Genomic DNA, 114710 nt, shown 5'->3' with positions numbered 1-114710 from the left:
TGCCAATCAAGGCTGCGGGCATGGGCCCATTCGCCGCTTTGGGCAAATTCGCAGCCCATAAACAACAGTTTCTTGCCCGGATGGCCCCACATAAAGCCGTAATAGGCGCGCAGGTTGGCGAATTGATCGTCACGCCCGCCCGGCATTTTGGCCAGCATGGAGCCTTTGCCATGCACCACCTCATCATGGCTGATTGGCAGGATGAAATTTTCCGACCACGCGTAATGCAGGCCAAAGGTCATTTGGTGATGGTGGTGTTTGCGGTAAATCGGATCGCGCTGCATGTAAGACAGCGTGTCATTCATCCAACCCATGTTCCATTTGAACCCGAACCCCAGCCCGCCATGATCGACGGGGCGCGATACGCCCGGGAAAGCGGTGCTTTCTTCGGCCACGGTCATCACGCCCGGCATTTCGGCATAGGCTGTGATGTTCATATTTTGCAGCAGGGCAATCGCCTCGTAATTTTCGCGGCCACCATCGCGGTTGGGTATCCATTGGCCTGCATCGCGGCTGTAATCGCGGTAGAGCATGGAGGCGACGGCATCGACGCGCAGCCCGTCAAGGTGGTATTCCTCTAGCCAATAGAGTGCGTTTGAAATCAGGTAATTGGCGACTTCGACGCGACCATAATTGAAAATCAGGGTGTTCCAATCTTGGTGGAACCCTTCGCGCGGGTCGGCGTGTTCGTAGAGCGGCGTTCCGTCAAACTGGCCAAGACCGTGGGCATCTGACGGAAAATGGCCCGGCACCCAATCGAGCAGCACGCCGATGCCTGCGTTATGAGCGGCGTCCATAAAGGCGCGAAATTCCGGCGGGGTGCCGTGGCGGATGGTGGGCGCGAACAGGCCCACGGGCTGATAGCCCCAAGAGCCATCGAAGGGGTATTCAGAGATCGGCATCAGCTCAATATGGGTGAAGCCCATGTCGGTGACGTAGGTGATAAGCTGGTCGGCAAGTTCGACATAGCTGAGCATGCGGTCGCCGGGGGCGCGGCGCCATGAGGCGAGATGGACCTCGTATACCGAGATCGGCGCATCGACATTTTGTGCCGTGGCCCGCGTTTTCATCCATTTCGCATCGGTCCAGTTGGGATTGCGCAGATCGCGCACCACCGAAGCGTTGGCGGGTGGATGTTCGGAGCCAAAGCCCACGGGATCGGATTTCAGCGGCATCACCGCGCCTTCTGTGCTGCGCAGTTCGTATTTGTAGGTTGTATTTTCAGTCAGGTCGGGGATGAAAATTTCCCAAACCCCTGTTGGCCCACGGCGGCGCATCGGCGCGCGGCGGCCATCCCAGACATTGAAATCACCGACAACCGACACGCGCTGCGCGTTGGGGGCCCAGACGGCGAAATGCACGCCTTTCGCACCTTCATGTGTGATCATATGCGCGCCCAGAACGTTCCACAGGCGTTTATGTGTGCCTTCGCCCAGCAGGTATTCATCCATTTCGCCCAAAACGGGGCCAAAACGGAAGGGGTCGTCGAAGGTCCATTCCGCGCCGCTGCCGGTAGCATGCAGTTTATAGGCGGTTTTTTCGGGCAGATCGGCGGTGAAAAAGCCAGGCACGCCTGCAAGCGGGGTGGCCTTGGTTTCGGTATCCGCCAGCACCGATAGGGTTTCGGCCCCCGGCACGAAGGCGCGGAGTTGCCAGCCCGTGCCGCAGGGGTGCAGCCCAAGAACAGAAAACGGATCACCATGGGTGCCTTGTGCAATGGCACGGGCGGTGTGGATGGCGAGCGGTGCGTCCTTGGGCATAAATCCCCCTATAGGGCCGGAGTGATGGACCAGATATCAGCCATATAGCCACGGATTGTTCGGTCGGACGAGAAAAATCCGGAGCGCGCGGTGTTGAGGGCGGCCATGCGGACCCAGCGGTCGCGGTTGGCATAGGCGGTATCTACCTGTGCCTGAGCCGCGAGATAGGCGTCAAAGTCTGCCGCGACGAGGAAGTAGTCGTGGTGCCAGACGCGGTGAACCAGATCATTATAGCGGTCGGTTTGATCGGGCGAAAACTGGCCTTCGGCGATGGCTTGGAGCACGGCTTGAAGGGTTGGGCTTGCCTCAATCGCCATACGGGCATGATCGGGGTTTTCGCGGCGGGTGACAACTTCGGCGGCGGTGAGGCCAAAGAGGAAGAAGTTGTCCGCGCCGACATGTTCAAGGATTTCGACATTGGCACCGTCAAGCGTGCCAATAGTGGGCGCGCCGTTCATCATGAATTTCATATTGCCAGTGCCTGAGGCCTCTTTGCCCGCCGTCGATATTTGTTCAGAGAGGTCCGACGCGGGGATCAGACGTTCGGCCATCGAGACGTTATAGTTGACGGGATAGATGACTTTGAGCAGATCACCGACCTGAGAGTCTGCATTAACAACAGACGACACATCATTGATAAGGTGGATAATTTCCTTGGCTACAAAATATCCGGGGGCCGCCTTGCCGCCAAAGATTTTAACGCGGGGCACCCAGTTGCCGTTTGGATTGGCCTTGATTGCCTGATAGCGGGCGATGGTTTCCAAGATGTTCAGAAGCTGGCGTTTATATTCGTGGATGCGTTTGATTTGTACGTCAAAGATCGCATCTGGGTTGACGGCCACGCCGCAATCGGATGCCAGCCAATCGGTCAGGGCCGCTTTGTTTTGGCGTTTGGCCGCGTCAAAATTGGCACGAAAACCGGCGTCTTCGACATGGGGTTCCAGGTCCTTGAGGCGGTCAAGGTTGTCTTCCCACCCATCCCCGATCGTGTCAGTTATCAGGCCCGCCAACGGACGGTTGGCCATGCGCAGCCAGCGGCGCGGGGTGACGCCATTGGTTTGGTTGATAATGCGCCCGGGGTGGAGTTTGTTCAACTCGGGAAACAGGTTTTGTTTGACCAGATCGGAATGGAGCGCCGAGACGCCATTGACGCGGTGGGCGGTGATAAAGGCCAGTTCACCCATCCGCACCTCGTGGTGTTTCACGATGCCCACGTAATGCGGGCGGTTCGGGTGGGCGCGGCGATGGGCAGAGTCGATTTGTTCGACGATTTGCATGTGACGTGGGAGGATCGTGCCAAAGGTAAAGGTCGCCCATTTTTCCAGCGCTTCGGGCAAAAGGGTGTGGTTGGTATAGCCAAGGCAGGCTTGGGTCGTGGTAAAGGCCTCATCAAAGTCCAGCCCGTGTTGGTCGACCAGCAGGCGGATCAGTTCGGGGCCCGCGATGGCGGGGTGTGTGTCATTCATCTGGATTGCCACGTGATTTGGCAAGGCGCGGATATCAAGGCCAGCCGCGGTGTGGCGGCGCAGGATGTCTTGCAAAGCAGCGGATGTCAGGAAAAATTCCTGTTTCAGGCGCAGTTCCTTGCCTTGGTAGGTGGTATCGTCGGGGTATAGCACGCGTGACAGGGTGCGGGCCAGCGCCTCGGGTTCGGCGGCCGCCGCATAGTCCCCACGGTTAAAGCGTTCAAGGTCAAACTGGGTGGTCGCTTTGGCGCCCCACAGGCGCAGGGTGTTGGCCCATTTGCCCTGCCAGCCAACAACCGGCATATCATAGGCCGAGGCGATAACGGTTTCACCTGGCACCCAAACATTTCCGTCCATATGGCCCTTGAAAGGGATGGTATAGGCGGCTTCGGGACGGGCAAATTCCCACGGATTGGATTGCGACAGCCAATCTTCGGGGGTTTCGACCTGAAAGCCGCCTTCAAAACGCTGGCGGAACAGCCCGTGTTCATAGCGGATGCCGTAGCCATAGGCGGGGCAGCCAATGGTTGCCATGCTTTCCATAAAGCAGGCAGCCAAACGGCCCAAGCCGCCATTGCCGAGGGCGGCGTCAGGTTCATCCTCGATCAGCGCACGGTAATCCAGGCCGAATGCCGCCATTGTACTGCGCGCCTCGTCATCCAGCCCCAAATTCATGGCAGCATCTTCCAGAATGCGGCCGATAAGGAATTCCATCGACAGGTAATAGACGCGTTTGCGCTGTTCGGCCCATGTGCGGCGGGTAGAGGCGAACCACGGGCCGACCACACGGTCACGAATGGCAAAGGACAGGGCCATGCGCCAATCATAACGGCTGGCGTGGTCTGCATCTTTGCCCAAGGTGTAGGTCAGATGACGCAGGACATCATCGGCCAAGGCCCCTTGCGGGATGGAAGGTGTGGTGGGCTGAAACGGTTTAAGGGGCGTATTCACGAAAGATGTCCTGCAGTAGGGGAGGCCCTGCCCTATGGGCCGGCGCGCTGTGAATGTCAGTTTGGCTGTGGGGCCATTGATCGGCAAGGCCGGAAAGGAATTCGGGCTTTGTAATCCGAATGTGTCGTGAATGATAGCGCTAACAAAGTCGAAAAAAACGCAGCTTTGACGCGCAGAGCCCGTTTTGCCCGCATCCATCGACTGATCCAGATCATGGATAGCGTGCAGATTTCGCCGTAGCTGGGAGAAAATGGCGTCTGTGAGGATTTACGTATGCGGCTGACAATTCGGACCAATCTTGCGATGCGGACCTTGATGTTTTGTGCAGTCAATGCCGAACGGACGGTGCGCAAAGCCGAAATTGCCGAGGCTTGCAACGCGTCTGAAAACCATTTGGCACAGGTGATCCACAAGCTGGCGTTGGCAGGCTTTATCACTACCATCAGGGGGCGTTTGGGTGGGTTAAAGCTGCGGCGCGCGCCGCGCTTGGTTGGGGTTGGCGAGGTGGTGCGCCATTTCGAAGGGGCGGTGCCGTTCTTGGACTGTATGGTGGAGGATAAAGAGCCCTGTCCGTTTGTTAGGTTCTGCGAATTAAAATGCGCCTTTGCGGATGCGCTGGATGCGTTCTATGCGTCCTTGGACCGGCTGACATTAGCCGATTTGATCGAGAACAATACGGAAATGAAGAGACTGCTGACGGTTGGTTGATCGGGGCTAAATGTTACGGTTGCAGGATGACTTGGGCCAAAATCCGCCGACACTTGTGACCTTTTATCAAGGCTTTCGACTTTCGCAATGATCGCCCCTTGTGGGTTCTGGTTTGCGCGACTAAATCGCCGCAACCGTGCCATATTGTTGCCATGTGCTGGCCGCAACTGACTCTTAAAATTTTATAGATCTGGCTGTTGCACGACAGTCTTCGCAATCGGAACAAAGCTATGGCTCAAGCGTCCCCAACCCCGCAGCAAGGCAGCACCCCTGCCCCATCCACCCAACAACAGGGCCAAACCCCTGCAGGCAGCCAACAGCAAGGCCAACCGATTTTCCGCGACTGGGCGGCGATTTAATCGGCTTTGTGTTTGCCTGTCTGTGGTGCGTGTTGCGTCATAGCTTGGTAACACGCGGATAGATTGGACCTGCGCCTTGGCGACAGACCCGCTTGCAATTTCCTCTATTCCCAATCTGGGGCCTGCCAGCGAGGCGGCCTTCGCCAAGGCAGGCATCCATTCGGCCCAAGAGCTGCGCGCGCTTGGAGCGGATGAGGCCTATTTGCGATTGTTGCAATCGGGCGCTGCCCCGCATTTCATTGGCTATTACGTGATTGTCATGGGGCTACAAGGGCGGCCTTGGAACGATTGCAAGGGGGCCGAAAAGGCCGCATTACGGGTACGGTTTGACGCGCTGAAGGCGCAAAACCAGAGCAAAGGGCGTAGCGAGCTGGATGCGGCGTTGGATTTTCTGGGCGTAATTGAACGAAAGCCGCGTTAACCGGCGACAGCCCGTAAAAGCCGTGCACGCGCGGCGGGGATAGAGGCAATCTCGACGCCGGTAAACACATGCATAGTGTGCAATTGTCGGTCAAAGACTGCGTGGTCGCTGACCCATCCCCCCATCATCAGATAGGTGCGCAACAACGGTGGCAAGGTCGCTGCGCCGCAAATATGGTCATCGTACGGGTCAAGGGAGAAACTGAAACGCTCGGGCGCTTTGGGGTGCGGGTTCCATCGTGCGGGCGCGCGGTGTTTGCGCTGCAGCAGCTGGAACGCGGCCCTGTGCAGTGTTGCATCATCGCCAAGAAATGAGCTGCAACCAAAAAGCAAACGCACGCCTGTCGCATCAACCCATTGGGTTAGTGCGCCCCAAGCCACACGCAAGATATCTGGGTCGTGGTGGTCAGGGTGAATGCAAAACCGACCGATTTCCAGCAGTGGGCCTTGGAAATGCGTCAGCGCGGTCAGGTCATAGAACTGGGCGGAATAGCTGCGCAAAATATCAGGGCCTGTGGCCAAGGGCAAAACCCGAAAGGCACAGACAACGGTGCTGGTTTGGGTGTCTTCGACCAGAATATGGGTGCAATCGGCATCAAAGCGGTCGGTATCGTTGCCATCTTTGAAGCCAAAGCATCGACTCCGCAATCCGAGTGCTGCCGCAAGATCAGCGCCACCGGACGCTGTCCGCGCAAGGTAGCGCCCTTTTTGCAGGTGCAGCACGCGATCCATTGTTGGGCCTTAGGGTCATGAAGTTAGGCGCGAATATGCGGGGCGCAATGAAATGATGCAAGGCAATCCCATATGTTGGAAAAGGCTTTGTTTGCGCAATATCGCCGAATCACCTGAATGTAGGCCGAGATGCCATGCAAAGGGCCAACAGTTTTGCTGTTGACCCTTAAGATGTAAGGTCAGGCCCTATTGGCCGACAATGTCGCCAGCGCGCAGTCGACCAAAATTGCTGAACAACTGGGTCAAGAAGCTGATGCTCTTGATATTGGTGTCCGTCACGCGGCGCGACAGTGGTACCACACGGCCTTCTGCCAGACCAAAGCGTTCTACGTTCTCGACTATGCCTGCATCGGTGAAGGAGATCGCGACCACTTGGCGGTCAATCTCTTCCGGCTTTCTGGGGCCTACCTGCTTGAATTTGCTTTGAACATAGTACCAGCCGTTGTCGTTCAACAACGCGGCGGCCGACGGGCGGCCAATAACATCTGCCACATCTTGCTGCGTTGAAACGCCGACCTGAATGACCGCCAAATCATCATCCGCAGGCACATATCCGTGATTTCGGTAAATCGCCGAACAGCCAGCCATCAAAAGGATGCATCCTGCCATAGCCATCTGCGCCATCCGCGCCCGTATGTTGCCTGCTTGCACTTGCATCGCACCCTCTTGCCTATGAGGCACAAGCCTCGTATCCCAGTCCGGTTTTCCGGCGTTCCCCTTGGCTTACAGAAGGATAAGCTTTTGTTCAAGAAAGGAACGCGATCTTGGGTAAACCTTGCGCGCGGGCGATAGGTGTCTATGTGTAGGATCCTGCACCGCGACAAACCAGAGGACAGAGAATGAGCCAGACCAGCGACCCAAGCCTTCCCGCTCTACCGTTAAGCGAGGCGTTCAAGGCGGCAAGCCTGTCAAGCCGCAAGCCTACGCGTTTTGACCTTATACCATCGGCGCAGGCGCGGGCGGCGGTCGCGGATTATCTCGGGATTCTTGCGATAAAGAAAATGCGCTTTGTCGGGGCGATCAGCCCCAAGGGGCGGCATGACTTTGCGCTGGGGGCCGTGTTGGAGGCGGTGGTGGAGCAGGCCTGTGCCATTACGCTGGAGCCTGTTGTTACCACGATCAGGGAAGATGTACTGCGGGTATATCTGGCGAAATGGGACTATCCGACCGGCGACGAGGTTGAAATTCCCGATGACGACACGACCGAAGCTTTGGGCGAAGAGGTTGATATCGGGCATGTCGCGGTCGAGGCCTTGTCGCTTGCCTTGCCCCCGTTTCCGCGTGCGCCAGGCGCGATTTTGGACGTGGCCGAGTTTTCGGCCCCCGGTACAGCGCCATTGCGGGATGCCGATTTGAAACCATTCGCAGGGTTGGCGGCCTTGAAGGCCAAGCTGGAAAACCCTGATGGCGGGGCCGAGTAAGCACCGCTGCAACAGTGTGAACGCAACGGATTAACAGCTTTGGCAGAAAGAGCTTGCGCGTGGCCAGAATCGCAGTATGTTCCGCGCTTCGTTTACAGAGTGGATCTAACGCGCCCAAACGATCGGGTTACTGCCAGATCCCCAAGGAAAATCAGGGCATTAGCCCTCAGAACACCGAGGTCGAGACATGGCTGTCCCGCAGAACAAAGTCACCAAATCCAAGCGCAACATGCGCCGTGCTCATGATGCGCTGGTCGCATCTAACCCGGCAGAATGTTCCAACTGCGGCGAGTTGAAGCGCCCGCACCACGTTTGTGGCGCATGCGGTCACTATGACGCACGCGAAGTTGTTGCTTCTACACAAGACGTCGATCTGGACGAGGACGCGGCGTAAGCCGTTTGTCATTGCCCTGACGCATGACGATGAGCGCCGCAGAAACACCTGTCACCACCGAACAGGGCCCTATCGGGCAGACTGCGGAGCGAGTTGTAATTTCGGTTGACGCCATGGGCGGAGATCGTGGGCCTGCGGCAGTTGTCGCAGGTCTTGTGCTTTCGGCTGAAAAAACGCCTGCATTGGCATTCATCCTGCATGGGGATGAGACCGTTTTGGCCCCACTGTTGGCCAAGCATCCCGTTCTTGCGGGGCGCTGTACGCTGCGCCACGCGCCGCGCGCGGTGACGATGGAAGACAAGCCGAGCCAAGTTATGCGCAATGGCGAAGGTACGTCGATGTGGTCTTGCATCGAAAGCGTCAAGGCCGGCGAGGCAACGGTGGCGGTATCTTGTGGCAACACAGGCGCGCTGATGGCGATTTCGATGATCCGCCTGCGCCGCCTGCCCGGTGTGACGCGGCCCGCGATTGCCTGTTTGTGGCCATCGCGCAACCCCGGCGGATTCAACGTGATGTTGGACGTGGGCGCAGATGTTAAGGCCGAGCCCGAAGATTTGCTGCAATTTGCCACGATGGGCGCGTCCTATGCCCGCAACGGTTTGAACCTGAAGCGGCCGCGTGTGGGGTTGCTGAATGTGGGCACCGAGGAAAACAAGGGCCGCCCAGAGTTGAAACAAGCGTTTGAGCAGATGCCTGCGGTGGCGGCGGTTGGCGATTTCGATTTTGTTGGATTTGTCGAAGGCGGCGATATTCCCAGCGACCGTGTCGATGTGATCGTCACAGACGGGTTTAACGGCAATATCGCGCTGAAAACCGGCGAAGGTACGGCCAAGCTGATTTCCGATTTCATGCGAGAGGCGTTGTCGTCCAGCCTGTTATCCAAGCTTGGTGCCCTGCTGGCGATGGGGTCGCTGCGGCGTTTGCAAAAGCGGATTGACCCGCGGCGGGTGAACGGCGGCGTGTTTTTGGGGCTGAATGGCACCGTGGTGAAATCGCATGGGTCTGCCGATGCGACAGGGGTTTCGGCGGCGATTGGTTTGGCCTTTGACCTTGCAAAATCGGGCTTTAACGAACGATTGGCCGCGCGCGTTGCATCTGCGGGCCGCGCGGGGCAAGATGCCTTGGGCGGCACTGTGGATAGTGCTGCGGCGGGGAATGGTGAGGCCAAATGACACTTCGAGCCGTTGTTAAAGGTGTTGGGCATTATTTGCCCGACCGCATCGTGCCCAATTCCGAATTTGAGGCAACGCTTGATACCACGGATGAGTGGATACGCAGCCGTTCGGGGATTGAACGGCGCCATTTTGCGGCCGAGGGGCAGACAACTTCGGATTTGGCTGTGAATGCTGCACGTGCGGCGTTGGAAAATGCGGGTCTGCAACCAGATGATATTGATGCGATTGTTGTTGCGACCTCGACCCCCGATCTGACCTTTCCGTCTGTGGGGACCATGGTGCAGGGTAAATTAGGGATGACGCGCGGGTTTGCCTTTGATGTGCAGGCCGTTTGCGCGGGATTTGTGTTTGCCCTAAGCACGGCGAATGCGATGATTCTGTCGGGGCAAGCGCGGCGGGTGCTGGTGATCGGGGCCGAAACATTCAGCCGGATTATGGATTGGACCGACCGTTCAACATGTGTGCTGTTTGGCGATGGCGCTGGTGCGCTGGTGCTTGCGGCCGAAGACGGAACGGGCGGTGTGACCGATCGTGGCGTGCTGTCTGCTGATCTGAATTCGGACGGGCGCTATAAAGAGATGCTGTATGTCGATGGCGGGGTTTCGACCAACGGCCAATCGGGCAAGCTGCGGATGCAAGGCAACCAATTGTTCCGCCAAGCCGTTGAAAAACTGGCGACAACGGCGGATACCGCGTTGGAAAAAATCGGGCTGACGGGCGCGGATGTGGATTGGATTGTGCCGCATCAGGCGAATTTGCGGATTATTGCGGCCACGGCGGCGCGCATGGATGTGCCTATTGAGCGCGTGATTTTGACGGTGCAAGACCACGGCAACACCTCGGCTGCGTCCATTCCTTTGGCGCTGTCGGTGGGTGTGGCGCGCGGCCAGATCAAGCAAGGCGACCTGCTGGTGGCCGAAGCGATTGGTGGCGGGTTGGCCTGGGGCGCAGTTGTTTTGCGCTGGTAAGTACGATTTTCAGCTAATTTCTTGCTGTAACTCCTTCTCGCAAGTCTCTGATATTGACTTGGGTTTTCAAACCGCGCATCCTTTGGAAAAACCCGGGGGGATGGAATGACTGAAAAAACCTTGACGCGGATGGACCTGAGCGAAGCTGTGTTTCGTGAAGTTGGGCTGTCGCGCAATGAATCATCGCAATTGGTTGAAAGTGTTTTGCTGCATGTGTCGGATGCCTTGGCATCGGGCGATACGGTGAAAATTTCGTCCTTTGGCACGTTTTCGATCCGTGATAAAACCGCGCGTGTGGGCCGTAACCCAAAGACGGGTGACGAAGTGCCGATCAGCCCGCGCCGCGTGTTGACCTTCCGCCCTTCGCATTTGATGAAAGATCGCGTCGCGGCTGGAGCCAAGGGCTAAGCTTGAGGATCCTTCATGGATAAGTCGCCAGACGCTTTTCGCACGATCAGCGAAGTGGCCGAATTGCTGGAAACGCCCGCGCATGTCTTGCGATTCTGGGAAAGCCGATTTCCGCAGATAAAGCCTGTGAAGCGGGCGGGTGGACGCAGGTATTACCGCCCTGCGGATATGGCCTTGCTGGTGGGTATTCGCAGGCTTTTGCATGATGAAGGATTGACCATTCGGGGTGTGCAGAAAATCTTGCGTGAGCAAGGGGTTCGGCATGTTTGCGGTATGGCAGAAGATGTTTTTGCGGACGAAGTCGATCTGGATGTTGTGGATGATGAAGTCGTGCCAACGCCCGAACGCGCGGGAACACCGATCGCTTTGTTTCCGAATGCGCGCGGGTCTGAAGTGCCAGACACTGCTGCGGCAGAAGCCCCGTTGGACAGCGCGGCTGCAACGGCAGATGACGAAGCCAAGGCGGCCCGTTTGACGCAAGTCGTGGAAGACATTTCAGCCGACGAAGGCATAGACGAAGCTGCGCTATACGCCGCACTGGAAGGCCAAATCGAGGGGGAGGCGGATTTAGCGGATGCCGAGGATGTGGCGGCAGAGCCGAGCGTTGCAGTGCTGGCCGCGCGTGATGAGGTTGTATTGAGCGAATCGCAGGGCATTGAGACAGAAGCGGAGCCAAAAGCCGACCCACAAGAGAATCTTTTCGCTGCGCCAAACGGGCAGAGTGGCACAAAGACCGAAAATGCGCCGCAGATGCCTGAAAAGAGCGTGACCGATGGCGCAGAACGTGACGTGGCCGAGGGTGTGAAAGCAGACGAACCTGTCACGACCACCGCGCCACAGCCCGCCCTGCCCGGCCCAATGCCTGCGCCCACTGAAATCTCTGGTCATTGGCTTGCTGCCGATATTCGGACCCTGCGAGCGGGAGCGTTTGGCGAAAAAAGGCCGCAAGCAGACGTGCTTTTCAAGCGGTTGGTGGCCTTGCGCAATCGGGTCGGTGATTTGGGCCGTGTACCCCGCCGATAAGCTGCCGTTAACCGCGCTAAATCCAATGGATTAGAACTTTCATGCTTGCCCCCGCCCGTAAATTCAGTATGAAAGCGCAAGTGTCGGGCTATAGCGCAGCATGGTAGCGCGTTCGTCTGGGGGACGAAAGGTCGTGAGTTCGAATCTCGCTAGCCCGACCATTATTGAGTACCGCCCGCCCTGTCTTATGCAGGCGCGGGCGGTTTCGTTTCTGCGACCAGACCCCGTACGGAGGACGTAACGATGACCGGAGTTTTGCCATCCCAAGCCTTGCGTGGTTTGATTGCTACGGGTGCAATCACGGCGATCCCTGCGGTGCGGCCTGATCAGATCCAACCTGCGAGCCTTGATTTGCGTTTAGGAACGGTGGCTTACCGTGTGCGCGCGTCGTTTTTGGCAGGGCATGGGCGCAGTGTGGCCGAGCGGATTTCCGAGTTTGAGATGCACCGTGTGGATTTGACCGATGGCGCGGTGTTGGAAAAAGGCTGCGTTTATGTGATCCCGTTGATGGAGAGTTTGGCGCTGCCTGCGGGGCTGACGGCGGTGGCCAATGCCAAGTCGTCAACGGGGCGGCTGGACTTGCTGACGCGCACTATAACCGATGGCGGGGTCGAATTTGACCGGATCGCACCGGGCTATGATGGCCCACTATACGCCGAGGTGTGCCCCCGCAGCTTTTCGGTGCTGGTCCGGCCCGGGATGCGGTTGAACCAGATCCGGTTCCGGCAGGGGCAGGCGGTTTTGGATGATGAGGCCTTGACGGCTTTGCATGCCGCCTCGCCGTTGGTTTCGGATAAGGCTGTGATTTCCGAAGGCTTGGGGTTTTCGGTTGATTTGCAGGCTGGCCGCGATGATCTGATTGGCTTTCGCGCCAAGCCGCACACGGGCGTGATTGATCTGGACAAGATCGGTCATTACCCCGCCCGCGATTTTTGGGAGGATGTGCGCAGCCGTGAGGGGCGGATCATTCTGGACCCGGGCGCGTTTTATATTCTGGTCAGCCGTGAGGCCGTGACCATCCCACCCGATTACGCCGCCGAAATGGCGCCCTATCTGGCGATGGTGGGCGAATTTAGGGTGCATTACGCGGGCTTTTTTGACCCCGGTTTTGGCTGGGCGCAGGCAGGCGGTGCCGGTTCGCGCGGTGTGCTAGAGGTGCGCTGCCACGAAGCGCCGTTTGTGCTGGAACATGGGCAGGTCGTCGGGCGCTTGGTCTATGAGAAAATGTCTGCACGACCCGAGGCGCTGTATGGCACGGGGATTGCGTCGAATTATCAAGGACAGGGGTTGAAGCTGTCCAAGCATTTCCAGATGCCGAAATAGCGTTTAACGCCCCAAACGGCGGGTCAACTTGGCCGCGTCGCGGGCGCGTTTGGCGGCATCGCGGCCAGCGGCCGATTGGTCGGGGCCGCCCGTGGCCTTGCCCTTGGAAAACTGGGCCATGCCTTTAGTGATGCCAACGTTGATCACGCGGCGGATCACCTGATTGATGATCATCGAAATGATACGGTCCATGGTCTAATCCTCAAAAAGTTCGCTTTGGCCTTCTTGGCTTTCGTCTTCGTCATCTTGCCCGATACCTGTGACAAAACTAGGGCGATTGTCCAAAAGACCAGCGGCACGCAGTTCTTTCAACCCCGGCAGATCGCGGGCGGATTCGAGGCCGAAATGGTCGAGGAAGGTTTCGGTTACCACAAAGGTCACGGGGCGACCCGGGGTCATGCGGCGGCGGCCGAAGCGGATCCATTCCAGCTCGATCAGCTGATCCACCGTGCCACGCGACACAGCCACGCCACGGATTTCCTCTATCTCGGCGCGGGTGACGGGTTGGTGATAGGCGACGATGGCAAGGGTTTCCACGGCGGCACGGGACAGTTTGCGCGCCTCGACCGATTCCTTGTGCATCAGGTGGCCAAGGTCGGGCGCGGTGCGAAAGGCATAGGCATCGCCCACCTTGACCAGATGCACGCCGCGCCCGTCATAGCGCTTGCGCAAGGTAACCAGCGCCTCGGCCGCATCACAGCCATGCGGCAGGCGGGCGGTCAGTTCGGCAAGGGTTACGGGGTCGGCGCTGGCAAACAGAACCGCCTCGATCATGCGCTCTTGTTCGGCCTGTGGCGGGGCGGCGAACAGGCTGTTGGTATCGGTTTTTGGGTCGGTCATGGACGGCCCCCTTCGCGTTTGCGGACTTGGATCGGGGCAAAGCTGTCACCTTGCCGCACCTCAAGCTGGCCCGCCTTTGCCAGCTCCAGAATGGCCGCGAAATGGGCGGCGGTGGCCGAACGGCGGCGCTGGGGGTTGGTTTCCCAACCGGCGGGCAGCCAACTCGTCAGATCGGTCCATTGGCCGGCATAGCCAAGTAGGCCGCGCAGGCGTTCCAGCGCTTCCTCCATCGTGAAGACGTTGTTGCGGTCCATCACAAAGGGGCGGAAATCATCACGGGTGCGGATGCGGGCATAGGCCTGCATCAGGTCCATCAAGGTCGCGGAATAGCTGATCTTTTTGCGGCGCGTCACGTCTTCGGGCAGGCCGCGTTTGAAAAAGTCACGCCCCATTTGGTCACGCGCCATAAGCTGCGCTGCAGCCTCACGCATCGCTTGCAGGCGTTCAAGTTGATAGGCCAGATGGGCGGCGAGGTCTTCGGCGCTGGGGCCATCCTCGGATGGATCGGGCGGAAGAAGGAGGCGCGATTTAAGATAGGCAAGCCATGCCGCCATGACCAGATAATCAGCGGCAAGTTCGATGCGCAAGGCACTGGCTTTGTTCACAAATATCAAATACTGCTCGGCCAGTTGCAGCACGGATATTTTGCGCAGATCGACCTTTTGGGTACGGCTGAGGGAGAGGAGTAAATCCAGTGGGCCTTCGAACCCGTCGACATCGACGATCAGCGCCTCGGCGGCAAGCCGGTCGGCGATGCTGTCTTTGGTCTGCCCTTCAATGAAATCGTCCGCCATCGCCCTACCCGTCCATGAGGCCCGAAAGGTCGGACCGAAGGGCTTCAATGTCAACTGTTTCTGGCTTGATGCGCAGGGCAAGGGCGGAATTGGCGCGCGCCATGCTAGCCGAAGACATATGGCCCGCGCCTGCAACAACGGGTTCCATTTCCTCAGGTTTGCCATTGCAATGCAGGGCGATATCGACCCCTGCCGCGATGGTTTTGGCTGCGCGCGATGCGTAGTCGCCGCTGAGAGCGTTCATCGACAAATCATCAGAAATGAGCAGGCCACCAAAGCCGATATCATCGCGCATGACCTGCACCATTTTGGGAGAGGTGGTTGCGGGCAGGTCAGGGTCGATTGCGGTGTAAATGATATGGGCTGTCATCGCCATTGGCAGGTCTGCCAGCGCCTTGAAGGGGGCGAAGTCATAGGCGTTTAGGTCGGCGCGGGTGGCGGTGACGGTGGGCAGGTCTTTGTGGCTGTCAGCGGTGGCGCGGCCGTGGCCGGGCATATGTTTGACCACCGTAAGCACACCCCCTGCCAGATGGCCATTGGCAGCAGCGCGCGCCAGCTGGGCGACCACATCAGGATAGTCTGAAAAGCAGCGGTTGCGCAGGAAGGGATGCGTAACATCGGACGCAACATCAAGGCAAGGTGCGCAATTGGCATCAATACCCACGCTGAGGAGCTCGGATGCGATGATGCGGTAGCGCAGCTCCATTGCGCGACAGGCTGCATCCAGCCCGTGCCCCGCTGGCGCAAGGTCCATCGCGATATTGACCATATCCAAGGGTGGTAACCATTCGGTCCAATGCGGCGCGCGCAGGCGTTGAACGCGCCCGCCTTCTTGGTCGATGAATATGGGGGCATTGCGGCCAACGGCGTCGCGCAGAGCGGCAGTCAAGCTACGCAATTGGCTGGGGTCCTGAACGTTGCGCGCGAAAAGGATAAAGCCCCAAGGGTTGGCATTGCGGAAAAACGCCGCCTCGGCTGCTGAAAGCGTGGGGCCAAGGCAGCCTAGGATTGTCGCCGAGGTGGCCCCTGCGGTCATCGCACAGCCACTGGGATGCAGGCCGCACGTTCCGCCACAAGGGCCGAGCAGAAACGGCGCGATTCGGATTCGTCAGCAAAACCCATGGCGCGCAAACGGTAAAAGGTGCGCCCGCCGCTTTGGGCGGCTTGGACAATGCGGGTTTTACCAATCAGCAAATCAGCGAATTTACCCGAAAGCCGATCCCATTCTTTGCGCGCGATGTCTTCGCTGTCAAAAGCGCCAAGCTGAACCAATCGGGTGCCCGAAGCCAAAGCGTCGCCCGTAATTTCGGGCGTGGGATCAGCCGCAGCCAGAACAGTCTGCCCGTCAAAAGCCGCAGAGGGGCGCACTTCGGACCGTGCCCGTGGGCGCGGAGATTGGATCATTGTACCCTTCGGCATAGAAACAACAGGTTCAGGGCTCGCACGAAGCGTGATGTCAAGCTCGCCTGTCAGAGGTACAGCACCTTGGCTGAGTAGATTGGCCAAGCTGGCAACGTCGGTATTTGCATCAAGACTGACGGTCAAAAGTGGGTCGAACCCGTCCTCATCCTCTTGGGGCGTGGCACCGATCACAAGGCCGGGTGTGCTGGCGGACCGCGCCGAAACCGGGGCGACCATCGCAATAGCCGTACCAGTCAAATCACCGTCGCTTAGGGTGATAGGTGCGGGGGCCAGCGTCAAACGGTCGGCGGGAGCAGATACACCACCTTCGGCCGCAATCGTGTTGACCGACAAGCCTTGGTGATCCGCGATTTGACCGCCAGGATCATCGGGAGCCGTGCGCATCGGGCCGTCAGAGGCCTGAATAACCGGAATGCCGTGCATATTGCGAACGGCCAGTTGATAGCCCCAATACCCCACGCCAAGCACCAAGGCGATGGACGTTAGCGCCCCTGCTCGTACCACAAAGCGGCTGGCGTGCCCAGTCGCGGCACCATGATGTGATGAAATGCCGCGCGCACATGCGCGGCCATCGAAACGATCGAAGTCGAAGTCTGCCATGCTCTTGCCTCACTGCATGGACGGTTGCCCGACCACGCTGTCTTGCCTGTTTAAACGCCAGTGGGGCACCTTAAGTCAGCGCATTTCCTCAACCGGCGTAACCCCTAAAATAGCGAGACCTGCAGAAATCACAACGCCCGTCGAACGTGCCAATGCGATTTTTACCTGAGTTGTTGCAGGATCGTCCTGAACAAAGCGCAAAGCGGGTTCATCCTTAGCCCTGTTCCACAATCCGTGCAGGTCAGAGGCGAGTTCATACAGATAAAATGCGACGCGGTGGGGTTCATTGCCCCGTGCCGCGATTTCCACAAGGCGTGGCCATTCTGCAATCTTTTTCGCCAAATTGATCTCGTATGGGTTGTTGAGAAACGCCAAATCTGCTGCGGCGAGACTGGCATCGTCAACGGCAACGCCCGCTGCAACCGCTTTGCGCATGACCGAATTGATCCGCGCATTGGCGTATTGGACGTAGAAAACGGGGTTGTCTTTGGATTGTTCCAGAACTTTGGCAAAGTCAAAATCCAAGGGTGCGTCGTTTTTGCGGGTCAGCATAACAAAACGGGTGACATCGGGGCCAACCTGTTCAACCACATCGCGCAGGGTGACAAAGGTCCCTGCCCGCTTGGACATTTTGAACGGCTCGCCGTTCTTCCACAGTTTGACCAGCTGTATCAGCTTGATATCCAGCGACACACGGCCACCCGAAAGGGCCGCGACTGCCGCTTTCATCCGCTTGACATAACCGCCGTGATCGGCGCCGAAAATGTCGATAAGCTGATCAAAGCCGCGCTGCACCTTGTTGTAGTGATAGGCGATATCGGGAGCGAAATAGGTCCATGACCCGTCCGATTTCATCACGGGGCGGTCCACGTCATCACCATGCGCCGTGGAACGGAACAAGGTTTGTTCGCGGGCCTCCCAATCTTCGGGCAGTTTGCCTTTGGGTGGTTCCAGCGTGCCTTCATAAATCAGGCCCATGTCGCGCAAGGTGTTGATCGCGGCCTCGATCTGGCCGGTGCCGTACAGGGCCTTTTCGGACGAGTAGACATCCATCTGCACGTTCAAAGATGCCAGATCTTGGCGGATCATTTCCATCATTTTTTCGGTGCCAAAGTTGCGCACTTCGTCAAGCCAAACCTCTTCGGGTTGGTTCAGCCAGATGTCGCCGACCTTGGCTTTCAAAGCCTCGCCCACCTCGATCAGATAGTCGCCCGGATAGCTGCCTTCGGGCCAATCGACCGTCAAATCATGCGCTTCCAAATAGCGGTTAAAGACGGAACGAGCCAGCACATCCACCTGCGCGCCGCCATCGTTGATGTAGTATTCGCGGGTCACGTCATAGCCGGCAAAGGCCAACAGACGGGCCAGCGCGTCCCCGAACACAGCGCCGCGCACGTGGCCCACATGCATGGGGCCGGTGGGGTTGGCCGAGACGAATTCGACGTTAACCTTGATGCCTGCGCCAATCGTTCCGCGGCCGCAATCGGCCCCTTCGGTCAAAGTGGATTTCAAAAGGCCTGCCCAGATGGTCGGCACCAAGGTCAGGTTCAAAAAGCCCGGGCCCGCAACCTCGACACCCGCGATGCGCGGATCATTGGTCAAACGGGCCGCCAGCATTTCGGCAATCGCGCGGGGTGGCAGGCCTGCAGGCTTTGCCAGCACCATTGCGGCATTGGTGGCCATATCGCCGTGGCTGGCATCGCGTGGAGGTTCAACGGTTACGGCCCCCAGTTCCAGGCCTGCGGGCAAATCGCCTGCCGCCATCATTGCCGTGATTTCGGCCAAAACCAGTGTGCGAATGTCTGAAAAAAGGTTCATTTGTCCCGTCCTTTGGATAGGTACGGGGATGCCAGAGCGCGGGCCTATGGTCAATGCCCCGCTGCACGGGTCGCGGGTGCGGCGGGGCATATTTGGTCAGGTTTGGTTATCGTCCCGTGCCGCGCCAATCTTGCAGCGCGGGGTTTGGTTCGGATACCGCTGTCATTGCGGCGGCATTTTCGGGCGCCGGAACGGCAACGGGCGCGGTTGGGCGGCGGTAATAATGCGCCTCGCGTGCACCAAAGTAAAAACCCACGACCGCGCCCAAAAGCCACCAGAGCGGGTCGGGCACAAGGTTCAAACCCACCATACGCTCGCCAAAGCTGACGGGTTCGACCATTGCATAGACGAACAGGCCCAAGGTGCCAAAGGCCAGCATCGGGCGCGGCAGGCGGTTTAACCCGTTCACCATTCGGTCAAACCAGCCAAGGCCGGGGTCGGCATATTCGGCCCCCAATTGGCGCAAGGCGGCCATTTGCGCCTCGGCGGACAGTTCCATCTGGCGGGTGGCGGATGGGGTGAACACCTCTGCGATGTCCTTGGCGGCGGTGCCTATTGCAGTGACGGCCTGTGCGCCGCCAAACAGGTTTGCGATTACCCCCATGCGGCCACCCGTTTGGCATGATCGGCGTTGGAAAGATGGTATTTCGGCGACATAAATTCCTCGGCGCGCAGAATCCAGCCGCCTTTGCCCCCGTTCCGGCGGCGCGCATATTTGCGGCTGGCGGGGCGGGCATCGGCGATGCGGTAGTAATAATTGCGCCGCGCAATCGCATAGGCATCGGCAAGGAATGCAGGTGCCGCCTCATATGCCCGCTGTGCGGCGGTGATGGTTTGTGGGCCGATGGCGCCATCGGGAATGCAGGGAAACCCCATATCGGTCAGCAGCCTTTGCAGCAGTTTCACCGCATTGCTGCCTGCGTTTACCATCATGTCAAAGACCGACGGTTGCAGAGCCTCGGGCAATTGGAAAATGCCGGGTCGGGTGAAATAATGCTCGACGTAGATGTCGACAGCTTGATCGCGGCTAAGTGCCGCCACATCGGACTTATCCACCAGCCCGTCGACGTTCAGATCAATGCCAAGCCGCTGCATGGTATGAATGGTGACGCCAAAATTGGTAGCACCTCCCGGATCATCGGGATCTTCGACAAAGCCGCCTTCGCGCGCAACGATTGCGCCGGCAATTTCCTGTACTGATTGCATGTCCAGCCTCCAATACCGAGGATTTGCCCCCGGCTTGGTGCCCAGACTGAGTTAATTTTGCTTAAGGTTACGCAAATCAACCGTTCGGTGCGACATACACACCTTGGTCTTTCAGCGCGTCGATGACCTCTTTGGGCATATAGCTTTCATCGTGCTTGGCAAGAATTTCACTCGCCACAAAGACGCCATCAACCAGCTTTCCAGTGCCAATCATGCCTTGGTTTTCACCAAACAGATCAGGCAAAATTCCAGTAAAAGCGACAGGCACGGTGGCCCCGCCATCGGTCACGCTGAAGGTGACGGTTTCACCCTGCCCCCGCACGATCGACCCTTCGGCCACCAGCCCGCCAAGGCGAAAGGTCTCAGTCGGTAACGGTGGGTCAGACATTACCTGCGCAGGCGCGCGGAAAAAGTTGATGCCGTCGCGCATGCCATAACCGACCAAGCCGGTAGAAATGGCCAGTGCCACAAAGGCTAAGACGATAACCTGTATCCGACGCTTTTTCTTTAGGCTTTTCATGGCAACTCCGGTCAATTCACAGTGTAGCTTATCACATCCCACCAAAAGGGGAATGGGGCGGAAGGTAGCAGGTCAGGCCGCCTCGAACGTGATCTGGCGGCGCAAAAATTGGGTGGCTTTGCTGCCAACCCGCTTGGGGTCGCCTGTGGTCATGAATTTCGATGTGGTGCCAGCGCCCTTCATTTCGGGGCGGCGCGCAAGGTAATCAGCAAGGGCGGCGGCGACCAGATTGGGCTGCGAATACACTTTGACACTCGGCCCCAATGCTTCGGCAAAGACATGTTCGACCAGCGGGTAATGAGTGCAGCCCAGCACGGCAGCCTGCGGGTTTGGCATGCGGCGCAGCAACGCCTCGACATGGCTGCGCACCAGTGCATCGGCCAGAATTTCATCGCCTTGTTCCAACGCATCGACCACGCCGCCACAAGGCTGCGCCTCAACATCCACGCCAATCGCGCGGTAAGCCAGTTCACGCTGAAAGGCCCGGCTGGCCACTGTGGCGGGGGTTGCAAACAGGGCCACGTGTTTCACATCCACCTCGCGCGGAGGCGAATTGTCGCCCCAATTGCGTTCGGTCACGGCCTCGATCATGGGCACAAATACGCCCAAGACCCGCTTGTCGACGGGCAGCCATGTTTCCTGCATCCGTTTCAGCGCGGCGGCCGATGCGGTGTTGCAAGCAAGGATCACCAAATCGCAACCTTCGGCCCACAGGCGTTCGGTGGCGGCACAGGTCAGGTTATAAATATCCTCGGCGGTGCGGGTGCCGTAGGGGGCATTCGCGTTGTCGCCCAGATAGATAAACGCTTGATCGGGCAGACGTTTCACCAACGCATCCAGCACCGTTAACCCACCAAGCCCGCTGTCAAAGACCCCTACTGCCATGTCACTGCCCCTATGGTTTTGGGGCGTTCCACCTGCCCCAAATTTATCCAGCCAGTATAGCGTGTGTCGTGTTGCGACGAAAGACCTGTGGTTGATCCTATTCCGCCGCCAAAGCCGACCCACCGCCATCGCGCCAATTTGCCATAAGTGCCATGCGTTGTGCCGCTGCTTTTTCAGCATTGGCATGTTTGACAGGGCCGAAACCGCGAATTGTGAGTGGCAGTTCGGCGATCTCTTGCGCCAAGGCTAGCTTTGCGGGGGTGTAGCTGGTGATTACTTCCATCACATCGCGTTCGTAGTCAGCAATCAACCTGCGTTCCATGCGGCGCTCATTTGTGTGGCCAAAGGGGTCGAGGGCGGTGCCGCGCAGGGGTTTCATGCGGGCAAGTAGTTTGAAAACCGGGATCACCCAAGGGCCAAAGGCGCGCTTTTTCGGGCGGCCTTGGGCGTCGCGGCCGGGAAAGAACGGCGGGGCGAGGTGGAAGGTCGGGCGTAAGGTTCCGTCAAATTCGGTTTGCGCCTTTGTCATGCTGTCCAAGTGCAGGCGGGCCACTTCGTATTCGTCCTTTATTGCCAACAACTTATGATAACCTTTTGCCACGCTGACGCGCAGCGCTTCGGGCGTCGCATCGACCAGTTTAAGAAACTTTTGCATCAGTGCGTCATTGCCGTAATCGCGCAGATGGGCCGCGCGAAAAGCTATTGGGTCGGGGGTTTCGGCGGCTTTGGGTGCCAGCACCGTTTGGACCTGTTCAGGGTGCAAAACCGCCCAACGGCCAAGGTTGAACGCGCGCAGGTTGCGCTCGGGGCCAGCGCCGTTCAGAATGATTGCCTTGGAAATGGCGTCCAATGACAAGGGGATAAGCCCTTGTTGCCAGGCCGCGCCAAACACCAGTATGTTGGAATAAATGCTGTCGCCAAGGGCCGCGCGTGACAGTTCTGTCGCGTCAAAAAAGCTGACCTTGTCTTTCAACCGCGCCTCCAAAGACAACTGTAACCTGTCGGAGGGAATACGAAATTCAGTATTGCGGGTAAAATCGCCGGTGATAATTTCATGGCTGTTCACGACAGCACCTGTACGCCCCGTGGTCATCAGGCCCAGCGTTTTGCCACCCGCCGTGACCACCAGATCGCCGCCGATAACCGCATCCGCCTCGCCCACGGCCACGCGAATGGCGGAAATATCGGCAGGGGTGTTGGCAAGGCGGCAATGGATGTGAACAGCACCACCTTTTTGCGCAAGGCCCGCCATTTCCATCATGCCCGCCCCTTTGCCGTCGATATGCGCAGCCATGGCCAGAATGGCCCCCACGGTCACGACACCCGTGCCACCCACGCCGGTAATCACCACGTTATGGGTGCCGTTGATGGCGGGCAAAACAGGTTCGGGCATGCCTGGCAGGATGATTTCGGCGGTCGCAGCCTTTTTGACCTTTGCGCCCTCAAGCGTTAGGAACGACGGGCAAAACCCTGAAACACATGAATAATCCTTGTTACAGGATGATTGGTCAATCGCGCGTTTGCGGCCCAATTCGGTTTCAACCGGCACGATGGACACGCAATTCGATTGCACACCACAATCGCCGCAGCCTTCGCAGACATCGGTATTGATGAACACCCGCTTATCCGGGTCGGGGAATTCGCCCCGCTTGCGGCGACGGCGTTTTTCGGCGGCACAGGTCTGGATATAGACGATGACCGACACGCTTTTGACTTTGCTGAACTTTTCCTGTACTGTAATGATCGCATCACGTGTGTACTTTTCGACATTGGCCGGAAAGCGTGACAGATCCACCGCCTCTTTCGGATCGTAAACCACAGCAATGTTTTGCACGCCCATCGCTTGCACTTCGGCCACGATGCGGTAGGCAGTCAAATTGCCTTCGTTATGCTGGCCGCCGGTCATGGCTACGGCGTCATTGAACAGGATCTTATAGGTGATATTGGCGTTTCCGGCCAAAGCGCCGCGAATGGCAAGGATGCCGGAATGGTTATAGGTGCCATCGCCAAGGTTTTGGAACACGTGGTCGGTCTTGGAAAACGGCGCTTCACCGATCCAGTTCATCCCTTCGCCACCCATATGGGTCAGGCCTGATGTACCGCGGTCCATCCACAGCGCCATGGTGTGACAGCCAATGCCAGCGCCCGCCCGCGCGCCCTTGGGCAGCAAGGTCGATGTGTTATGCGGGCAGCCCGAACAGAAATAGGGCAAACGCGCCGCGATATCAGTCGCGTTATCAGATTTAGTCGCTGCATCAATACGTTGCAATGCGTCTTTCAACCGATCAGACCCGCGCCCTTCGTCGATCAAAATGTCACCCAGCTTAGACGCGATCATCACAGGGTCCAGCGACATGGGCACCGGAAACAGGACCTCTGCCTCGGGCGACCCTTTGCGCCCGCCCCAGACCCGGCGCCCTCGCCGATCGTTGAAAATCGCTTCTTTGATCTGCACCTCGATCAGCTTTCGCTTTTCTTCGACGACGATGATCAGATCCAGCCCATCGGCCCAATCGTGAAAGCCGTGCATATCCAGCGGCCAGGGTTGTCCAACCTTATAGGTGGTGATCCCCAACCGTTCTGCCTCTGCCTTATCTATGCCCAACAGCGACAACGCGTGCGCCAGGTCCAGCCAGTTTTTGCCCGCAGCCACCAGCCCGATCTTGGCCCCCGCCTTGCCCCACACACGGCGGTCCATGCCATTCGAGCGCGAAAACGCCTCGGCGGCAAAGCGCTTGTGATTGACCAAGCGTTCCTCTTGCTGGACCCAGTGATCGCCCAGACGGATGTTCAAACCGCCCACAGGCATCGGGAAATCTGGGGTCACAAATGACATACGGTCCAGCCGCGCATCGACCACGCTTGTCGCCTCGACTGTGTCTTTCATCAGCTTCAGCCCCGTCCACAGGCCGGAATACCGCGATAAAGCAAAGGCATAGAGCCCGTAGTCCAGAATTTCCTGCACACCCGCAGGCGAGATGACGGGGATAGACGCATCGACCGCCGCCCATTCCGATTGGTGGCAGGTGGTCGAACTTTCGCCCGTATGATCATCGCCAAGTGCCATGATGACCCCCCCATACGGTGAAGTGCCCGCAAGATTGGCGTGGCGCATCACATCGCCGGACCGGTCCACCCCCGGGCCCTTGCCGTACCAAAGGCCGAACACACCGTCATACCGCCCCTGCCCGCGTAGCTCCGCTTGCTGGCTGCCCCAGATAGCGGTGGCGGCCAAATCCTCGTTTAAGCCCGGTTGAAAGGTGATATCGGCGGCGGACAGTTCGCGCACGGCCCGCGCCATTTGCTGGTCAACCGCCCCCAAAGGCGACCCGCGATAGCCGGTACACAGCCCCGCCGTGTGCAGCCCCGCCTGTTCGTCGCGTGCCTTTTGCATAAGCATAAGGCGCACCAATGCCTGCGTTCCGTTCAACAGCACCGGCGATTTGGTCAAATCCAACCGATCTTTTAGCGAAACCTCTTGCTTGGTCATAACGTGCCCTCCCCAGTGCTGCTACATGCCTTCAATATAGGTCAAAAATGCTGACCTACCAAGGGGAATTTTTTCGGCCTTAACCGTTTACATAGTAATGGGTGTCGATAGATAGAACTGTTCGTGGTAGCGTATGTCAAATTTGTGAGAGTATCGGGATGGACTGGGATAAACTAAGAATCTTTCATGCGGTAGCGGATGCGGGCAGTTTGACCCATGCAGGCGATACACTGCATTTGTCGCAATCTGCCGTGTCGCGGCAAATCCGGTCTCTGGAAGAGAGCCTGAGCGTGACGCTTTTTCACCGTCATGCACGGGGACTGATTCTTACCGAACAAGGCGAATTGCTGTTTGATGCGACGAAATCGATGGCAAAGCGGCTGGATGCTGCCGCCGCACGGATTCGCGACAGCGAGGATGAAGTATTTGGCGAGCTGCGTGTAACCACGACCACGGGCTTTGGCACACTTTGGCTTGCGCCGCGTCTGCCCACACTTTATGCTAAATATCCTAGCCTAAAGATTGACTTGATGCTGGAAGAGCGGGTTTTGGACCTGCCCATGCGCGAGGCTGATGTGGCCATCCGGATGAAGGAACCCAGTCAGGCCGATCTGATCCGTCGCCGTTTGATGAACATTCGCATGCGGCTTTATGCGACCAGCGAATACTTGGCCCAAGCCGGCGTTCCACAATCCATGGAAGATTTCGCCCATCATCGCCTAATCTCGCAGCACATCGGCACCGCGCAGGTGGCGGCTGGGGCGGTGTTGGTGCAGCAGCTTATGATGTATGATATCCCGTCCAGCCTGACAGTGAACAACTATTTCGGCGTGCTGCAAGGTGTTCTCAGCCATTTGGGCGTTGGCGTGTTGCCGGATTACCTGACCGAGGATTTCCCAAATCTTGTGCGGGTCCTGCCGGACGTAGAATCAGCCGAAGTGCCGGTTTTTCTCGCCTACCCCGAGGAGCTGCGTCAATCAAAACGGGTCGCAGCCTTTCGCGATTTCGTAACCGAGGAAATTTTCGCCTATCGCAAGCGTCAACGTGACAGCGCTGAAACTGTCGACTAATGCCTAAATTTTGTATCTTATCCGTAGGTTAAACCAGCCATGCGCAAACTGCATATCGGGCATTCCTAGACTGCACGGTCAAAAAACTTGCAGGATTGAAACGGGCGGCCTATCTCGACCTACGAGGGCAGCAATGAGTATCTCTTGCTACTTTCATACCTCCCTGTTGGACTCGGCCGAGCGAAAGCTCGGCCTTTTTTTTTGGCACGTGCAGGATTTGACCCGCTGAGCTGGGCATTTGCACTTTGGTTTGTCCCTTTTCCCTTCCCCTTTGCGCCGCATTGGCCTATGGACGCGGCATCAATTGACCGATGGGAAACAGCCATGACCGACCCAGTGATCACGCCCGAACTTATCGCCGTCCACGGGCTGAAGCCCGATGAATACGAGCGTTTGCTAGAGATCATTGGCCGCGAGCCGACCTATACGGAACTTGGCATCTTTTCGGCGATGTGGAACGAACATTGTTCTTACAAATCGTCGAAAAAATGGCTGCGCACCTTGCCCACGACAGGCCCGCAGGTGATTTGCGGACCGGGCGAAAACGCGGGCGTGGTCGATATCGGCGACGGTCAGGCCGTGATTTTCAAAATGGAAAGCCATAACCACCCCAGCTATATTGAACCCCACCAAGGGGCCGCCACGGGCGTTGGTGGCATTTTGCGCGATGTGTTCACCATGGGCGCGCGCCCGATTGCCGCGATGAATGCGCTGTCGTTTGGCCTGCCCTCGCACCCCAAAACCGCCCATCTGGTCAAAGGTGTAATCGAAGGCGTGGGCAGCTATGGCAACGCCTTTGGCGTGCCAACCGTCGGCGGCGAAGTTCGGTTTCACGCCTCCTATAACGGCAACTGCCTTGTAAACGCTTTTGCCGCCGGTCTGGCCGATGCGGATAAGATTTTCTATTCAGTGGCCAGCGGCGTGGGCATGCCTGTGGTCTACCTCGGCGCCAAGACGGGCCGTGACGGTGTTGGCGGTGCCACAATGGCATCTGCGGAATTTGACGACACGATTGAAGAAAAGCGCCCCACGGTGCAAGTCGGCGACCCCTTTACCGAAAAGCGGCTGCTAGAGGCGTGTTTGGAGTTGATGCAAACCGGCGCTGTGATTTCCATTCAGGACATGGGGGCCGCGGGCCTGACCTGTTCGGCCGTGGAAATGGGCGACAAGGGCAAGCTGGGCATTAAGCTGCAACTGAACGACGTGCCGCAGCGCGAGGCCAACATGACGGCCTATGAGATGATGCTGTCGGAAAGCCAAGAACGCATGCTGATGGTTCTGAACCCAGAACTTGAGGCGGTGGCCCGTGCGATTTTTGTGAAATGGGACCTGGATTTTGCCATCGTCGGCGAAACCATCCCCGAAGACCGTTTCCTGATTATGCAAGGCAATGCGGTGATGGCCGATCTGCCCTTGTCAAAACTCGCCTCTTCGGCCCCCGAATATGACCGCCCTTGGGTGGAAACATCTGCGGCTGGCCCCGTTGGCGATGTGCCTGCCATCACCCCTCTCGACGGTTTGCGCGCCCTGATCGGCAGCCCGAACTATGCCCACAAGGCCTGGGTTTATGAACAATATGACAGCATGGTCATGGCCGATACTGTGCGCAGCCCTGGTCTTGGCGCGGGCGTTGTGCGTGTACATGGCACGCCAAAGCTGCTGGCGTTTACGTCCGATGTGACGCCGCGCTATGTTAAGGCCAACCCGTTTGAAGGCGGCAAGCAAGCGGTAGCCGAAGCGTACCGCAACCTGTGCGCCGTGGGTGCGCGGCCCTTGGCCTCGACCGACAACCTGAACTTTGGCAACCCCGAAAAGCCTGAAATCATGGGGCAATTCGTTGGCGCAATCAAAGGTATCGGTGCGGCGGTTGCGGCACTGGATATGCCCATCGTGTCGGGCAACGTGTCGCTTTACAACGAAACTGACGGCACCGGCATTCTGCCCACCCCCACCATTGGCGCAGTCGGCCTCTTGGCCTCGGCGGATGAACTGATCGCAGGCGTGCCGCAAGCGGGTGACATGCTTCTGGTCATTGGCACAACGCAGGGTCATCTTGGCCAATCGGCGCTGCTGGCCGAGGCGTTTGGGATGGAAACCGGCGATGCCCCCGCAGTGGACTTAAAGGCCGAGCGCAAACACGGCGAGTTCCTGCGCAAGCACCGCAAACTGCTGCGCGCGGCCACCGATCTGGGCGATGGCGGCCTGGCCCTTGCCGCGTTCGAGATGGCCGATGCCGCACAAACCGGCGTTTGGGTCGACAGCCATTCAATCGGTCAGTTGTTTGGCGAGGATCAGGCCCGCTATCTGGTGGCCTGCGAGGTTGGCAAAGCCGCCGAATTGATCGAAGCTGGTGAGAAAGCTGGCGTCAAAGTGACACAGATGGGCCAGTTTGGTGGCACCTCCGTCGGCTTTGGCACAGACTCCGCCCCGCTTGCAGTTTTGTCAGCCCTTTATCATTCGGCTTTTGCAAAGGCCGTTGGCTGATCTTGCACGCCGTAACCGTCCGCCCTACATTGAACCCCAGATAACCCAACAGGACGCCGCAATGCCAATCACCGCGCAAGAAATAGAACTGCTGATCCGTGAAAGCTTTCCTAACGCCAAAGTGCGTGTCGAAGGCGATGATGGCGCGCATTTTTCCGCCGAGGTGATTGATGAAAGCTTTCGTGGCCAAAACCGCGTACAACAACAGCGCGCCGTAATGAAAGCACTGAAAGGCAAGATGGATGGGCCGCAAGGCGAATTGCATGCGCTTGGCCTAACCACCAAAGCACCCGACTGATACGTCCACCGGCTTGGTTTTGCCCGCGGTATTGGCGACGAAACCGACCGTCCCCCAGACAGGAAACAAGATAATGACTGACGCAAAAGCACAGATCCAGGACACCATCACAAAAAATGACGTTGTGTTGTTCATGAAAGGCACCAAAACCGCTCCACAATGTGGATTTTCCAGCCGCATCGCTGGTGTGTTGAACTTTATGGGCGTCGATTTCGCCGACGTAAACGTTCTGGAAGATGCCGATATCCGCCAAGGGATCAAGGATTTCTCGGATTGGCCAACCATCCCCCAGCTGTACATCAAAGGTGAGTTTGTCGGTGGCTGCGACATCATCACAGAAATGACGCTGAACGGAGAATTGGACCAGATGTTTGAGGCGAACGGTGTGACCTTCAACAAAGACGCCGCCGAAAAAATCCGCGAAGCCAACGCCTGAAACAACTTTCTCTTCGATTAAAATATCATCGGGGGGCAGGTATTTTGCGCCCTCGAAAAATAGCGTAAGGGGGCAGACAGCCCCCTTTTTTCATCACTATCACAATGGCTTATCGCCCAGACTTAACCTTGTCCTCAACCTTGGCCGCCAACGCCTCGGCCCGCGCGGCAATCTCGGCCAGCGTTTCGGGAATTTGCGGTGGGATCACGGCGACTTCTATCTTTACAGGTTCTGGCACGGGTTGGTTTTCCAGCTCCTCAACTCGTGCTTTCAACACACGCAGCTGATCTTCAACAGATGCTGTGCGGTCCGCAAGCATCAATCCCGCCATAAGCAGCATCCGCCCCTCAGGCAAACGCCCCATCTGTGTGACCAGCGGTTGCGCCTCGGTGTCCAGCATCGCGGCGGCGGTTTGCAGAAAATGTTCTTCGCCCTCTTGGCAGGCAACCATGAAACTGCGGCCGCCGATTGTAATTTCCAATTCAGCCATTGGCGCGGGCCTCCTCAATCAGCGGCTTTAACTCGGCCAGAATTTCATCCATTTCAGCGGTTTCCGTGTGGCGGGTCGCGCGCAGGCTTTCCAACTCCGCCAACATCGCTTTGTTAATCAGATGCGGTTCAACCATGTTATCTGCCGCCGCTTCATGCAAAACGCGCAAATGTTCGCGCAGCTGCACCGTTGATTTGCGCATGCGTTGCAGCTCTAACCCCTGCACATCCAACTGCTGCGTCATCTTTTCAACCTTGGCCTCCAACTGGCCTTGGCTTGAATGTTCGCGTTCCTTTAGCGACTTCAGGCGTTCGGCCATTTGGGCAACACTGGCTTTTTCAGTCGCCAAGGCGGCTTTCAGTTTCGCAATCTCGGCTTCAAGCTCTGAAATTTGACTGGTTTGCACTGCAGGCACCACATTGGGCGCAGGTTGGGCAATGGCCGGGGCTGTATCGGCGGCAACGGACTCGGCCTGTGTCCACTTGTCCAGCCCCGCGCCAATGCGCCCCAAGGCTGCGGTAATCCGCCGTTCAAGTTCTGCGATATTGCTGTGGTCACTCATTCAAATGCCCCCTTTGCCTCTGCCGTGCCGCCCTTTGAACAAGGTGCTGTTTCTCTTGACCTGATAGGCAAAGCCGCGTCTGCGCAGCCCCCACAAGCCTCTTATAATTCGAACCAAGCGAATCGCCTTGGTCAAGCGTTAAAGTGATCTTATCCCAAACTTCAGGGGAATTGCGCCCCCCTTTAGGATCAAGCGCTTGCCAGACGTGCTTGATCTTGCCGACAAGGCTGATATGCAGCTTTCAAGCTTTTTGGCAAAGGTGATTTCTTACCGCTGCCCCCCCACACGCTTAGGCATCCGCTTTCCGGCGCTGCTTAGGGACAACTCGAAGGATCAAAGTTTTGGATATTGCCACCCTGCGCGCCCAGCACCCTGACCATTGGAAAAAAGCCTGCGCCATTCGCACCTTGACGCTGGATGCCGTTGCCGCTGCAAATTCTGGCCATTCCGGCATGCCGATGGGGATGGCCGATGTGGCGACTGTGCTTTTTGAAAAACATCTGAAATTTGATCCATCCGCCCCGCATTGGCCGGACCGCGACCGTTTTATCCTTTCGGCAGGTCACGGGTCGATGCTGATCTATTCGCTTTTGCACCTGACGGGTTATGCCGACATGACGCTGGAGCAGATCAAAAATTTCCGTCAATGGGGGGCCATTACTGCGGGCCATCCTGAATATGGCCACGCCACAGGTGTTGAAACCACCACGGGTCCTTTGGGTCAGGGCATTGCCAACGGCGTGGGGTTCGCCATGGCCGAGGAACATCTGCGCGCCGTTTGGGGTGCCAAGCTGCAAGATCACCACACTTATGTCATCGCAGGTGATGGCTGTTTGATGGAAGGCGTCAGCCAAGAGGCGATTGCCTTGGCCGGCAAGCAGCAATTGTCGCGCCTGATCGTGATGTGGGATAACAACGGTATCACCATTGATGGCAAGGTGTCCTTGTCCGATATCACCGACCAAAAGGCGCGTTTTGCGGCCAGCGGTTGGGATGTGTTCGAATGTGATGGTCATGACCCCGTGGATATTGACCGCGCGATTACGGCGGCCAAGGCGTCTGCACGCCCTGCGATGATTGCCTGTGCGACCCACATCGCGCTGGGGTCGTCGGCGCAGGATACGTCCAAAGGGCACGGCGCACTCACTTCGCCCGATTTGATCGCAGAGACACGCAAGGTTTACGGCTGGCCCCACGGCCCGTTCGACATTCCTGCCGACATCAAAGCCGCGTGGGAAACCATCGGCGCGCGTGGTCTGGAGCCCCGAAAAGCATGGGAAGGCCGTCTGGCCGAGCTTTCGGAATCTCGCAAGGGTGAGTTCAACCGGATTTTCCGTGGCGAGGCCCCTGCCAAGCTGGCATCGGTTGTGCGGGCGCTGAAAAAGCAGGCTGTTGAGACTATGCCAAAACTGGCCACCCGATCGGCGTCAGAAAAAGCGCTGGAGGTGATTAATCCGGTGATGAAGGAAACGATGGGCGGGTCGGCCGATCTAACCGGCTCAAACAATACCAAAACCGGCGATCTTGGCATGTTTTCGGCTGAGGACCGGACTGGGCGCTATGTCTATTACGGGATCCGCGAGCATGGGATGGCCGCCGCGATGAACGGGATGGCCCTGCATGGCGGCGTGCGGCCCTATTCGGGCACATTTATGTGCTTTACCGACTATGCCCGCCCCTCGATGCGCCTGTCGGCCCTGATGGGGGTTCCCGTGGTTTATGTGATGACCCACGATTCTATCGGCCTGGGCGAGGATGGCCCGACCCACCAGCCTGTTGAACACCTCGCGATCAGCCGCGCCACGCCGAATACGCTGGTTTTGCGGCCAGCGGATCAGGTGGAAACGGCTGAAGCGTGGGAGGTTGCGTTTTCGCAGACTAAGACCCCGTCGGTGATGGCTTTGTCGCGCCAAGGGGTGCCTGCGGTTCGCAAGACCCATTCCAACCAGAATCTGGTCGCCAAGGGGGCTTATGTTTTGGCCGAGGCCGAGGCCAAGCGGCAGGTCATTTTGATCGCGACGGGGACCGAGGTGGAAATCGCCCTGAAAGCCCGAGATTTGCTGGAGGCCGAAGGGATCGGGGCGCGGGTTGTTTCGATGCCGTGTATGGAGCTGTTTGCCGAGCAAGACGATGCATATCGCCGCAAAATTCTGCCCCCCGGTCCGGTTCGGGTGGCGATTGAAGCCGGGGTTCGGACGGGCTGGGATCGCTGGCTTTTGGGCCAGGGCGGGCGCGAGCAAAAGGCGGCGTTTGTGGGGATGGAGGGCTTTGGGGCCTCGGCCCCGGCAGAGCGGCTGTATCAGGAATTTGGCATCACGGCAGAGGTTGCGGTGGCACGCGCCAAGGCCATGCTGGGGCTGTGATCTTGGGAATTTCCGCGGGCTGTTCGCGCGCGGACATTTTAGAAATCTGATAAATTACAAACTGTTATAATTTCTTGTTAACCTGAAATTAACCTGCGCGGTCCCTCTCCGCGCGGGTTTTTGCTTGCCCCCTTCCTGTGCTTTTGGCGGAGGGCTGAGTGGATATTTAAGTCAAAGAGAAAGTTGCGGCGTTTGCGCAAACTGGCTTTTTCTGGAACTGGTTTCGCGCTATGGCGTGGGGAGACTATTGTGATGTTAGGCGAGGATACCCCATGACGAGCAAGACCCGTATTGTGCTGTCGAGCGACCATGCTGCGATTGATCTGCGCCAAGCGATTGCGGCGCATATTCAGGCGCGCGGTTTTGAGGTGGTCGACATCGGACCAGTCACGACCGAGAGCACACATTATCCTATGCACGGCCGCGCGGCGGCAGAGCATGTCGCTGCGGGCAAGAGTGATTTGGGGATTATCATTTGTGGCACAGGCCAAGGCATCATGATGGCGGCCAATAAGGTGGCGGGCATTCGTTGCGGTGTGTGCTGTGACACGTTTTCGGCGCGGATGATCCGGCAGCATAATAACGCCAATATGCTGGCTCTGGGCGCGCGGGTGGTGGGCGGCGGGCTTGCCTTGGATATTGTGGACGCGTTTTTGGATGCCGCGTTTGAAGGGGGTCGCCACGCAACGCGGGTCGCGATGATTGAACCTGTGTAAGGGGCAAGGGGGCAGTTGCCCTGCCCTGCGCAGGATTGATGCGTAGGAGGGCTTGGCTGGAGCGCAGATAGGTATTTGGGCCAAGATGAAATGGTTTGGGTGCTTGCTAACGCAGGCAAGGCAAAAACCTTCAACAACGGGTCAGGTTTTGAATGGGTTTTTTGGCGGCGGGAAAAGAACAGGTTTTCTAGCGTACCAAAAAGGAGGGTTTTTGGGACGGTTTTTATCTGATCCCAAAGGTTGAAAGATCGTTGGTTATGATTTCGCGAAACAGGCGCGCCACGATATCTGGGGCACTCTCGCAGGGGGGTGCGCCTGGTATTACCACCCTGACGATTACTCGGTTGTCGACAAATGCCTCAATCCCCGTTCCATCGATCCTCTCTCGCCCGACGAACCTTTCAGTGTTTCTTCGCATATAGACATTCTTCACTTCTCCATCAGTTCCCCCCGGACTCGCCCAACGTCCACTGGTGCGCATAGCTTCTTCAATCATGACCTCCGATGCGGACAACTCTACGATAACGCGGCAGTCTTTAAGTTCGAGCGTTGCTGATGCAGAAGGGGCGGAAGTCAAGATTGATGGCATCGGCAAATCCCATGGAGTTCGTTCACTTGACGGAGCGGATTTAACAATATCCAGCGGGCTATCGGTAGGCAGTGGGATCATGCGCGCAAGATAGTGCGCCTGTATCTCAAGGCCGTCGACAAAACGTATTAACGCACTTTGTTGCTCAGCGAATGTTTCAGATCCAAAAATTTCTGCGGCGTCAAACGCAAGCATTGCTTCGCCAAACTGATCGATAGCAGAAAGCCCCATATCGATTGCGGCTTGGCTTCTATCGCCCTTCGCAACGAATGCTAAAATACCAGACGAACATCCTTGAATATCAACCCCACTGCGCATGATATGCCAGTCGCCGGCTTCAAAAAAACGAAACGCATCAGATTTTACGCGCCCGTTGGCAATACCTGATTTCTTGTTTTCAATCGCTTCACACTGAAGTCTTGCTGACGTGGGATCAAGGAAAAAGGTCACCCGCATTTCTTGTTCAACATGTTCGCATACAAGACTGAGGGTGGGAATTGCCTCGATTGCGCCGGACATTGAGGAAGGCAAAGTCATATCTGGAGTGCAGAACCACCCAGAAACTGATGGCATTTTCTGCGATAAATCCTCCTCCAGCCGCGAGGAAAGGTCCGAGGCAGTGCGCCAAGCATCAGTAACTTCAGTTCTAAGCTGATAGACCTCTGTTTTATCCTGCGCATGGGATAGCGAAGCAGAAAAAATGAGAACAATATTGTAAACCACTGTGAATATATTTCTCATGATTATTCCTATCTGAAATTTTGTAGATCTGATTGTAGTTAGTTCTTCGACATGTCGTAAAATCGTGGCAATAACGTGTCGGCTCGTCGAAACTACACAGTTCCTAAAACCACCGTTTTTGGAAGGATATGAAAAGCGGGTATTATTATAGCCGCCACAAAAGCTGGCTTTGGCCGCAGTGCGGGCATCATACACTGTTTGTGACTTGGGCGGCTGCGCCCTGCCCTAATGCGCGGCTTTTTTGCCTGTGATGGTGGCGATCAGCGGGCCGATGAGTTTGGTGACGATGGGGATCAGCAGAATGCCAAGGCCAAGGCCGACTATACCATCAAGGGCGGCGGTGGTGGCCCATTTGATAAAGCCTTGGGCGCTGGTTACGGCATTGCCGGCGGCAAGTGATGCGTGGTGGATCTGGTCATAAATCCATGGCCAGCCGAGGACTTCGAGCCCGTGGGTGATGATATTGCCGCCGACCCAGAGCATGGCGCCCGTGCCGATGACAGAAAGGGCCGCCAGCAGGTACGGCATGAAGCGGACAAGGCCGCGACCAAACGCGCGCGAGGCGGCAAGCCGCATATTGGCGGCCATGTGCAGGCCCACATCATCCATTTTCACGATCAGCGCCACAACGCCGTAAACGGCCGCAGTGATGCCCACGGCGACCACCGCAAGGGTGGCAGTTTGCATGTATATATTCGGGGCCTCGATCACCGAAAGCGAGATGGTCATGATTTCGGCCGAGAGGATGAAGTCGGTTTTGATGGCCCCTGCGACGCGGGCTTCCTCTAGATGCGCGGGATCGCGGGGGGTCAGGTCTTGCTCAATCTCATGGCTGGCATGGGGGAACAGGGCGTGGACGATTTTTTCAGCCCCTTCAAAGCAGAGATAAGCGCCACCGAACATAAGAAGCGGCGTGATGGCCCAAGGCGCGAAGTTGGAGAGCAACAAAGCGGCGGGCAGCAGGAAGATCAGTTTGTTTTTCAGCGAGCCTTTGGTAATGCGCCAGATCATCGGCAGTTCGCGCGCAGGCGCAAGGCCGGTGACATAGGTGGGCGTCACGGCGGCATCGTCGATCAGCACACCTGCGGTTTTGGAGCCGGCCTTGGCGGCGGCGGCGGCGACCTTGGCGATTGCTGCAACATCATCCAAAAGGGCGAGTAGGCCGCTCATCGTATATCCTTTTTCGTGAGGTTATGGACAGAGTACCAAAGATGGCGCGCAGGGCAAGGCGTTAGCGGAAACGGGGGATTGTGTTAGCGCCAACAGGTTAGGTTTGCGCTAACACGCTGTAATATATTCGTTTTTAGACTTTGAAATGCAACTGGCCTTGTGTATTCGGACAAAGACGCTGAGCGGATATGAGGGTTTTGCTGTGACAATCACCATCGGGATCAACGGGTTTGGACGGATCGGGCGCTGCACCTTGGCGCATATCGCGGAAAGTGCGCGCAATGATGTGCAGGTGGTGGCGATCAATGCCACGGGGCCGATTGCGACGAACGCGCATTTGCTGAAATACGATTCGGTGCATGGGCGGTTTCCGGGGATTGTGCGGGTATCGGGCGATACGCTGGACCTTGGGCGCGGGCCGATGCGGGTGATGAGCACGTATAACCCAGAAGAGCTGGACTGGGACGGCGTCGATGTGGTGCTGGAATGTTCGGGCAAGTTTAACGACCGCGATGCGGCGGCGGTACATTTGTCGCGCGGGGCCAAGCGGGTGTTGGTATCTGCGCCAGCGAAACGCGCGGACAAGACTGTTGTGTACGGGGTGAACCATCGGCAGTTAACCACGGACCATCATGTGGTGTCGAACGGGTCGTGTACGACGAATTGTCTGGCGCCATTGGCCAAGGTTTTGAACGATGCGATCGGGATCGAGTCCGGGATCATGACGACGATCCACAGCTATACCGGCGATCAACCCACATTGGACCGCCGCCATGATGATTTGTACCGCGCGCGGTCGGCGGCGATGGCGATGATCCCGACATCCACGGGCGCAGCCAAGGCGCTGGGCGAGGTGTTGCCGGAACTGGCGGGCAAGCTGGATGGCACGTCAATGCGGGTGCCGACGCCGAATGTGTCGGCGGTGGATTTGACCTTTATCGCCAACAAATCGGTGACGGTGGCCGAGGTGAATGAAATCGTGCGCGAGGCGGCTGCGGGCTATATGGGGATGGTTTTGGCCTATGACCCCGAGCCGAAGGTGTCTATTGACTTCAATCACACACCGCATTCCTCTATCTTTGCGCCGGATCAGACCAAGGTTGTGGGCAGATCGGTGCGCGTGCTGGCGTGGTACGACAATGAATGGGGCTTTTCCTGCCGGATGGCCGATGTGGCCGGCGCGATGGGGCGGCTGTTGTAAAAAACGGGCAGCATTTGCGGCCCGAGGTGTTAGGGACCGTATGACGAACAAGCTTGCTGTTTGGCTGGGGATGCTGATTTTCGTCGCGGTTTTGGGGGATATATTCCTGAACGGCGGCGCATCTTTGCTGTTCTTGATGCGCAAATTCGCGGTTTTCATAGATTTTGTGTCATTCTGGCGGTGAGTACGGCAAGCTGGGCTTGAAATTTGCGCTGATTTGGTGATGTTAGCGCTAGCAATCGGGGGCCCTTCCCCGCCAAGCATAAGGAATTTGCCATGACCGTTAAAGTTGCCATCAATGGATTTGGTCGTATTGGCCGCAACATTTTGCGCGCGATTATTGAATCGGGGCGCACGGATATTGAGGTGGTCGCCATCAATGATCTGGGACCTGTTGAGACGAATGCGCATTTGCTGCGGTTCGATTCGGTGCATGGGCGGTTTCCGGGCACTGTGATGACGACCGAGACGACGATTGACGTGGGCCGTGGGCCGATTGCGGTGACCGCCATTCGCAACCCTGCCGAATTGCCTTGGAGCCATGTTGATATCGTCATGGAATGCACCGGCATTTTCACTGACAAAGACAAGGCGCAAATCCATCTGGAAAATGGCGCAAGCCGCGTATTGGTTTCGGCCCCGTCAAAGGGCGCGGATAAAACTATCGTTTACGGGGTGAACCATCACACGCTGACGGCCGATGATGTGATCGTTTCCAACGCGTCTTGCACTACCAACTGCCTGTCGCCCGTGGCCAAGGTGTTGAACGATGCGATTGGCATCACCAAAGGCTTTATGACCACGATCCACAGCTATACCGGCGATCAGCCGACGCTGGACACGATGCACAAGGATTTGTACCGCGCACGGGCTGCGGCGCTCAGCATGATCCCGACGTCAACCGGCGCCGCCAAGGCCGTGGGGCTGGTGTTGCCGGAGCTGAACGGCAAGCTCGACGGTGTGGCCATTCGCGTGCCAACGCCGAATGTGTCAGTTGTGGACCTGACGTTCGAATCCGCGCGCCCAACGACCGTTGAGGAAGTGAATGCGGCGATTATTGCGGCGGCAAACGGGCCGTTGAAAGGCGTTTTGGGCTATACCGACCAACCAAACGTATCATCCGATTTCAACCATGATCCGCGTTCATCTATTTTCCATCTGGACCAAACCAAGGTGCTGGACGGCAACATGGTGCGGATTTTGACTTGGTATGACAATGAATGGGGCTTTTCCAACCGCATGGCCGATACGGCCGTGGCGATGGGAAAACTGCTGTAACAAAGTCAGACAGTTTCGGCAGAAAGGCGCCCGCTGTGGCGCCTTTTTAATTGGTTGTATTTGGGCTTGGCTGGATATTGGCGGGCGCACTTGTAAGCTGGGAATAAGCCCAGCGGCGGCGTTAATGGGCGGGGCACGAAAAGGCGGGGCGATGCAGATTTCAACCACACTTATTCAGGAATTTATCACGCTTTGGGTGGTGATTGACCCTATCGGAACGCTGCCGGTGTTTCTGGCGGTGACATTCGGGGCCTCTGCCGCGACATCGCGCAAGGTGGCGTTGCGCGCGGTGTTGATCGCCTTTGCCGTTTTGCTGACCTTCATCGTCTTTGGGCAGTTGGTGCTGGACGCGCTGGGGCTGGGCCTGCCCTCTTTTCAGATTGCGGGCGGGCTTGTGCTGTTTTTGTTCGCGCTGTCGATGATTTTTGGCGTGTCAAAACCAGAATCGGAAGTGGCCGAGTGGGACCATAACGCCTCGGCTGTATTTCCCTTGGCGATGCCGTCGATTGCATCCCCCGGCGCGATGTTGGCTGTGGTGATTCTGACGGACAACGACCGGTTTTCGATTGCACATCAGGCGATGACGGCAGGTCTGATGGCGCTTGTGTTGGGGATTACCTTGCTGATTTTGCTGGCGGCGGCCCCAATTCATCGGATTATCGGTGCGACGGGCGCGTCAGTTGTTAGCCGTGTTATGGGAATCATTCTGGCGGCGGTGGCAGTGGATGCAATTTTGAAGGGTTTTGTCGTTCTTGGGGTCATCGCGCCATTCTGAGCCATGCAGTTTGTGCATGGCGGCTTGACGCTGCTGCCAGTTGTTAGCGCAAGCATTTCCCCCGATATGGAGAGAATAAGAAGTTTTGGCATGGGGCCAAGCTTTGGATGGACGTGAGGACATATGAAAACGCTTATCAATAAACTGCAAACCGCGCTGAAAAATCGGGCGCGCTATATCGCAACACGCAATGAGATTGCACACCTGCCGCTGGATGTGGCATTGGATCTTGGGCTGTTTCGCGGAGATGCGGACCGCATTGCCCAAAAGGCGGTTTGGAACTAAGGCCACAGGGCCTGTCTGGGCATAGCGCCCGGAGGCTGGAGGCTGTGGAGGCCGAGTTTACTTATACCGCTCTACCAAGGCATCGCGCACCGCGGGCGGCACGAATTTGGTGATATCCCCACCCAGCCGCGCAATTTCCTTGACCAGCTTGGATGCTATGGCCTGACGCCGCGCGTCGGCCATCAGGAAGACGGTTTCAATCGACGAATCCAACGCGCGGTTCATGCCAACCATTTGAAATTCATATTCAAAATCGGCTACGGCGCGCAGGCCGCGGATGATGACGGTCGCCCCTACATCGCGGGCGCAATCAATCAGCAGGTTTTCAAACGGGTGGACAACGATTTGGCCGCCGGTTTTGGCGGTGATCGCGGCGCATTCCGCCTCGACCATGGCCACGCGTTCTTCGAGCGTGAACAAGGGGCTTTTGTCGCGGTTGATGGCGACGCCGATCACCAGCTTATCGACCAGCGCCATTGCGCGTTGGATAATATCGGTATGGCCCAAAGTGACCGGGTCAAAGGTTCCGGGGTACAGACCTATACGCATGGCAGCTTTCCTTGTACTTGCTGGGCCACGCAACATTATTGCGCGCCAGATTGCAAGCGGGTTTTAGGGGGTTAAAACCCCTTGATCATGCCTTCCAGCGCGTCTTTTTCCATCGACAGTTCCGACAGCCGTGCCTTGACCACATCCCCGATGGAAATCAGGCCGATCATGACTTCGCCGTCCATAACCGGCATGTGGCGAAAGCGGCCATCGGTCATTTTCTGCATGACGCTGTCGGCGCTGTCGGCATTGGTGCAGCCAATCAGCTTGGTGGTCATGACCTGATCCACTGTGTCGGTCATGCAGACAACACCGCGTTTGCCCAGTTCGCGCACGATATCGCGCTCGGACAGGATGCCTGCGGGGTGTTTGCCATCCTTTGACACAATGATCGCGCCGATGCGTTTGTCCGACAGCAAGGCCGCGGCCTCGCTTAGGGTGGCATGGGGGGCGAGAGTGAACACCTTGCCCGTGGGTTTCGATGACAGGATTTGTTTGACCAGCATAGCGTCCTCCTTCGTGACCGTTAGTATCAGGGTCGTCTGGCGGGGGGCTGTGTGTCAAGCGATTGATTTGGGGTGCGCTTCCAGCCGTTGCAATTCGCGGCGCAGGCCGATGGCCAGCAGGTCGGCGAATGTGTTAAGGCGCTTGATCGGCGCATCATCGGCGTGGCGCACCAGCCAGAAGCTGCGGGTCAGCGCCACAGTTTCGGGCAAGACCTGCACCAGTTCGGGGGCAAAGGGCATGGCGAAATCGTGGACCATGCCAACCCCTGCCCCTGCGCGCATCAGCTGGGTTTGCACCGAGACAGAGTTGGACGCGAGGTTGGGCGCGGATGCGAATTCGCCAAGATAATCCAGTTCTTTGTCGAAAATCATATCGGCTATGTAGCCGACGATGCGGTGGTGTTTCAGGTCTTCGCGGCAGGTGATGGCTGGGTTTTGCGCAAGGTATTGGCGTGAGGCGGCGAGGTGGAGGTGGTAATCGGTCAGTTTTTGCACGGTCAGGCGGCCGGTTTCGGGGCGCGACACGGCGATGGCCATATCGGCCTCGCGTTTGGACAGGTTGAACACGCGCGGCAAGGCGACGAGCTGGATTTCAAGGCTGGGGTGATCGGCGCTGATTTGGGCCAGGACCTGAGGCAGAAGGTAGTTCGCGCTGCCATCGGGGGCGCCAAGGCGGATTTGGCCGGAGAGGGCCTCATTGCCTGTGTGCAGGCTTTCGCTTGCCGTGGCGGCGGCTGTTTCGGTGGCCAAAGCGGGGTCCATCAGGCGTTGGCCTGCATCGGTCAGGGCATAGCCTTGTGGGGTTTTGGTGAAAAGGCGCGTGGCAAGGGTGGATTCGAGGCGGGCAATGCGGCGGCCTACTGTGGCGGGGTCGATGCGCAGGGTTTTGCCCGCGCCGGACAGGGATTCGGCCCGCGCCACAGCCAGAAATATGCGCAGATCGTCCCAGTCCATGTGGTTACCCCTGCAAATATGCAAAACGCTTTTGGAATATTGCCCCTTTATCGCGCGATTTTGCAAGGCTAGGGTGAGGGAAAGTCACATCTGGAGGATGCTATGCAAGAGTTGAGCCATTGGATTAACGGCAAACACGTTAAAGGGACATCGGGGCGGTTTGCCGATGTGTTTAACCCAGCGACGGGCGAAGTGCAGGCACGGGTGCCTTTGGCATCCAAGGCCGAGCTGGACGCAGCCGTTGCCGATGCCGCCAAGGCGCAAGTCGCTTGGGGGGCCACCAACCCGCAAAAGCGGGGCCGCGTGATGATGGCGATGGTTGGCCTGATCAACCGCGATATGGAAAAGCTGGCCGAGGCGCTATCGCGCGAGCATGGCAAGACCATTCCCGATGCCAAGGGCGATGTGCAACGCGGGCTTGAGGTGATCGAGTTTTGCATCAACGCGGCACAGATGCTGAAGGGCGATTTTACGGATAGCGCTGGCCCCGGGATTGATATGTATTCGATGCGCCAGCCCTTGGGTGTGGCGGCTGGCATTACGCCGTTCAACTTTCCGGCGATGATACCATTGTGGAAAATGGGCCCGGCGTTGGCCTGCGGGAACGCGTTTATTTTGAAACCGTCCGAGCGTGACCCGTCGGTGCCGTTGATGCTGGCCGAGCTGTTCAAGGAAGCGGGGCTGCCGGACGGCGTTTTGCAGGTGGTAAACGGTGACAAGGAATCGGTCGATGCGATTTTGGACAATGAAACTGTGCAAGCGATTGGCTTTGTCGGGTCGACCCCGATTGCGGAATATATCTATGGGCGCGGCTGTTCCAACGGCAAGCGAGTGCAGTGTTTTGGTGGTGCCAAGAACCACATGATCATTATGCCGGATGCCGATTTGGACCAGGCGGCGGATGCGCTGATTGGGGCGGGTTTTGGGGCTGCTGGCGAGCGCTGCATGGCTATTTCGGTCGCGGTGCCAGTGGGGGAGGCTACGGCAGACGCGCTGATTGCCAAGCTGATCCCGCGGATTGAGAAGCTAAAGGTTGGCCCTTACACGGCGGGCAATGATATTGATTATGGCCCTGTTGTGACGGCGGCGGCCAAGGCGAACATCCTGAAGCTGGTCGAGTCTGGTGTGGCGCAAGGGGCCAAGCTGGTCGTCGACGGGCGCGGGTTTAAGTTGCAGGGCTATGAGGATGGCTATTTCGTGGGGCCGCATTTGTTTGACCATGTGACCACGGATATGGAGATTTACCGCAAGGAGATTTTTGGGCCGGTGCTGTCCTGTGTGCGGGCCAAGACCTATGAGGAGGCCGTGGGCTATGCGATGGACCATGAATATGGCAATGGCACCGCGATTTTCACCCGCGATGGTGACACGGCGCGCGACTTTGCAGCGCGGATCAATGTGGGGATGGTGGGGATTAACGTGCCTATTCCGGTGCCGCTGGCCTATCACACCTTTGGCGGTTGGAAAAAATCGGGCTTTGGCGATTTGAACCAGCATGGGCCGGATGCGTTCCGCTTTTATACGCGGACCAAGACTGTGACGGCGCGCTGGCCTTCGGGGATTAAAGAAGGTGGTGAGTTTAACTTTAAGGCGATGGATTGATCGGACCAAGCTGGGGGCGCACGCGCCCCCAGACCCCCTGTGGATATTTTCGAACAGAAAAAGGGTTTGAAACAGTGTTGAAAGAGTTGTGAATTAAACATTTGTTCAATTCTGACTGATCCTTGTAGAGAGGCCCCTGCCATGAGCATTTCCCTGACCGAAGAACAGCACGCAATTTTTGAAATGGCCCAAGGATTTGGTGCCGAAAAGATTGCGCCCTTTGCGCGTGAATGGGAAAAAGCGGAGAATATTCCGAAAGACCTTTGGCCAGAGGTGGCAGCGCTTGGTCTGGGCGGGATCTATGTTTCTGAAGAGTTTGGCGGATCGGGGTTGTCGCGGTTGGATGCGACCTTGGTATTTGAAGCCTTGTCTATGGCCTGTCCGTCAGTGGCCGCGTTTTTGTCGATCCACAATATGTGCGGCGGGATGATTGACAAGTTTGGCAGCGCTGAGGCCAAGGCGCGGTGGTTGCCGCGGATCTGTTCGATGGAGACGGTGTTTTCCTATTGCCTGACCGAGCCTGCATCGGGGTCGGATGCAGCGGCGTTGAAGACGCGGGCGGTGCGGGGGAATGATGGGCTCCGGATGACCGGAACCAAGGCGTTTATTTCGGGGGGCGGTTATTCGGACGCCTATATCGTGATGGCGCGGACGGGGGACGCGGGGCCCAAGGGGATTTCGGCGTTGATTGTCGAGGACGGGGCCGAGGGGCTGTCGTTTGGCGGGCTGGAGGACAAGATGGGCTGGCGGTCGCAGCCGACGCGACAGGTGCAGTTGGATGATTGTTTGGTGCCTGCGGACAACTTGCTGGGCGAGGAAGGGCGCGGGTTTTCCTATGCGATGGCGGGGTTGGACGGCGGGCGGTTGAACATTGCGGCCTGTGCTTTGGGCGGGGCGCAGGCGGCGCTAGATGCGACGTTGACCTATATGGGCGAGCGTAAGGCGTTTGGCCAAAGCATCGACCAGTTTCAGGGTTTGCAGTTTCGGTTGGCCGATATGGAGGTGAAGTTGCAAACCGCGCGGGTGTTTTTACGCCATGCGGCGGGGTTGCTGGATGCGGGCGCGCCCGAGGCCACCAAGTTTTGTGCGATGGCGAAGCTGTATGTGACGGACGCCTGTTTTGAGGTGGCGAACGGCTGTTTGCAGCTGCATGGCGGCTATGGCTATTTGGCCGATTACGGGATTGAAAAGATCGTGCGCGATTTGCGGGTGCATCAGATTTTGGAAGGCACGAACGAGATTATGCGCGTGATTATTGCGCGGCAAATGTTGGCTGCAAGATGAGCGACATTCTGATCAGGGTTGAGGGGCGGTGCGGGCGCGTGACGCTGAACCGACCTGCGGCGTTGAACGCGTTAAGCGAGGCGATGTGTGGGGCGCTGGATGCGGCGTTGATGGCGTGGGCCGAGGATGATGACGTAGATTTGGTGGTGATTGATGCCGCAGGCGCGCGTGCCTTTTGCGCCGGTGGCGATATTGCCGAGCTGTATACCGCAGGAATGGCGGGCAATTTTGCGCATGGCCAAGATTTCTGGCGCAAGGAATACCGGATGAACCTGCGGATTGCGGGGTATCCGAAGCCTGTGGTCAGCTTGATGCAGGGTTTTACGATGGGCGGCGGGGTTGGTGTGGGCTGCCATGCGCGCACCCGCGTTGTCGGGGAGACAAGCCAGATTGCGATGCCGGAATGCGGGATCGGGTTGGTGCCGGATGTCGGCGGGTCGTTTCTGCTCGCGCTTGGGATGGGGCGGTTGGGTGAGTATTTGGGCACCACGGGCACGCGGATGGGGCCTGCCGATGCGATCTATGCAGGCTTTGCGGATGTGTTTGTGCCTGAGGCCGAGTGGCCTGCATTGATTGCAGCGCTGGTTTTGGACGGTGTGGGCGCGTTGGAGCGGTTTGTTCGCCCGGCCCCCGAGGGCGCGTTGTCGAGGCAGCAAGCGGCGATTGACCGCCATTTTGGCGGTGAGACTTTGGGCGATATTGCGCGGTCCTTGCGCGGCGATGACAGTGATTTTGCCGTTGGGGCGCTGAAGGCGCTGGGGCGCGTGTCGCCGCTGGCGGCAAGTGCGGCTGTGGAGATGCAGCACCGTTTGGGGGACAGCCCCACCCTGCCCCGCGCGCTGGAGCTGGAGTACCGCTATACCCACCGCGCGCAGGAACAGGGCGATTTTCTGGAAGGTATTCGGGCGGCGGTGATTGATAAGGACCGCGCGCCGCGGTGGTTGCACGGGAGTATTGAGGCGGTTAGTGGCGCTGCGGTAGCGGCGATGTTGATGCCTTTGGGGGCGCAGGCCTGGACAGTGGAGGAGAGGCTATGAAGATCGGGTTTATCGGCTTGGGCAATATGGGCGGGCCGATGGCGGCCAATCTGGTGGCCGCGGGGCATGAGGTTGTTGGGTTTGATTTGACAGCTCCAATGCCGGCAGGGGTCGTGGCGGCGGGATCGGCGGCACAGGCGGCGCAAGGGGCGGAGGTGGTGATTACCATGCTCCCGAACGGTGCGATATTGCGGGCCGTGGCGGGTGAGGTGATCCCTGCAATGGCGGCGGGGGCGGTGCTGTGTGATTGTTCGACTGTCGATGTGGACAGCGCGCGGGCCGTGGCCGAGCAGGCCGTGGAGGCGGGGTTGGATGCCTTGGATGCGCCGGTTTCGGGCGGGGTTGGCGGGGCCACGGCAGGCACGTTGACCTTTATGGTCGGCGGGTCGGATGCGGCATTTGCGACCGTGCAGCCGTTGTTTGCGGTTATGGGCCAAAAGGCGGTGCATTGCGGGGCTGCGGGGGCCGGACAATCGGCCAAGATTTGCAACAACATGATTTTGGGCGTCACGATGATTGCCACCTGCGAGGCCTTTGCTTTGGCTGACAAACTGGGGCTGGACCGGCAAAAGATGTTTGATGTGGTCAGTACCTCATCGGGTTATTCATGGACGATGAACGCCTATTGCCCTGCCCCGGGTGTTGGGCCCAAAAGCCCGGCTGACAATGGCTATGCCCCCGGTTTTGCGGCGGAACTGATGCTGAAGGATTTGCGCCTGTCACAGCAAGCAGCCGAAGCGGTGGACGCAGACACGCCGATGGGCGCTGCGGCGGCTGCCCTCTATGCGCGGTTTGTTGAGGATGAGGATGGCAATGGCCGCGATTTCAGTGCGATGTTGCCTCGGTTTGAAAAACGCGGGCGCGGCTGACTTGGATCAATTGCAATAATTGGAATATGATTTATATTAAGCGGGTAAGGGCAATTCCTGCCCGCTTAGGAGTATGAGATGTTCAAAACCAATGTTGGCGGTATTGACCGGGTGTTGCGGATTGCAGTTGGCGTAGCGCTTTTGGCCGCGTTTTTCCTGATGCCCGGGTTCGGCTTTCGTTGGGTGTTTGTGGTGCTGGGCGTGATAGCGCTTGGCACAGGTTTGACGCGCACCTGCCCCGCCTATTCGATCTTTGGCATTTCCAGCTGCACGATGCGTAAAGGGTGATCTTGGGCGCCGCGCCTAGGGCGTGACCCAAGCGCGGCGCATCGATTTGGAAAAGGCGGCGCTGTCAGGGCCCACGGGGCCAAGCGCGCCAAGACGGGCGCGGGTACGGACCTGTGCCATGTCTTGGCCTTTTGCCAACACACCCAATTCGTGCAAGTATTCCGGCAAACGCCCGGGCAGCATCATGCGACGGTCAAGCGTGACGCGGTTGGAAAATTCGGCAACCATGAAATACGGCACGGTCGTGCAATTGGTGGTCAAGGTGTTGTACCACGCCGGTTGTGCGGCAAGTTGGCTGCCGAAATCTATATAAGACATAAACAACGCTTTGCGTTGATCAAGCGTCAGATCGATGGGATAAAGGCTGACAGTTTCGCCGCGCAGATCGGTGCGCAAGCGGGCGATGTCACGCTCATCCGCGGCGATCAGAGTGAGTTCATAAAGGCGGAAAAAACCGCCCAAGGTGGAATAGGTTTCGCCTACCTCTTTGCGGGTTTCGACTGAAAAAGCAATATGTTGGCCGGTTTTGAACCCGAAACTGACAATCGCATGGGCAATGTCAGGGTTGCCCCATGTCGACAAAAGCATATCAACCGAGGTGATATCATCGGGGTTGACTGTGGCGTCATACCAAGCGGCGGTCGCGTCGGTTTCCGAGGTCCAATCAAAGTTGCGGATGTTTTTGACCAGCAGGCCGCCTGCGACGGGTTCGGCGGTCACACCACGCGATACGTCGACCATCCAATCGCGGTCGCTGCGCGGGGTGATGGTGTACCACCAGCCGAAAATGACCAGCGCGGACAGGCCCATCCAGCGCCAGACACCGCGCCATTTGCCACGGCTGGAGAGGAACAGGATCACAAGGGCGGTGCCTGCGATGGCGACGATTCCCGCCATTTGGAACGGCGGTTTCAGCTGATAATGAACGGCAAAAACCGCCCAAAGCAGCAAGCCGAACGCGGCCGTGAGTTGCAGGCCACGGCCCAAAAGTTTGAAAAACCGTTCCATTTCACCCCTTAAGCTTTATTCTGCCGCCACTTTGCGCGGCTTTAACATATCGCGCAAGTAGCGGCCTGTATGGCTCGCCTCGACCGCTGCGATATCTTCGGGGGTGCCGGTGGCCACGATATAGCCGCCGCCATCGCCGCCTTCGGGGCCAATATCAATGACCCAATCGGCGGTTTTGACGACATCAAGGTTGTGTTCGATCACGATGACGGTGTTGCCTTGATCGACCAATTCATGCAGCACCTCGAGCAGTTTTTTGACGTCTTCGAAATGCAGGCCGGTGGTGGGTTCGTCCAGAATATAGAGCGTGCGGCCCGTGGCGCGGCGGGCAAGTTCCTTGGACAGCTTGACGCGCTGTGCCTCGCCGCCCGACAGGGTCGTCGCGGATTGGCCAACGCTGATATAGCCAAGACCCACGCGCACCAGCGCATCCATTTTTTCGCGGATGCTTGGCACGGCTTGGAAAAAGCCTTGGGCATCTTCAACCGTCATATCAAGAACGTCGGCTATGCTTTTGTTTTTGAACTTAACTTCCAAGGTTTCACGATTGTACCGCTTGCCCTTGCAGGTTTCGCATTCGACGTAAACATCGGGCAAAAAGTGCATTTCAATCTTGATCAGGCCGTCACCCTGACACGCCTCACACCGCCCGCCTTTGACGTTGAAGCTGAAGCGACCCGGCAAATAGCCGCGCGCCTTGGATTCGGGCAGGCCTGCAAACCAATCGCGGATCGGGGTGAAGGCGCCGGTATAGGTGGCGGGGTTGGAACGGGGGGTGCGGCCAATCGGGCGCTGGTCGATGTCGATCACCTTATCTAGGTGTTCAAAGCCTTTGATGGTGTCGCAAGGGGCTGGCGTTTCGCGGGCACCGTTCAGGCGGGTGGCGGCGGTTTTGAACAAGGTTTCGATGGTCAGGGTGGATTTGCCACCGCCCGAAACGCCTGTGACGCAGACAAATTTGCCCAGCGGAAAATCGGCTGTGACGTTTTGCAAGTTATTGCCCGTGGCATTAACGACCGTCACCTTTTTGCCCGACCCTTTGCGCCGCACCTTGGGGACCGCAATTTCGCGGGTGCCTTGCAAGTATTGGCCGGTCAGGCTGGCCGGATCGGCCATGACTTGCGCGGGCGTGCCATGTGACACCACCGTGCCGCCATGCACACCTGCGCCCGGCCCCATGTCAAACACATAATCGGCACAGCGGATCGCGTCTTCGTCATGTTCGACGACCAGCACCGAATTGCCCTGATCGCGCAGGTTTTTGAGCGTGGTCAGCAAGCGGTCATTGTCGCGTTGGTGCAAGCCGATGGAGGGTTCATCAAGGACGTAAAGCACGCCAGTAAGGCCCGAGCCGATTTGTGAAGCAAGGCGGATCCGCTGGCTTTCGCCACCAGAAAGCGTGCCTGCATTGCGCGAGAGGGAGAGGTAATTGAGGCCAACATTCACAAGGAAACCAAGACGTTCGCGGATTTCCTTGAGGATTGCGCGGGCGATTTCGTTCTTCTGATTGGTCAGATGGTCCGGCACGCTGCTGATCCAGTCATGTGCCTCGGAAATCGACATTTGCACGACTTGGCCCGCGTGAAGGCCTGCGATTTTGACCGCTAAAGCCTCGGGGCGCAGGCGGTAGCCATTGCAGGCCCCGCAGGAGCGGTTGTTTTGATAGCGTTCAAATTCCTCGCGCACCCAATTGCTATCGGTTTCGCGGAAACGGCGTTCCATATTGGGCATGACGCCTTCGAACACGCGGCTGACCTGATAGATGCGGCCACCTTCGTCATAGCGGAACTTGATTTCTTCCTCACCAGAGCCGCGCAAGAACACCTCGCGCACGTTTTCGGGCAAGTCTTTCCACTTGGCTTTTTGGTCAAACGCGTAATGTTTGGCAATGGCATCAATGGTTTGCATGAAATAGGGGGATTTGGATTTGGCCCAGGGGGCCAGCGCGCCTTGGGCCAGCGTCAGGTTTTGATCGGGGACGATCAGACGTTCATCAAAAAACAGTTCAACGCCTAAACCATCGCACACAGGGCACGCGCCAAAGGGGGCGTTGAACGAAAACAGGCGGGGTTCAATTTCGGGGATGGTAAAGCCTGACACCGGACAGGCAAATTTTTCGGAAAATGTGGTGCGGGTGGCGTCGTCATTCGCCAGTTCCAGAATGGCGATGCCATCAGCAAGGTTCAACGCAGTGCGCAGACTGTCGGCCAGCCGAGTCTCAATACCTTCTTTTACAACAATCCGGTCGACAACCACGTCGATATCATGGCGGAATTTCTTATCAAGTGTGGGCGCGTCTTCGAGGTCGTAAAACGTGCCGTCAACCTTGACCCGCTGAAACCCCTGTTTGCGCAGGTCCAGAAATTCCTTTTTATACTCGCCCTTACGGTCACGGATGATCGGGGCCAGCAGATAGGCGCGGGTGCCCTCCTCCATTCCCATGATGATATCGACCATATCCTGCACTTGTTGGGCGGTGATCGGTTTGCCCGTGGTGGGGCTGAAGGGGGTGCCAGTGCGCGCGAACAGCAGGCGCATATAGTCGTAAATCTCGGTCACCGTGCCAACGGTCGAGCGCGGGTTTTTCGATGTGGTTTTTTGTTCAATCGATATCGCGGGCGACAAGCCGGAGATATGATCAACGTCGGGTTTCCCCATCATATCAAGGAATTGGCGGGCATAGGCCGACAAGCTTTCGACATAGCGGCGCTGACCTTCGGCATAGATCGTATCGAACGCAAGGCTGGATTTTCCAGAACCGGACAAGCCCGTAATCACAACCAATTTATCGCGTGGAATGTCCACATCGACGCCTTTCAGGTTGTGTTCCCGCGCGCCGCGTACTTCGATAAACTTCTGCTCAGCCATACCAGCCCCCGATGTTTCAGCGGCATAGATAGGATGTTTTGCCTGAGTCTCCAACCAAAAATTAAGAACGTATGAAGAACGCAGTCAAAGTATCACTTTGTCGGAAACTGAGCGGGCGGCATGCAATTGGGCGAGGAGATGTAGTAAACATCGGTGCTGTGCTTTTGTTGGCCAAAACCGCCTGCGAGCGTTTTCGTTAAGACCATCTCTGTCCGAACTTGATCAATGCCAAAGGAGCCATCGAAAATCGCACAGACAAAGGCAAACCCAATTTCGGCCACAGGTTTTTCCAGCGCCGAGAACGGAAAAACGCCGTATTTGGCTGCATTTGGACCAATGGTCATGCCGAGAGGGGTAAAATAGCTTTCTTCAAGTGCCTCCCAAACCCCTGCCTCGTTTTTTGTGCGGATATGGTTTCCGGCACGATCATAGATTGCGAAGCGTATTTCAAGTTTGGTCATCGGCGTATTGGATGAATTCTGCAGTTGAAATTCAATAATCGGCGGTGTGTTGGCTTCTACCACGGTAAGCCCCACCGTAAAGATCGCATCATTCCGCGCAAGGTCGATGGTAACAAACGAAAAGATGCTGGCCAGAACGCCCAGGATAATAGAACCGCGGCGGATCAAACGCCTGCGTTGCGCCGCACCAATCGCGCCCAAACCCAGTTGAATTCGCATAAGGCCTCCTTCCCATGACTGCCCGATAATCTTGCCTGTCTATCCTGCAGTTTTGGCATCAATGCAATCCTGAATTGCAGTCGTTCTTATTTCAACTGTTTGTTTTAATGGAGTGTTTTATTGGGGTCAGGACTCCGGTCCCCGTGGCGAATTTACACGCTCGGGGTGTTGGCCGCTGGGCCCCTAATCGAAAATGTAGGTGCGGCGATGCGCTTGGATTTGGTGAAACGCGATGCCAAGCACGCTGGGGATAAGGACAAACAGCGCCATACCCGACACACCTTGACCCGCGATCAAGGCCGCCAAAAGCGGCGTGCCGGTGGTGGTACCAAGGTTGCCCAGTTGCGCGATAGCCCCTGCGGCGCGGGCGCGGCCGTCTGCGGTGGGGTTAAGCTGGGCGATGGCGGCAAAGCTGGCGCCTTGGACGATGCCAAGCATGGCAGCGAGGGTCAGCGCGGCGGCGATCATGGCCCCATCATGGCCCCAAAACGCCCAAAGGCACAGGGTCGCGATGACGGAGATAGCGAACCCCGCCTGCACCATGCGAATGGCGGGCACCCAGCGCAAGAGCCAGACGCCGAGGGTCAGCGACACCGCGATAGACACCAGCGGCATGGCGGTGGCGATCAGGATTTGATGTGCGCCGCCGATCATCGGGGGAAGCAACGTGAGCAAGGCCACATAGGTGAGCGTGTAGCAGAAAAACCCCATCGCTGGGGCCGACAGCCTGGGCGATTGGTAGATGGTGGCATGTTGTTTCAGCAAGGTTTTGGCCGCTGGAAACGGGGTATCGGCGGCGGTATCCCTTGGCAAGAATATCCATATAAGCCCTGCAAAAACAGCCATATAGGCGGCATGTGCGATGAACAGCGCCCCATCACCGTAAGCCTGCGCCAAGGGCAGGCCAAGGGCGGCGGTCAGGGCAAAAGACACGGCGAAAAAGCTGGACCATAGGGTCATGGCAAGCCCTTGGTGGCGCAAGCTGGCGGTTTGCGCGATCATCACGGGGGCGGCGACGACGATGGCGAGGTGTGAAAACCCCTCAATCGCGCGAAGGGCGAGGAGGACGGGTAGCGGCGGGAAAAGGGCTTGGAGTGCCGAGAGCGCGGCCCCTGCCCCAAGGGCCCAAACCAAGACGCGGCGGTAGCCCAAGCGTTGCACCAACAGGCCTGCCGTGGTGCCAAAGATCAACCCGACAAAACCGACGATAGACACGATCAACCCGATGGTGACATCGCCAGCACCTGCATAATGCGTGGCAATGCGGTCGAACAGGATGGAGATTTTGCCGAATTGCGCGGCAGAGCCAAGGCCCGCGCCCCAAAGGACAAGAATGATGACAAGGGGAGAGGCGGGGCGCATGGAATCAGTCGCCGCGGGCGATCATGTCGCGGATTTTGACGGCCTTTTCAAAATGATCAAGGCGGTGGGTTTTGATCCACCATTCGGCAGCTTGCATCAACCCCACCGGATCTGTGTTTTTATTGGCAAAAAACGCATAGAATGACAGCCCCACGCCCTCGCCTTTGGTGGCAATTTTGGCATTGCACACGGCAATGGCATGTTGGCGTAGGGCTGCGTTCATTACATATGGATCACTTGGCCGTAAGCATCCAAAACCGCCTCGTGCATCATTTCCGACAGGGTCGGATGCGGGAAGACGGTGTGCATCAGGTCTTCTTCGGTCGTTTCCAACTGACGGCCGATGACATAGCCTTGGATCAACTCGGTCACTTCGGCACCGATCATGTGGGCACCCAGCAGCTCGCCGGTTTTGGCGTCAAAGATGGTTTTGATCATGCCTTCAGACTCGCCCAAAGCAATCGCTTTGCCGTTGCCGATAAAGGGGAAACGGCCGACTTTGATAGCGATTCCGGCCTCTTTTGCCTTTGCCTCGGTCATGCCGACCGATGCCACTTGCGGGTGGCAATAGGTGCAGCCCGCGATAGAGCCGGGTTTGATGGGATGCGGGTGTTTGCCTGCGATCAGTTCGGCCACCATCACGCCTTCATGGCTGGCCTTGTGGGCAAGCCATGGGGCGCCTGCGATGTCACCTATGGCATAAAGACCGTCAACGCCCGTGCGGCAGAATTCATCGGTGACGACATGGGTGCGGTCGATTTTGACACCCAACGCCTCAAGGCCAAGATTTTCGACGTTGCCGACGATGCCGACGGCGGAAATGACCGTGTCAAATTCCATCGTCTCGGTCTTGCCGTTTGATTCCAGATGGGCGGTGACTTTGCCCTTTCCCTTATCCAGTTTCTTGACGGTGGTTTTTTCGAGGATATTCATGCCTTGTTTGACAAAGGCCTTTTTGGCGAAAGCCGAAATCTCGGCATCTTCCACGGGCAACACGCGGTCCATCACCTCGACCACGGTGGTATCAGCGCCCAAAGTGTTGAAGAAGCTGGCAAATTCTATACCAATAGCACCTGACCCGATGACCAGCAGCTTTTTCGGCATGCGCTTGGGTTCCAGCGCGTGGCGATAGGTCCAGACCAGATCACCGTCGGCCTCTAGCCCCGGCAAAGTGCGGGCACGGGCACCTGTGGCGAGGATGATGGCGGGGGCTTCAAGCTCTTCCACGCCTTTGGCGGTTTTCACACTGACGCGGCCTTTGGCGGGCAAGGTTGCATCGCCCATAAAGACGGTGACTTTGTTCTTTTTCATCAAATGGCCAATGCCGCCTGACAATTGCTTTGCCACACCGCGCGAGCGGGCGACGACAGCAGGCAGGTCATAGGACACGCCGGTGGCGGACAGGCCAAATTCCGATGCGCGGTGCATCAGGTGAAACACCTCGGCCGAGCGCAGCATAGCCTTGGTCGGAATACAGCCCCAGTTAAGGCAAATACCGCCAAGGTTTTCGCGCTCCACGATGGCCACGGATTTACCCAGTTGCGATGCGCGAATGGCTGCAACATAGCCCCCCGGCCCTGCCCCAATCACGACCACATCAAACTTCTTGGCTGCCATTTTTTTCCTCCTCAGAAAAAGTAGTTTGCCATTAAACTATTTTTATTTGTCTAGCAATGTTCTCACCGCCCAAGGCCCATGCGCTGGGTGCATAACTACTCCTATTTGGCTTGCAGGTCGCGCACGATGGCGCCATAGCCACCGTTTTCCATAAAGGCCAGTTCTTCGGGGCTTGAGCTGCGGCCAAGCGCTGCGTTGCGAAACGGAAAGCGGCCAAAGCGCTGGATGATCGCCTTGTGCGCGCGGGCATGGAGGGCCGATTCAGGGTTTTCCATGCGGGTGCTGAAGCAATAGACGGCAAGGGCCTGATCGGCCAAATCCTCAGAATGCTCAAACGGCAGGTAGAAAAACTGGCGTTCGGGTGTGGGCGCGTCCAGATCCCAGTTCTGCGCAAGGGCGATGCGGGCGGCGGCGCGGGCGCATGGATCAGTGGCAAAAGCGCGGGGATCGCCGCGAAACATGTTGCGCGGGAATTGGTCGGTCAGGATCAGAAAGGCCAAAGTGCCTGTGGTCCCGTCGATCCAGTGGTCCAGCGCACCGTCATGTGCGGACTGCCACAGATCGCCGAATTGGGCGGTGATTTCAGCGTCGACATCGGCGTTCACCTCGTACCAGCCTTTGGGGCCGACGGTTTCAAGCCAGAAGGTTAGAACGGTGACTGGATCAGACATGCGCGCCCCTGTTTTCAATGCGTGGCCAGACCAAGCGTGGCAGGTTTAGGCGCGGGGTTCAATGCCCTGACATCAGCCTTTCGCGTCGTGACGCGCCTGTGCTTCGGCAAGGCCGTGTTCGCTTTCGGGGCCTTCGCCATCAGCTTCGGTCATCGCCACCTCTAGCACAATCGCGGTGCCGGACGGGGACACAGCGGTAAAGCTGGACGTCGCATCGGCAGACCGCTTGCGGCGTGTCATCCGGTAGAGGGCGTAGACAGCAAGGGCCGCAAACAGCACCGCCATGAACAAAAAGAAACCCGAGGGGCCAAAGCTGGCCATCATCCAACCCGTGATGACCGGACCGGAGATCGCGCCCAAGCCGTTGATAAACAACAAACCTGCCGAGGCTGCAGCCATATCGGTGCGGTCCAAATAATCGTTCACATAGGCCAGCAGCAAGGAATAAAGCGGGTTTGATACGGCACCGCCCAAGGCGCCGACACCGCACAGCACCCAAAATGGCACATCCCACAGCACGGGAATCATCAGGCCGACCGCGCCCACGGCGGTGATGCCAAGGATCACCTTGCGCCGGTCGATACGGTCAGAGAGCCAGCCGATGGGATATTGAAACACCATGCCGCCAATATATATGCCCGCGATAAAGATCGAGATTTCGCGAATGCTTAGCTCCGCTTGACTGCCCCAAACGGCTGCCATGCCGAATTGGGCCGAGAACACGCCGCCGAGCAAGAACATCCCGATGCAGCCCAAGGGGGACGCGTCATAAAGTTTGCGAAAGCTAAGCGGTTTGGTCGAGGCAAAAGCAGGTGCCTTGCTGACCGACAGCAGGATCGGGGTAAAGGCGAGCGAGACGAGGACCGAGGGAATGATGAACAGGATAAAACCGTTCGGATCGCCAAGGTTCAACAGCCCTTGGGCTGCGACGATGCCGATCATCTGCACGATCAGGTACATCGACAGCGCCTGCCCGCGGGTTTCATTGGTCGACGCATCGTTAAGCCAGCTTTCGGCCGTGATATAAACACCCGCAAAGGAAAAGCCGATGATGACCCGCATCAGCGACCATGCGATCCAGTTCGGCGCCACCGCATACATGATCAGCACAGCAGAAATCATGGAACCAAGAGCCGCAAACACCCGCACATGACCCACGCGGCGGATCATATCGGGCACCATGCGTGACCCGAACAAAAAGCCCAAAAAGTAGCAAGACATGACGATCGACAGCTGAAAGGTCGACATGTTTTCTTCGCCGCCACGGATACCCAAAAGCGTGCCCTGCATCCCGTTGCCGAGCATCAAAAGCATCATGCCAAGCAAAAGGGCCCAGGAATTCTTGAGTACGACGAACATGGGCTTTGGCCTTTCGGGATCACTGCCACCGTGCCGATTGGCACGACAGCGGGCTGTCACAAACGCGACAGATTATGCCGGATTAGTGCTTTCAGCTATCAGCAATGACGCGTCACCGTAAGAGAAGAAACGATAGTTCTGCCTTACTGCATGGGCATAGGCCGCTTTCATCCTGTCTTGGCCCATAAGCGCCGCAACCAGCATCAGAAGGGTCGATTTGGGCAGATGAAAGTTGGTCATCAGCGCATCTGTGGCTTTGAACGCAAAGCCGGGATAGATGAAAATATCCGTCTCACCCAGCCAAGGCTCCACTTGCCCCGTGGCGCGGGCCGCAGATTCGATCAGGCGCAGGGCGGTGGTGCCCACGGGGATTATCCGCCCCCCCGACGCGCGGGTGGCGGCGATTTCAGCGGCAGCTTGCGGCGTTACCTCGCCCCATTCAGCGTGCATTTTATGGGTGGTGACATCGTCCACCTTAACCGGAAGAAAGGTGCCTGCGCCGACATGCAAGGTCACTTCGGTAAAGTCGACGCCCATAGCGGCCAGCTGCGCCAGCAGATCGGCATCGAAATGCAAAGACGCCGTGGGGGCGGCAACCGCACCGGGGGTGCGGGCAAAAACGGTTTGATAATCGTCGTTATCCTGCGCATCGGGCGCGCGTTTAGCCGCGATATAGGGCGGCAATGGCATGGTGCCTGCGGCCAACAAAGCGGAGTCAAACTCTGCACCCTCAAGGTTAAAGGTCAACCGCACATCGGTTTCGGATTTATCTGCGACAGTGGCAACCAGCCCGCCTGCGAAATGGATATCCTCGGCCAAAGCCAGTTTGCGCAAGGGTTTGGCAAGCGCGCGCCAGCCACCAGAGGCATGGGGTTCCATCAAGGTAATCTCGATCTTGGCCGAAACGGGCCCTTGTGCGCTATCGCGCGGGCGCTGCCCGATCAGTCGCGCGGGAATGACGCGGGTGTTGTTCAACACCAAACGATCGCCTTTGCGCAGCAGGCTGGGCAAATCATGGACATGCTTGTCTGACAGGCTATCCCCTTGCACGACCAGCATTTTGGCCGCTGTACGCGGACGCGCGGGGCGCGTGGCGATCAGGGATTCGGGCAGATCAAAGTCGAAGTCATCAAGTTTCACTGACTGGGTTCCAATGTTGGCGGCGCGCTGCGGAAAATATCGCGGAACATGCCGGGGGTAAGAATAGACAAAGGGTTGACGGACACGCTCGGCTCTTTGGCGGTGCCTTTGAGGGTATAGTTGAAACCGAACAACCCTTCGCCCCTGCGGGTGAAAATCGCGCCGATCCCGTTAAGCAGATAGATCGGAGAGATCACGCCTTGCAAGTCCAAGCGTTTGCCGTTGAACACATAAAGCCCCGTCAGCGACACCCCAAGCGACGCCCCAACGGCCGATCCTTGGGTGATTTGCACGGCGCGGGGGCCAAGGCGAAAGCTGGCCTCGGCTTGGCTGAATAAAAGGCCGCTGCCGTTCATTTGTTCAAGCAGGCCCACAACGGACACGGCATTTATCAGTTCGGCCACCGCAGGGGCGTTGCGGATGCGCACATCTTTGACCGTTAGGGTGCCATCATAGGTGCCGGATTGGCCTGTGGGGGTCAGGATAAGGTCCAACACCCCGCCTTGGGCATTTGGAAATATCTTGGCCGCGGAAAAGACCGACCCCGCATCATTGGACCGCAAGCGGACTGCGGTACCGTTGCGGCTGGGTACAAGGGTGCCATTAATGCTGGTTTGGCCGTTAAGGCGGCCTGTAAACTCTCCTTCAACGCCACCCACACGCGGAGTCATGGTGCTGCGAAAGCCGGTCAGGGCAAGGCCATCAGCGACCGTCAGTTGATCCAATCGCAAGGAGATAGGGCCGCTGGTTCCTGTCGCCTTGCCGCGGTTGGCCGGCAAGCCGCGCAGATCGACGCGCCCCCCCGTAACGGCAATGGCAGGCGGGCCGCCTTTGCCCTGCCCTGACAAGGTGACGGCTGCGTTCAACCATGTACCCAACCGGACCGAAGAGAAATTGGCCTCGCGCAACGCGCCATCTTGGGCCAAGGTGATCGCGCCTGTCGCCGTTAAACCCGCAGCGTCAAGGGTGATGCTGTCGACCGAGGCGGGTTTGCCAAGGCTGATATCCAGCGCAAGCTGCCCTTTGCTGCCCGCAGATTTGGTCCAGCCAAGGGCCGGAATGCCCATTGCCACTCCCGACAGATCAGACCGGAGCGTTACGGCAGGCGTTTGACCCGTGCGCAGATCGACCGTGACAGCCGCCGTGCCGCGCCCCGATATAAAGCCGTCGGGCAATGGCACACCAAGCGACGCCGCCGCCTTGGGGCTAAGTTCGGCGGTGGCTTTGATTTGCGAAATGCCTTTGTCTTGTGGCAAGAACGATTTGGTGAATTGGCCGTCAAACGGCACAGATTGCAATGTGCCCTTGCCGCCGATTTGCATATCTTTGGGGGTTACGCGCAGCGCCAGTCGGTCGGCCCGCAAGGTTCGCCCCGGCACCAAAACATCCGAAGAAAAGCCGGTGACGTGGCCTGTGACATCAAAATCGACATCGGTGATTTTGACACCTTTGCGTAAGGGCGTGACAATGCGCGCCACTACATCCGCGCGGCCCGTACCCAGATCTGTGGGCAGTTTGGCCTTGGTCATAAATTCAAAGGGTTTTTCATCCAGCACCGAAAGAGCCGCAGTCAAATCGCCAACGGCGCGCACATCTATTTGTGCCATCGCAGGCTTTCGCGTCACATCCGGCACGGCAAACACCGACCCCGCTGCATTGATCTGCCCGCCGGATTTGGCCGTCACAAAGCCTTCTTCCAGCACCATCATATAGGACTTGCCCTGAACTACCGAATAGCCGCGCCCGCCTTGGATCGGCGGCAGTGTTTTCAAAAACCGCACATCCGCCTGTGCGAAATCGTAGCCGAGCGAGAAAATCGTCTCTGCCTCGGGGGCCAAGCGAAAACCTGCGCGGACATTGGACAAATCGCCTTGCTGCACGTTTTCGGTCACCCAAAGGCGGGTTTTGGGCACAACCTGCGGCGGCCACAGGGCCAGCAATCGGTCGTGCGGGATCTGGTCCAGCTGCGCATTGACCGCAACAGTCCAGCCTTTTGGCCCCGCCTCAACCTGCCCCGATGCCAGCAAATGCTGGTCCTCGTGGGTCAGGCTTGCCTGTCCGATATCCACGCCAAAGGGGGCAAGGCGAACGCGGAAATCCAAAGCACCTTGTTCAAACTGCACGGGTTCATCCAACAGCCCTTCGGGGTCGATTTGCAGGTTTTCGATCTGGATTTGGGCCAGAATTTCCTTGGGGTTTTCAGTGGTGACGCCTGGTAAATAGGCATGGCCCGACGCGGTCAGCGCAATATCCTTGCTGGTCACCGATGCTGTGCGCAAATCAATCCGTTCCCGGGCCGGATCATAGCCGAAAAACAGCGATGCACCGTCAAACGCTACGGGTTTGGTTTGCGGCGTCGGTTGCAAAGCACCTTTGTCGAGCGTCAGCGAGGCATCGAGCGACGCGAGCGCCCCTGTCCCATCAAGGGTTGACGCGATCTGCCCTGAAATCGGGGCATCCAGCACCGAAAGCCACGTCAGCGGCGCGGCTTGGGATGCGATATCGGCCGCAGCGACGCGGTCCACGGTGACGGTCATGCGGGCACTGGCATCGGCCTTGGCCGCAAACAGCGTGACAACAGCCGAGGCCCCGCTGGTTTTGCCGCCATTGACCGACATACCCAGTTCAACCGCCAGTTCTTTGCCCTGATTTGACATGGAAAGACGCCCGTCGCCAAGGTTCCACACGCGGTCCAACATGCGGTCATCCAAGGTCAGGCTTAACGCTTGCGCCTCGATCCGGTTCAAATAGGCAAGGGCCGGATGCTTGGACAATTCAACCAGTGTTAAGACGACGCCTGACAAGCCGACAATGGGACGGGGTTTCAAATTCAGGTTCAGCGCAATGTCGAACTGCCCGTCCTTAAGCCTGCGCAAGGACATCGCCCCGCCAATAACCCGCAGGCTGCGTAGCCGGACCTTGCCACTGGCCAAGGCTGTGGGGTCAATTGCCACACGCAATTCCGGCAAGGACAGAAAGGTCGCGCCGTTGGGTTCCAGCAGGCGCACATCCTCCAGCCGCAGGCGCGGCACCCAGTCTTCATCGACCACAAACACCGCGTCACCGATGGATAGCGACGCCGTATCGCCGGTAATCTCGCGCAACGTGGTGTTGATGCGTTGTTCCGCCTCAACCACCGCCCAAACCGGCAGGCGGATCGGTTTGCCCGACACGGCGAGGCCCGCAAAAAGCCCCGCAAGTGCCAGAAACATCAAGGTCGGGATCAGCCAATAGGTGCCCCAGCGATGGGGGCGATGGTAGCGTTTGACCCGTGGTGGTCTGGTATGGGCAGGGTCTGGCGCATCATCAGGCACCACATCGGTCATGTCTATGGGCAGCGCCGAATGCGCCGTGTCGCTGTTTGGCAGCCTTGGGCCGATCAGGCCCTGATCGCCAAGCGGTGTGGTTTCAAGATCCGGTGTCGGATCTGGCATCGCAACTTTACCTTTTACGCTTTACCCTGTTGTCCTGACGGGGATTGCCTTTATCTTTGCGCAAAGGCAACCCAAAGGCAAAGCACGGCTTAGCGAACAGGAGAGAGATATGTCAAACATAGGCGAAATGGCGCCCGATTTTACGCTGCCGCGTGATGGCGGGGCGATGTTGACCCTTTCGTCGCTGCAGCCGGGTTCGGTGGTCGTGTATTTTTATCCCAAGGATGATACCAGCGGCTGCACGATCGAGGCCAAGGATTTCACCAGCCTTGCCCCCGATTTTGCAGCCCTTGGGGTGACTGTGATCGGGATTTCCAAAGATAGCGTTAAATCGCATGACAAATTCGTGGCCAAGCATGATCTGGGCGTGATCCTTGTGTCGGATGAGGCGGGGCAAACCTGCGAAGATTACGGGGTTTGGGTGGAAAAACAGATGTATGGCAAAACGTATATGGGGATTGAACGGGCCACATTTTTAATAGGTGGCGACGAGAAAACCTTGCAGGCTTGGCGCAAGGTCAAGGCCAAAGGTCATGCCGAAGAGGTTTTGGCCGCAGTAAAAGCCCAAGGCAAACGCCTGTGACCCTATCGTTGGCCGACATGGCCCTAGAAGTCCTGCACACCGCAGACGGGCGTGCGAAAACAGCGCTGGGCCGCAAACACGCGGCGGCTTGGCTTGCGGCACGGGCGGCGGGGCAACCGCTTGCCATTGGCTCGGCGACCCCACCGATGCGCCCCGCCCGTCCGGCCTTGCCCGAAACCCTGTCCCCCCGCGATATGCCACGCCGCAGGCCAGGGTCGCCCACAGGGCGGATCGCACTTTTGCATGCCGTGGCCCATATCGAATTGAACGCCGTCGATCTGCATTGGGACATCATCGCACGGTTCACCCATGTGCCAATGCCTTTGGGGTTTTACGACGATTGGGTCCGTGCGGCCGATGATGAGGCCAAGCATTTCAATCTGATGTGCGATTGTCTGGAAGGAGTGGGCAGCTTTTACGGCGCCCTGCCCGCCCATGCCGGCATGTGGCGCGCGGCCGAGGATACGGTGGATGACCTGATGGGTCGGCTTGCCGTGGTGCCGATGGTGCTGGAAGCGCGAGGGCTGGACGTGACGCCGGGGATGATCGCGCTGTTCGAGGCGGCAGGCGAAGCGGCCCCGATTGCGGCGCTGAAAACCATCTATGCCGAAGAGGTGAGCCACGTCGCCTATGGGTCAAAATGGTTCAACTGGTTGTGTGGCCGCGACGGGTTGGACCCGAAAGAGGCGTTCCACGCCCTTGTCCGGCGCTACTTTCCCGGCACACTGAAACCGCCGTTTAATGAGGAAAAGCGCGCCGACGCTGGCCTGCCGCCCGATTTTTACTGGCCCTTGACCGAGGCCGAAGCAAGTTAAGACAGGGCGGGAAACCCCTGATTTGTCGGCGGTTTTCTGCCTGTTTTCCCATAAGCTACGATTGGTTCCGCTTTGGGTGGTCAAAATTCTTGCACCCTTGGCGTGGGCTTTGTATCCATGCCCCTGATGACATGCGCCGGGATACCCTCGGGTCGGGTGGTATCGCAGGATTAACAAGACCGGAAACTGTTCAGTGCTGAAGCGACTTTCTTATCGGATCAATGCGGGTATCGGGCGCTATTTCCCGGAACAACGGCTATTTCTGAAATCCGATACAGACACCCGCTTTATCCGGTTGACCCCTGTGACCCAGGCGATTGCCGTAACGGGGGCCGCGCTGTGCCTTGGCTGGACGATCCTTGCGACATCAATACTGATGATGGAATCCATTTCCGCCGGTTCAGGGCGCGATCAAGCTCAACGCCAACAAGCGCTGTACGAGGCGCGGCTGAACGCATTATCGGCAGACCGCGACTTGCGCGCCGAAGAAGCGGTGCGCGCGCAGGAACGCTTTAACCTTGCGCTGAAAGAAGTCAGTGACATGCAGGCACGTTTGCTGGCATCCGAGGATGGGCGCCGTGAAATGGAAACCGGCGTTGATGTAATTCAAAGCACCCTGCGCCGCACCATCAAGGAGCGCGACGATGCGCGCGATGAAAAAGACACGCTGACAGCCTCGCTTGAAGAACAAACCGGATCGGGCCGCACAGGCGAAGGCCGCGCGCGCGATGCGTCATCGACTGTCGAGATTTTGGCTGAAGCTCTGGCAGGCACCGCCGAACAGCGTGACAGCATGGCCGTGGTGGCAATGGCTGCACGTGACCAAACCGATGATATGGCCGCGCAAAAACGCGCGCTTGAGGCCAAGAATGACGTTATTTTCGCCAAGCTGGAGGAAGCCGTCAGCATCTCAATGGGACCGCTGGATAAAATGTTCCGCTCGGCCGGCATGTCGCCCGATGATTTATTGAACTCGGTCCGGCGCGGCTATTCCGGCCAAGGTGGACCGTTGACGCCGTTTTCACTGTCGACCAAAGGCGAAACCCCCAGCAATGACGAAATCCGCGCCAATGCAATTTTGCAGGGTCTCGACCGGATGAACCTGTACCGCTTGGCCGCTGCCAAATCGCCCTTTGCGACACCGATCAAATCGGCGTTCCGCTTCACCTCGGGCTTTGGTTATCGCCGCGACCCCAAGGGGGCTGGCACCCGTATGCACGCGGGCACCGATTTTGCCGCCGCATACGGCACACCCATTTATGCCACCGCTGACGGAGTTGTGACCTATGCCGGTTGGAATTCAGGCTATGGTCGGCAAGTAAAGATCCAACATGAGTTTGGAATCGAGACGAGCTACGCGCATCAATCAAATATCCGCGTCAAAGTTGGACAAAGGGTATCGCGCGGCGAGCGTATCGGTGATATGGGGAATTCGGGCCGGTCTACCGGCACTCATCTTCACTACGAGGTTCGGATCGGGGGCAAACCTGTTAACCCGATGACCTTTATCAAGGCAGCGACAGATGTTTTCTAAAAGCAAAATCAACGAACCTGGCCCCAAGGCCGAGGCAGACAAAACCACCCGTCCAGCCGAGCCTGCCGCGCGCAGCTCGATGGATTTCACGCCATCTACGCCAAAAACCAAGCCTGCGGCTTCGGTTCTGGCATCGGATCTGACAATCACCGGCAACCTGCGCACCACGGGCGATATTCAGGTTGAAGGGACGGTCGAAGGCGATATCCGTGCCCATTTGCTGACCGTTGGCGAAACCGCCACGATCCGCGGTGAAATCGTGGCCGATGATATCGTGGTCAATGGCCGCGTGATTGGCCGCGTCCGCGGGCTGAAAGTGCGCCTGACATCGACCGCACGGGTCGAGGGTGACATCATCCACAAAACGATCGCCATCGAATCGGGTGCGCATTTCGAAGGGTCGGTTCAGCGTCAGGATGATCCTTTGGCAACTGGCCGTGCCGCTATGGCACCGGCAGCCCCTGCGGCCAAGCCCCATATGCCAACGCCAGCACCACAGTCTTCAAGCAGCAACGATCAGAATTGATCTGAGTCTTTTGGTCGTTAAACAGATAAGGGCACCCATCGCGGGTGCCCTTTTTCAGTCCACGCGCCGCTATGCCAAGGCGCGGCGATAGAGGTGCCAGCTTGCATGACCCAACAGCGGCAATGTGGCGAACAACCCCAAAAACCCCAAGGCAATGCCGCCAAACAGCAACACTGCGATCAACAGTCCCCACACCAGCATGACGACCGGATTGGTCAGCACCACAGAAACAGACGTAATCATGGCGGTAACAAAATCGACCTCGCGGTCCAGCAGCAGCGGCAGGCTGACCACAGTCAGCGAAAACAGCACCCCGGAAAACACGGCCCCCACTAAGGTGCCGATAGCCAGCATGGTCAGCCCGTTCAAGGTAAAAAACACATCCAGCGACGTGCTGATATTGGTCATGGCCTGAAGCCCCATGAACAACGCAAAAATCATATGGGCCAGAAAGTTCCAGAATAAAAAGAACACCACAACAACCACCGCAATAGACGGGATCTGGCGGTCTTTTTGAAGCGCAATGACGCCCAGAACCGCAGACCAGCTGAGCGGCTCCCCCGCCTCCAACCTCCGGCTTACCTCATACAACCCGCAGGCGATGAACGGGCCAAGAATGGGAAACCCTGCCGCCGCAGGCAAAGTCCACCAGATCTGCCCTGTGGCGGTCAGCGCATACAGGATCAGCCAGCCGCCCGCGACATAAACCGCCGCAAAGAACAGGCCAAAGCGCGGTGCGGCACGAAAATCGGCCCAACCTGCCATGAGCGCCGCCAAAAGGTCGCCCATATCAAGTATCAGGACTTCGGGTTTCTTTGCGCCTTGCGCTGGAGCTTGGGACATTCACACCTCCTACATGTCAGGCAAAAGCCTATCGTGGGGGCGCGCGCTAACAAAGATGTATTTGATATACGACGATAAAACTGCCGTCTTAGTCGCTGGAATTGGCCTCGGCCCGCGATTTACCGGAAACGTCCATCGCAAGAGTGGCAGCCATGAACTTGTCCAAGTCCCCGTCCAGCACACCTTGGCTGTCGGATGTCTCCACCCCTGTGCGCAGGTCTTTGACCATTTGGTAGGGCTGCAACACATACGACCGGATCTGGTTGCCCCAGCCTGCATCGCCCTTGCTTTCATGGGCCGCGTTGATGGCGGCGTTGCGCTTGTCCAATTCCATTTGGTAGAGCCGCGAGCGCAGCGCGTTCATCGCAATTTCGCGGTTTTGGTGCTGCGATTTCATGGATGACGTCACGACGATATTGGTTGGCAAGTGGGTGATCCGCACCGCCGAGTCGGTGGTGTTGACGTGCTGCCCGCCCGCACCGGACGACCGGTAGGTATCAATCCGGATGTCTTTGTCAGGGATATCAATTTCGATATTGTCATCCACTACCGGATAGACCCAGACGGACGAAAACGAGGTGTGGCGGCGCGCGGCACTGTCATAGGGGCTGATCCGGACAAGGCGGTGAACACCCGATTCCGATTTCAACCAGCCGTAAGCGTTTGGGCCGGAAATCTTGTAGGCCGCCGATTTGATACCCGCCTCTTCGCCGTCCGACATCGACTGCAATTCAACCTTATAGCCTTTTTTCTCCGCCCAGCGGACATACATGCGCGCCAGCATGGACGCCCAATCACAGCTTTCTGTGCCGCCTGCGCCAGCGTTCACCTCAAGGAAAGTGTCGTTGCCATCAGCCTCGCCGTTCAGCAGCGCCTCCAGCTCTTTGCCACGTGCCAGCTCCAGCAAGGCGCGCAAGGCATCCTCGGCCTCGGTCACGATCTCGGCGTCATTTTCCGCCTCGCCCATCTCGATCAATTCAACATTGTCGCGCAGGCCCGTTTCAATCAGGCGGTAGGTGGACAGTTGGTCCAAAACGCCTTGACGTTCGCGCATCAGTTTTTGCGCCTTGGCCGGATCATTCCACAGATCGGGATTTTCGATCATGGCGTTGAATTCTTCCAGCCGGTGCGGCGCGGTTTCCAGATCCATGCGCTGCCCCAAAAGGGCAAGCGATTTGCGGATGGTTTCCACATTGGATTGGGTTTCGGCGCGCATAAAGCATTCCTTGCAGGGCATGGTCGTGATGGGTTGGATAGGCCAGCTTAGGGGCGGGTGATAGCGGTTTGGGCGGGCTTGGGCAAGGGTGCCCCGCCAGCCCACTCGTTACCGCCACCCGTTAATAAAGCCCGCCGGAACTGAGCGTGCCAAAGTCTGCCTTTTTCGGCAGCACCTTGGTTTTGCCGCTGGCGGTCGTGACCGATTGTCCCGAATCGCCACCCGTATCCGTTTCACCATAGGCAAAAAGTGGCAGGTTGGAACCCATACCAAACCCACCATCGACCATCATGCCAAGGCTGTTGATCGGGTCTTCGCCTTCACGGAAGTATTCCGAAATCACATTGTCGCCCGTGGCATCGTCAGAGAGAACCGCGCCGGTAAAGCGGTCGATTTTCTTGAAATAGCCGCCCGGTGGCACCTTAAATTTGGTTCCGCCATATTTCGCCACGGCCGTTTTCATAAAACGCTCAAAGACAGGGCCGCAAAGGGTGCCGCCATAGGCCTTGCCCATGCTGCGCGGGCTGTCATAGCCGATATAGCAGCCCGCCGCGATGTTCGACGAAAAGCCCACGAACCATACATCTTTGGCGTCATTCGTGGTGCCGGTTTTGCCTGCAATCGGCACCGGCAAGTTGATGCCCTTGGCAGTGCCGCGAACAACAACACCTTCCATCATCGAGGTCAGCTGATAGGCGGTAATTGCATCCATCACGCGTTCACGGCTTGAACTTATGTCGGGCAGTTCGTTCGGGTTCAACGATGCCAATTGGCAATCGTCGCATTTGCGCTGGTCATGGCGATAAACGGTACGGCCATAACGGTCTTGAACGCGGTCCACCAGCGTCGGTTCCACGCGTTCGCCGCCATTGGCAAACATCGCATAGGCCGCGACCATCTTGAACAAGGTGGTTTCTTCCGACCCCAGCGCGTTGGCCAGAAACTGGCCCATTTTGTCATAAACGCCAAAGCGTTCGGCATAGCCTGCAACCACATCCATGCCGATTTCTTCGGCGATACGAATTGTCATCAGGTTGCGTGACTGTTCAATCCCCGTGCGCACAGGGGTTGGCCCATAGAATTTGTTGGACGAGTTGCGTGGCCGCCAGATGCCTTGCGGGGTGTTCACCTCGATCGGCGCATCGACAACGATGGTGGCGGGGGTAAAGCCGCTGTCGAGTGCCGCCGCATAGACAAAGGGCTTAAAGCTGGAACCGGGCTGGCGTTGCGCCTGTGTGGCGCGGTTGAACACCGAATGCTGATAGGAAAACCCGCCCTGCATGGCCAAAACGCGGCCAGAATCCACGTCCATCGCCATGAAAGCACCTTGCACCTCGGGCACTTGGCGCAGAGTCCAACGGATAAAGCTGCCATCGTCATCTTTGGTCATGGCGCGCACATGCACCACATCACCCACACTGACCAGATCGCCCGCCACAGTGGCCTTTTTGCCAAGCCGGCCATCGGCCTGACGTTTGCGCGCCCAAGTCACATCTTCCGGCGGAATAAAGTGGCCGTCTTCGTCTTCGGCCACGCCTTCAATCCCGATCCGCGCCGATGTTTCGCCGATTTCCAGCACGATCGCCGCTTTCCAGCCATCAATATCGCGGGCAACATCGGCGGCGGCCAGCGCCTCGCGCCAGCCTTCCTCAGACGACAGCAGGCTGGGGTCAATCACGCGGCGGGTGCCATTCCAGATGCCCTGCCCGCGGTCAAACCCTTCAAGACCCGCCTGTAACGCCTTGGCGGCCTCGGTTTGCAATTCGCGGTCAACGGTTGCGCGGATGGTCAGACCACCGCCGAAAAACTCATCCTCGCCAAAGGTGCCGGACAGTTGGCGGCGGATTTCATCGGAGAAATAATCGCGCGGTGGAAGGGCATCGCGGAACGCCGGAAAATCGCCGTTTTGGACCGATTTCAGCGGCAGTTCCTTTTCCGACCGATATGTCGCCTCGTCGATATAACCGTTCTGCCACATTTCGCGCAGCACATAATCGCGCCGTTCGGTCACACGCTTTTTGGCGGTGACGGGGTGGTATTTGCCCGGCGCTTGCGGCATCGAGGCCAGCATCGCTGCCTCATGCGGGGCAAGTTCGCTTAGGGTTTTATTGAAATAGGTCTGCGCAGCAGCAGCCACACCATAAGAGTTCTGGCCCAGGAAAATCTCGTTCAGATACAGCTCAAGAATCTTTTCCTTGCTCAGCGTTTCTTCAATCCGTGTCGCAAGAATGATCTCCTTGATCTTGCGTTCGGCTTTGCGCTCTCCACCTAAAAGAAAGTTTTTCATGACCTGCTGCGTGATGGTGGACGCACCGCGCACCGTTTCGCCGCGCGACCGCACCGCCTCAATCGCTGCCGCAGCAATACCGCGCGCGTCATAGCCGTGGTGGGTGTAAAAATTCTTGTCCTCGGCGCTGATAAAGGCGTGTTTGATCAGCTCGGGGATTTCCTCGCTGCTGACAAAAATCCGGCGTTCCTTGGCGAATTCGTCCATCATGCTGCCTTCGCCCGAATAGACGCGGCTGATGGTGGGCGGCGCGTATTGGGCCAGGCTTTCGTGGCTGGGCAAGTCGCGGCTGTACATGTAGAAAATCGCGCCAATCGACAGGGCTGCGAAAAACACGCCCAGCGTCAGCAAAGTGAAAATGCCGCCAAAAAATGACCCAATGAACCGTATCAAGGCATATTCCCCATATTATCCGATCAGACCTATATAGAGCATATAGAGTGGGGTCAAAAGAACTCCCCATCATCATGGCGTGATCTTGCGCAATTTATCGGGAACTCATCACATTTGGCCTATTGGCCGCCATTCAAGGCCGCCTCGGCTGCGGCCCATTTGGTCAAACCCGTACCCAGTGCTGCAATCATCCTTGCGCGCCACGCGGGGTCGGTCAAATGGGCCAGGTCACGGTCGGACGATAAAAACCCCAGTTCGATCAGAATAGACGGAATATCGGGTGATTTGAGCACCGAAAACCCACCGGATTGGATCGGTTTTCGGTGCATCCGTAGGCCTTCGGCCTTAATTTCGGCTTTCAAAGCCTCGGCTAGCCTATCCACCCGCGGCGTGGTTTGGGTGCGGGCCATATCCATCAGCACATGGGCGATCAGATCGTCTTGTTCGGTCAAATCAATCCCGGCCAGCAGATCATCACGGTCGTGGCGTTCGGCAAGGGCTTTGGACGCCTCATCTGTCGCATCATTTGAAAGCGTGTAGAGCGTCGCCCCCGAGGCATCGCCTTCGGCCAAAGCATCGGCATGAAGCGAGATCAGCACATTGGCCCCCGCCGCACGCGCCACCGATATCCGCGCCTCGAGTGGGACGAAAACATCCTCGTCGCGGGTCAGGATCACCAGAAAATCACCACTGCGCTGCAAGGCCTCTTTGAATTCGCGCGCAAAAGTAAGGACCAGATCAGCTTCGCGGTGGCCATCGTTTTCGGCGCCGGGGTCGATGCCACCGTGGCCGGGGTCCAGCACCACAACCAGCGGCCCTGCCCCGTGTGGAAGGACTTTTGGCACATCAGCAGGTTTCGGCAAGGCCCAGCCTTCGGGTTCGGGGGCAGCAGCAAGGACGGCGAAATCCTGCTGCGACGCTGGGGCAAGGGTTACGTTGATCCGCGCTCCCTCTGTCCCTGCCGTATCCATTGCCGCCGATTTGACCGCGAATGGCCCCGACAGCTCCAACACCAGCCGCGACCAGCCCGGGCGAAACACGCCTGCGCGCAAATCAACCACGGCATCACTACGGCGCGGAACTGCGGCGATTTGCGCAAAATCCACCTCGCGCGTGTCAAGGATCAGGCGCGGCGGCGTGTCCAGCACCCGCACCCGCCACGGCACCGATTGTGAAATGGTCAGGTCAAGCGACACCCCGCGCCCGCTGTCTGTAATGCTTGATGTTTCGGGCAAAAGCCGCGCAATCGCTGACAGGTCCTGCGCCCAAACGGGTGCCGCACCCATCCAGATCGTCGCGATTATGCCCAATACTGCCCGCATGCTTCCCCCGTTTTGCACCTTTATCCGGGTTGTGCGGCCGAATGTAAATTCACAGCTTGGAATACTGGCCCATAAACGCTGCCAGCCGCGCAAGCCCCGTCATGATCTCCTCCGTGCTGCGGGCATAGGAAAAGCGCAAGGTCTGCGCGCCGCGAACGGGGTCGAAATCCAGCCCGGGGGTGACAGCTACACCCGCCTGTTCAAGGATTTGTGCTGCAAAACCAAGGCTGTCATCGGTCAGATCCGACACATCGGCATAGATATAGAACGCCCCATCGGGGGGCGCGATTTTGGTAAAACCCGCCGCGCGCAGGCCCTCTAGCATCAATTGGCGGTTCTGGGCGTAAACGGTGCGGTTGGCCTCCAGCTCGGGCACGCAATCCAAGGCGGCAAGGGCGGCGATTTGGCTGGCATGGGGCGGGCAAATGAACATGTTTTGCGCCAGCCGTTCGATCAGCCGCACATGGTCCTGCGGCACCACCATCCAGCCCACGCGCCAGCCTGTCATGCTGAAATATTTAGAAAAGGAGTTGATGACGTAGCAATCATCGCTGATTTCCAAGGCCGAGGTCGCACGGTCGCCGTAATGCAGCCCGTGGTAAATCTCATCCGAGATAAAGGCAATGTCATGCGCCGCACAATGATCCATCAGCGACTTGAGGGCTGCATGGTCCAGCATGGTGCCCGATGGGTTGCCGGGGCTGGCCACGATCATCCCAGCCATTTGAATGCCAGCCATATCGGCAGGGGTCGGTTGCAGGCGGTTCATAACGCTCGCCGGAATACCCACGGGGGTCAGCGACAAGGCCCGCAGGATTTGGCGATACGATGGATAGCCCGGCTCGCCCAGACCCACACGGTCGCCCGCCTCAAACAGCGCGGTAAAGGCCAAAAGGAAGGCCGCAGACGACCCCGAAGTCACTACTACACGCGCAGGGTCCAGCGTTACGCCGTACCAGCGTTGGTACAACGCCGCGATGCCTGCGCGAAGCTCTGGCAGGCCAAGCGCCACGGTATAACCAAGCGCACCATGCCCCATCGCCGCCGTCACCGCATCGCGCGCGCCTTTGGGTGCGGGTGTGCCGGGTTGGCCTACTTCCATATGGATGATGCTGCGCCCTGCGGCCTCGGCTGCGCGTGCGGCTTCCATCACATCCATCACAATAAAGGGATCAACGGCCCCGCGCCTTGATACTCGCATCTTTTCGCCCCTATGCTGCGTTTGGTCACGGGCAATTGGGTTGCCCTGCCCCCCTGCAATCGGGCATGAGGGGGAAAAGGTCAACCATGACGGGGCCGTCCCCCCCGTGTCACCGGAGCATATGCATGAAAAAACTGATCGCCACCACAGCCCTTGCCTTGGCCCTTGCAACGCCCGTCTTTGCGCAAAGCAAACTGTCGGATGCCGAGCGCACGGATTTCCGCGCCGAAGTGCGGGCCTATCTGATGGAAAACCCCGAGGTGCTGATGGAAGCAATCGCGGTCCTGGAAGAGCGGCGCAATGATGAAGAGGCCAACAATGATCTGGCGCTGCTGGCGGCCAATTCCGACGAGATTTTGAATGATCCGGCAAGCTGGGTGGGTGGCAATCCTGACGGCGATATCACCTTGGTGGAATTCATGGATTACCGCTGCGGATATTGCAAAAAAGCGTTCGAGAAAGTGTCCGAGCTGATCAAATCAGACGGCAATATCCGCTTTGTTGTCAAAGAGTTCCCGATCCTTGGGCCACAATCCGAGATGGCATCCCGCTTTGCCGTGGCAGTGCTGCAGGTTGAAGGGGCCGAGGCTTATGAGAAAGCCCATGACGCGCTGATGGTGATGAAGGGCGATGTGACCAATGAAAGCCTTGCCACCCTTGGCGCCGAGGTTGGGCTGAAAGATGTGGCGGCGGTTGTGGCGCATATGGACGCGCCCGAGGTGACCTCGGTGATCGAGGCAAACCGCGCGCTGGCGCAGCGGCTGGACATCAATGGCACGCCGACCTTTGTAATCGACCAGACATTGGTGCGCGGCTATGTGCCGCTGGACGGGATGCGCCAGATCGTGGAGGGTCAGCGCAAAGGCTGAGGTTGGTTTTTACCGACCAGCGCCGGGGGTTTCCCACCCCCGGACCCCCGTGGAGTATTTTTACCAAGATGAAGGCGAAGTTATAGCAACGCCTTCGACGCTTGTTCTGCGACCGCAAGCTCTGCGGCCTCAAGCTCTGCCGCCTTCTTTTCGACCTGTTCGACGATGTGGTCAATCATGCCGTCATTGCCCAGTTTATGGCTTTGTTTGCCGGCAAGATAGACCATCCCCGACCCTGCCCCACCGCCGGTAAAGCCGATATCGGTCATCAAAGCCTCGCCAGGGCCATTGACCACGCAGCCGATGATGGAAAGGCTGAGCGAGGTGGTGATATGGGCCAAGCGGTTTTCAAGTTCGGTTACTGTTTTGATCACGTCAAAGCCTTGGCGCGCACAAGACGGGCAGGAAATGATGGTCACACCACGGTGGCGCAAGCCAAGTGATTTTAGGATTTCAAACCCGACCTTCACCTCTTCGACCGGATCGGCGGACAGGGACACGCGGATCGTGTCGCCGATACCGGACCACAAGAGGTTGCCAAGGCCGATCGCGGATTTCACGGTGCCGGACTGTAGGCCGCCTGCCTCGGTAATGCCGAGATGGATCGGCGCATCGGTAACATCGGCCAGTTGTTGATAGGCGGCAGCGGCCATGAACACATCTGACGCCTTCACGCTGATCTTGAATTCGTGAAAATCATTGTCTTGCAAAATCTTGATATGGTCCAAACCCGATTCCACCATCGCATCAGGGCAAGGTTCGCCATATTTATCAAGTAGATGACGCTCCAGTGACCCGGCGTTTACGCCAATACGGATAGAACAGCCATGGTCCTTGGCAGCCTTGATCACTTCGCGCACGCGCGACGAATCGCCGATATTACCGGGATTGATGCGCAAACACGCAGCCCCCGCCTCGGCAGCCTCAATCGCACGTTTGTAGTGGAAATGAATATCGGCGACGATAGGCACGGGAGATTCGTAGCAAATCTCACGCAGGGCCAAGGCGCTTTCGCGATCAGGCGCAGACACACGCACGATATCGGCACCCGCCACGGCACAGCGCTGGATCTGTTCAATCGTGGCTTTGATATCGGTGGTCAGGGTGTTGGTCATGGTTTGCACGGAAATCGGTGCATCCCCGCCAACCGCCACCTTGCCCACCATGATCTGGCGGGATTTGCGGCGGGCAATATTGCGCCAGGGTCGGATGGGATTATGTGTCATAGGCAGCACTCATGCGGTGATTGCGGTTACCCCTTAGCTAGGGCGAAAGCGGCGCAAGGGCAACGCCCTTAGGCCGCGAAACCGATCACAAAGACGGGCTGGACGGGCAAAGCACCAAGGCATTGTTGGCATCGGCCACAGCCACAGATTGGCCGGCTTCGACCGCAGGGAAAGTTCCCTGTACAGCTTCGGCAGTCAACACAACGTTTTTCACGACCTGCGCGCCCGGAGCCGAAGGGCCAAAGGTTTTGCCATTGACCGTGAAATAAACCGATCCGGAGTTGCCAGCCCGCAATACAGGCGCATCCTCGAGCAAGGGAACCGAATAGCGTTCGCAGGCGTCCAGCACTTTTTCAAACAAAACCGTGCCATCGGCCGAAGACACACGCACCCAAGACGGGCGCACAGCCAGCAATTCAACAGTGTTCGGGTCCGATGCCACGACTTGTACATCAGTTCCAACGTCGGTTTCGCCCGTCACAGGTTCAACAGCGGCGGCAACCAAGGTTTCACCGCGCTGCGGGTCAATCGCCGCAATCGGGCCATCACGTGACGTCAGAACCGGCACATCCAAAGCTTGCGGGCGGTACAGACGGTCTGACCGAACCGGCGCTGTGATATCAGCGGCAAGCGTGTCTTGCGCCGATGCGGGTTCCGCAACCGGGGCTTCGGGGGCAGAGCGTACCAAGGGTGCCACGCCTTGCACATTGCCCAGTGGGTCAATCTCGGCCACCACTTGTGGGGCTTGATCCACGGGGGCAAGCTGCACGCGCTGCACCTCTTGCAAAACCGACCAACCGCCATAGCCAAGGCCACCGATCAGACCCAACAGCACCAAAAGCGAGCCGATCGCACTGGGTTCAACACGCGAAAACATCGTCTCGCTGCGGGGCACAAAGGATGCATTCGGATTTGCCAGCGGGTCGCCAAAATCCTGAACCTTGCTGCGGGCCTGCGAAATACGGGCGGGCGATGCCGCCGCCGACATGCCATGCGCCAAGGTAAAATTCGCTTCGCGGCAAAACTTGGCATAAGCCCAATCGGGATCCATCCCCAGATAGCGCGCATAAGACCGCACATATCCGGCAACAAAGCCTTGGGTTTCAAAGGCAGACACATCGCAATTTTCAATGGCGGCAACATAAGTCGCTTTGACCTTCAACTCGCGTTGAACATCCAGCAATGATTTGCCCAAGGTCGCACGCTCACCGCGCATAAGATCACCAAGACGCAACTCGAAATCGTCAAAACCTTTAGGCTTGTCGATCTCAGACGTCGAAGGCGCTTTCCTCCGGCCGATCATAAAATTTGCCCCACAACTGCCCCAAACCACGTTCGAGTCGTTTTTCCATCGACCCATAACCTTCGTATTGTGGATAACTTAGCACAAAGCAACTGAGTTTGCATCCGCAGAACAACTTAGGCCGACAACTCGGCACGATTCAGCGCACATTGCTGCCAAAGCGTGTCCATTGCCTTCACCAAACCGTCAATTTGTGCCGCATCGTGAACAGGTGACGGGGTAAACCGCAACCGTTCGGTGCCGCGCGGCACTGTCGGAAAGTTGATTGGCTGCACATAAATGCCGAATCGCTCCAGCAACATGTCGGACAAAGCCTTGCAATGCACAGGGTTACCGACATGCACGGGCACAATATGGCTGCCATGGTCGATCAGCGGCAGCCCGATAGATTTCAGCCGATCTTTCAAGATGCGCGCATGCAACTGCTGCGCATCGCGCAAATGCTGCGCGGTTTTCAAATAGCGCACAGAAGCCGCGGCACCTGCCGCGACCGCAGGCGGCATCGACGAGGTGAAAATGAACCCAGGCGCATAGGACCGCACCGCATCACACATTTTTGCCGACGCGGCGATATACCCACCCGCCACGCCATAAGCCTTGGCCAAGGTGCCGTTGATAATATCAAGGCGGTGCATCAGCCCGTCACGTTCGGCAACCCCTGCCCCGCGCGGCCCGTACATGCCAACGGCGTGAACCTCGTCAATATAGGTCAGCGCGCCAAATTCATCGGCCAGATCGCACAGCTCTTTGATCGGGCCAAAATCGCCGTCCATCGAATAGATAGACTCGAACGCGATCATTTTCGGCGCGGCCGGATCGTCGGCGGCCAACAATTCGCGCAGATGGGCAACATCATTATGACGGAAAATCCGCTTGGCGCCACCGTTGCGGCGCACACCTTCGATCATCGACGCATGGTTCAGCCCATCGGAATAAATGATCAGGCCGGGAAACAGCTTTGGCAGCGTCGAAAGCGTCGCGTCATTGGCGTTGTAGGCCGATGTGAACACCAAAGCAGCCTCTTTGCCGTGCAGATCGGCCAGCTCGGCCTCTAGCCGGTTATGGTACACCGTAGTGCCGGAAATATTGCGTGTACCACCAGATCCCGCACCCGTTGCTTCCAACGCCTCGGCCATTGCGGCCAAAACCACCGGATGCTGGCCCATGCCCAAATAGTCATTGCCGCACCAAACGGTAATATCCTTTTCTGTCCCGTCGGTTTTGCGCCAAACAGCCGAAGGATAGGCCCCTTTGCGACGCTCGATATCAATGAAGGTGCGATACCGGCCCTCTTCGTGCAATCGGTTCAGGGCGGCATCGAGGGCGGCTTCATAATTCATAAGTATCTCCAAGCGTCTTGCAACGAATCAGGATAATCCAAGGCAAGTTGGGGCAGATTGCGGCAGATTCGCGATGACCACCTTGATATTCATCAAACTCTGTATCTCATAGTGGGCATTTTGACGCCCCCTTTTGTCACTTTTCTCCGTTACTCGGCGTCAGAAACAGAAATCGCGCAATCGGTGGCGCCTTTATCATTGCAGGCTTGCACGGCCGCTGTTTGGGCACCTGCCCCCTGTGCCAAGGCGAAAAAGCCGGTTTGGGCACTGGTCGCCATCGCACGCTCGCCCTTTTTGCCATAGTCGTTTACCAAGGCCACCGTCCCTTCGACGGACAGTTGAAGCGCGCGCGCTTCCCAGCCCTTTGGGCGCACGATGGCTGCAACCACACAGGGGCTTCCGCCCTGACGAACCTTGTCGCAACCGGCAAGCGCTGCCGCAGACGCGGCCTCAATGCTGTGATGATTGGCTACAAGCATTGTTGCCTCGGATTTCAAGATATCCTCATCCGGCGCGATCGCTGCGGCGGCATAATAGGCATAGTCGCCAACAACCTGCTGCAAAAGGGCAGCACTTTCCGGTGACAGCCCTGCGACGGGCAGCATCTCAACCTCAGACCCCGTGGGGGAAAACACCTGTTTTTCGGCCACTTTTCCGGTGACAGGTTCGGCAAAGCCGGCACCTGCCAATGTGATCAAAGCGGCGCTTGCCGCTAAAATGCGCTGTGTCATCAATTTCATTGCAAATGCTCCTGCGTTTGGGGCGAACCTTGTGTTGCAAGGGGTTTAACGGATTTTTGCGGCTCTGGACAGGGGCGGCGTGGCTGATACTCTGCGCCCAAAGTCACAAATCGGAGATGCGCGATGTCGCTTGATGCTGTTCTTGCCAAAATTGATGAAGCCTTGCCAGACGCCACCGCGCGCTTGCTGGACCTGCTGCGCATCCCGTCTATTTCGACCGATCCCGCCTTCAAGGCCGATTGTGACCGCGCGGCCGATTGGTTGGTAGATGATCTGATTTCGCTTGGCTTTGACGCCAGCAAACGGCCCACGCCCGGGCATCCGATGGTTGTCGCGCATTATAATCCGGACGGGGCCACCGGCCCACACCTTTTGTTTTACGGGCATTACGATGTGCAGCCCGTCGATCCCCTGAACCTATGGGACCGCGACCCCTTTGATCCGCAGATCGAGGACACCCCCGCAGGCCGCGTCATTCGCGGGCGCGGCGCGTCGGATGACAAAGGCCAGTTGATGACGTTTTTGGAGGCGTGCCGCGCGTGGAAGGCCAAACATGGCACCTTGCCCTGCCGCTTGACGATTTTTCTGGAGGGAGAGGAGGAATCCGGTTCTCCGTCCCTGATCCCCTTTATGGAAGAGAACGCAGACGAGCTGCGCGCCGATGTGGCGTTGATTTGTGACACGGGGCTGTTCGAATCCAAAACCCCCGCCATCGTGACCATGCTGCGCGGGTTGCTGGGCGAAGAATTGACCATTCACGGCCCCAGCAAAGACCTGCATTCCGGCATGTATGGCGGGGTGGCGCGCAATCCGATCCGTGTCCTCAGCCGGATCATCGCGGGGCTGCATGATGAAAACGGGCGCATTACCGTGCCCGGGTTTTACGATGGGGTGCCGGAACTGTCGGATGAAATGCGGGCCCAGTGGCAGGGGCTGGCCTTTGATCATGCCCGTTTCCTTGGCGATGTCGGCCTGTCGGTGCCTGCGGGCGAGGTGGACCGCACGCCTTTGGAAATGATCTGGTCGCGCCCGACCTGTGAGGTGAACGGAATTTGGGGCGGCTATACGGGGGACGGGTTCAAGACCGTTTTGCCAGCCGAAGCCCATGCCAAAATCAGTTTCCGGCTGGTGGGACGGCAAGACCCCTTTGCGATCCGCGCGGCATTTCGGGCCTATGTTCAGGCCAACCTGCCCGCCGATTGCACGGTCGAGTTCAAAGGCCACGGCAACAGCCCTGCGGGGCAGATGAGCGTGTCCCATCCCGCATTTGAGGCATCAAGAGCCGCGCTTACCGATGAATGGGGCGTGGCTGCGGCCTATGTGGGCTGTGGCGGGTCGATCCCGATTGCGGGGTATTTCAAGACCTATCTGGATATGGATGCCATGCTGATCGGGTTCGGGAAAGACGATGATCAAATCCATTCCCCGAATGAAAAATACGATCTGGAAAGCTTTCACAAAGGGATCCGGTCCTGGGCCAGAATATTGGATCGGCTGACGAAACAGGCAAAATGACCGCGCGCGGACATTTTGCTATTTTGTTTTGAAACAGCGTGTTATGAGTTTCTGTTAACCAAATATTAGGGCGTACGCGGGCTTGTCTGTACCCGTTAGAGGGACCCGCGGGATAAGGGTTTCGCGACGCGAGGCCCTTGCGGAACAAGACAGACGCCGGGGGCCAGCCCCCCCGGACCAAACCAATAGCCGGGGGGCCAGCCCCCCGGACCCCCCGGGATATTTTTGCCGAAAAGAAAGCAGGACGATGAGCCCGATGATTAGAGATGCTTTGCCCAAAGACGAAGCCCAATGGCGCGGGCTTTGGGCGCAATATCTGGCGTTTTATGATGTGACGCTGGCAGACGACGTGACCACGGCCACTTGGGGCCGGATCATAGCACAGGGCAGCCTGCTGCGCGGGCGCTTTGCGTTTGACGGGGACAGGATGCTGGGCTTTGCGTTGCACCACACGCATCTGTCGACTTGGGTTATGGCCCCCGATTGTTACCTGGAAGACCTGTTTCTAACCGAGGCCGCACGGGGTGCAGGCGCTGGCCGTGCGCTTATGGACGATTTGATCGCGATTTGCCGCGCAAAGGGCTATGCGCGATTGTACTGGCACACCGATGAAGGCAACATCCGCGCGCGCAAACTGTATGACAGCTATACGCCCACGGACGGGCATGTGCGGTATCGGGTCAAGCTATAGGCTTGTCGCCCTTTGTGATCCTTGAAACCGATCTGTGCTTGGTTTGGGCTGCTTTGGCGGCTTTGATCTGCGTGGCGGCATCCATAATTCTGCACGCAGCATGATCCAAATCAACTCTGTCACCGCAAATTTAACATATGCTTAATATTGAATGTGGGATTTCAGTGGAGGACGCCATGACCAAGCTAAAGACGAACCGCAGGCAGTTTTTCGGGCTAGCGGCAGGTGGGGCTGCGGCGATGGCTGTCACGGTCCCCAAGGCGGCGCTGTCGCAGGTTGCAACCAAGGCGCGCATTGTCATCATCGGTGCGGGAGCTGGGGGGACGGCACTTGCGAACCGCTTGGCGATAAGGCTTTCGGGGGCGCAGATCACTCTGCTCGACCAACGTGCGGAGCATATTTACCAACCCGGTCTGTCGCTGGTGGCGGCGGGGTTGAAACCGGCCGGTTACGTTACGTCGAAAACCACTGATTGGCTGCCGGACGGGGTGACGTTGATAGCCGAGGCCGCCGCTGCAATTGACCCAGAGGTCAAAACCGTGACCACGGCCAGCGGGCAAAGCCTGCCCTATGATTTTCTGGTGGTCGCCCCCGGCCTTGTGCTGGACCATGACGCGATTGAAGGGTTTTCCTTGGATATGGTCGGGAAGAACGGGATTGGCGCGCTATACGCCGGGCCGCAATATGCCGCCGCAACATGGGCTGCGGCCAAAGCCTATACCGAGACGGGTGGGGTTGGCCTGTTCACCCGCCCCGCGACCGAGATGAAATGTGCAGGGGCGCCGCTGAAACACACCTTCCTGATCGAGGATATCGCCCGCAGCGCCGGCACCCGAGGCAAGCTGGACATCCAGTATATGGCCAATAACGATGCATTGTTCGGGGTGCCTATTGTATCGGAAAAGGTGCGGATGCTGTTTGGCGACCGCGGCATTGCGCCGCAATATTCCCATGTGTTGCGCGCCATTGATGCAGGGGCCAAGACGGCGATTTTTGACACGCCCACCGGACCGGTAACGCGGGACTACGACTATATCCACGTCATCCCCCCCCAGCGCGCGCCCGAGGTGATCAGACAATCGGGCTTGAGCTGGGCCGATAAATGGACGGATCAGGGCTGGGTTGAATGCGACAAAGCCAGCCTGCGCCATCTGCGCTATCCCGATATCTGGGCGCTTGGCGACGTGGCCGGAGTGCCGAAGGGCAAGACCGCCGCCTCGGTCAAATGGCAGGTGCCGGTGGTGGAGGATGGTCTGATCGCCGCGATGACCGGGACAGAGCCAGTGCTGACCTATAACGGCTATACCTCTTGTCCGATGATCACCCGTGTCGGCCGCGCGATGCTGGTGGAGTTTGACTATAACAACAACCTGACCCCGTCTTTCCCCGGCATCATTGCCCCGCTCGAGGAGTTGTGGATCAGCTGGTTGATGAAGGAAGTTGCCCTGAAACCGACCTATAACGCCATGTTGCGTGGCCGCGCCTAAAGGAGAAACGTGATGAAAGACCTGACATTCGGCACCCTGTTGGCCGTGTTTGAAGAAATCTTTGGCCCTGGGCTGTTCTGGGCGATGGTGATCGCGGCGGTGCTGGTCACTGTGGCGTATCTTTATGTCATGATCCGCGATCGCAGCGTATCGTGGCGCAAATTCTTGCTGGCGCAACTGTCCATGCCGCTGGGCGCGATTGCGGCGGTGTGGTTTGTGCTGGCGGTGACCAGTTCCAAGCTCAGCGATCTTGGCGGCCCCGTGGATGTGATCGTGTTTTTGGGCATCGCGGTGGCGGGTGCGGTTGGCACGGCGATTCTGGTTTATACGGCGCAATCTTTGCTGCGTCGCAGCAGCGTGGAGTGACAGCAGCACCCTGCGCCTGAGTGGGGGCGTATCCCTTGCTCGATTGGCCTGCCCCGGTAACACGGTGCAGGCTTTTTTATACGCAGGTGGCGCAGGCCAAAACCTTGTAGGGAAACGACTTTGTTTTTTGGAGAAAGAAGAAAAATGGCGCGGTTGACGGGGCTCGAACCCGCGACCCCCGGCGTGACAGGCCGGTACTCTAACCAACTGAGCTACAACCGCGCATTTTCTTTACGTTCGGGGCGGGCGGATGGCTGGCGCGGTTGACGGGGCTCGAACCCGCGACCCCCGGCGTGACAGGCCGGTACTCTAACCAACTGAGCTACAACCGCGTATGCCATCCGGGCCCGCCCGAACATGAGGGGGTATTACGGAAGGCCGCGCACGGCGTCAAGCGGCCAAGTGGGTTTTTCACCTGTCGGGGGCCGGAATAAATTCGGCGTTGTCTGTGGGGGGCAATTTAAACCGGCCATGCGCCCAATCACCGGCGCGCCAAGCCTCTTTGGCGGCATCAATTTTATCGCGGCTCGAGGCGACAAAGTTCCACCAGATATGGCGCGGGCCGCCCATCGTTTCGCCACCCAGCAGCATAATACGTGCACCTTGGTCCCCTGCGCGGGCCGAAATACGGTCGCCGGGGCGAAACACCAGCATGCGACCGGCAGTGTGGGTTTCACCACTGACAGTCACCTCGCCTTGCAAGACATAGATGCCGCGGTCTTCATGCGTGTCGGGCAAGGGAATCGCTGCGTGGGGGGCAAGGGTCGCATCGGCATAGAACATTTCGGACAGCATCGGCAGCGGCGCGCGCGCGCCCCAGGCATCGCCCAGAATCAGGCGCACGGTTTTGCCCTCGCCTTCCAGCACCGGCAAATCGGCTTTGGGGGAATGGACGAAATCGGCGGGGTCTTCTTCGTGTTTTTCGGGCAGGGCAAGCCAGGTTTGCAAACCGAACAGGGTTTGCGGCACGCTGGCTGCCCCGTCCATGCGTTCGGAATGGGTGATCCCCTGCCCCGCCAGCATCCAGTTCACCGCCCCCGGTTCGATCCATTGATCGGTGCCAAGGCTGTCGCGGTGGTGCAGCTTGCCTTGCATCAGGTAGGTGACGGTTCCAAGGCCGATATGGGGGTGCGGGCGCACATCAACGCCTTTGCCCGTCAGGAATTCCGCAGGGCCGAATTGATCGAAAAAGATGAAAGGGCCGACCATTTGGCGCTGGGTCGAAGGCAAGGCGCGCCGCACCTCGAACCCGCCAAGGTCACGCGCGCGGGGGATGATAACGGTGTCTATCGCGTCAACCGCATCGCCAACGGGGATATCGGGGTCTAGGGCGGGGTTCCAACTCATATCAGCTGCTCCTGTGTTTGTTAACAAGAGGCTAGCGAGAAACGGCAAAGGTGCAAACATCCCCATGCGCAGGGGCAATGTTTATAAATGAACATAAGGGGGGTAAATGGTGGGTCGTGACGGGCTCGAACCGCCGACATCTTCGGTGTAAACGAAGCGCTCTACCAACTGAGCTAACAACCCGTTGGCGGCTGAATAGCCGATGATTCCGCGGGGTGCAAGAGGGTTTGACGCAGATTTTGTTGATTGCGCGGAATCGGGGGTTTTGGGCCAAAACATGGGCCTAAAGCCTGGCCGATCAGGCGCGCAGCGTGCGCATCAATCTGGCGGTCGGCTTCATGATCACGCGGCAAATGGGCCGTCACATCATGGGGAAATCCCGTCTGCCCTGATCCGCGCCTGCGGCGGGTTCATTGGCTGGCAAGACCATGAGTTTTGCCAATGTTTTGGCTGTGACCACTGTGGCGGCGTCACGGTGTGTTGCTGCACAGACGACTGCGGCGAAATCAGTCACGGATTTGGACAGCCCTACCGCCTGCATCTTGGCAATCTTGTGCGACCTCTTTTTTGGGGGGGTGCCGCCCACGAGCACCACGCCGGGGCACAGTTGGAACCTGCTTCATCTTTGGCCAGTATTTCATTGAAACCGCTGACATATCCGGCATGCCCATAGTCAACCGCGCGGGCGAAACGGCAAATCAGTATCTTTTTGCCCGTGAAACCCTTAACAATTCGTTACAGGACCGTTCAGTAAAATCGTTTAATATCATAGGTTTCGCGGCGAAACTTAAAGCGGTTTCAGCCCGTCCCTAAATCGCCGCATATTGGCGCGATAGCCCGCCGCCGAGGCCAAAAGCCTGATCTGCGCATCGGCGTCAAGCACGCGGATCACCCGCCCCGGCGCGCCCATCACCAAGCTGCCATCGGGGATAACCTTGCCTTCGGTGATCAACGCCCCAGCCCCGATCAAACACCCCCGGCCCACTTGCGCACCGTTCATCACCATAGCGCCCATGCCCACCAACGAGCCGTCCCCAATGGTGCAACCATGCAACAAGGCCTTGTGCCCGATGGTGCAATTGGCCCCGATGGTCAGCGGAAAGCCCATGTCGGTGTGCAGCACGCAGTTTTCTTGGATATTACTGTCGCGGCCGACACGAATTTCTTCGTTATCGCCGCGCAAACTGGCACCGAACCAAACGCTGGCGCCTTCCTCCAACACGATTTTCCCGATCAGATTGGCATCCGCGGCAACCCATGTGTCGGGGTGCAGTTGCGGCACAATTCCGTCCAACGCATAGATCATCTTGCCTCAAACTCCTCATTCAGCCCGCGCACAAATCCCGAAAGGGCTGGCTGGCGGTCCCGCCGCAGGCGCTCGGCCTCTAGGATGGTGCGCAGGTCGGTAAAGGTGCGGTCAAGTTCGCGGTTCACCAAAACGTAATCATATTCCGCCCAATGGCTGATTTCCGATTGCGACTTTGCCATGCGGCCCGCGATCACGTCGTCGCTGTCTTGCGCGCGGCCCCGCAGGCGGCTTTCCAGCTCGGCGATCGACGGGGGCAGCACGAAAATCGACACGACATCGCGGCCCAAAGACGAGTTGCGGATTTGTTGCCCGCCTTGCCAGTCGATATCAAACAGCGTGTCGCGGCCCTCGGCCATCGCGGCCTCAACCGGGGCTTTGGGCGAGCCGTAGAAATTGGTGAACACCTCGGCATGTTCCAGCATTTCGCCGGCGTCAATCATCGCTTTGAACTGATCCTTGCTGCGAAAATAATATTCGCGCCCGTCCAGCTCGCCTTCGCGCGGGGCACGGGTGGTGGCGGATACGGAAAACCGCAAGGTAGGGTCCCAGCCCATTAGCATTTTGGCCAAGGTCGACTTCCCCGCGCCGGACGGCGACGACAAAATAAGCAATAGCCCGCGGCGGTTGGTCGGTTTGGTCATCGTCATTCCACGTTTTGAACCTGTTCGCGCATCTGATCTATCACGGTTTTCAGGTCAAGCCCAACCCGTGTGAGCGCGATGGATTGCGCCTTGGAACACAGGGTATTCGCCTCGCGCATAAATTCCTGCATCAGGAAATCAAGCTTGCGGCCAACGGGGTCGGTTGCCCCCATCAAGGCGCGTGCCGCCCCGATATGGGCGCGCAGGCGGTCCAGCTCTTCGGTTACATCGGCTTTGACGACCAGCAAGGCCAGTTCCTGTTCAATCCGTTTTTCATCCAAAGTATCAGCGGCTTGCAGCAGTTTTCGTACATTATCCCGCAAGGTTTCTGCCACCACGTCACGCCGCAAAGCCGCCTCTTTCGCGGCTTCGGCGACCAAGCCGTCGATTTGGGTCAACTGGTCCAGAACAACCACACGCAGTGCCGCCCCTTCTACGGTTCGCATTGCCACAAGGTCTGCCACCAGCTGTGGAAATTCGGCAGTCAGGGCCGCCAGCAGACCGCCTGTGTCCTCGTCATCACTGCCCTGTTCCATCACGCCGCGCAGGCACAAAATATCGGCCTGACTGGCCTGCGCAAGAGTTACGCCCGTCGACATCGCCTCGGCCTCAACCTCGGCCAGCATCCCAAGTGCCGCCCGCAATGCAGCGTGGTTCAGGCGCAATGCGCTGTCACCTCCCGCCTCTCGACTGACTTTCAGCGTCAAAGACACATTCCCACGGCTTAGGGACTTGCCCAAAACCCCGCGCAGCGGTATTTCGAGCCCGCCAACCCAGTCGGGTACGCGCAAGCGAAGATCAAGACCCTTGCCATTGACCGACCGCAGGTCCCAAACCCATGTATAGGCCCCTTGCGCGCCGCGCGCGGTCGCAAATCCAGTCATTGAATGGGTCATAAGGCAAGCTCCTTTATCAGGCTTCGATGCGTCGCAGGTGGCTTGGTCAGACGGTTTGGGCGGGACGGCGCGCAAGCCCTATTTACCATTTAAACAATATCTTTACCAATTGCAGCGTGTTTCGTGTAAATTAACAGTTGAGTAATACATGTTGCACCGGCGTTAACCACATCGATAGGCAAGTCGGTTTCGAGCAGCTAGGTCGTGGTATCTGCGGGTCTTGCAATTGGTTGGCATTTCTACAGCTGGACCGAGAGGTCATGGCGGTTGGGGTAAAGTAAGTATGACTGAACGTGATGAAACAGTTTCATCGGGCCTTGGTGCCGATCGCAGGGTTGACCCTCTTGCGCAGGTGCGCGCCTATTGGGAAGGTCTGCGCGACGAAGGTGGCATTCCGCTGCGCGCACAGATTAATCCGCGCGGCCTCGAAGCCGCCTTGTCCAGTACGTTTTTGATCGAACGTGTCGCCCCAGGGATCGCCCGTTTTCGGATCGCAGGCATGGATATCGCCGATGTCATGGGGATGGAGGTGCGGGGCCTGCCGATTTCGGCGATGTTCACCCCAACCGCACGGCCTGCGTTGGCCAAATCGCTGGAACAGGTTTTCGCGGAACCCGCAACTTTGGCCTTGGACCTTATTGCCTTGGCGGGGTTGGGCCGCCCCGCAATGACGGCACGCCTTATTGTGCTTCCTTTGCTGGATGATGCGGGCCAAAGCACCCTTGCCTTGGGGTGCATCGCGCTGACGGGCGATATCGGGCGCAGCCCACGGCGGTTTGATATTGGCCGCGCCAGTGTCACCGCGCTTGTGCGGACCGACAGGTCGCGTGATACCCCTGCACAACGCTCCGAGTTTCCACCGCAGATCGTTGCGGGGGTGGCGCAACATGCCTTTGCCGAACCCCCCAAGCCGTTCGATGCACCAAGCCGTGAAACCGCCGCCAAATCCTATCTGCGCGTGGTGAAATAGCCAAGGCGGGGCCGTCTTCCCCCCTGCTTTTCTGGGGAACGGGGCAATAAAAAACGGGCGCCAGTCAGGCGCCCGTTTTCATATCTTCACCCGTTGAACGTGACTTACAGTGCCACGCGGCGCTCAGCGTTGCGGGTTTTGGACAGCTCTTCTGCCACCAAAAACGCCAGTTCCAGCGATTGGCTGGCATTCAAGCGCGGGTCGCAAGCGGTGTGGTAACGGTCGGACAGGTTTTCATCCGTCACATCGCGCAAACCGCCGGTGCATTCGGTGACATCCTTGCCGGTCATTTCAAAATGCACACCGCCAGGAACCGTGCCCTCGGCTTGGTGAATGCCAAAAAATTCACGCACCTCGCGCAGCACCGAATCAAAGGGACGGGTCTTGTAACCGCTTGCGGCTTTGATCGTGTTCCCGTGCATCGGATCGCAAGACCAAAGGACCTTGGCGCCTTCTTCCTCAACCGCTTTGATCAGACGCGGCAGGTTATCGCCCACTTTGCCCGCCCCGAACCGCGCGATCAGGGTCAAACGCCCTGCCTCGTTTTCGGGGTTCAGCTTGGCCATCAGCACCTTAAGGTCGTCTGCCGTGGTCGATGGCCCGCATTTCAACCCGATCGGGTTCAACACGCCGCGCGCAAATTCCACATGTGCGCCGTCGGGCTGGCGGGTACGGTCGCCGATCCAGATCATATGGCCCGACCCTGCAACGGGCTGGCCCGAAATGCTGTCCACGCGGCACAGCGCCTCTTCGTATTCCAACAACAGCGATTCGTGGCTGGTGTAGAAATCAACCTGCGACAACTGGTGCGCGGTGGAACTGTCCACGCCCGCAGCCGCCATAAAGTCGAGCGCATCGGAAATGCGGTTCGACAGCTCGCGGTAGCGTTCGGCCTTGTCATGTTCGGCAAAGCCCAAGGTCCAGCTGTGAACGCGGTGAATATCGGCAAAACCACCGGTCGAGAACGCGCGCAGCAGGTTCAGGCTGGCCGCCGCTTGGGTATAAGCTTGCAACATCCGTGCGGGATCGGGGATGCGGCTGGCCTGTGTTGCTTCAAACCCGTTGATGATGTCACCGCGGTAGCTGGCAAATTCCTCGCCATTGATGACTTCGGTCGGTGCCGAGCGTGGCTTGGCAAATTGCCCCGCCATCCGGCCAACCTTGATCACCGGCACTTTCGCGCCGTACGTCAGCACGACCGCCATTTGCAACATCACGCGGAAGGTGTCGCGGATATTATCGGCCGAAAATTCGGCAAAACTTTCCGCGCAATCGCCGCCTTGCAGCAAGAACGCTTTGCCCTCGGACGCCAGCCCCAACTGTTTTTTCAGCCGCCGCGCCTCACCTGCAAACACAAGCGGTGGATATTTGCCAAGCTGGGCCTCAACCGCGTTCAAGGCATCCGCATCCAAATAGTCGGGCATCTGCACCCGAGGTTTGTTGCGCCAGTCCGTCTTTTTCCAAGCCTGCGTCATCGGTCTTCTCCGAAAGGTTAGCGGTATCGGCACGGTGTATAGGCACTGTACCGCGAAAAGCAAAGGCCGAAAGGCGCAAGCCCCCCTTGCCCGCGCCGCAAATTCCTGTTTCGGTAGACACTCTTGTTGATTGAAAGAGAATAATGTCCCTCCCGCCCAAAAAAGCCACCAATGTGACCAAGGACTTTGAGCCGAAACGCTTTGTGTTCCTGCTGTTGGACAAGTTTACGATGCTGTCATTCGCCAGCGCGATCGAACCGTTGCGCATTGCCAATCGGGTGATCGGCGCGCCGGTGTATCAATGGGTCTTGGCGGGCGAAGGTGACGGCGTTGTCACCTGTTCCAATGGGGCGGCCTTTACGTTGGATATAGGCCTGTCCGAAATTGACCGCGAAGATACGGTTTTGGTGTGCGGCGGGATTGATGTGCAAAAGGCCACGACCAAGGGTATTTTGAACTGGCTGCGGCGCGAGGCGCGGCGCGGGGTGGCGATTGGGGGCCTGTGTACGGGGGCCTATGCGCTGGCCAAGGCGGGGTTGCTGGACGGGAAAAAGGCGACGATCCATTGGGAAAACCAAGACGGATTTATCGAGGAGTTTGAGCAGGTCAGGCTGACCCGTTCGATTTTCGTCATTGATGGCAACCGGATGAGCACGGCCGGCGGCACCGCATCGCTGGACATGATGCTGAAAATCATCTCGGCCGATCATGGCGATAGCGTGGCCAACACGGTGGCCGACCAGTTGATTTATTCCACCATTCGCACTGATCAGGACACCCAGCGTCTGTCCATCCCGACCCGCATCGGGGTGCGGCATCCGAAATTGTCACAAGTCATCCAGATGATGGAAAACGCGATTGAGGAACCGATCAGCCCCGCCGATCTGGCCGATGATGTGGGCATGTCGACACGGCAATTGGAGCGGCTGTTCCGTCGGTATCTGAACCGCTCGCCCAAGCGCTACTATATGGAGTTGCGTCTGTCCAAGGCGCGCAACCTGTTGATGCAAACCGATATGTCGGTGATCAACGTGGCGCTGGCTTGTGGTTTCGCGTCACCGTCGCATTTTTCCAAATGCTACCGCGCGCATTATTCCACGACGCCTTACCGCGAACGCGGCACCCAAGGCGGCGCACCGGGTGGCGGGCCGCTGCGGCTGTCGATTTAAGGCGCGATCCGATAAATCGCCCCGTCATACACCGATAAAAACCAGATCGACCCATCCGGCGCTTGCCGAATATCACGCACGCGGGTGGTTTCATCCGATGTGACCCGCGCCTCGGCAAAGCCATTCGCAGGGTCCAGCCGCGCGATCAGGTCGGAATTCAGGCTGCCGGTGAACACCTGCCCCCGCCAATCGGGAAACAGCGCGCCGTCATAAACCATCAACCCCGACGGCGCGATGGACGGGTCCCAGTAAAACAAGGGCTGCTCCATCCCGTCTTTGGCCGTACCTTCGCCGATTTTCAGGCCCGAATAGTCGCGCCCATAGGTGATGATCGGCCACCCGTAATTGCGCCCCGCGACAGGCGCGTTCACCTCATCCCCGCCGCGCGCGCCGTGTTCTGCCGTCATCAAACGCCCCTCACGGTCCAGCGCCGCCCCTTGAATGTTGCGGTGACCATAGCTGTAAAGGCCAGGAAACACGTCTTTTCCCGCAAACTCGGGCGCGGTCAGCGGCGCCCCATCGGCGAAAAAGTGCAGGACCTTACCTTCCGGCCCGTCCAGGGCTTGGGCCAAATCACCATCGCCCCGATCACCTGTGGTCAAAAACACCGTACCATCCAGCGCCTCGACCAGCCGCGCGCCGAAATGGCGGCCCCCTGCGCGGCCCACGGGTTCCATCACCGCGCGAAACCCTTCCAAGGCCATGCCATCATCCGATAACCGCCCGAACCCCGCCGCCGTGCCCGCCCCGCCCGCCACTGGCGCGGCATAGGACAGCCAAATCCGGCGCGTGGCCGCAAAATCACGCGGCACCATGACATCCAGCAAACCGCCCTGCCCTGTGGCCGCCACCTGCGGCACCCCGTTCACAGGCACCATTGCGCCCCCGGCACTGGGCAGCCGCAACAAGCGCCCGTCGCGTTCTGTTACCAATGCATCGCCACCGGGCAGAAATCCAATCGCCCACGGCTCTTCGAACCCGTTGGCTATCTGCGTGACTTGCACGTTTTGCGCTACCGCCGTTTGACCTTGCGTCACCCAGATCATCGCGCCGAGGGCCAGCGCAATGCAAGGTTGCCAAAACGATAAAACTTGCAAATTCATCGGAAAACGCATGACGAAAGACATGTTTTCTCTCCTTTTCTTTTCCAAATACTACGATTAGGCTCTTGTCAGAATTTAAGTCTACTTAGGGAGATAACAATGAAAAAACTAATGATGGCAACTGCGACAATCGCGCTTATGGCCGGTTCTGCCCATGCTGAAGACGCGAAAATCGGGATCATTCTGGGCTTTACCGGCCCATTGGAATCGATCACGCCAAACATGGCAGCCTCTGCCGAACTGGCGATCAAAGAGGTTAACGATTCGGGCAAGTTCATGGATGGTGGCACCGTCACATCCGAACGCGCGGACAGCACTTGCATCGACGCGACAGCAGCCGCAGCGGCCGCTGAGCGTTTGATCACCGTGGCTGGCGTGAACGGCATCATGGGCGCGGATTGTTCGGGCGTCACCGGCTCGATCCTGCAAAACGTTGCCCGTCCAAACGGCATGGGTATGATCTCGCCGTCCGCGACCTCCCCGGGGTTATCGTCGGCAGAAGATGACGGCTTGTTCTTCCGCACCGCGCCATCCGATGCCCGTCAGGGCGAAGTGATTGCCGACATCCTGACCGAGCGTGGCGCGAAATCCATCGCGATTTCCTATACCAACAACGACTACGGCAAAGGCCTGTCCGACAGCATCGCAGCGGCTTTTGCGGCCAAGGGCGGTTCGGTCACGGTCAATACCGCGCATGAAGACGGCAAGGCAGACTATTCCGCCGAAGTGGCAACATTGGCATCTGCCGGTGGCGATATTCTGGTCGTTGCAGGCTATGTTGACCAAGGCGGCAAGGGTATTATCCAGGCCGCACTTGATACGGGCGCGTTCAGCACGTTCTTTTTGCCCGATGGCATGTATGGCGACAGCCTGATTGCTTCAATCGGTGATGGCCTGAACGGCACCTATGGCACCGTTCCCGGCACCGATTCCGAAGGTGCGGCAGCTTTTGCAGCCAATGCAACCGCAGCAGGCTTTGACCCGACCTCTTCGTTTACTGGTGAAAGCTATGACGCAGCGGCGCTGATCATGCTGGCGATGCAAGCGGCCAAGTCGACCAATGCCAAGGATTGGTCTGCCAAGGTAATGGATATTGCCAACGCACCGGGTGAAAAGATCAACGCGGGAGAGTTGGGCAAAGCACTGGAGCTGATCGCAGCAGGGACCGATATCGACTATGTCGGTGCGACGGCTGTCGAACTGGTCGGCAACGGCGAATCGGCTGGCAACTACCGCGAATACACCGTCAACGGCGGCGCATTCGTGACGGACAAGTTCCGCTAAGTCGCGTTACATCGCATTCTGAACGGCCCGAAGGAAACTTCGGGCCGTTTGGTCACTAAAAAGGACGCGAGCGAGCGCCTTGGGGAGCTATTGCAAATGATCGTCGTTGAAAATCTGCACAAACATTTCGGCGGCTTTCATGCCGTGGATGGTGCATCGCTGACCATTGAAACGGGGTCCATCACAGGGCTGATCGGGCCGAATGGCGCGGGTAAAACCACCTTGTTCAACGTGATCGCGGGGCGCCTGCCGCCGACTTCGGGGCGGGTTATGATGGATGGTCAGGATATCACCGGTCTGCCCCCGCATGAATTGTTCCACAAGGGATTGCTGCGCACCTTTCAGATTGCGCATGAATTCGGGTCGATGACCGTGCGTGAGAATTTGATGATGGTGCCCGAAAACCAATCGGGTGAAACGCTGTGGAACACTTGGTTCAAGCGCGGCAGGATCAATGCCGAAGAGGCGCGTATCCGCGACAAGGCCGATGAGGTGCTGGAATTTCTGACCATCAGCCACCTTGCCGATCAAAAGGCCAGCCAGATTTCCGGCGGGCAGAAAAAGCTGCTGGAACTGGGCCGCACCATGATGGTCGACGCCAAGATCGTGTTTTTGGACGAGGTAGGGGCCGGCGTGAACCGCACCTTGCTGAACACCATCGGCGACGCGATCATTCGCTTGAACAAGGAACGGGGCTATACGTTCTGTGTCATTGAACATGACATGGATTTCATCGCCCGCCTGTGCGACCCGGTGATATGTATGGCCGAGGGCAAGGTTTTGGCACAAGGCACAGTCGAAGAAGTCAAGAACGACGAACGGGTGATCGAGGCCTATCTGGGCACGGGCCTGAAGAACAAGGTGAAAGCGCATGCGTAAATGCCGGACCGTTGTTTCATGTGGCCAGCCGCCGATGGATATTTGTAAACAGAAAAAGGGAGGGGGCCGATTTGCGCCCTTGAGTGCGTGATGGCCGAACCGTTTTTGATTGGCGAGAATATGACCGGCGGCTATGGCGCGGCCGATATTTTACATGGTTGCACAATTGCCGTGGAAAAGGGCCAGATCGCTGTGATTGTTGGCCCGAACGGGGCAGGCAAATCGACCGCGATGAAGGCGGTGTTTGGCATGTTGAACCTGCGGGGCGGTCATGTGAAACTGCAAGGCGAGGATATCACCGCGCTGAGCCCGCAAGATCGTGTGGCCAAGGGTATGGCCTTTGTGCCGCAGACGTCGAACATTTTCACCAGCATGACCGTGCAGGAAAACCTTGAAATGGGGGCGTTTTTGCGCCGCGATGATATTGCAGGGACAATGGCGCAGGTCTATGACCTGTTTCCGATTTTGAAGGACAAGCGCCATCAAGCGGCGGGCGAATTGTCGGGTGGCCAACGCCAGCAAGTCGCCGTGGGCCGTGCGTTGATGACCAAGCCAAAGGTGTTGATGCTGGACGAACCCACCGCAGGCGTCAGCCCGATTGTGATGGACGAGCTGTTTGACCGGATTATCGAAGTGGCGCGCGCCGGGATTTCCATTTTGATGGTGGAACAGAACGCCCGCCAAGCGCTTGAAATTGCAGATAAAGGCTATGTCTTGGTCCAAGGGGCAAACCGTTTCACCGACACGGGCCAAGCCTTGATGCAAGACCCCGAGGTTCGCCGCAGTTTCTTGGGGGGTTAAGGGGATGGATACCAATCATTTCGTGCTTATGGCCGCCGCTTTTATCATTCTGGCAACCGTGATGGTGTCGTTCAGCCAATGGCGCTATATCCCGACGCCGCAGGCCGTGGCGCATTTTGCCTGCCGGTTTAACGGGTTTTGCCGCGGAACCGATTGCGCCACAGCCGTGCCGCCAAATGTGTTTGTCGTGCCGCAGCGCGGTGACGCCCCGGCCTATCTGACCGATGATCTGACGCTTGGCAGCCAGATCCGGCTGGATACCGTTGCCGCCCGCGAATGGGTGGGGCGGCGTGGAGAGCAGGGGATGGTCCGCCTGCGCATTGCCGACAGCGGGGCGATGACATGGGTTGAAACCGCAGGGTTCACCGCTGACAGCGCGGTAAACGCAACCGCCACCGGCCAATGCCGCGACCTGACCACAACAATACCGGAGCAAGGCTGATGGATATTCTTAACGCGATCGTCGCTTTTGTGAATTTTGTGGTCATTCCAGCCACCGCTTACGGCGCACAACTCGCGCTTGGGGCCTTGGGGGCCACGCTGGTCTATGGCATCCTGCGGTTTTCCAACTTTGCCCAAGGCGATACGATGGCCTTTGGCACGATGGCCACCATCCTGTTCACATGGTGGCTGCAAAGCATGGGCGTGCATTTTGGCCCCTTGCCCACAGCGCTTTTGGCCCTGCCCTTTGGCATTGCGGTTACGGCGGGGCTGTTGCTGCTGACCGACCGCTTTGTGTACCGTTTTTACCGCAAGCAGCGCGCCGCCCCGACCATTCTGGTGATTGTGTCGCTGGGAGTGATGTTCGTGATGAACGGCATCACCCGTCTGATCATCGGGGTCGAGGAACAAAACTTTGCCGATGGCGCGCGTTTCCTTGTCACGGCGGGCGATTTCAAGCGCTGGACCGGTCTTGATGAAGGTTTGGCGATCAAATCGAGCCAAGCGATCACCGTTGTCACCGCCGTAATCGTGGTGGCATGGTTGTTCTGGTTTTTGCAGAAAACCCGAACGGGCAAATCCATGCGCGCCTTTTCGGATAACGAGGATCTGGCGCTGCTGTCGGGCATCAACCCCAACCGCGTGGTCAATGTGACGTGGATTATCGTGGCGGTTCTGGCAACCATTGCCGGGGTTTTGTACGGGTTGGACAAATCGTTCAAACCCTTCACCTATTTCCAATTGCTGTTGCCGATATTTGCGGCGGCCGTGGTGGGCGGGCTTGGCAACCCGCTGGGGGCAATTGCGGGCGGGTTTGTCGTGGCCTATTCCGAAGTGTTTGTGACCTATGCGTGGAAAAAGGTACTGGGCTATCTGGTGCCCGCCGATATGGCGCCTGACAATTTGATCCAACTGCTGTCGACCGATTACAAGCTGGCAGTCAGTTTCATCATTCTGATCATCGTCTTGCTGTTTATGCCAACGGGTCTGTTTAAGGGAAAATCGTCATGAACACGCGCAACCTTATTCTGTTTGGCCTCGTCGGAGTTCTTTACCTTGGCACCGGCGTTTTCCTGAGCTGGAACCTTGCATTGAACATCCTGAACCTTGGGTTGCTGTCGGCGATCATGGCTTTGGGCGTGAATATGCAATGGGGCTATGCGGGTCTGTTCAACACCGGGATCATGGGCTTTGCCGCGCTTGGGGGTTTGGCCGTCGTGTTGGTATCCGCCCCGCCCGAGCCGCAGGGCTGGGCCCAAGGCGGTTGGGGCATCATGGCGGGCCTTGCCTTTGGTTTGGCTGTCATTGCGTTTTCCACTTGGATTTACCGCAATCTTGGCAAAGGCACTTTGCGCAATGCCGTGCTGCTAGTGGTGCTGGTTGGCGGGTTCTTTGCCTACCGCGCCATTCTTGACCCGTCTGTTGATGCGGTTGAGGCCTTCAACCCCGCCATCGCAGGCAATATTGGCGGGCTTGGCCTGCCATCGCTGCTGGCGTGGCCGCTGGGCGGTGTGCTGGCGGCGCTGGCCGCTTGGGCCATTGGTAAAATCGCGCTTGGGCTGCGCTCGGACTATCTGGCGATTGCCACGCTGGGCATTGCCGAGATTGTCATTATCGTTATGAAAAACGAAGATTGGCTGGCGCGCGGTGTGAAAAACATGATCGGCCTGCCCCGCCCTTGGCCTGTGCCCTATGAGGTGGATTTGCAGCAAAGTGCGGCCTTTCTGGACTGGGCCGCGAACTATGGGTTTGACCCGATGACCGCCTCGTCCATCCTTGTCAAAGTGCTTTATGCGCTACTTTTTGCAATGGTTTTGTTCGTTGTGGTCTGGATGTCCGAGCTGGCGTTGAACAGCCCGTGGGGCCGGATGATGCGGTCTATTCGTGACAATGAGGTTGCGGCGGCTGCGATGGGCAAGGACGTGACCCGCCGCCATTTGCAAGTGTTTGTGATCGGATCGGCTGTTGTCGGCTTTGCAGGGGCCATGATGACCACGATGGACGGGCAGTTGACGCCTGGCACCTATAACCCCTTGCGGTTTACCTTTCTGATCTGGGTGATGGTGATTGTCGGCGGATCAGGCAACAACTGGGGCGCGGTGTTGGGCGGGTTGCTGATTGGCTGGCTATGGCTGATTGTTGAGACCCTTGGTCCAGGTGTGATGTCGGTTGTGACCTATGGCATGTCCGAGGGTGCGCTAAAGACCCATCTGGTCGATTCTGCGCAGCATATGCGGTTGCTGACGCTTGGCGTGATCTTGCTTTTGGTGCTGCGGTTCAGCCCGCGCGGGTTGATCCCCGAGAAGTGATCTTGCGGTAGGGACAAAGGGGGGCTGTCTGCCCCCCGCGCCTTTCGGGGCGCCCCCCCGAGGATATTTTTGTCGAAAAGAAAGCGGGAGGACGTGCGGGATGCGACATTAATTGTCGTGTCTGTACTTGCGCTTTGCCCTAACGCCGCGCCACTCTGGGCAAAATTGCGCAGGAGGTTGCCATGAAAAGCCATGCACGGGTTGTTGTTATCGGGGGCGGCGTTGTTGGCTGTTCGGTTCTGTATCACCTGACCAAGCTGGGCTGGTCGGATGTGATGCTGATCGAGCGGTCAGAACTGACGTCGGGGTCCACATGGCACGCGGCGGGCGGGTTTCATACGCTGAACGGCGACACCAATATGGCGGCTTTGCAGGGCTATACCATCCGGCTTTATAAAGAGCTGGAGGAAATTACCGGCATGTCTTGCGGGTTGCACCATGTGGGTGGGATCACCTTGGCCGACAACGTCGCGCGGTTTGAGCAGTTGAAAGCCGAGCGCGCCAAGCACCGCTATATGGGCCTTGATACCGAGATTTTGGGGCCAGAGGAGATTGCCAAGCTGACCGACGGGATGGTCAATCTGGAAGGGATTATCGGCGCGTTGTATGACCCGCTTGACGGGCACTTGGACCCGTCGGGCACCACCCATGCCTATGCCAAGGCGGCCCGTATGGGCGGGGCCGAAATTGTGTTGCACAATCGGGTTCTGGAAACCAACCAGACCAAGGATGGCTGGGAAGTGGTGACCGAGAAAGGCACCGTGACCTGCGAACACTTGGTCAACGCAGCGGGCCTCTGGGCGCGCGAAGTGGGCGCTATGGCGGGGGTTTACCTGCCGCTTTTGCCAATGGCGCATCAGTATCTGGTCACCGATGACATCCCCGAAATCATGGATATCCTGAAATCGGGCCGCGAATTTCCGCATGTCATGGACCCAGGCGGTGAAAGCTATTTGCGCCAAGAAGGCCGTGGCCTGTGCATCGGCTTTTATGAAAAACCGTGCGAGCCGTGGTCGGTCGATGGCACGCCGTGGGGCTTTGGCCATGAGCTGCTGAACGAATCCTTTGACAAGATCGAAGACAGCGTCAATTTCGCCTATCGCCGCTTTCCGGTGTTGGAACGGTCAGGCGTCAAGCGCGTGATCCACGGGCCGTTCACCTTTGCCCCCGATGGCAACCCGCTGATCGGCCCTGTGCCTGGCCTGCGCAATTATTGGTCGGCTTGTGCGGTGATGGCAGGCTTTAGCCAAGGCGGCGGCATGGGCCTGGCCCTTGCGCAATGGATGATTGAGGGCGAGGTTGAACGCGACCCCCGCGGCTTTGACGTGGCGCGTTTCGGCAATTGGACAACGCCGGGCTATACGGTGCCCAAGGTGATTGAAAACTACCAGATGCGCTTTTCAGTCGGCTACCCGAACGAAGAGCGCCCCGCCGCCCGCCCCTTCCGCACCACGCCGATGTATGACGTGTTTGATGGCATGGGGGCCGTTTGGGGGCAGCAATACGGGCTAGAGGTCGTAAACTATTTCGCCCTGCCCGGCGAGCCGCGCCATGAGGAACCCAGCTTCAAACGCTCAAACGCATGGGAGGCAACGCGACAGGAAGTGATGGCAGTGCGAGACGCCGTAGGCATCAACGAGGTGCAAAACTTTGGCAAATACCGCGTGACAGGCCCGCGGGCGCGCGCATGGTTGGACCGGATCATGGCGGGGTTGATCCCGAAACCGGGGCGGTTGAGCCTGACACCTATGTTGGCCGAGAGCGGCAAGATCATTGGTGATTTCACCGTGTCCTGCCTGTCGGAAACCGAATTCCAACTGACAGCCAGCTATGGCGCACAAGGTTGGCACAGCCGCTGGTTTGAGCAACACGCCGAGGACGGTGTGACCGTTGAGAATATCTCGGATCAACGCTCGGGCTTTCAAATTGCGGGTCCCAACGCGCGCGACCTGCTGTCGCGCGTGACCCGCGCGGATGTGTCGGCGGCGGCGTTCAAGTTTATGGATGTCAAGGAAATCACCGTTGGCATGGCAAAATGCATCGTGCAGCGCGTCAGCTATACGGCCGACTTGGGGTATGAGATTTACTGCGATCACATGTCGATGCGCCACCTGTGGACCGTTCTGAACGACGCAGGCGCCGATCTTGGCCTGCGCCCCTTCGGGATGCGCGCGATGATGAGCCTGCGGTTGGACAAATTCTTCGGCTCTTGGGGCCGCGAGTTCAGCCCGGATTATACGCCCTGTGAAACCGGCCTCGACCGCTTTATCCGCTGGAACAAACCTGCGGATTGGATCGGCAAGGCCCCTGCCATGGCCGAAAAAGCAGCGGGCGCGAACCGCAGCCTGGTGGCCTTTATCGTCGATGCCAAAGACGCCGATGTTGTAGCGTGGGAGCCTGTGTGGATTGACGGCACCGTACAGGGCTATTGCACCAGCGGCGGATATTCACATTGCACGGGGCAATCGGTAGCGCTGGCGCTGATCCCGACGGCACAGGTCAAAGAGGGACTGGCTGTCGAGATCGAGATTTTGGGCGAACGCCGCCCTGCCCGCTTGGTGACAACACCGCTGTTTGACGCAGATGGCGCGCGCATGCGGGGGTAGCGCTTGGGCGGAACGGTGGCGGGGGGCGCTGCCCCCCCTGGCCTTGCGGCCATTCACCCCCGGGATATTTTTGCCGAAAAGAAAGGGGGACCGCCCTTGCATTTCATCTTTGCTTAAACACTCACCTTTCCTGCCTTAGGTGTAATCCGAACGGCTGAGCGAATATTTCGCCATCTTTTCGTTCAACGTCCGACGCGGCAGGCATAGCTCGTCCATCACCGCGACGATGGATCCTTTGTGCCGCCGCATCGTGTTGTCGATCAACATCCGTTCAAACGCTTCGACATAGTCTTTCAGCGGCTTGCCTTCGGTGGTCAGCGCGGGGCCTGCGGCCTCGTTATCGGCCATTAACAAAGATGCGATGGACCCCGAACCACGGCGGTTTTGCAGCACCGCGCGTTCGGCGATATTGACCAATTGGCGCACATTGCCGGGCCAAGGGGCTTGCAACAGTTGGGCGGCTTCTTGGGCGGCGACTTGTGGCGCGTCGCAGCCGTATTCCTCGGCGAATTGTTCGGACAGGCGGGTGAACAAGGTCAGGATATCTTCGCCGCGCGCGCGCAAGGGCGGGCACAGGATGGTCAGCGCACCTAGGCGGTAGAACAGATCCGGGCGCAGGATATCCTCTAGCGTTTTATCGGGCGCGTGTTCGTTCACGATGGCAATAATACGCGTCTCGGGCGGGCTGCCTTGGTCATTGATCGTGGTCAGCAGGCGCGATTGCAGCGAATGGCTTAGGGATTCGATATCCTCAAGGCACAAGGTGCCGCCCCGTGCGTCTTCGATCAGCGGTATAGCACCGTCTTCGATCGGGCCAAAGAGCCGCATCGACAGCTGGTCTTCGGACCATGCCGCGCAGGAAATCGTCACAAACTTTTTGGATGCGCGCGGGCCCACCGCGTGGAGCGCATGTGCAACAAGCGTTTTGCCAGTGCCGGTTTCGCCGTCGATCAGCACATGCCCGTCGGCTTGGCCAAGATCAAGGATGTCCTCACGCAGGCGTTCCATTTCGGCAGAGCTGCCGATCAGCTTTTTCATCAAAACCGTGCCATCCGACAATTCGCGGCGCAGCGCGCGGCTGTCCAGTGTCAGGCGGCGGCTTTGCGTGGCTTTTTTGGTCAGCTCGGTCATCCGGTCGGGATTGAACGGCTTTTCCAGAAAATCATAGGCGCCGACCCGCATCGCCTCAACCGCCATGGGCACATCGCCGTGGCCGGTGATCATGATCACGGGCAGGCCGTTATCAAGGCTCATCAGGCGTTTCAAAAACGCCATGCCGTCCATGCCCGGCATCTTGATATCGGACACCACAACGCCCGGATAATCCGCGCCAATGGTTTTCAGCGCCTCTTCGGCAGATGCAAAGGTTTCGGTTTCAAACCCCGACAGGGCCAGCCATTGGCTGATCGATTGCCGCATGTCGGCTTCATCATCGACAATCGCGACTTTCATTGCACGCGCCATAGGTTACTCCGCTGCTGCCAATTCTGTGCCCAATATGGGAAGTTGTACTTCGAATACAGCCCCCCCGTCCTCACCATTGCGTGCGATCAGGCGTCCGCCCAGATCGGTCACAATGCCCGACGATATTGCAAGGCCAAGCCCCACACCCTCGCCCGGTTTCTTTGTCGTGTAAAACGGCTCGAACATAGAGTCGAGGTTATCAATCCCGTGGCCGTTATCGCGCACCGTCAGATGGACCGAATGATCGACCACAATCGCAAGGTCGATGCGCGGGTCTTTGGTATCCTTGGTGGCATCCAGCGCATTGCGCAGCAAGTTGATAATCACCTGCTCCAACCGCAAACGGTCGGCCATAATCATCACCGGCGTGCGTGGCAGGTTGCGCGTGATCTGCACCACGCGGGTTTTCAGCTGCGGCTCCATCATCGACAAAGCACTCGACAGGCAGGCGCGCACATCCACAGGCTCGAACGCCTCGCCCCCCTTGCGGGCATAGGATTTCAGCTGCCGCGTGATCGCCCCCATCCGCTCAATCAGATCGTCGATGCGTTGAAACGACGACAGCGCCTCATCCGGCCTATGGCGCTGCAACAACAGCCGCGCGCCGGCCAAATAGGTTTTCATTGCGGCCAAAGGCTGGTTCAACTCATGGCTCACCGCCGCCGACATTTCGCCCAAAGCCGCCAGTTTCGACGATTGCGCCAGCGTAAGTTCCGCCACGGCGAGGTCTTTTTGCACCTTCTCGCGCTGCGCAATCTCTCGTTTCAACCGCGCGTTCAGCAAGCGCAATTCGGCACTTTCGCGCTGGAAACTGGCACTTTGTGACCACGCCCTGCGCGACAGCACATAAAATGTCAGGGCCAGCAACATGGCAAAACCCATAATCTCTAGCGCCAGAACCCCGTTCACCCGCTCGCGCACGGAATCGTAGGCGGTATAGGTCAAAATCCGCCAGCCGCGAAACGGCACCCGCGCTTCGGTTTTCATCACGGCAGACCCGCGCAAATAGGCATCAGGGCGGGTCTGCGTCCAATCCGTCGTCGCCCGCAGCGCGCGTTCAATCGCCGATGGCGCATCTTGCACGGCCAGCGCCTCGGGTATCGACAACCCCCGCCAGCGCGGTTCGGTCGCCAAAATAATCTTGCCCTCGCTATCGGTCACCAAAACCGCATCGGTCAGTCCGGCCCAGGCCCGCTCATATTTCATCAAATCCACGGCCACGACGATCACGCCGACCATACGATTGTCGGCCAGAACCGCCCGCGAATAGGTAAAATCATTGCCGCCCGTTTCGCGTAGCTGCGCTGTAAACACCGTGTCCTTGGTGCGCTGCGCATCCACAAAATAGGCCGAACTGCGGTGGTTTGACCCCAGCAGATTTCGGTTTGTCGCCCCCACCGCGCGCCCGTCCTTGTCCAACAGCAAAATCGACGCCGCGCCAATTTCGCCTTGGAACGAAATCAGCCGCGCCGATGTGCTGGAGAACTGCGACTCGTTCAAGGCGCGGATCAATTCGGGGTCACGCGCCAGCAGCAAGGGCACAACCGAGTTACGCTGCAACTCCGAAATCAGGTTGCCCGCATAAAGCGCAAGCCGCACTTCGGATCGGTTGCGCGTGGCCTCGCTGAACCGCTCGGTCAACCAGCTGTTGGTCACAAACACCACCGCCACCGCCGTGGCAAACAGGGCTGCTATCAGCCCACGCATGGTCCAAGACAACCGGCTTGACTGTACCGGTGCGGGCTGTGCAGCCACAGCGCGGCCTTTTGGGGATGAAGTGTCTTCGTTCATAGCGGCCAGTTTACGGCCTGCCCGCTGCATTCTCAAGCGGCCCTGCGTCAGGCAAGCGCCAAAGCACCCGCCACTGCGCGGAAAAGCACCGATCCATCGGTGCCACCGTGCGAAACCTCGCTTGCGCGCTCGGGGTGGGGCATCATTCCCAACACACGGCGGTTCTCAGACAAAATGCCTGCGATGCTGTTCATCGACCCGTTCGGGTTGTCGCTATAGGTAAACGCAATCCGGTCCTCGTCGCGCAACCGCTGCAAGGTTTCCGCATCGGCCGTATAGTTGCCATCGTGATGCGCCACAGGAATGCGCACGCGCTGGCCCGCCGTATAGCCCGATGTATAGGCGCTATTGGTCGTGGCCACCTGCAATTCCACCGATTTGCAGATGAATTTCAGCCCCGCATTGCGCATCAACGCACCGGGCAGCAACCCCATTTCGGTGAGCACCTGAAAGCCGTTGCAAATTCCCAGCACATAGCCGCCCTTGGCCGCATGGGCGCGCACCGCCGCCCCAATCGGGCTTTGCGCAGCAATCGCGCCGCAACGCAGATAATCGCCAAAGGAAAACCCGCCAGGAACCGCCACAATATCAAGGCCGGCGGGCAAATCGGTGTCTTTGTGCCAAACGCGGTGCACCTCGGCGCCCGCCTGTTCAAAGGCTACGGCAAGATCACGGTCACAGTTGGACCCGGGAAAGGTAAGGACTGCGGCTTTCATCAGACGACCCCTAATTGAACATGGCCCTATTTGAACATGGCGCTATGGAAACATGGCCCACTCCTAGACCAAACCGCCGCGCGGTGCCAGCCCTGCCAACCGCTTGCCCAGCGGTTTTTGGTGATTTTTAAGCTCCTACATTCGGGGCCAAAGCACCCGCCCCGTGCGGGCCACGCCCACCGCTTTGCCAAAAAGCCACGCAAAGGCGGTTTTCGGGCCCAATCTTGCAAAAATACCCGCAAAAACTTGAATGTGTCGGTTCGTGCCGCTATGTCGTCCTACAGTTCTTATTCGGGCCTTATTCGGGGAAACCTTGCACGCATGTCGTATGATCCTAAGGCGTTTGACCTGACCACAGACGCAATACCCGCAATCCCCTGCGACAGCGTCCCCCCCGAAGAATTGGTCCGCCAAGCCGAAAACGCGTCGAACTTCCTCAAGGCGTTGTCGCATGAAGGGCGGTTGATGATTTTGTGTCACCTGACCTCGGGCGAAAAATCGGTGACGGAACTCGAAAGCCTCCTTGGCTCTCGGCAAGCCGCCGTCAGCCAGCAATTGGCGCGCTTGCGGCTGGAAGGTTTGGTCAGTTGCCGCCGTGACGGCAAGGCGATCTATTACGCCCTGTCCGATGCCCGCGCGACACGGATGATGACCCTGATCCACGATATGTTCTGCGCGTAACGCCCGCGCGCTAGGTGGGGTTTACCCCACCATCCCCCATACCGCCGCCGTAGGTCGGGGTTCACCCCGACTCCGCCCCACGTAGGCTGCGCTTCAGCGCACCATCCGACATATTTCGCGCAATAGTCCACCAGCCCGCGCCCCCGTCCGCGTTAAAATTCGGTTAACAGAAATAACAAATATAAAACAAATCAACATCTTATCAAAATGTCCGCGCGCGTACATCCCGCGCACAAAAGCCGTTTCAATCCCCGGTTTTCGATTTTCCAAACCCTCACCCCCCGAAATTCCGTGACAGTCGGCCCCGAACAATGCTTCACTAAATCAACCCTGACTTCATGAGGCAAACATGACCACCCATGACCCCAAACTTTCGCCAGTTCAGGAACTCCGAGCCAATGTTTCGCAGCCCTTTGGGCAGGCCCGCGCCATGCCGAAATCGGTCTATACCTCGCCCGAATTTGCCGCGCTGGAACAGGACCATATCTTTGCCAAAGACTGGCTTTGCGCCGGCCGCGCCGATGGTTTGAAAGCCCCCGGCGACTACCTGACGATGGATATTTCGGGCGAACCCGTGATCGTTTTGCGCGACCGAGACGGCACCCTGCGGGCCATGTCAAACGTCTGCCGGCACCGCATGTCGATCCTATTGGAAGGGCGCGGCAACACCCGTTCCATCACCTGCCCCTACCATGCCTGGACCTATAATCTGGATGGTTCCTTACGCGGTGCCCCCGCCATGATGCATAATGACGGGTTTTGCAAAGATCAGGTCAACCTGCCCCAAATCCGTTGCATCGATTGGCTGGGCTGGATCATGGTCACCCTGAACCCCGATGCCCCTGATCCGCATGATCGCCTGAAAGGCGTGCAAGATCTGGTCGGCTATCTGGATATGGCCACCTATGTGGAAACGTTCCGAGAAGAGCATCACTGGGACACCAATTGGAAGGTGCTGGCCGAAAATTTCATGGAAAGCTATCACCTGCCGGTTTGCCACGCAGGCACCATCGGCGGCTCGGTTGATCTGGCCCAAATGACCTGCCCCGAAGGCGAGGCAGGGTTCAACTATCACTGGATCATGAAGAACGACACGGTCAAACTCTCGCTCGCCCACCCGTCCAATACCACCCTTCAGGGCGATCAGCGGCGGATCACCTGGCTGCTTGCGATTTACCCGTCCTTGATGATCACCCTGACGCCCGGATATTTCTGGTATCTGTGCCTGACACCCGATGGCCCCGGCCGCGTGAAAATCCTGTATGGCGGGGGGTTGCACCCCGATTGGGCCAGCGACCCTGACGCCCAGACCCATTTAACGACAGTCAAAGCCCTGCTGGACCATGTAAATGACGAAGATCGCGGCTGCACCGAAAAAGTCTATCGCGGGCTGTGCGCGCAATTGTCAGGGCCGGGCCACCTGTCGCATCTGGAACGCCCGAATTTCGAATTTGCCACCTATATTGCCAGCATGATGCCAAAGACCTGATCAGGCGGGCAAAAACCTGTCAACCAAGGCGGGCAAATCATCATAATGGTGCAGCAAAGCGTCAGGCGTCAGCCGTTCCACGCCCTGCCCCTCGGGGCCGAACCCCACAAGGATGATAGGCACCCCCGCCGCCCGCGCGGTATCGCGGTCGGTGATAGTGTCACCTATCAGCAAAGACCGCGCAGGGTCGCCCCCCGCACGGCGCACGGTTTCAAAAAAATGGGCAGGGTCGGGCTTGCGCACGGGCAAGGTATCGGCCCCCAGCAGCGCCCCGAACAAGTTGGAAATGCCCAAGTGATCGCACAGCATCACGGCCAATCGTTCGGGTTTATTAGTGCAAATGGCTGTCGCATACCCCGCCGCGCGTAAGACCTGAACCGCCTGAACTGCACCGGGATAAAGCGCGCTGTGGACGGCAATCGCCTGCTCATAGGCCTCAAGCAGCACCGGATATTGCGCGTCGATGTTCGCCTCGGTCCACGTCATTCCCAGCCGTGAATATCCAAGCCGCAACATCGCGCGCCCGCCGCCAAAGGCCACCAAAGCATCGGCCACGGGGTCCAAGGGCCGCCCCTGCCCCATCAGCCCAAAACACACATTCGCCGCTGCAATCAAATCGGCGCTGGTGTCGGCCAAGGTTCCATCCAGATCGAAAACAACAGTGCGCATCCCGCCCCCATATGTCAGCGCTGAAACAGCGCGTTACGTCCCCGACCTTGCGACTCGGATACACCCGTGTAAAAGGGTTCTGACGTTGAAGGAAAGGGTTTCATGTCGGTTTCATTGATTGTTCTGGCGGCTGGTAAAGGCACGCGGATGAATTCGGATCTGCCAAAGGTGCTGCATCGCTTGGGGGCTGCCCCCTTGTTGCACCACGCGTTGCAGGCAGGACAAACCCTTGACCCAGACCAGATTGTGGTCATTGCAGGCCACGGTGCGGCGGCGGTGGAAAAGGCCGCGCGCGCCTTTGACAACTCGGTTGAGGTGGTGCTGCAAGCCGAACAGCTTGGCACAGGCCATGCGGTCGCACAGGCCGCCTCTTTGCTGGCGGGCGCTACGGGCGATGCAATTGTTCTATATGGCGACACGCCCTTTGTGCGGTCAGAAACCCTGCAAGCGATGCTGGATGCCCGCGTGCACAACGCCGTCGTTGTTCTGGGGTTTGAGGCCGCCGATCCGGGCCGTTATGGCCGCTTGATCACCTCGGGCGATACGCTGGAACGGATTGTCGAGTTCAAGGATGCGAGTGATGCAGAACGTGCTGTTACCCTTTGTAATTCTGGTGTTATTTGTGCTGATATATCGGTCCTGTTTGACCTTGTGTCACGGGTTGGCAATGCCAATGCCTCGGGCGAATATTACCTGACCGACATTATTGAAATCGCGCGCGCGCAGGGCCTGTCAGCGGGCGTCGTGCGCTGTGACGAGGATGAGACGCTGGGCATCAACACCCGCGCCGAGTTGAGCATGGCCGAAGCCGCGTTTCAGGCGCGGATGCGGGCCGAGGCGATGGAAAATGGGGTCACCTTAACCGATCCAGCCACCACCTATTTCGCGCTGGATACGGTGATTGGCCGCGATACGACCATCGGCCCGAATGTCGTCTTTGGCCCGCGCGTCACCATCGAATCCGATGCCGAGATCAAGGCCTTTTGTCATCTGGAAGGCTGCCATATCAGCCGTGGCGCCAGCGTTGGCCCCTTTGCCCGCCTGCGCCCCGGTGCTGAACTGGCCGAAGATGTGCATGTCGGCAATTTCGTGGAAATCAAGAATGCTGTGCTGGATGAAGGGGTCAAGGTCGGCCACCTGACCTATTTGGGCGACGCCCATGTGGGCGAGCATACCAATATCGGCGCGGGCACCATTACCTGCAATTATGATGGCGTGAACAAGCATCATACCGAAATCGGGCCGCGCGTGTTCATCGGGTCCAATACCATGCTGGTGGCCCCCGTGCGGGTGGGGCGCGATGCAATGACGGGCTCTGGGTCGGTGATCACAGCGGATGTGCCTGCCGAGGCCGTGGCGATTGGCAGGGCGCGGCAGGTCAACAAGCCGGGGTTGGCGGTGAAATTGTTCGATATGTACAAATCGGTGCGCGAAAAGCGCCAGAAAGAGGCCCAATAATGTGCGGTATTGTAGGGGTCCTTGGAAAGCACGAAGTCGCCCCGTTGTTGGTTGAGGCATTGAAACGGCTGGAATATCGCGGCTATGACTCTGCGGGGATTGCAACGGTTCACAAAGGCAAACTTGGCCGCCGCCGTGCTGTTGGCAAGCTGGTCAACCTGTCGGATTTGCTCGTTCATGACGCGCTGGCGGGCAAGGCTGGCATCGGTCACACCCGTTGGGCCACGCATGGGGCGGCAACGGTTGCCAACGCCCACCCGCATCAATCGGGCGCAGTGGCCGTGGTCCATAACGGCATTATCGAGAATTTCCGCGAGCTGCGTGAGGACTTGCTGGCAAAAGGCTATGCCTTTGAATCCGAAACAGATACCGAAACCGTGGCGATCCTGACCCGCGCCCATCTTGATGCAGGCATGACCCCGGTTGAGGCCGCGCGCGAAACCCTGTCGCGGCTGCACGGGGCCTTTGCGCTGTGTTTCCTGTTCGACGGCGAGGATGATTTGATGATCGCCGCGCGCAAAGGGTCGCCCTTGGCTATCGGGCATGGCGAGGGTGAAATGTTTGTGGGATCAGACGCCATCGCACTGGCGCCGATGACCGACACGGTGACCTATCTGGAAGAAGGCGACTGGGCGGTTATAACCCGTGCGGGTGCCGAGATTTTTGATGACGCCAACCGCCGTGCCAACCGCGCTGCGACCAAAATTGTGCTGGAACATACCCGCATTGAAAAAGGCGGCTACAAGCATTTCATGGCCAAGGAAATTGCGGAACAGCCTGTGGTTCTGGCCGATGCGATCAAGCACAATCTGATGGATGGAAAGCTGAATCTGCCTGCCGAGGTGGATTTCACCAATGTTGACCGCCTGACGCTGGTGGCTTGCGGCACCGCCTATTACGCCTGCGTTGTGGCGAAATACTGGTTTGAACAGGTGGCGGGTATTCCGGTCGAGGTGGATGTCGCGTCCGAATTCCGCTACCGCGAGCCGCCGATGTCGCCGGCCTCTTGGGCGATGTTTGTCAGCCAGTCGGGCGAGACGGCCGATACCCTCGCCGCGTTGCGCTATTGCCGCGACAAGGTTGCCAAGATTGTCGCGGTGGTCAATGTGCCAACGTCATCAATTGCGCGCGAATCCGATATCGCCCTGCCGATCCGCGCAGGGGTAGAGATAGGGGTTGCCTCGACCAAGGCCTTTACCTGCCAGCTTGCCACCTTGGCGCTGATGGCCTTGAAAGCAGCGCAAGATAAGGGGCGGCTTACGCCCGAACAGATGGCCCAACACATCGCCGATTTGAACAGCCTGCCGGGGCTGATCAACCAAGCGATCCAGATCGCGCCCGACGTGGCCAAGATCGCCGAAGACTTGGCCGAAGCGCAGGATATCTTGTTTCTGGGCCGTGGCCCTTTGTTCCCGCTGGCGATGGAAGGCGCACTAAAACTGAAAGAAATCAGTTACATCCACGCCGAAGGCTATGCCAGCGGAGAGCTGAAGCACGGGCCAATCGCGCTGATCGATGCCCATGTTCCCGTGATTGTCATGGCCCCGCGTGACGCATTATTCGACAAAACCGTGTCGAATATGCAAGAGGTGATGGCCCGCCACGGCAAGGTCTTGTTGATTTCCGATGCGCAAGGCGTGGCCGAGGCGGGGATGGGCTGCTGGCGCACGCTGGTCATGCCGTCGGTGCCTGATTTCCTTGCACCCATCCTTTACGCCGTGCCCGCACAACTGCTGGCCTATCACACCGCAATTGCAAAGGGCACCGATGTGGACCAACCGCGCAACCTCGCCAAATCGGTGACAGTTGAATGACCTTTGATGACGCCATTGCCGCCCTAAAGGCCCAGTCCGTTGCGGGCAAAGCCGCCGAGATGGCCGAGTATCACAAGGTTGATCGCCCTTATCTTGGCACGGCCAACCCCGCAATTGACGCGCTGTGCAAGGAATGGCGCGAGGACCTGACGCTAGAGGGGCGCTTGGCGCTGTGCGCCGACCTTTGGGCCAGTAACATCCATGAGGCGAGAATCGCGGCCGCAAAACTGCTGACCCAAGCGCGCATCCGCCCCGATGATACGCCTGCGTGGGATATGATCTGCGAATGGGTGCTCGATTTTGACGCTTGGGCCATTGCCGATGCCGTCTGTATCGCAGCGCAAAAACGTCTCATCGCCGACCCGTCGCGCCTTGATACGGTTGAAGGCTGGACGAAATCTGATCTGATGTGGCAACGCCGCGCCGCGTTGGTCGCCACCCTGCCCTTTGCCCGCCTGAACAACCTGAAACCGCATGAGGATGCGGCCCGCGAACGCATCCTGATCTGGGCCGCCAGCTATTTGGGCGACAAGGATTGGTTTATCCAAAAATCCGTGGCGTGGTGGCTGCGCGACCTGTCCAAACATGATCCGGCACGCACGGAGGCGTTTTTGGCCGAGTTTGGCGATTTGATGAAAACATGGGCGCGCAAAGAGGCTGGTCAATATCTGGGTTAAACCCGCGGTCCTATTTCATCTTTGCCTAAATACTCAATAAACCGCTGGCAAAACAGCGCGTTACCCGCCCGTATGGCTCATATGGCGGGTCATCTGCCCATCGGTGCGCTGGCGCGAATAATCAAAATCATGCCCCTTGGGTTTGCGCAAAATGGCTGCACGAATGGCGCTTTCCAACACCGCGTTATCCGCGCTGGCCCGTAGCGGCGCGCGCAGGTCGGCCATGTCTTCTTGGCCCAAACACATGTACAATTCACCCGTACAGGTCAGCCGCACACGGTTGCAGCTTTCGCAAAAATTATGGGTCAAAGGCGTGATGAAGCCCAGCTTTTGCCCTGTTTCTTCCAGCCGCACATAGCGCGCAGGCCCGCCCGTGCGCTCGGTCAATTCCGTCACAGTAAACCGCTCCGACAGCCGTGCGCGCAGGTCTTTCAAGCTCCAATACTGGTCCAGCCGATCCTCATTCCCAAGGTCGCCCATTGGCATAACCTCGATAAAGGTCAAATCATGGTCCTCGGCCGCGCACCAATCGGTCAGGGTGAACAGCTCATCCTCGTTAAACCCTTTCAGCGCCACGACGTTGATCTTGACCCGCAAGCCCGCCTCTTTGGCCGCTGCAATCCCGTCCAACACCTGCGCAAGCCGCCCCCAGCGGGTGATTTTCGCGAATTTCGCATCATCCAGCGTGTCCAGCGACACATTGATCCGCCGAACCCCACAGGCCGCCAGATCGGCCGCATATTTGCGCAACTGGCTGCCGTTCGTGGTCAGCGTCAATTCGCGCAAGCCACCGCTTTGCAAATGCCGCGCCATACCTTCGAAAAACGTCATGATCCCCTTGCGAACAAGGGGTTCTCCCCCCGTGATCCGCAGCTTTTCCACACCCATCCCGATAAAAGTTGAACACATGCGGTCCAATTCTTCCAACGTCAACAACTCGGCTTTGGGCAGAAAACTCATGTTTTCCGACATGCAATAGACGCAGCGAAAATCGCAGCGGTCCGTAACCGAGACTCGCAGGTAATTGATGGCACGGGCGAATGGGTCAATCAAAGGTGTATTCATTCCCAAAGCGTACGGTGCGCGGCGCGGGCTTGCAAGGCCATTGAAAGACAACTTAAGGGCGGATATCGTCACAAGTATGAAATATGTATTCGCCCTGATCGTCCCCGCCCTGCTGCTGTCCGGCTGCGCCAATATGCCATTTGGCGGCAGCAAAACTGCCGCGATGGAACCTGTCGCCCCGATTGCGATGAAGCCGCTGACGCGGCCGAATTCTGTTGGCGTGGCGGCCCCGCCTGCGGGCGCACGCACGGCGCGCGCACTTGATACGACCACGGCGGCGCAAAAGGCCGCAGCCCTTGCCGCACACGCCCAGCCTGCGGGCGAACTATCTTTGGGCAAAACTGCCGTGGCGCTTGGCAATGTAACCGAGCCAGGGTTCTGGCTTCGGTCCGGCCTTGTGAAAAAAGCGGGCGCGGGGCGGGTTGTTACGGCGGCGGGTAGGTCCATTGCGGTTGACCTGATCCCGGGTGAAGGGGCGGCACAGCTGTCGCTCGCGGCCTTTCGCGCGCTGAACCTGCCGTTGACAGATTTACCAGAAGTAACGATCTTTGCGCAGTAGGCGGCTTATTCCGCTGACGGGTGACTGGGCAGCCAAACGCGCAGGCTTTGTCTGGGATTGGCCCAAGCATTTCAACATTGCACAGGCCTGTTGTGATGATTGGGCGGCCGCGCACCCCGACCAGATTGCTGTGACCGAGGTTACAGAAAACGGGTCGCAAGATTGGACCTACGCCGCGCTAAAAGACGCATCGGACCGGCTTGCCACGGCCTTTGCCGCGTCCGGCGTAATGCAAGGCGACCGTGTCGCGGTGCTGTTATCCCAGTCCGCCGCCGTGCCGATTGTGCATTTCGCCGCGATGAAGCTGGGGGCGATTGCCTTGCCGCTGTTCACCTTGTTTGGCGGGGATGCATTGCTGTACCGGCTGGCCGATTCCGGTGCGAAACTGGTCGTGACGGACGGGGAAAGCCTGCCGAAAATTCTGAACATCGCCGCAGAACTGACTGATCTAAAATCAATTTTTTGTACAGACCCCATACCAGATGCAAAGCATCTTTGGACCGAAATCGCCGCCCATTCGCCGCTAGCAGCCCACGTGGACACGCTTGCCGAAGACCCCGCTGTGATGATCTATACTTCGGGCACCACCGGTCCGCCCAAGGGGGTTTTGCACGCGCATCGGTTCTTGTTTGGCCATCTGCCCAGCATGGAACTGACGCATGAAGGGTTCCCCCAAGCGGGCGACAAGGGTTGGACGCCTGCCGATTGGGCGTGGATTGGCGGGCTGATGGATATGGCCATGCCCTGCCTGTATTACGGGGTGCCTTTGGTCGCCCACCGCATGCGCAAGTTTGAGGCCGGGGCCGCCTATGCGCTGATTGCCGCCCACGGGATCCGGAACCTGTTTTTGCCGCCAACGGCACTGAAACTGATGCGCGGCACAGCTGTGCCTGCCGGGGTGAATATCCGCTCAATTTCTTCCGGTGGTGAAAGCCTCGGGGCGGAAATGCTGCGCTGGGGTCAAACCGCTTTGGGTGCCCCGATAAACGAGCTTTACGGCCAGACAGAGTGCAACCTGTGCATCAGCCAAGTGGCGGGGATGATGGTTGTGAAGCCTGGCAGCATGGGCCAAGCCTTGCCCGGCTTTGAAGTTGCGATAATGGATGAACGCGGGCGCGGTTGTGCCGTGGATGAAATTGGTGAGATTTGCATCCGCAAAGGGGCTGCCAGCATGTTTTTGCGCTACTGGAACCAGCCCGATAAAACCGCAGCGGCGTTTGGCGATGACTGGTTGCGAACGGGTGATTTGGGCAGCCAAGATGCGCGCGGGTATTTCACATTTTCGGCGCGGGAAGATGATGTGATCACATCCGCAGGCTACCGCATTGGCCCGACGGAGATTGAGAATTGCCTGATGGGTGACGCCGATGTGGTCATGGCCGCCTGCGTGGGGGTGCCCGATGCGCTGCGCACCGAAATTGTGCGCGCTTTTGTGGTGCTGCGTACGGGTGCCAGCGAAGAAGGTGCCGCCAAGCGCCTGATTGACCGGGTGAAAACCCGCATCAGCCCACATGTAGCCCCGCGCGATGTTGTGTTTGTAGACACCTTGCCGATGACCGCCACAGGCAAGGTGATCCGCCGCGATTTGCGCGCGCTTTAGGCCGCGGGCATCCGCGCTTCCACCATGCCCGCATACCAACTGGACCCGAAGGGGATGGCGTTGTCGTCAAAGTTATAGGCGGGGTGATGCACCATCGCCGTGTCGCCATTGCCAAGGAAAATATAGGCGCCGGGGCGTTCGTTCAGCATATAGCTGAAATCTTCGGCCCCCATCAAAGGCGGGGTGTCGGTGCGCACTTTGCCCGAAACGGCCATCGCCACCTCCGCGGCAAAGCCGGTGTTGTCCTCGGCATTCACTGTGGCGGGATAGCCGCGCTGAAAATTCACCACGGCCGATGCGCCAAATGCCGCTGCCATTTGTACGGGCAATGCGTTCATCCGCGCCTCGACCAAATCCTGAACCTCCGCATCAAACGTGCGCACTGTGCCCTTCAAAACAACAGTTTGCGGGATGACGTTGTGGGCGTTGCTGTCAGTGGACACCACGCAAGTGGACACTACAACCTGTTTCAAAGGGTCCACATTGCGTGACGCAATCGACTGCAAGCCCACAATGATATGGCTGGCGACCAGCAGCGTATCAATGCAATCATGCGGTTTGGCGGCATGGCCACCCTTGCCCGTCACGGTGATTTCAAACTGGTCCGCCGCCGCCATCATCGGGCCAGGGCGAATTTCAAACTGGCCCACGGGGATGCCAGGCATATTATGCATGCCGTACACCTCTTGGATATTCCAGCGGTCCAGCATGCCGTCCTTGACCATCTCGTTCCCGCCACCGCCGCCCTCTTCGGCGGGTTGGAAAATCACCACGGCTTTGCCATCAAAGTTACGGGTTTCGCACAGATATTTGGCGGCACCCAGCAGCATGGTGGTATGCCCGTCATGGCCACAGGCGTGCATCTTGCCCGGGGTTTTCGACGCGTATTCCAGCCCCGTCGCCTCCATAATCGGTAGCGCGTCCATATCTGCGCGCAGGCCTATCACCTTGCCAGAATCGGTTTTGCCGTGAATCACCCCCACCACACCCGTGCGGCCAATCCCCTCGACCACCTCGTCACAGCCCCATGCGCGCAGCAACTCGGCCACTTTGGCAGCGGTGCGGTGCACCTCAAACAGCAGTTCAGGGTTTTCGTGGAAATCACGGCGAATGGCTGTCAACTCGGGCAGCATTTCGGCAAAACGGTTCTTTACGGGCATCGGGGCCTCCTCCTGGTGGTATGGCAGCAGGTTGATCCAAACCAACCCGCCCTGCAAGGGTCAGAGCGCTGGGGCGGGTTTAATTTTTGACCCGTCCGTAAAACGCGACAGGCGAAAGCGGGTCAGATCATGGCCCAAGGCCCGCCCCAGAACCATATCCGCCATTACCCGCCCCACGCCGGGGCCAATGCCAAATCCGTGCCCACTCATCCCTGTCGCAATAAACAGGCCCGACAGCCCTGATGTCGGCGGGGCCGCATCCAGCACGGGCACAATGTCGGGCATGGTGTCGATCATCCCCGCCCAAACGCAGCGCAGTTTCGGGCGGCCCAGATGCGGATATGCGGCGGCAAAGGCATCTTGGACATCCGACAGGGTTTTCATGTTCGGCGCGGGGTTCAGCACGCGCGTCGCCTCAAACGGCGAGGGTTTGGACATATCCCAGAGGCGCGGCGTGCGCCATGCATCGGGGTATCCGTTCGGGGCTGCGGCGCGAAAATGGGTCGACCGGAAGTCATTGCGCAAGGTGGGGATGTATTTTGGCAAATGCCGAAACGCATCAGGGCCGATGAAAAAGTCATGCTCGGACCCCGGCGCAATCGTATAGCCGCCATCGACACGGCGTCGAAAGGCAAAGTGATTGTCGGCAGCATTGCCCGCAAAAATCTCGGGCATCGGTTCGGTTGCCGCAACTGACGCCAGCACCGAAAGCTGCGGTATATCAATGCCTTGCGCGCGCAAAAACAACGAGGACCACGCGCCGCCCGCCATGACCACGGCATCGCAAGCAACCTCACCCTGTTCCGTCACAACGCCCGCCACACGGCCATTCGCCATATCAAGGCCGCGCACGGCGCAATCTTCGACAATCACACAGCCCTTGGCGGCCAAGGCGCTGGCAATCAAGGGAACCGCGACCATCGGTTCGGCCCGCGCATCGGACGGGGTTATCATGCCGCCCTGCCAGATACATGCCCCCAACAACGCCCCCACCTCGGCCCGCGTCATGATCCGTGTATCAAGCCCATGTGCGCGGGCGTGGGGCATGAACGCTTCAAACTCGGCCATATCAGCGGGTTTATTGGCCATATAGACCACACCACCTTGCCGAAAGCCCAAGCCATCGCCCAGTTCGGCCACCAGACCGTGCCAGATTGCCATGCTTTCTACCATGATCGGCAGCTCATCCGCATCGCGGGCTTGCTGGCGGATCCAGCCCCAGTTGCGCCCCGATTGTTCACCCGCGATCCGGCCTTTTTCACACAGAACCACGCGTTTACCGGCCTTGGTCAAAAACCACGCGGTCATCACGCCAATGACCCCGCCACCTATCACCACCACATCACAGGCAGCGGGCAACGCGCCCTTGTGGGTGGGCGGCACATCCATCGAAATCGGAAAGGCCTGCATCCCCTACTCCGCCAAATCCTTGACCAAGCGCTGCATAAAGCCCCACGCCTCATTGAATTGCGCAACCTCCAAGTATTCATTCGGCTGGTGCGCCTGCGCAATATCGCCCGGCCCGCAGACCACGCAAGAATACCCCTCGGCCTGAAACTGCCCTGCTTCGGTGCCATAGCTGACCACCTCGGACCCGTTGTCACCCGTCAAACGCCGCACCAAATGATCGGCCGCGCCGTTTTGTTCGGGGACAAGGCCGGGCACGTAAAAGGTTTGGGTCAAGGTGATCGCAGCTTCGGGGCGGATGGCC

General features: G+C 58.4%; 107 protein-coding genes and 4 tRNA genes (2 of these 111 only partly in view). 52 read left to right on the top strand and 59 right to left on the bottom strand.

Translation table 11 applies throughout. The annotated features are described in order from the left end of the window. Positions 1-1760 carry the 5' portion of a 1,4-alpha-glucan branching protein GlgB gene (gene glgB / locus G560_RS0106655; RefSeq protein WP_022703534.1) on the bottom strand. It extends 430 nt beyond the left edge of the window, so the window shows 1760 of its 2190 coding nt (coding positions 1-1760); its start codon is at positions 1758-1760; its stop codon lies beyond the left edge, outside the window. An 8-nt stretch (positions 1761-1768) separates the two neighbouring features. After that, positions 1769-4177 carry a glycogen/starch/alpha-glucan phosphorylase gene (locus G560_RS0106650; protein WP_033419296.1) on the bottom strand — a complete coding sequence of 803 codons (2409 nt, stop codon included), beginning with the start codon at positions 4175-4177 and terminating at the stop codon, positions 1769-1771. 273 nt (positions 4178-4450) lie between these two features. On the opposite strand from G560_RS0106650, the gene G560_RS0106645 reads away from it, so the two are divergent. From G560_RS0106645 to G560_RS0106635, 3 genes are all read left to right on the top strand, one after another. Then, complete coding sequence (locus G560_RS0106645) at positions 4451-4885, top strand: RrF2 family transcriptional regulator (protein WP_022703532.1); 435 nt, start codon at positions 4451-4453, stop codon at positions 4883-4885. A 230-nt stretch (positions 4886-5115) separates the two neighbouring features. Beyond that, complete coding sequence (locus tag G560_RS21595; RefSeq protein ID WP_022703531.1) at positions 5116-5244, top strand: hypothetical protein; 129 nt, start codon at positions 5116-5118, stop codon at positions 5242-5244. A gap of 76 nt (positions 5245-5320) precedes the next feature. Then, positions 5321-5665 carry a TfoX/Sxy family protein gene (locus tag G560_RS0106635; RefSeq protein ID WP_022703530.1) on the top strand — a complete coding sequence of 115 codons (345 nt, stop codon included), beginning with the start codon at positions 5321-5323 and terminating at the stop codon, positions 5663-5665. On the opposite strand, the gene G560_RS0106630 is transcribed toward G560_RS0106635, so the two are convergent. Both G560_RS0106630 and G560_RS0106625 read right to left on the bottom strand, forming a co-directional pair. Then, a complete protein-coding gene (locus G560_RS0106630; protein ID WP_022703529.1) occupies positions 5662-6396 on the bottom strand; it encodes a GNAT family N-acetyltransferase in 735 nt (244 codons plus the stop codon). The genes G560_RS0106635 and G560_RS0106630 overlap by 4 nt on opposite strands. Before the next feature lie 186 nt (positions 6397-6582). Next, the gene (locus G560_RS0106625) at positions 6583-7053 is read right to left on the bottom strand and encodes an outer membrane protein assembly factor BamE (RefSeq protein ID WP_022703528.1); all 471 of its coding nucleotides are present in this window, start codon (positions 7051-7053) and stop codon (positions 6583-6585) included. 182 nt (positions 7054-7235) lie between these two features. Between G560_RS0106625 and G560_RS0106620 the strand changes: the two genes are divergently transcribed. The 8 genes from G560_RS0106620 to G560_RS0106590 all read left to right on the top strand — a co-directional run bounded on the left by G560_RS0106620 (position 7236) and on the right by G560_RS0106590 (position 13108). Further along, positions 7236-7817, top strand: coding sequence for a YceD family protein (locus tag G560_RS0106620; RefSeq protein ID WP_022703527.1), 582 nt, complete (start codon positions 7236-7238; stop codon positions 7815-7817). 187 nt (positions 7818-8004) lie between these two features. Next, a complete protein-coding gene (rpmF, locus tag G560_RS20590) occupies positions 8005-8211 on the top strand; it encodes a 50S ribosomal protein L32 (RefSeq protein WP_022703526.1) in 207 nt (68 codons plus the stop codon). 23 nt (positions 8212-8234) lie between these two features. Continuing rightward, the gene (plsX, locus tag G560_RS0106615; RefSeq protein WP_420835078.1) at positions 8235-9383 is read left to right on the top strand and encodes a phosphate acyltransferase PlsX; all 1149 of its coding nucleotides are present in this window, start codon (positions 8235-8237) and stop codon (positions 9381-9383) included. Then, the gene (locus tag G560_RS0106610; RefSeq protein ID WP_022703524.1) at positions 9380-10354 is read left to right on the top strand and encodes a beta-ketoacyl-ACP synthase III; all 975 of its coding nucleotides are present in this window, start codon (positions 9380-9382) and stop codon (positions 10352-10354) included. The genes plsX and G560_RS0106610 overlap by 4 nt, the downstream gene beginning before the upstream one ends. 105 nt (positions 10355-10459) lie before the next feature. Then, a complete protein-coding gene (gene ihfA / locus G560_RS0106605) occupies positions 10460-10762 on the top strand; it encodes an integration host factor subunit alpha (protein ID WP_022703523.1) in 303 nt (100 codons plus the stop codon). A 15-nt stretch (positions 10763-10777) separates the two neighbouring features. Further along, positions 10778-11785, top strand: a complete 1008-nt coding sequence (locus G560_RS21480; RefSeq protein ID WP_022703522.1) for a MerR family transcriptional regulator — start codon at positions 10778-10780, stop codon at positions 11783-11785. An 84-nt stretch (positions 11786-11869) separates the two neighbouring features. Then, positions 11870-11946: transfer RNA gene (locus G560_RS0106595), tRNA-Pro, on the top strand. A gap of 82 nt (positions 11947-12028) precedes the next feature. Next, on the top strand, positions 12029-13108 hold the full coding sequence (locus G560_RS0106590) for a 2'-deoxycytidine 5'-triphosphate deaminase (protein WP_022703521.1): 1080 nt from the start codon (positions 12029-12031) through the stop codon (positions 13106-13108). 3 nt (positions 13109-13111) lie between these two features. On the opposite strand, the gene G560_RS0106585 is transcribed toward G560_RS0106590, so the two are convergent. The 11 genes from G560_RS0106585 to G560_RS0106535 all read right to left on the bottom strand — a co-directional run bounded on the left by G560_RS0106585 (position 13112) and on the right by G560_RS0106535 (position 24683). Next, positions 13112-13300 (bottom strand): hypothetical protein, encoded by a 189-nt coding sequence (locus G560_RS0106585; protein ID WP_022703520.1) that lies wholly within the window; start codon positions 13298-13300, stop codon positions 13112-13114. Positions 13301-13303: 3 nt separating this feature from the next. Next, positions 13304-13948: an SMC-Scp complex subunit ScpB gene (gene scpB / locus G560_RS0106580; protein ID WP_022703519.1), complete on the bottom strand. Its 645-nt coding sequence runs from the start codon at positions 13946-13948 to the stop codon at positions 13304-13306. Continuing rightward, positions 13945-14742 (bottom strand): segregation and condensation protein A, encoded by a 798-nt coding sequence (locus G560_RS0106575; RefSeq protein WP_022703518.1) that lies wholly within the window; start codon positions 14740-14742, stop codon positions 13945-13947. Before G560_RS0106575 ends, scpB begins: the two co-directional genes overlap by 4 nt. Before the next feature lie 4 nt (positions 14743-14746). Beyond that, on the bottom strand, positions 14747-15778 hold the full coding sequence (gene nagZ / locus G560_RS0106570) for a beta-N-acetylhexosaminidase (RefSeq protein ID WP_022703517.1): 1032 nt from the start codon (positions 15776-15778) through the stop codon (positions 14747-14749). Beyond that, complete coding sequence (locus tag G560_RS0106565) at positions 15775-16764, bottom strand: SPOR domain-containing protein (protein ID WP_022703516.1); 990 nt, start codon at positions 16762-16764, stop codon at positions 15775-15777. The genes nagZ and G560_RS0106565 overlap by 4 nt, the downstream gene beginning before the upstream one ends. Positions 16765-16839: 75 nt before the next feature. Next, complete coding sequence (gene argS / locus G560_RS0106560) at positions 16840-18582, bottom strand: arginine--tRNA ligase (RefSeq protein ID WP_022703515.1); 1743 nt, start codon at positions 18580-18582, stop codon at positions 16840-16842. A 106-nt stretch (positions 18583-18688) separates the two neighbouring features. Further along, the gene (locus tag G560_RS0106555; protein ID WP_022703514.1) at positions 18689-19186 is read right to left on the bottom strand and encodes a holin family protein; all 498 of its coding nucleotides are present in this window, start codon (positions 19184-19186) and stop codon (positions 18689-18691) included. Further along, positions 19177-19788: a holin-associated N-acetylmuramidase gene (locus G560_RS0106550; protein WP_022703513.1), complete on the bottom strand. Its 612-nt coding sequence runs from the start codon at positions 19786-19788 to the stop codon at positions 19177-19179. Before G560_RS0106550 ends, G560_RS0106555 begins: the two co-directional genes overlap by 10 nt. Positions 19789-19864: 76 nt before the next feature. Continuing rightward, positions 19865-20308 carry a cytochrome c maturation protein CcmE gene (gene ccmE, locus G560_RS0106545; protein WP_022703512.1) on the bottom strand — a complete coding sequence of 148 codons (444 nt, stop codon included), beginning with the start codon at positions 20306-20308 and terminating at the stop codon, positions 19865-19867. 72 nt (positions 20309-20380) lie between these two features. Then, positions 20381-21193 (bottom strand): glutamate racemase, encoded by an 813-nt coding sequence (gene murI / locus G560_RS0106540; protein ID WP_022703511.1) that lies wholly within the window; start codon positions 21191-21193, stop codon positions 20381-20383. A gap of 97 nt (positions 21194-21290) precedes the next feature. Further along, positions 21291-24683 carry an indolepyruvate ferredoxin oxidoreductase family protein gene (locus tag G560_RS0106535; protein WP_022703510.1) on the bottom strand — a complete coding sequence of 1131 codons (3393 nt, stop codon included), beginning with the start codon at positions 24681-24683 and terminating at the stop codon, positions 21291-21293. 158 nt (positions 24684-24841) lie between these two features. Between G560_RS0106535 and G560_RS0106530 the strand changes: the two genes are divergently transcribed. The 4 genes from G560_RS0106530 (at position 24842) to grxD (ending at position 28971) form a co-directional block, all read left to right on the top strand. Then, complete coding sequence (locus tag G560_RS0106530) at positions 24842-25753, top strand: LysR family transcriptional regulator (RefSeq protein ID WP_022703509.1); 912 nt, start codon at positions 24842-24844, stop codon at positions 25751-25753. A gap of 324 nt (positions 25754-26077) precedes the next feature. Continuing rightward, entirely contained in the window at positions 26078-28237 is a 2160-nt protein-coding gene (gene purL / locus G560_RS0106525; protein ID WP_028913807.1) for a phosphoribosylformylglycinamidine synthase subunit PurL, read from the top strand. A gap of 61 nt (positions 28238-28298) precedes the next feature. Continuing rightward, positions 28299-28535: a BolA/IbaG family iron-sulfur metabolism protein gene (locus G560_RS0106520; RefSeq protein ID WP_028913806.1), complete on the top strand. Its 237-nt coding sequence runs from the start codon at positions 28299-28301 to the stop codon at positions 28533-28535. Between the two features lie 73 nt (positions 28536-28608). After that, the gene (gene grxD / locus G560_RS0106515; RefSeq protein WP_022703506.1) at positions 28609-28971 is read left to right on the top strand and encodes a Grx4 family monothiol glutaredoxin; all 363 of its coding nucleotides are present in this window, start codon (positions 28609-28611) and stop codon (positions 28969-28971) included. Between the two features lie 109 nt (positions 28972-29080). Here grxD and G560_RS0106510 read toward each other — a convergent pair whose 3' ends face one another. Next, positions 29081-29461: a cell division protein ZapA gene (locus tag G560_RS0106510; protein WP_022703505.1), complete on the bottom strand. Its 381-nt coding sequence runs from the start codon at positions 29459-29461 to the stop codon at positions 29081-29083. Beyond that, a complete protein-coding gene (locus G560_RS0106505) occupies positions 29454-30023 on the bottom strand; it encodes a hypothetical protein (protein ID WP_022703504.1) in 570 nt (189 codons plus the stop codon). The genes G560_RS0106510 and G560_RS0106505 overlap by 8 nt, the downstream gene beginning before the upstream one ends. A 341-nt stretch (positions 30024-30364) precedes the next feature. On the opposite strand from G560_RS0106505, the gene tkt reads away from it, so the two are divergent. Both tkt and rpiB read left to right on the top strand, forming a co-directional pair. Continuing rightward, positions 30365-32386 (top strand): transketolase, encoded by a 2022-nt coding sequence (tkt, locus tag G560_RS0106500; RefSeq protein ID WP_022703503.1) that lies wholly within the window; start codon positions 30365-30367, stop codon positions 32384-32386. A gap of 272 nt (positions 32387-32658) precedes the next feature. Beyond that, positions 32659-33102, top strand: a complete 444-nt coding sequence (gene rpiB, locus G560_RS0106495; RefSeq protein ID WP_022703502.1) for a ribose 5-phosphate isomerase B — start codon at positions 32659-32661, stop codon at positions 33100-33102. Between the two features lie 223 nt (positions 33103-33325). Here the strand turns inward: rpiB and G560_RS0106490 are convergent, their stop codons facing one another. Both G560_RS0106490 and G560_RS0106485 read right to left on the bottom strand, forming a co-directional pair. After that, the gene (locus G560_RS0106490; RefSeq protein WP_022703501.1) at positions 33326-34432 is read right to left on the bottom strand and encodes a hypothetical protein; all 1107 of its coding nucleotides are present in this window, start codon (positions 34430-34432) and stop codon (positions 33326-33328) included. 225 nt (positions 34433-34657) lie between these two features. Next, on the bottom strand, positions 34658-35602 hold the full coding sequence (locus G560_RS0106485; protein ID WP_022703500.1) for a DUF808 domain-containing protein: 945 nt from the start codon (positions 35600-35602) through the stop codon (positions 34658-34660). 202 nt (positions 35603-35804) lie between these two features. Between G560_RS0106485 and gap (G560_RS0106480) the strand changes: the two genes are divergently transcribed. From gap (G560_RS0106480) to G560_RS21290, 5 genes are all read left to right on the top strand, one after another. Then, positions 35805-36803, top strand: coding sequence for a type I glyceraldehyde-3-phosphate dehydrogenase (gene gap / locus G560_RS0106480; protein WP_028913804.1), 999 nt, complete (start codon positions 35805-35807; stop codon positions 36801-36803). A 40-nt stretch (positions 36804-36843) separates the two neighbouring features. Further along, positions 36844-36987, top strand: a complete 144-nt coding sequence (locus G560_RS0106475; RefSeq protein ID WP_022703498.1) for a hypothetical protein — start codon at positions 36844-36846, stop codon at positions 36985-36987. Between the two features lie 92 nt (positions 36988-37079). Beyond that, a complete protein-coding gene (gap, locus tag G560_RS0106470; protein ID WP_022703497.1) occupies positions 37080-38081 on the top strand; it encodes a type I glyceraldehyde-3-phosphate dehydrogenase in 1002 nt (333 codons plus the stop codon). A 151-nt stretch (positions 38082-38232) separates the two neighbouring features. Beyond that, the gene (locus G560_RS0106465; RefSeq protein ID WP_022703496.1) at positions 38233-38856 is read left to right on the top strand and encodes a MarC family protein; all 624 of its coding nucleotides are present in this window, start codon (positions 38233-38235) and stop codon (positions 38854-38856) included. Between the two features lie 123 nt (positions 38857-38979). Further along, the gene (locus tag G560_RS21290; RefSeq protein ID WP_022703495.1) at positions 38980-39141 is read left to right on the top strand and encodes a DUF1127 domain-containing protein; all 162 of its coding nucleotides are present in this window, start codon (positions 38980-38982) and stop codon (positions 39139-39141) included. 57 nt (positions 39142-39198) lie between these two features. On the opposite strand, the gene coaD is transcribed toward G560_RS21290, so the two are convergent. The 3 genes from coaD to G560_RS0106445 form a co-directional block, all read right to left on the bottom strand. Then, positions 39199-39690 carry a pantetheine-phosphate adenylyltransferase gene (coaD, locus tag G560_RS0106455; RefSeq protein WP_022703494.1) on the bottom strand — a complete coding sequence of 164 codons (492 nt, stop codon included), beginning with the start codon at positions 39688-39690 and terminating at the stop codon, positions 39199-39201. Positions 39691-39761: 71 nt separating this feature from the next. Continuing rightward, positions 39762-40196, bottom strand: a complete 435-nt coding sequence (locus G560_RS0106450; RefSeq protein WP_022703493.1) for a CBS domain-containing protein — start codon at positions 40194-40196, stop codon at positions 39762-39764. A gap of 54 nt (positions 40197-40250) precedes the next feature. Continuing rightward, positions 40251-41150, bottom strand: coding sequence for a LysR family transcriptional regulator (locus G560_RS0106445; protein ID WP_022703492.1), 900 nt, complete (start codon positions 41148-41150; stop codon positions 40251-40253). Between the two features lie 102 nt (positions 41151-41252). Here G560_RS0106445 and G560_RS0106440 point away from each other — a divergent pair, with 102 nt between their 5' ends. The 5 genes from G560_RS0106440 (at position 41253) to G560_RS0106420 (ending at position 46230) form a co-directional block, all read left to right on the top strand. Further along, complete coding sequence (locus G560_RS0106440) at positions 41253-42752, top strand: CoA-acylating methylmalonate-semialdehyde dehydrogenase (RefSeq protein WP_022703491.1); 1500 nt, start codon at positions 41253-41255, stop codon at positions 42750-42752. Positions 42753-42893: 141 nt separating this feature from the next. After that, on the top strand, positions 42894-44036 hold the full coding sequence (locus tag G560_RS0106435) for an acyl-CoA dehydrogenase family protein (protein ID WP_022703490.1): 1143 nt from the start codon (positions 42894-42896) through the stop codon (positions 44034-44036). Next, positions 44033-45073 (top strand): enoyl-CoA hydratase/isomerase family protein, encoded by a 1041-nt coding sequence (locus G560_RS0106430; protein WP_022703489.1) that lies wholly within the window; start codon positions 44033-44035, stop codon positions 45071-45073. Before G560_RS0106435 ends, G560_RS0106430 begins: the two co-directional genes overlap by 4 nt. Beyond that, positions 45070-45942, top strand: coding sequence for a 3-hydroxyisobutyrate dehydrogenase (mmsB, locus tag G560_RS0106425; protein WP_022703488.1), 873 nt, complete (start codon positions 45070-45072; stop codon positions 45940-45942). Before G560_RS0106430 ends, mmsB begins: the two co-directional genes overlap by 4 nt. Before the next feature lie 78 nt (positions 45943-46020). Then, complete coding sequence (locus tag G560_RS0106420) at positions 46021-46230, top strand: YgaP family membrane protein (protein ID WP_022703487.1); 210 nt, start codon at positions 46021-46023, stop codon at positions 46228-46230. 15 nt (positions 46231-46245) lie between these two features. Here G560_RS0106420 and G560_RS0106415 read toward each other — a convergent pair whose 3' ends face one another. The 10 genes from G560_RS0106415 to G560_RS18715 all read right to left on the bottom strand — a co-directional run bounded on the left by G560_RS0106415 (position 46246) and on the right by G560_RS18715 (position 60369). Beyond that, positions 46246-47238 (bottom strand): Lnb N-terminal periplasmic domain-containing protein, encoded by a 993-nt coding sequence (locus tag G560_RS0106415; protein WP_022703486.1) that lies wholly within the window; start codon positions 47236-47238, stop codon positions 46246-46248. Positions 47239-47253: 15 nt separating this feature from the next. Continuing rightward, the gene (gene uvrA, locus G560_RS0106410) at positions 47254-50106 is read right to left on the bottom strand and encodes an excinuclease ABC subunit UvrA (protein ID WP_022703485.1); all 2853 of its coding nucleotides are present in this window, start codon (positions 50104-50106) and stop codon (positions 47254-47256) included. Between the two features lie 92 nt (positions 50107-50198). After that, on the bottom strand, positions 50199-50735 hold the full coding sequence (locus tag G560_RS0106405) for a hypothetical protein (RefSeq protein WP_155947176.1): 537 nt from the start codon (positions 50733-50735) through the stop codon (positions 50199-50201). Between the two features lie 234 nt (positions 50736-50969). Next, on the bottom strand, positions 50970-52148 hold the full coding sequence (locus tag G560_RS0106400; protein ID WP_022703483.1) for an MFS transporter: 1179 nt from the start codon (positions 52146-52148) through the stop codon (positions 50970-50972). A gap of 4 nt (positions 52149-52152) precedes the next feature. Continuing rightward, the gene (locus G560_RS0106395) at positions 52153-52371 is read right to left on the bottom strand and encodes a DUF6500 family protein (RefSeq protein WP_022703482.1); all 219 of its coding nucleotides are present in this window, start codon (positions 52369-52371) and stop codon (positions 52153-52155) included. Beyond that, positions 52371-53765 carry a dihydrolipoyl dehydrogenase gene (lpdA, locus tag G560_RS0106390; RefSeq protein WP_022703481.1) on the bottom strand — a complete coding sequence of 465 codons (1395 nt, stop codon included), beginning with the start codon at positions 53763-53765 and terminating at the stop codon, positions 52371-52373. The genes G560_RS0106395 and lpdA overlap by 1 nt, the downstream gene beginning before the upstream one ends. 101 nt (positions 53766-53866) lie before the next feature. Further along, positions 53867-54436, bottom strand: a complete 570-nt coding sequence (locus G560_RS0106385) for a DUF924 family protein (RefSeq protein WP_022703480.1) — start codon at positions 54434-54436, stop codon at positions 53867-53869. 72 nt (positions 54437-54508) lie between these two features. Next, a complete protein-coding gene (locus tag G560_RS0106380) occupies positions 54509-55795 on the bottom strand; it encodes an MFS transporter (RefSeq protein WP_022703479.1) in 1287 nt (428 codons plus the stop codon). Between the two features lie 72 nt (positions 55796-55867). Further along, positions 55868-56935, bottom strand: coding sequence for a tRNA preQ1(34) S-adenosylmethionine ribosyltransferase-isomerase QueA (gene queA / locus G560_RS0106375; protein WP_022703478.1), 1068 nt, complete (start codon positions 56933-56935; stop codon positions 55868-55870). Further along, positions 56932-60369, bottom strand: a complete 3438-nt coding sequence (locus G560_RS18715) for a YhdP family protein (RefSeq protein ID WP_022703477.1) — start codon at positions 60367-60369, stop codon at positions 56932-56934. The genes queA and G560_RS18715 overlap by 4 nt, the downstream gene beginning before the upstream one ends. 109 nt (positions 60370-60478) lie before the next feature. On the opposite strand from G560_RS18715, the gene G560_RS0106365 reads away from it, so the two are divergent. From G560_RS0106365 to G560_RS0106350, 4 genes are all read left to right on the top strand, one after another. Further along, on the top strand, positions 60479-60952 hold the full coding sequence (locus G560_RS0106365) for a peroxiredoxin (protein WP_022703476.1): 474 nt from the start codon (positions 60479-60481) through the stop codon (positions 60950-60952). Between the two features lie 17 nt (positions 60953-60969). Further along, positions 60970-61767 carry a ferritin-like domain-containing protein gene (locus G560_RS0106360; protein ID WP_028913802.1) on the top strand — a complete coding sequence of 266 codons (798 nt, stop codon included), beginning with the start codon at positions 60970-60972 and terminating at the stop codon, positions 61765-61767. Between the two features lie 193 nt (positions 61768-61960). Next, complete coding sequence (locus G560_RS0106355) at positions 61961-63301, top strand: M23 family metallopeptidase (protein ID WP_022703474.1); 1341 nt, start codon at positions 61961-61963, stop codon at positions 63299-63301. Then, positions 63291-63827, top strand: a complete 537-nt coding sequence (locus G560_RS0106350) for a bactofilin family protein (RefSeq protein ID WP_022703473.1) — start codon at positions 63291-63293, stop codon at positions 63825-63827. The genes G560_RS0106355 and G560_RS0106350 overlap by 11 nt, the downstream gene beginning before the upstream one ends. 69 nt (positions 63828-63896) lie before the next feature. Here the strand turns inward: G560_RS0106350 and G560_RS0106345 are convergent, their stop codons facing one another. The 5 genes from G560_RS0106345 to G560_RS0106325 form a co-directional block, all read right to left on the bottom strand. Further along, positions 63897-64670, bottom strand: coding sequence for a DUF2189 domain-containing protein (locus G560_RS0106345; RefSeq protein WP_028913801.1), 774 nt, complete (start codon positions 64668-64670; stop codon positions 63897-63899). Between the two features lie 88 nt (positions 64671-64758). After that, positions 64759-65886, bottom strand: coding sequence for a peptide chain release factor 2 (prfB, locus tag G560_RS0106340; RefSeq protein ID WP_022703471.1), 1128 nt, complete (start codon positions 65884-65886; stop codon positions 64759-64761). Positions 65887-66007: 121 nt separating this feature from the next. Next, on the bottom strand, positions 66008-68566 hold the full coding sequence (locus G560_RS0106335) for a penicillin-binding protein 1A (RefSeq protein WP_022703470.1): 2559 nt from the start codon (positions 68564-68566) through the stop codon (positions 66008-66010). Positions 68567-68685: 119 nt separating this feature from the next. Beyond that, positions 68686-69888 (bottom strand): N-acetylmuramoyl-L-alanine amidase, encoded by a 1203-nt coding sequence (locus G560_RS0106330; protein WP_022703469.1) that lies wholly within the window; start codon positions 69886-69888, stop codon positions 68686-68688. A gap of 49 nt (positions 69889-69937) precedes the next feature. Beyond that, entirely contained in the window at positions 69938-71089 is a 1152-nt protein-coding gene (locus G560_RS0106325; RefSeq protein WP_022703468.1) for a pyridoxal phosphate-dependent aminotransferase, read from the bottom strand. 125 nt (positions 71090-71214) lie between these two features. Here G560_RS0106325 and G560_RS0106320 point away from each other — a divergent pair, with 125 nt between their 5' ends. After that, on the top strand, positions 71215-71958 hold the full coding sequence (locus tag G560_RS0106320) for a DsbA family protein (RefSeq protein WP_022703467.1): 744 nt from the start codon (positions 71215-71217) through the stop codon (positions 71956-71958). 80 nt (positions 71959-72038) lie between these two features. Here the strand turns inward: G560_RS0106320 and ispG are convergent, their stop codons facing one another. The 4 genes from ispG to G560_RS0106300 form a co-directional block, all read right to left on the bottom strand. After that, a complete protein-coding gene (gene ispG / locus G560_RS0106315) occupies positions 72039-73184 on the bottom strand; it encodes a flavodoxin-dependent (E)-4-hydroxy-3-methylbut-2-enyl-diphosphate synthase (protein WP_022703466.1) in 1146 nt (381 codons plus the stop codon). Positions 73185-73269: 85 nt separating this feature from the next. After that, positions 73270-74487: a helix-turn-helix domain-containing protein gene (locus G560_RS0106310; RefSeq protein WP_028913800.1), complete on the bottom strand. Its 1218-nt coding sequence runs from the start codon at positions 74485-74487 to the stop codon at positions 73270-73272. A gap of 116 nt (positions 74488-74603) precedes the next feature. Next, entirely contained in the window at positions 74604-75827 is a 1224-nt protein-coding gene (gene hemA, locus G560_RS0106305; protein WP_022703464.1) for a 5-aminolevulinate synthase, read from the bottom strand. A 149-nt stretch (positions 75828-75976) separates the two neighbouring features. Beyond that, complete coding sequence (locus G560_RS0106300) at positions 75977-76567, bottom strand: hypothetical protein (RefSeq protein WP_022703463.1); 591 nt, start codon at positions 76565-76567, stop codon at positions 75977-75979. A gap of 123 nt (positions 76568-76690) precedes the next feature. Between G560_RS0106300 and G560_RS0106295 the strand changes: the two genes are divergently transcribed. The 4 genes from G560_RS0106295 (at position 76691) to G560_RS0106275 (ending at position 80626) form a co-directional block, all read left to right on the top strand. Continuing rightward, positions 76691-78082: a M20/M25/M40 family metallo-hydrolase gene (locus G560_RS0106295; protein ID WP_022703462.1), complete on the top strand. Its 1392-nt coding sequence runs from the start codon at positions 76691-76693 to the stop codon at positions 78080-78082. A 247-nt stretch (positions 78083-78329) separates the two neighbouring features. After that, positions 78330-78773, top strand: a complete 444-nt coding sequence (locus G560_RS0106290; RefSeq protein WP_022703461.1) for a GNAT family N-acetyltransferase — start codon at positions 78330-78332, stop codon at positions 78771-78773. A 176-nt stretch (positions 78774-78949) separates the two neighbouring features. Beyond that, complete coding sequence (locus G560_RS0106280) at positions 78950-80260, top strand: NAD(P)/FAD-dependent oxidoreductase (protein WP_028913798.1); 1311 nt, start codon at positions 78950-78952, stop codon at positions 80258-80260. A 12-nt stretch (positions 80261-80272) separates the two neighbouring features. After that, on the top strand, positions 80273-80626 hold the full coding sequence (locus G560_RS0106275) for a DUF5368 domain-containing protein (RefSeq protein ID WP_022703458.1): 354 nt from the start codon (positions 80273-80275) through the stop codon (positions 80624-80626). A gap of 145 nt (positions 80627-80771) precedes the next feature. On the opposite strand, the gene G560_RS0106270 is transcribed toward G560_RS0106275, so the two are convergent. The 8 genes from G560_RS0106270 to G560_RS0106230 form a co-directional block, all read right to left on the bottom strand. After that, positions 80772-80848: transfer RNA gene (locus G560_RS0106270), tRNA-Asp, on the bottom strand. A gap of 33 nt (positions 80849-80881) precedes the next feature. Next, a tRNA-Asp gene (locus G560_RS0106265) sits at positions 80882-80958 on the bottom strand. 79 nt (positions 80959-81037) lie between these two features. Then, positions 81038-81973, bottom strand: coding sequence for a pirin family protein (locus G560_RS0106260; RefSeq protein ID WP_022703457.1), 936 nt, complete (start codon positions 81971-81973; stop codon positions 81038-81040). 107 nt (positions 81974-82080) lie between these two features. Then, positions 82081-82156 (bottom strand) — tRNA-Val (locus G560_RS0106255). Positions 82157-82334: 178 nt separating this feature from the next. Beyond that, entirely contained in the window at positions 82335-82487 is a 153-nt protein-coding gene (locus tag G560_RS0106245; RefSeq protein WP_162140852.1) for a hypothetical protein, read from the bottom strand. 273 nt (positions 82488-82760) lie between these two features. Further along, a complete protein-coding gene (locus G560_RS0106240; protein ID WP_022703455.1) occupies positions 82761-83279 on the bottom strand; it encodes a gamma carbonic anhydrase family protein in 519 nt (172 codons plus the stop codon). Continuing rightward, the gene (gene gmk, locus G560_RS0106235; protein ID WP_028913796.1) at positions 83276-83923 is read right to left on the bottom strand and encodes a guanylate kinase; all 648 of its coding nucleotides are present in this window, start codon (positions 83921-83923) and stop codon (positions 83276-83278) included. The genes G560_RS0106240 and gmk overlap by 4 nt, the downstream gene beginning before the upstream one ends. A gap of 2 nt (positions 83924-83925) precedes the next feature. Continuing rightward, positions 83926-84819: a YicC/YloC family endoribonuclease gene (locus G560_RS0106230; RefSeq protein WP_022703453.1), complete on the bottom strand. Its 894-nt coding sequence runs from the start codon at positions 84817-84819 to the stop codon at positions 83926-83928. Between the two features lie 283 nt (positions 84820-85102). Here G560_RS0106230 and G560_RS18710 point away from each other — a divergent pair, with 283 nt between their 5' ends. Next, positions 85103-85789 carry a PAS domain-containing protein gene (locus tag G560_RS18710; protein ID WP_022703452.1) on the top strand — a complete coding sequence of 229 codons (687 nt, stop codon included), beginning with the start codon at positions 85103-85105 and terminating at the stop codon, positions 85787-85789. Between the two features lie 104 nt (positions 85790-85893). Here the strand turns inward: G560_RS18710 and G560_RS0106220 are convergent, their stop codons facing one another. Further along, a complete protein-coding gene (locus tag G560_RS0106220) occupies positions 85894-87264 on the bottom strand; it encodes a class II 3-deoxy-7-phosphoheptulonate synthase (protein WP_022703451.1) in 1371 nt (456 codons plus the stop codon). A gap of 143 nt (positions 87265-87407) precedes the next feature. Here G560_RS0106220 and G560_RS0106215 point away from each other — a divergent pair, with 143 nt between their 5' ends. Next, the gene (locus tag G560_RS0106215) at positions 87408-88433 is read left to right on the top strand and encodes a GlxA family transcriptional regulator (RefSeq protein WP_022703450.1); all 1026 of its coding nucleotides are present in this window, start codon (positions 87408-87410) and stop codon (positions 88431-88433) included. Here the strand turns inward: G560_RS0106215 and G560_RS0106210 are convergent. Next, the gene (locus G560_RS0106210; protein WP_022703449.1) at positions 88430-89560 is read right to left on the bottom strand and encodes a PQQ-dependent sugar dehydrogenase; all 1131 of its coding nucleotides are present in this window, start codon (positions 89558-89560) and stop codon (positions 88430-88432) included. The genes G560_RS0106215 and G560_RS0106210 overlap by 4 nt on opposite strands. Before the next feature lie 75 nt (positions 89561-89635). Here G560_RS0106210 and G560_RS0106205 point away from each other — a divergent pair, with 75 nt between their 5' ends. From G560_RS0106205 to G560_RS0106175, 7 genes are all read left to right on the top strand, one after another. Next, the gene (locus G560_RS0106205; RefSeq protein WP_028913794.1) at positions 89636-90820 is read left to right on the top strand and encodes an ABC transporter substrate-binding protein; all 1185 of its coding nucleotides are present in this window, start codon (positions 89636-89638) and stop codon (positions 90818-90820) included. Between the two features lie 96 nt (positions 90821-90916). Then, positions 90917-91699: an ABC transporter ATP-binding protein gene (locus tag G560_RS0106200; RefSeq protein WP_022703447.1), complete on the top strand. Its 783-nt coding sequence runs from the start codon at positions 90917-90919 to the stop codon at positions 91697-91699. A gap of 90 nt (positions 91700-91789) precedes the next feature. Further along, on the top strand, positions 91790-92500 hold the full coding sequence (locus G560_RS0106195) for an ABC transporter ATP-binding protein (RefSeq protein ID WP_022703446.1): 711 nt from the start codon (positions 91790-91792) through the stop codon (positions 92498-92500). Between the two features lie 4 nt (positions 92501-92504). Then, positions 92505-92942, top strand: coding sequence for a hypothetical protein (locus tag G560_RS0106190; protein ID WP_155947172.1), 438 nt, complete (start codon positions 92505-92507; stop codon positions 92940-92942). Next, positions 92942-93952 carry a branched-chain amino acid ABC transporter permease gene (locus G560_RS0106185; protein ID WP_022703444.1) on the top strand — a complete coding sequence of 337 codons (1011 nt, stop codon included), beginning with the start codon at positions 92942-92944 and terminating at the stop codon, positions 93950-93952. Before G560_RS0106190 ends, G560_RS0106185 begins: the two co-directional genes overlap by 1 nt. Further along, positions 93949-95250, top strand: coding sequence for a branched-chain amino acid ABC transporter permease (locus tag G560_RS0106180; RefSeq protein ID WP_022703443.1), 1302 nt, complete (start codon positions 93949-93951; stop codon positions 95248-95250). The genes G560_RS0106185 and G560_RS0106180 overlap by 4 nt, the downstream gene beginning before the upstream one ends. A 182-nt stretch (positions 95251-95432) precedes the next feature. Then, positions 95433-97856, top strand: a complete 2424-nt coding sequence (locus G560_RS0106175; protein ID WP_022703442.1) for a GcvT family protein — start codon at positions 95433-95435, stop codon at positions 97854-97856. Positions 97857-97991: 135 nt separating this feature from the next. Here the strand turns inward: G560_RS0106175 and G560_RS0106170 are convergent, their stop codons facing one another. The 3 genes from G560_RS0106170 to purQ all read right to left on the bottom strand — a co-directional run bounded on the left by G560_RS0106170 (position 97992) and on the right by purQ (position 101827). Next, the gene (locus G560_RS0106170; RefSeq protein ID WP_022703441.1) at positions 97992-99320 is read right to left on the bottom strand and encodes a sigma-54-dependent transcriptional regulator; all 1329 of its coding nucleotides are present in this window, start codon (positions 99318-99320) and stop codon (positions 97992-97994) included. Positions 99321-99323: 3 nt separating this feature from the next. Beyond that, positions 99324-101027, bottom strand: coding sequence for a sensor histidine kinase (locus G560_RS0106165; protein WP_022703440.1), 1704 nt, complete (start codon positions 101025-101027; stop codon positions 99324-99326). A gap of 131 nt (positions 101028-101158) precedes the next feature. Further along, complete coding sequence (gene purQ / locus G560_RS0106160) at positions 101159-101827, bottom strand: phosphoribosylformylglycinamidine synthase subunit PurQ (RefSeq protein ID WP_022703439.1); 669 nt, start codon at positions 101825-101827, stop codon at positions 101159-101161. A gap of 321 nt (positions 101828-102148) precedes the next feature. Here purQ and G560_RS0106155 point away from each other — a divergent pair, with 321 nt between their 5' ends. After that, entirely contained in the window at positions 102149-102508 is a 360-nt protein-coding gene (locus G560_RS0106155; protein ID WP_081647615.1) for an ArsR/SmtB family transcription factor, read from the top strand. Between the two features lie 349 nt (positions 102509-102857). Continuing rightward, positions 102858-103997 carry an aromatic ring-hydroxylating oxygenase subunit alpha gene (locus G560_RS0106150; protein WP_022703437.1) on the top strand — a complete coding sequence of 380 codons (1140 nt, stop codon included), beginning with the start codon at positions 102858-102860 and terminating at the stop codon, positions 103995-103997. Here the strand turns inward: G560_RS0106150 and G560_RS0106145 are convergent, their stop codons facing one another. Continuing rightward, positions 103998-104666 (bottom strand): HAD-IA family hydrolase, encoded by a 669-nt coding sequence (locus G560_RS0106145; protein WP_022703436.1) that lies wholly within the window; start codon positions 104664-104666, stop codon positions 103998-104000. Between the two features lie 102 nt (positions 104667-104768). Between G560_RS0106145 and glmU the strand changes: the two genes are divergently transcribed. Genes glmU through G560_RS0106130 form a run of 3 tightly spaced genes read left to right on the top strand, consistent with a single transcriptional unit; the run spans position 104769 to position 108615 of the window. Further along, on the top strand, positions 104769-106124 hold the full coding sequence (glmU, locus tag G560_RS0106140; RefSeq protein WP_022703435.1) for a bifunctional UDP-N-acetylglucosamine diphosphorylase/glucosamine-1-phosphate N-acetyltransferase GlmU: 1356 nt from the start codon (positions 104769-104771) through the stop codon (positions 106122-106124). Further along, a complete protein-coding gene (gene glmS / locus G560_RS0106135; RefSeq protein WP_022703434.1) occupies positions 106124-107938 on the top strand; it encodes a glutamine--fructose-6-phosphate transaminase (isomerizing) in 1815 nt (604 codons plus the stop codon). Before glmU ends, glmS begins: the two co-directional genes overlap by 1 nt. Continuing rightward, a complete protein-coding gene (locus tag G560_RS0106130) occupies positions 107935-108615 on the top strand; it encodes a DNA alkylation repair protein (RefSeq protein ID WP_022703433.1) in 681 nt (226 codons plus the stop codon). Before glmS ends, G560_RS0106130 begins: the two co-directional genes overlap by 4 nt. A gap of 60 nt (positions 108616-108675) precedes the next feature. Here G560_RS0106130 and moaA read toward each other — a convergent pair whose 3' ends face one another. Continuing rightward, complete coding sequence (gene moaA, locus G560_RS0106125; protein ID WP_022703432.1) at positions 108676-109680, bottom strand: GTP 3',8-cyclase MoaA; 1005 nt, start codon at positions 109678-109680, stop codon at positions 108676-108678. A 76-nt stretch (positions 109681-109756) separates the two neighbouring features. Here moaA and G560_RS0106120 point away from each other — a divergent pair, with 76 nt between their 5' ends. Further along, positions 109757-110239, top strand: a complete 483-nt coding sequence (locus G560_RS0106120) for a hypothetical protein (protein WP_022703431.1) — start codon at positions 109757-109759, stop codon at positions 110237-110239. After that, positions 110229-111839: an AMP-binding protein gene (locus G560_RS0106115; protein ID WP_022703430.1), complete on the top strand. Its 1611-nt coding sequence runs from the start codon at positions 110229-110231 to the stop codon at positions 111837-111839. The genes G560_RS0106120 and G560_RS0106115 overlap by 11 nt, the downstream gene beginning before the upstream one ends. Here the strand turns inward: G560_RS0106115 and G560_RS0106110 are convergent. The 3 genes in view from G560_RS0106110 to argE are tightly spaced (at most 60 nt apart) and all read right to left on the bottom strand, a layout consistent with a single transcriptional unit that may run on beyond the window. After that, positions 111836-112999 carry a M20 aminoacylase family protein gene (locus G560_RS0106110; RefSeq protein ID WP_028913790.1) on the bottom strand — a complete coding sequence of 388 codons (1164 nt, stop codon included), beginning with the start codon at positions 112997-112999 and terminating at the stop codon, positions 111836-111838. The two genes, G560_RS0106115 and G560_RS0106110, sit on opposite strands and share 4 nt — an antisense overlap. Positions 113000-113059: 60 nt before the next feature. Further along, entirely contained in the window at positions 113060-114409 is a 1350-nt protein-coding gene (locus G560_RS0106105; protein WP_022703428.1) for an NAD(P)/FAD-dependent oxidoreductase, read from the bottom strand. Positions 114410-114412: 3 nt separating this feature from the next. After that, positions 114413-114710, bottom strand: the end of a protein-coding gene (gene argE / locus G560_RS0106100) for an acetylornithine deacetylase (RefSeq protein ID WP_155947171.1). Its footprint extends 869 nt past the window's final position; only the last 298 of its 1167 coding nucleotides appear in the window; its start codon lies beyond the right edge, outside the window — the gene reads right to left on this strand; it ends in the stop codon at positions 114413-114415.

The sequence above is a fragment of the Pseudorhodobacter ferrugineus DSM 5888 genome, assembly GCF_000420745.1.
GTDB classification, from domain to species: Bacteria; Pseudomonadota; Alphaproteobacteria; order Rhodobacterales; family Rhodobacteraceae; genus Pseudorhodobacter; species Pseudorhodobacter ferrugineus.
This window is presented reverse-complemented; position numbering and strand designations above follow the sequence as displayed.

Bases quoted from the DNA above. Each gene is read 5' to 3' on its own strand.
- G560_RS18710 (WP_022703452.1), top strand. From the start codon at position 85,103: ATGACTGAACGTGATGAAACAGTTTCATCGGGCCTTGGTGCCGATCGC.
- G560_RS0106165 (WP_022703440.1), bottom strand. From the start codon at position 101,027: ATGCGTGGGCTGATAGCAGCCCTGTTTGCCACGGCGGTGGCGGTGGTG.
- purL (WP_028913807.1), top strand. From the start codon at position 26,078: ATGACCGACCCAGTGATCACGCCCGAACTTATCGCCGTCCACGGGCTG.
- G560_RS0106550 (WP_022703513.1), bottom strand. From the start codon at position 19,788: ATGCAATCAGTACAGGAAATTGCCGGCGCAATCGTTGCGCGCGAAGGC.
- G560_RS21595 (WP_022703531.1), top strand. From the start codon at position 5,116: ATGGCTCAAGCGTCCCCAACCCCGCAGCAAGGCAGCACCCCTGCCCCA.
- G560_RS0106395 (WP_022703482.1), bottom strand. From the start codon at position 52,371: ATGAACGCAGCCCTACGCCAACATGCCATTGCCGTGTGCAATGCCAAA.
- G560_RS0106300 (WP_022703463.1), bottom strand. From the start codon at position 76,567: ATGAAATTGATGACACAGCGCATTTTAGCGGCAAGCGCCGCTTTGATC.
- G560_RS0106330 (WP_022703469.1), bottom strand. From the start codon at position 69,888: ATGCGGGCAGTATTGGGCATAATCGCGACGATCTGGATGGGTGCGGCA.
- glmS (WP_022703434.1), top strand. From the start codon at position 106,124: ATGTGCGGTATTGTAGGGGTCCTTGGAAAGCACGAAGTCGCCCCGTTG.
- G560_RS0106435 (WP_022703490.1), top strand. From the start codon at position 42,894: ATGAGCATTTCCCTGACCGAAGAACAGCACGCAATTTTTGAAATGGCC.
- ccmE (WP_022703512.1), bottom strand. From the start codon at position 20,308: ATGAAAAGCCTAAAGAAAAAGCGTCGGATACAGGTTATCGTCTTAGCC.
- G560_RS0106440 (WP_022703491.1), top strand. From the start codon at position 41,253: ATGCAAGAGTTGAGCCATTGGATTAACGGCAAACACGTTAAAGGGACA.
- G560_RS0106240 (WP_022703455.1), bottom strand. From the start codon at position 83,279: ATGATCTATGCGTTGGACGGAATTGTGCCGCAACTGCACCCCGACACA.
- plsX (WP_420835078.1), top strand. From the start codon at position 8,235: ATGACGATGAGCGCCGCAGAAACACCTGTCACCACCGAACAGGGCCCT.
- G560_RS0106360 (WP_028913802.1), top strand. From the start codon at position 60,970: ATGGCCCTAGAAGTCCTGCACACCGCAGACGGGCGTGCGAAAACAGCG.
- G560_RS0106400 (WP_022703483.1), bottom strand. From the start codon at position 52,148: ATGCGCCCCGCCTCTCCCCTTGTCATCATTCTTGTCCTTTGGGGCGCG.
- G560_RS0106110 (WP_028913790.1), bottom strand. From the start codon at position 112,999: ATGCCCGTAAAGAACCGTTTTGCCGAAATGCTGCCCGAGTTGACAGCC.
- glmU (WP_022703435.1), top strand. From the start codon at position 104,769: ATGTCGGTTTCATTGATTGTTCTGGCGGCTGGTAAAGGCACGCGGATG.
- G560_RS0106260 (WP_022703457.1), bottom strand. From the start codon at position 81,973: ATGAGTTGGAACCCCGCCCTAGACCCCGATATCCCCGTTGGCGATGCG.
- G560_RS0106630 (WP_022703529.1), bottom strand. From the start codon at position 6,396: ATGGATCGCGTGCTGCACCTGCAAAAAGGGCGCTACCTTGCGCGGACA.
- grxD (WP_022703506.1), top strand. From the start codon at position 28,609: ATGACTGACGCAAAAGCACAGATCCAGGACACCATCACAAAAAATGAC.
- G560_RS0106520 (WP_028913806.1), top strand. From the start codon at position 28,299: ATGCCAATCACCGCGCAAGAAATAGAACTGCTGATCCGTGAAAGCTTT.
- G560_RS0106445 (WP_022703492.1), bottom strand. From the start codon at position 41,150: ATGGACTGGGACGATCTGCGCATATTTCTGGCTGTGGCGCGGGCCGAA.
- G560_RS0106585 (WP_022703520.1), bottom strand. From the start codon at position 13,300: ATGGACCGTATCATTTCGATGATCATCAATCAGGTGATCCGCCGCGTG.
- G560_RS0106220 (WP_022703451.1), bottom strand. From the start codon at position 87,264: ATGACGCAGGCTTGGAAAAAGACGGACTGGCGCAACAAACCTCGGGTG.
- G560_RS0106365 (WP_022703476.1), top strand. From the start codon at position 60,479: ATGTCAAACATAGGCGAAATGGCGCCCGATTTTACGCTGCCGCGTGAT.
- rpiB (WP_022703502.1), top strand. From the start codon at position 32,659: ATGACGAGCAAGACCCGTATTGTGCTGTCGAGCGACCATGCTGCGATT.
- rpmF (WP_022703526.1), top strand. From the start codon at position 8,005: ATGGCTGTCCCGCAGAACAAAGTCACCAAATCCAAGCGCAACATGCGC.
- G560_RS0106620 (WP_022703527.1), top strand. From the start codon at position 7,236: ATGAGCCAGACCAGCGACCCAAGCCTTCCCGCTCTACCGTTAAGCGAG.
- ihfA (WP_022703523.1), top strand. From the start codon at position 10,460: ATGACTGAAAAAACCTTGACGCGGATGGACCTGAGCGAAGCTGTGTTT.
- G560_RS0106645 (WP_022703532.1), top strand. From the start codon at position 4,451: ATGCGGCTGACAATTCGGACCAATCTTGCGATGCGGACCTTGATGTTT.
- G560_RS0106230 (WP_022703453.1), bottom strand. From the start codon at position 84,819: ATGACCCATTCAATGACTGGATTTGCGACCGCGCGCGGCGCGCAAGGG.
- G560_RS0106210 (WP_022703449.1), bottom strand. From the start codon at position 89,560: ATGTCTTTCGTCATGCGTTTTCCGATGAATTTGCAAGTTTTATCGTTT.
- G560_RS21290 (WP_022703495.1), top strand. From the start codon at position 38,980: ATGAAAACGCTTATCAATAAACTGCAAACCGCGCTGAAAAATCGGGCG.
- nagZ (WP_022703517.1), bottom strand. From the start codon at position 15,778: ATGACCGCAGGGGCCACCTCGGCGACAATCCTAGGCTGCCTTGGCCCC.
- G560_RS0106155 (WP_081647615.1), top strand. From the start codon at position 102,149: ATGTCGTATGATCCTAAGGCGTTTGACCTGACCACAGACGCAATACCC.
- G560_RS0106475 (WP_022703498.1), top strand. From the start codon at position 36,844: ATGACGAACAAGCTTGCTGTTTGGCTGGGGATGCTGATTTTCGTCGCG.
- G560_RS0106145 (WP_022703436.1), bottom strand. From the start codon at position 104,666: ATGCGCACTGTTGTTTTCGATCTGGATGGAACCTTGGCCGACACCAGC.
- G560_RS0106510 (WP_022703505.1), bottom strand. From the start codon at position 29,461: ATGGCTGAATTGGAAATTACAATCGGCGGCCGCAGTTTCATGGTTGCC.
- G560_RS0106275 (WP_022703458.1), top strand. From the start codon at position 80,273: ATGAAAGACCTGACATTCGGCACCCTGTTGGCCGTGTTTGAAGAAATC.
- G560_RS0106180 (WP_022703443.1), top strand. From the start codon at position 93,949: ATGAACACGCGCAACCTTATTCTGTTTGGCCTCGTCGGAGTTCTTTAC.
- G560_RS0106485 (WP_022703500.1), bottom strand. From the start codon at position 35,602: ATGAGCGGCCTACTCGCCCTTTTGGATGATGTTGCAGCAATCGCCAAG.
- G560_RS0106575 (WP_022703518.1), bottom strand. From the start codon at position 14,742: ATGGCGGACGATTTCATTGAAGGGCAGACCAAAGACAGCATCGCCGAC.
- purQ (WP_022703439.1), bottom strand. From the start codon at position 101,827: ATGAAAGCCGCAGTCCTTACCTTTCCCGGGTCCAACTGTGACCGTGAT.
- uvrA (WP_022703485.1), bottom strand. From the start codon at position 50,106: ATGGCTGAGCAGAAGTTTATCGAAGTACGCGGCGCGCGGGAACACAAC.
- G560_RS21480 (WP_022703522.1), top strand. From the start codon at position 10,778: ATGGATAAGTCGCCAGACGCTTTTCGCACGATCAGCGAAGTGGCCGAA.
- G560_RS0106420 (WP_022703487.1), top strand. From the start codon at position 46,021: ATGTTCAAAACCAATGTTGGCGGTATTGACCGGGTGTTGCGGATTGCA.
- scpB (WP_022703519.1), bottom strand. From the start codon at position 13,948: ATGACCGACCCAAAAACCGATACCAACAGCCTGTTCGCCGCCCCGCCA.
- G560_RS0106590 (WP_022703521.1), top strand. From the start codon at position 12,029: ATGACCGGAGTTTTGCCATCCCAAGCCTTGCGTGGTTTGATTGCTACG.
- G560_RS0106530 (WP_022703509.1), top strand. From the start codon at position 24,842: ATGGACTGGGATAAACTAAGAATCTTTCATGCGGTAGCGGATGCGGGC.
- G560_RS0106465 (WP_022703496.1), top strand. From the start codon at position 38,233: ATGCAGATTTCAACCACACTTATTCAGGAATTTATCACGCTTTGGGTG.
- G560_RS18715 (WP_022703477.1), bottom strand. From the start codon at position 60,369: ATGCCAGATCCGACACCGGATCTTGAAACCACACCGCTTGGCGATCAG.
- G560_RS0106215 (WP_022703450.1), top strand. From the start codon at position 87,408: ATGTCCCTCCCGCCCAAAAAAGCCACCAATGTGACCAAGGACTTTGAG.
- G560_RS0106625 (WP_022703528.1), bottom strand. From the start codon at position 7,053: ATGCAAGTGCAAGCAGGCAACATACGGGCGCGGATGGCGCAGATGGCT.
- G560_RS0106490 (WP_022703501.1), bottom strand. From the start codon at position 34,432: ATGAGAAATATATTCACAGTGGTTTACAATATTGTTCTCATTTTTTCT.
- G560_RS0106350 (WP_022703473.1), top strand. From the start codon at position 63,291: ATGTTTTCTAAAAGCAAAATCAACGAACCTGGCCCCAAGGCCGAGGCA.
- G560_RS0106200 (WP_022703447.1), top strand. From the start codon at position 90,917: ATGATCGTCGTTGAAAATCTGCACAAACATTTCGGCGGCTTTCATGCC.
- G560_RS0106310 (WP_028913800.1), bottom strand. From the start codon at position 74,487: ATGATCGGCCGGAGGAAAGCGCCTTCGACGTCTGAGATCGACAAGCCT.
- G560_RS0106295 (WP_022703462.1), top strand. From the start codon at position 76,691: ATGTCGCTTGATGCTGTTCTTGCCAAAATTGATGAAGCCTTGCCAGAC.
- G560_RS0106380 (WP_022703479.1), bottom strand. From the start codon at position 55,795: ATGTTCGTCGTACTCAAGAATTCCTGGGCCCTTTTGCTTGGCATGATG.
- G560_RS0106150 (WP_022703437.1), top strand. From the start codon at position 102,858: ATGACCACCCATGACCCCAAACTTTCGCCAGTTCAGGAACTCCGAGCC.
- gmk (WP_028913796.1), bottom strand. From the start codon at position 83,923: ATGACCAAACCGACCAACCGCCGCGGGCTATTGCTTATTTTGTCGTCG.
- G560_RS0106450 (WP_022703493.1), bottom strand. From the start codon at position 40,196: ATGCTGGTCAAACAAATCCTGTCATCGAAACCCACGGGCAAGGTGTTC.
- G560_RS0106105 (WP_022703428.1), bottom strand. From the start codon at position 114,409: ATGCAGGCCTTTCCGATTTCGATGGATGTGCCGCCCACCCACAAGGGC.
- G560_RS0106130 (WP_022703433.1), top strand. From the start codon at position 107,935: ATGACCTTTGATGACGCCATTGCCGCCCTAAAGGCCCAGTCCGTTGCG.
- G560_RS0106120 (WP_022703431.1), top strand. From the start codon at position 109,757: ATGAAATATGTATTCGCCCTGATCGTCCCCGCCCTGCTGCTGTCCGGC.
- gap (WP_022703497.1), top strand. From the start codon at position 37,080: ATGACCGTTAAAGTTGCCATCAATGGATTTGGTCGTATTGGCCGCAAC.
- G560_RS0106610 (WP_022703524.1), top strand. From the start codon at position 9,380: ATGACACTTCGAGCCGTTGTTAAAGGTGTTGGGCATTATTTGCCCGAC.
- prfB (WP_022703471.1), bottom strand. From the start codon at position 65,886: ATGCGCGCCGAAACCCAATCCAATGTGGAAACCATCCGCAAATCGCTT.
- ispG (WP_022703466.1), bottom strand. From the start codon at position 73,184: ATGACACATAATCCCATCCGACCCTGGCGCAATATTGCCCGCCGCAAA.
- G560_RS0106555 (WP_022703514.1), bottom strand. From the start codon at position 19,186: ATGGGGGTAATCGCAAACCTGTTTGGCGGCGCACAGGCCGTCACTGCA.
- moaA (WP_022703432.1), bottom strand. From the start codon at position 109,680: ATGAATACACCTTTGATTGACCCATTCGCCCGTGCCATCAATTACCTG.
- G560_RS0106385 (WP_022703480.1), bottom strand. From the start codon at position 54,436: ATGTCTGATCCAGTCACCGTTCTAACCTTCTGGCTTGAAACCGTCGGC.
- hemA (WP_022703464.1), bottom strand. From the start codon at position 75,827: ATGAATTATGAAGCCGCCCTCGATGCCGCCCTGAACCGATTGCACGAA.
- G560_RS0106430 (WP_022703489.1), top strand. From the start codon at position 44,033: ATGAGCGACATTCTGATCAGGGTTGAGGGGCGGTGCGGGCGCGTGACG.
- mmsB (WP_022703488.1), top strand. From the start codon at position 45,070: ATGAAGATCGGGTTTATCGGCTTGGGCAATATGGGCGGGCCGATGGCG.
- G560_RS0106185 (WP_022703444.1), top strand. From the start codon at position 92,942: ATGGATATTCTTAACGCGATCGTCGCTTTTGTGAATTTTGTGGTCATT.
- murI (WP_022703511.1), bottom strand. From the start codon at position 21,193: ATGGCAGTAGGGGTCTTTGACAGCGGGCTTGGTGGGTTAACGGTGCTG.
- G560_RS0106195 (WP_022703446.1), top strand. From the start codon at position 91,790: ATGGCCGAACCGTTTTTGATTGGCGAGAATATGACCGGCGGCTATGGC.
- G560_RS0106345 (WP_028913801.1), bottom strand. From the start codon at position 64,670: ATGTCCCAAGCTCCAGCGCAAGGCGCAAAGAAACCCGAAGTCCTGATA.
- G560_RS0106175 (WP_022703442.1), top strand. From the start codon at position 95,433: ATGAAAAGCCATGCACGGGTTGTTGTTATCGGGGGCGGCGTTGTTGGC.
- G560_RS0106205 (WP_028913794.1), top strand. From the start codon at position 89,636: ATGAAAAAACTAATGATGGCAACTGCGACAATCGCGCTTATGGCCGGT.
- G560_RS0106505 (WP_022703504.1), bottom strand. From the start codon at position 30,023: ATGAGTGACCACAGCAATATCGCAGAACTTGAACGGCGGATTACCGCA.
- G560_RS0106280 (WP_028913798.1), top strand. From the start codon at position 78,950: ATGACCAAGCTAAAGACGAACCGCAGGCAGTTTTTCGGGCTAGCGGCA.
- coaD (WP_022703494.1), bottom strand. From the start codon at position 39,690: ATGCGTATAGGTCTGTACCCCGGAACCTTTGACCCGGTCACTTTGGGC.
- G560_RS0106290 (WP_022703461.1), top strand. From the start codon at position 78,330: ATGAGCCCGATGATTAGAGATGCTTTGCCCAAAGACGAAGCCCAATGG.
- G560_RS0106415 (WP_022703486.1), bottom strand. From the start codon at position 47,238: ATGGAACGGTTTTTCAAACTTTTGGGCCGTGGCCTGCAACTCACGGCC.
- G560_RS0106190 (WP_155947172.1), top strand. From the start codon at position 92,505: ATGGATACCAATCATTTCGTGCTTATGGCCGCCGCTTTTATCATTCTG.
- G560_RS0106535 (WP_022703510.1), bottom strand. From the start codon at position 24,683: ATGACCAAGCAAGAGGTTTCGCTAAAAGATCGGTTGGATTTGACCAAA.
- argS (WP_022703515.1), bottom strand. From the start codon at position 18,582: ATGAACCTTTTTTCAGACATTCGCACACTGGTTTTGGCCGAAATCACG.
- G560_RS0106320 (WP_022703467.1), top strand. From the start codon at position 71,215: ATGAAAAAACTGATCGCCACCACAGCCCTTGCCTTGGCCCTTGCAACG.
- lpdA (WP_022703481.1), bottom strand. From the start codon at position 53,765: ATGGCAGCCAAGAAGTTTGATGTGGTCGTGATTGGGGCAGGGCCGGGG.
- G560_RS0106325 (WP_022703468.1), bottom strand. From the start codon at position 71,089: ATGCGAGTATCAAGGCGCGGGGCCGTTGATCCCTTTATTGTGATGGAT.
- G560_RS0106565 (WP_022703516.1), bottom strand. From the start codon at position 16,764: ATGGCAGACTTCGACTTCGATCGTTTCGATGGCCGCGCATGTGCGCGC.
- G560_RS0106170 (WP_022703441.1), bottom strand. From the start codon at position 99,320: ATGGCGCGTGCAATGAAAGTCGCGATTGTCGATGATGAAGCCGACATG.